This is a genomic window from Streptomyces sp. SAS_272 (genome assembly GCF_052543235.1).
This window is the reverse complement of record NZ_JBMNDR010000004.1, coordinates 1-115,343: the sequence shown is the minus strand read 5'-3', so window position 1 is coordinate 115,343 and position 115,343 is coordinate 1. Positions and strand designations below refer to the sequence as shown.

Here is a 115,343-nt window from a genome sequence, read left to right as displayed (position 1 = left end):
ACTGCGCGGACGGGCCGGACGGCGCGGTGTTCCCGCCGGTCGCGGGCGTCGTACCGGACGAGGTGGCCGTGGATCGTGAGCAGGGGGGCGCCTGGTGAGCGGCGGTGACGAGCAGTTGACCGGTGGCGGCGTGCCGGCGAACGGCGCGTGGGCGCCCGTGAACGGTGGCGGCGCGCCGATGAGCGCGGCCGGCGAGCCGGACCTCAAGGCCGTCGGCCTGGAGCTGATCGCCAGAGGTCTGACCGAGGCGCTGGGCGAGCTCAAGGAACTCGGCATGGTCGGCATGGCCGGTGCGGGGCGGGGCTTCGGCGATCTGTCCCTCTCGGGGCTGGACCTCGGGCACGACGGGCTGACCGAGACGTTCGGCTCGTTCTGCGAGCGCTGGGAGTGGGGCGTGCGCTCCCTGATCAACGAGGGCAACGGTTTCGCCGTCAAGACCGGTCTCGCGGCCGGCACCCTCCACGAGACCGAGGAATACGTCGGGGGCACGTTCAAGGTGGTCACCAACTCCCTCATCGGCAATCCGTACGCCTCCGAGGACGAGGTCACCCGGATGGGCTGGGGCGACATCGCCACCTCCGGGGTCTTCAGCGGCGACGTCGACTACAGCAAGGAGTCCTTCGACCAGGCGGGCGAGAACATCAAGCAGGGCTGGAAGGACGCCGGCCGCGATGTGATGACCTCTGGGACCGTCGGACCCCTCGGCCTCAACCCCGAGAACTTCCACGACACGTTCGGGGTCTCGGACGCCGAGTACGACAAAATGCTGGACGACACCTTCGGGCCCTCGCCCGAGGCCCGCGCCCAGGCGGCCCAGGCCGCCCAGCAGCAGCAGGGCGGGGAGGGCTGATGGGGATCGTCGACGACATCAAGGGCGGTCTGAACAGCGGCCTGGAGTACGGCGAGAAGCTCGTCGACGAGGGCAAGAAGAAGCTCGGCGAGGGCATCGACTACGCCACCGACAAGGCCGGCGACGGGCTCGACCGCATAGGCCTGCACGACGCCGCCGACGCCGTGGAGGACTTCGGCGACGAACTCGCCTCCGACCTCGGCGCCACCCCCGGGGAACAACAGCTCGGCCAGACCGAGCAGGCCGACGAGCTCGTGCACGGCAACCCCGGGAAGATCCGGGCGAGCGCCAAGCACCTCAAGGACTTCCAGGCCGCGTTCGACAAGGTCGGCGTCGGTATGAAGAAGGTCGACTCGGCCGGCTGGAAGGGGGTGGGCGGCGACGCCTTCCGCGAGAAGTTCGGCGTGCATCCCATGAAGTGGCTGTACGCGGCCGACGCCTGCGAGGCGGCCGGCGTGGCTCTGGACGCCTACGCGGAAACGGTCGAGTGGGCCCAGCGGCAGGCCCAGGAGGCCGTCGAGCAGTACAAGAAGGGCAAGAAGGCCTCCGTGGACGCCGTGGAGGCGTACAACAAGAAGGTCGACGCCTACAACGCCAAGATCAAGGCCGATCAGGATCCCGGACCGGAGCCCGAGCCCTTCCACGATCCGGGCATCGACGGGATGAGGGCGGCGCGGGCCAGACTCGCCCAGGCCCGCAAGCAGCGCAACCTCATCGCCGCCGAGGCGCAGACCCAGGTCAAGGCGGCGCTCGCCCACGCCCCCGCCGAACCACCGCCGCTGGACCGGCTCGGCAACGACCTGATCGACGGCTACCAGGCCTACAACACCGAGCTCACGCATGTCGTCGGCGGAGCCCTCAAGGGCACGGCGGGGCTGCTGAACTTCGTGCGCGGACTCAACCCCACGGACCCGTACAACCTCACGCATCCGGCCGCGTACATCCAGAACGTCAACATGACGCTGGCCGGCCTCGTCTCCACCGCCGCACACCCCGAACGCGTCGTCCAGGCGACGGTGGACGGCTTCACCAAGGACCCTTCCGAGTTCACCGGCAGACTCCTGCCCGAACTGCTCGGGACGAAGGGCGCGGGACTGGCCCGGACCGGAATCCGCCTGGGCTTGAAGGAGGGGCTGGAGGCCGGCGCCTCGAACCTGGCGTCCAGGGGGGTACGGGTCGGCGACGAACTGGCCCCGACCGGTCGCGCACTCCACGCGGACACGGTGGACCCTGCGGCGGCGCAGAGATTCCTGGACGAGAGCTATCCGGAGGTCAGGGACCTCAACGGCGGGTCGCCGGGCCACGGGTTCCAGCACTCTCAGCAGGTCACGGACGATGTCTGGGACGCCCTCACCGACGCACAGCGCCACGAGGTGGGCGCCGCCGAGCTGGCGGACGGCGCGGTGTCGTTCAAGGACCCGGACGCGGCGATCGCGTACGGCCGGGATCAGTGGAATCACTATGTGGAGAACCTTCCGGAGTCGGCCAAGGACGCCCTCCGGGACTACAGCAAGGAGCCTCCCATCGTGGGCGCGCCTGGCTCGGCCACGTACAAGGAGATGAACGGCTTTCTGCGGGGCAACGAGGACTTCGGCACCCCGGAGGTGCTGCGCAATATCGACGAGGTCGACCGGGCGCTCGCCGGCAGTCCGATTCCAGAGGATGTCATGGTTGTACGCGGCACCGGAATCAGCCACATCGATTTCAATGAGATCGAGGACCTCGTCGGCCAGAAAATAGCTGACCCGGGATACACATCAAGTTCGCTCGGAAATCATCCGGTTCCGAGTTTCCAGGGACAGGACGCGATTCTGCGCTTGCGCGTTCCCGAAGGCACGCACGGTGCATGGATCGAGAAGGTCAGCGATTTCGGGGTGACCGAACGGGAGTTGTTGCTCGGTCGGGGGATGAGTTACAAAGTCACCCGGGCGTTCAAGGACGAGAACGGCCAGTACCAGATCTACGGCGAAGTGCTGCCGGGTAGTTAGGAGCGGACGCTGATGGAACCGCAACCGAAGAAGAATCCCCGCTTCGAAGCCGATATGGCGTTCGTGGTGACGGGAGGGCCGCCGCGCTACGCCCGCCACACGGGCAAGCCCGTCCGGTACCTGTCCGTGGCCGACGCCGAGAATCGGGTGATCGGCTATGTGTGGGCCAACGACGAGGACGTGGCTGGGGGCATCCGGATCCGCAGCGACGCGAGCCCAGCAGCGCACAACGAGTTCGGGGCGTGGGGAAGGCGGCTGCGCGACGCCAAAAGGCGCGGCATCCCCCCCACCCAGGCCCTCGCCGAAATGATCCGGGACTCGCCCTTCAGTCCCCGCAGTCATGTCGTCCCCGGCTCGCTCTCCGAAGCGCCGAGCATCATCGTCGTCGACGATCTCGCCGGGAAAGAATGGCGGCTGAACCGGGTCAAGGACGGCGCGACGGGCACGATGTTCGGCCTGGCCATCGGGGACGCACTGGGCTACCCGACCGAGTTCCTCACCCTGGAGCGGATGGCCGCCCGGTACGGCGCCTGGCGGGACCTGGAGCTGCCCCTCACCGAAGGCGTGGCGCTGGTGACCGACGACACCCAGATGGCGCTGGCCGTCGGGGACGCGCTGCTGGACGTCACGCAGGACTCCGTCGCGGACTTCTCCGCCGAGACGCTCGAACCGGCTCTGCGGGCCCACTTCGTCCGGTGGCTGCGCTCCCCCGACAACAACCGCGCGCCGGGGCAGACGTGCCTGACCGCCTGTGCCGCGCTCGAACGCGGCGGGCCGTGGCAGGCGGCGAGTGTGCTGGGGTCCAAGGGGTGCGGCGCCAACATGCGAGTCGCTCCGGTCGGCCTGGTCCCGGGCCTGAGCGCCGAACAGCGGGCCGGAGCAGCCCAGTTGCAGGCCGCGCTGACGCACGGCCATCCCACCGCGCTCGCCGCGAGCGACCTGACGGCCCATGCCGTCTGGCTCCTCACCCACAACTGCGCTCCGGTGGAACTCCTCCACTGGCTGCGCCACTACGCCCTGAAGTCGCGAACGACCTACCACGCCGCGTGGCTCGGGGACCTGGCTCAGCGAGCGGGGGCCGCTGACCCCGCGGCGTACATCGCCCACGGCTGGGACGAGTGCCTGCGCGCCCTGGACACCGTCGAGGCGGCGCTGCGTGCTCCGGATCCTGAGCGGGACCCTTGCGCGGCGGTCGGTGCGGGCTGGATCGCCGAGGAAGCGCTCGCAGCGGGCCTGTACTGCTTCCTTCTCTTTCCCGAGGAGCCGGTGACCGCGCTGCGCCGGGCGGCATGGTCGTCGGGCGACTCGGACTCGATCGCGGCGCTGGCGGGGGCGTTCGCCGGGGCTTCGGTGGGCGCGCCCGCCTGGCCGGGCGCCTGGTATCGCGGCGTCGAGCACCGTGAGCGGATCCTCATGATGGTCGGCCCCTGGAACACGGGCACGACCTCGCGCGGCTCGCGTGATTCCGGTGGCTCTCGGGGTGGCCGCGGCCGTGGCTGAGGTGTCGCACCCGGTGCAGCGGGCGACGGCCTGGCTCCGGCACACCTACGGCGGTCTCGTCGAGCCGGCCACGCCACACCCGGTGCACGAGACGGAGACCGCCTGGCTGCTGGCCTGCCGGACGGTGCCCCAACCGGGATATCCGCGGACGCCGATGCTGGCGGCCTCGGTCGTGGTCCCCAAGGACGGTACGGTCCCCTTCCACCCGGCCCCCGCCGACCCGCTCGCCGATCTGACCCCACCCGCCTCCCCTTCGGAAGCGGTCGCTCGTGTCCAGGGCCAGCCTCGCCGCATCAACGCCCGGGGCTGCACCGTCGCCCTTCACACGGTCATCTCGGGCGCCCCCTCCACGCCCCTCCCCTGGCGCCCCTCCGACGAAGCCCCCGGCTGGGTGGCCCGCCTGATGCGCCGCTACTTCGCCGACTTCGCCCACACCCCGGCCGGCACCTGGGACGACGTGATCAGGGCGATGTCGGAACCCGGCCCGGACACCAGGGGCGTGATCTGGCTGCGCCGGGAGATCGGCGGCCAAGAGGCGACGGGCAACCTCCTCTACGCCCACAACAACATGGGCAGGGTGGTGTTCCTCGACAGCCTGAACTCGTCCCTGGCCCGTCTGGAAACGTCCCACGTCCGCGAACTGACCCTGCTTCGAGCCGTGCCTGCGCCTCCGGCGACATTGTGAAGCTCGCGAGGAGCAGTCCGCCGGACGGCTTCTGAGGATTTCCAGGTGGGCCGTCTCCGTCGACGCGGGGATATCGGCGGTTCGACTGTCGGCTCCACAGCGTCCCCCATGCCGAAGCCGTGGGGCTCGAGCGAAGAGGCGGCCTGCATGGTGGGCCCTGCGCCCTCCCCCCTTGACCCTGCTTGCTGCCGGGTACCACTACTCAGGCGGAACGCGTGCGCGAATGAGTAGGCGACCGGATGCCGCCGGGGCCCCGACGCCGGTGGGATGGAAGCCATGACGACACAGACCGCGGGTGCCCCGCTTCACGAGATCCACAAGACGTGGTGGAGAGCCCCCTTCGTGGCCTCCGTGTTCGGACTGCCGGTTCTCGCCACGGAGTACGCCGTCATCCTGGACCACGACGGCATGGGGCAGTACGGCGGCATGATCTACACGGCTGTGACCCTGTACGTCCTCGCCTGGGTCCTGCCACACCGTCTCTCGCTCCGGACGCCCCGCATCCTGGCGGCCGGCGCGGCGCTGCTGATCACGCTCTTTCCGGTGGGCCTCCTGGTACTGCTGGCCGCGGTGGTCTCCGCCTGACGCCTACGTCACGAACTCCGTCCAGGCGGCCGGGGCGACCCGGAACGCGGGGTCGTCGAAGAGCCAGGAGTCACGCACCGGGACGGCGGCGGGGGTGGCGGCGACCTCCCCCGGCGCCCCGCCTGATCGAACCGCCCCCGGCGCCGCCCACGCGAGAGGGCCCGTACGACCGGAGTCGTACGGGCCCTCTCAGGTTGCTCAGCTCAGGCTGGAGCTACCAGGTCGACCAACAGACTTACTTGTTGATCTTGGTGACCTGGCCGGCGCCGACCGTCCGGCCACCCTCACGGATGGCGAACTTCAGGCCCTCTTCCATGGCGACGGGCTGGATGAGCTCCACCTTCATCTCGGTGTTGTCACCCGGCATGACCATCTCGGTGCCCTCGGGGAGGGTCACGACGCCGGTCACGTCCGTCGTACGGAAGTAGAACTGCGGACGGTAGTTGTTGAAGAAGGGGGTGTGACGGCCACCCTCGTCCTTCGACAGGATGTAGGCCTGGGCCTCGAACTCGGTGTGCGGCGTGACCGAACCCGGCTTGATGATGACCTGGCCGCGCTCGACGTCCTCGCGCTTGATGCCACGAAGCAGCAGACCGACGTTCTCACCGGCCTGGCCCTCGTCGAGCAGCTTGCGGAACATCTCGATGCCGGTGACCGTGGTGGTGGTCTTGTCCTGCTTGATGCCGATGATGTCGACGGTCTCGTTGACCTTCAGGACACCACGCTCGATACGGCCGGTGACGACCGTACCGCGACCGGTGATCGTGAAGACGTCCTCGACGGGCATGAGGAACGGCTTGTCGACGTCACGCTCGGGGGTCGGGATCGACTCGTCGACCGCGGCCATGAGCTCCAGGACGGTCTTCGCCCACTCCGGGTCGCCCTCGAGGGCCTTGAGCGCCGAGACCTTGACGACCGGCAGGTCGTCGCCCGGGAACTCGTACTCGGAGAGGAGCTCACGGACCTCGAGCTCGACGAGCTCCAGGATCTCCTCGTCGTCCACCATGTCGGCCTTGTTCAGGGCGACGACGATGTACGGAACGCCGACCTGGCGGGCCAGGAGCACGTGCTCCTTGGTCTGCGGCATCGGGCCGTCGGTGGCGGCGACAACGAGGATGGCGCCGTCCATCTGCGCCGCACCCGTGATCATGTTCTTGATGTAGTCCGCGTGACCGGGGCAGTCGACGTGGGCGTAGTGACGCGTCTCGGTCTGGTACTCGACGTGCGCGATGGAGATGGTGATACCGCGCTGGCGCTCCTCAGGAGCCTTGTCGATCTGGTCGAAGGCCGAGGCCTCGTTCAGGTCCGGGTACGCGTCGTGCAGCACCTTGGTAATGGCGGCCGTGAGGGTCGTCTTACCGTGGTCGATGTGACCGATGGTGCCGATGTTGACGTGCGGCTTAGTCCGCTCGAACTTCGCCTTCGCCACTGGGGTCCTCCTGGGAGTGGTTCTGGAACGCCTTGCTTCATCGGCGCCAGGTGATCTTTGCTGTCAAATCCCGGGGCCGGGGCAAACACCCACGATCCTTGACGAATGCGGGTGGTTGCCCCAGAGGCTCCGGAGTCAAGCCTAAAGCGTGTGAACGCGGTGCGTTACTCGCCCTTGGCCTTCGCGATGATCTCCTCGGCGACGTTCCGCGGAACCTCGGCGTAGGAGTCGAACTGCATCGAGTAGCTTGCGCGACCCGACGTCTTGCTGCGGAGGTCGCCGACGTAGCCGAACATCTCCGACAGGGGCACCAGGCCCTTGACGACGCGGGCACCGGCCCGCTCCTCCATGGCCTGGATCTGACCACGGCGGGAGTTGATGTCGCCGATGACCTCGCCCATGTAGTCCTCGGGCGTGGTGACCTCGACGGCCATCATCGGCTCGAGCAGCACGGGGCTGGCCTTGCGCGCGGCCTCCTTGAAGGCCTGCGAACCGGCGATCTTGAAGGCGAGCTCGGAGGAGTCCACCTCGTGGTAGCCGCCGTCGAGCAGGGTGACGCGCACGCCGGTCATCTCGTAACCGGCGAGGATGCCGAACTGCATGGCCTCCTGCGCACCGGCGTCGACCGAAGGGATGTACTCCTTCGGGATACGACCACCGGTCACCTTGTTCACGAACTCGTACGAGGCGTCGCCGCCCTCGATCGGCTCGATCGCGATCTGCACCTTGGCGAACTGGCCGGTACCGCCGGTCTGCTTCTTGTGCGTGTAGTCGACCCGGTCGACCGCCTTGCGGATGGTCTCGCGGTAGGCGACCTGCGGCTTGCCGACGTTGGCCTCGACCTTGAACTCACGGCGCATCCGGTCGACCAGCACCTCGAGGTGCAGTTCGCCCATGCCGCCGATGATGGTCTGGCCGGTCTCCTCGTCCGAGTGGACCTGGAACGACGGGTCCTCCTCGGCCAGGCGCTGGATCGCGATGCCCAGCTTCTCCTGGTCGCCCTTCGACTTGGGCTCGATGGCGACCTGGATGACCGGAGCCGGGAAGTCCATGGACTCCAGGATCACCGGGTTCTTGTCGTCGCACAGCGTCTCGCCGGTCGTGGTCTGCTTCAGACCCATGACGGCGACGATGTCGCCGGCGCCGACCGCCTCGATCTCCTCACGCTTGTTCGCGTGCATGCGGTAGATCTTGCCGATGCGCTCCTTCTTGCCCTTGACGGAGTTCAGCACGGCAGTGCCGGACACCAGGCGGCCCGAGTAGACCCGGACGAAGGTGAGCTTGCCCAGGTGCGGGTCGCTCATGATCTTGAACGCGAGGGCGGACAGCGGCTCGTCCTCGGACGGCTTGCGCTTGACGACCTGCTCCGGGTCCTTGACGTCGTGGCCCTCGATGGCCTCGACGTCCAGGGGGGAGGGCAGGTAGCGCACGACCGCGTCGAGCAGGGGCTGGACGCCCTTGTTCTTGAACGCGGTGCCACAGAACACCGGGGTGACGGTGACGCCGTCGGACTTGCCGGACGCGATGGTGATACGACGGATCGCGGCGTACAGCTGCTCCACGGAAGGCTCCTGGCCCTCCAGGTACAGCTCCATGATCTCGTCGTCGTTCTCGGCGACGGTCTCGACGAGCTTGCCGCGGTACTCCTCGGCAGCCTCGGTGTGGGTGGCCGGGATGTCGACGACGTCGTACATCTCGCCCTTCTCCGCCTCGGCGGACCACACGAAGGCCTTCATCGTGACCAGGTCGACGACGCCCTTGAAGTCGGCCTCGGCACCGATCGGGAGCTGCATCACGATCGGCGTCGCACCGAGGCGGCTGCTGATCATGTCGACACAGCGGTGGAACTCGGCACCGGTCCGGTCGAGCTTGTTGACGAAGCAGATGCGCGGCACGCCGTAGCGGTCCGCCTGACGCCAAACGGTCTCGGACTGGGGCTCGACACCCGCGACGCCGTCGAACACCGTCACGGCGCCGTCGAGCACGCGCAGGGAACGCTCCACCTCGACGGTGAAGTCGACGTGACCCGGGGTGTCGATGATGTTGATGGTGTGGTCGACGTCGGCAAGCGGCCAGTGACAGGTGGTGGCAGCAGAGGTGATCGTGATGCCACGCTCCTGCTCCTGCTCCATCCAGTCCATGGTCGCGGCGCCGTCGTGGACCTCACCGATCTTGTAGGAGACGCCGGTGTAGAACAGGATCCGCTCGGTGGTGGTCGTCTTGCCCGCGTCGATGTGGGCCATGATCCCGATGTTGCGGACCTTGGCCAGGTCAAGTGAAGTGGTAGCCATAAGGCTTTCGTCTTCTCTCGGTCTCGATGTGGGTAGCGACTACCAGCGGTAGTGCGCGAAGGCCTTGTTGGACTCGGCCATCTTGTGGGTGTCCTCGCGCTTCTTCACAGCGGCGCCGAGGCCGTTGGACGCGTCGAGAAGCTCGTTGAGCAGGCGCTCGGTCATGGTCTTCTCGCGACGGGCGCGGGAGTAGCCGACGAGCCAGCGCAGAGCAAGGGTGCTCGCGCGGCCGGGCTTGACCTCGATCGGGACCTGGTAGGTCGCGCCACCGACACGGCGGGACTTGACCTCGATGGTCGGCTTGATGTTCTCGAGAGCGCGCTTCAGCGTGATGACCGGGTCGTTGCCGGTCTTCTCGCGCAGGCCCTCCATGGCGCCGTAGACGATGCGCTCGGCGGTGGAGCGCTTGCCGTTCAGCAGCACCTTGTTGATGAGCGACGTGACAAGAGGAGAACCGTAGACCGGGTCGATGATGACCGGGCGCTTCGGGGCAGGGCCCTTACGAGGCATTGTTTACTTCTCCTTCTTGGCGCCGTAGCGGCTGCGGGCCTGCTTGCGGTTCTTGACACCCTGGGTGTCGAGGGAGCCGCGGATGATCTTGTAGCGAACACCCGGCAGGTCCTTCACACGGCCGCCGCGCACGAGCACGATGGAGTGCTCCTGCAGGTTGTGTCCCTCACCCGGAATGTAAGCAGTGACCTCGATACCGCTGGTCAGACGCACACGCGCGACCTTACGCAGGGCCGAGTTCGGCTTCTTCGGGGTGGTCGTGAACACACGCGTGCAGACGCCGCGACGCTGGGGCGAACCCTCGAGTGCGGGCGTCTTGTTCTTCTCGACCTTGTCCTGCCGGCCCTTACGGACCAGCTGCTGGATCGTAGGCACTACTTCTCCGGTTTCTGTGTGCCGAATGGTGAAGCTAACCTGGAACTTCGCCGACCCACGCGGTCGGGTGTGTCGGACCCGCGGACTTCCGCCGCGAGGCAGAAAGGGGCGCAGATCGCGGTGGCCATTGCTACGGCCCCGGTGCGGTTGCAGACACGCACATGGGCCAGGGCACACCCCAGGCACAAGGTCTGAGCGTACCTAGCGCACCGACTCCGGTCAAAACAAAGGCCCAGTCACCGACACGCCGGAGGTTTAAGAGCCCTGTCTCAGCCCCTGTGCCACGCGGGTCGCGGCGTCCTCGGAACCCGCCGGCGGCCCCGCGGGGGACGGCACCGACGCTCCGGCGTCGGTTCCGATGCCGGTCCCGGTTCCGATGCCGGTCCCGGTCCCGGTCCCGGTCCCGGTCCCCACCGCCGTGTCCCGGCCACCCGCCGCAGTGTCGTGGCCGATGAAGTACGTCGGACGGTTCTGCACAGCCGTGTAGATGCGGCCCACGTACTCGCCGAGCAGCCCGACGCAGACCAGCTGCACGGCGCCGATGAACAGCACGCCGATGAAGAGGGACGTCCAGCCGGGCACGGTGTGCTGGAAGGCGTGGGCGCTCAGCGTGTAGACCATCAGGCCGAGACAGACCAGGAAGGCGAAGCCGCCCAGCCAGGTGGCGATGCGCAGCGGTGCGGCGGAAAAGCCGGTGACGCTGTCGACGGCGAGCCGGATCATCCGGCCGAGGGGGTACTTGCTCTGCCCGGCGGGCCGCGGGGCCCGCTCGTAGGTGACCTGGCCGCTGGGAAAGCCCAGCCAGGGCACGAGGAGACGGTAGACGCGCTGCTGGTCGGGCAGGGCCTTCAGGGCGTCCACGGCGGCCCGGCTGAGCAGCCGGAAGTCACCGGCATGGGCCGGCACCGACGGGCCCGCCAGGCGGCGGACGAGGCGGTAGTACAGGCCCGCCGTCCACCGCTTGAAGCCGGTGTCGCTGGCCCGGTCGGCGCGGATGCCGTAGACGATGTCCAGGCTCTCGGCGCGGGCCAGCGCGAGCATGTCGGGGATCTTCTCGGGCGGGTCCTGGAGGTCGGCGTCGATGCTGACGACGTACGCGCCGACCGCCCGGTCCAGTCCGGCGGTCAGGGCGGCCTGATGGCCGGAATTGCGGCGCAGGCCGATGACGCGCAGCTGCGGCCAGCCGAGCCGGAACGCGGCCAGCAGCTCCGCCGTGCGGTCCGTGCTGCCGTCGTCCACCGCCACGACCTCGTGCTCGACGCCGAGCCCGGAGAGGACCGGGCGCAGCCGGCTGACGAGCGCGGGCAGCACCTCCTCCTCGTTGTACATGGGTATGACGACCGACAAGACGGTCGGCGCCGCCGTGGTCTTCGACGCTTCGGCCACCCGTCCTCCCCCAACCTGTGGTGCGCATGTGCGACTCTGTTGCGATCTTATGACCACACTCTTTTGAGCAGACTTCACGATCATCCGGACAGCAGCGCCGCCGCCCTGGACGTCCGGCGGTCGGCCGAGGGGGGACCCCAGCCATGAGCACGGCTTCCAGCGACACGGCGACGGACCCCGCCGTGCCCGGCGGGCCGGAGAAGCGGCCAGGAACCCTGCGCCGCCTCACCCTGCCGGACGGTGTACGACCGTACCGCGCCCCGCTGCTCCTCTACGGTGTGACGAAGCTCGTGGGTCTGTCGGTGTTCGCCTGGCTCCTGGAGTGGGCCGACGAGTACCAGAAGAAGAACCCGCGCTTCGGCGGCGGCGCCCACTGGTGGGACGTGCTCGCCACCTGGGACGGCTGGTGGTACCTCCAGGTCGCCGAGAAGGGCTACGACCCCGGCCCGCTGGAGCGGCTCGCCCCGGGCGGGCTGTTCACCGTCAAGCAGAACTCGGTCGCCTTCTTCCCGCTCTACCCGGGCCTGATCCGCGGCGTCTCCGAGGTCACCGGCCTCGGACTGTACGGCTCCGGGATCCTGGTGTCGGTGGTGGCGTCCTTCGTGGCGGCCGCCGGCGTCTACGCGGTGGTCTCCACGCTCGCCGGTGCGCGGGCCGGCACGATCGCGGCCGGCCTGTGGGCCGTGGTGCCCGGCGCGGGCGTCGAGTGGGCGGTCTACTCGGAGTCCGTCTTCGTCGCCATCGCGACCTGGTGCTGCTACTGCGTGATGAAGCGCCGCTGGGTGGCGGCCGGACTGCTCGCCTTCCTGGCCGGGCTCAACCGGCCCACCTCCGCCGCCCTCATCGGCGCCGTCGGCCTCGCCGCGATCGTGACCCTCGCCCGGCGCGACAGCAGGCGCGAGCACGGGGTGGCGGGGCCCCTCTACGCCATGTTCGCCGCCCCGCTCGGCCTGCTCACGTACGTCGCCTGGGTCGGCCTCAGCTCGGGCGACCTCACCGCGTACTTCACGCTCCAGCGCGAGGGCTGGGCGCACTACTTCGACTTCGGCAAGTACACCTGGGACGTGCTCGCCAACACCGCGGTCGGACGCCACGACTACCTGTTCGCGTTCTCCGTCCCGGATCTCCTCGCCGTCCAGGTGGTCCTGGCTCTGCCGTTCCTCATCGCGCTGATGCTGCGCAAGAAGCCGCCGCTGGTGCTGGTCGCGTACACACTGGCGAGCGTGATCACCGTGCTGGGCACCCAGCAGATGTTCGGCAACACGGGCCGCTACCTCCTCCCGGCCTTCCCCCTGCTGCTCGCGCCGGCCGCGGCCATGAGCCGGCTGAAGTGGCCGAGCCTCGCGGTGTTCTTCACGACGGCGGCCCTCGCCTCCGGGTGGTACGCGCATTACGTGATCTTCGAACTGGGAATCCCGTAGCCGGTCCGGGGCCCGCCGGCGGCGCCGCCCGACGCGTCCCGCACCCCCGACCACGCGCCCGGGAGCCTCGTCGCTCCCTCGCCCCTGCCCGCCCGCCTCGCCTCCCCACCCCGCCTCGCCTCTCCCCACCCCTCCGCGGCGCTCGCCGGCCCTCGGAAGCCCCGGCGGCTCTCTCCCGCGCCCAGGAGGCGGCCGAGGGGTCCCCGGGCTCTCTGCCGCCCGTCAGAGCGCCCAGCAGAACGCCTGACAGAACGCCCGCAGCAGTCCCCCGGTCACGCCGAAGGGCGGTCACCCCCGCAACGGGGGTGACCGCCCTTCAGTACCTCAGACGTACGCCTTACTGGTTGTACGGACCGTAGTCGTAGTCCTCCAGCGGAACGGCCTGGCCGGAGCCGGTGCCGAACGGCGAGTAGTCGATGTCGTCGTAGCCGACGGCCGAGTACATCGCGGCCTTGGCCTCTTCGGTCGGCTCGACCCGGATGTTGCGGTAGCGGGACAGACCCGTACCGGCCGGGATGAGCTTACCGATGATGACGTTCTCCTTGAGGCCGATGAGGCTGTCGGACTTGGCGTTGATCGCCGCGTCCGTCAGCACTCGGGTCGTCTCCTGGAAGGAGGCGGCCGACAGCCAGGATTCCGTCGCCAGCGAGGCCTTGGTGATACCCATCAGCTGCGGACGACCGGAGGCCGGGTGACCGCCCTCTTGCACCACACGACGGTTCTCGACCTCGAACTTCGAGCGCTCGACGAGCTCGCCGGGCAGCAGCTCGGCGTCGCCGGACTCGATGATCGTCACACGGCGCAGCATCTGCCGGATGATGATCTCGATGTGCTTGTCGTGGATCGACACGCCCTGCGAGTTGTACACCTTCTGGACCTCGCCGACCAGGTGGACCTGGACGGCACGCTGACCCAGGATGCGCAGCACGTCGTGCGGGTTGGTGGCACCCACGGTGAGCTTCTGGCCCACCTCGACGTGCTCGCCCTCGCTGACCAGCAGACGGGCACGCTTCGAGATCGGGAACGCCGTCTCGTCGCTGCCGTCGTCCGGCGTGATGACGATCTTCTTGGTCTTCTCGGTCTCCTCGATCCGCACGCGGCCGGAGGCCTCGGAGATCGGGGCGACGCCCTTCGGGGTACGGGCCTCGAAGAGCTCGACGACACGCGGCAGACCCTGGGTGATGTCGTCACCGGCCACACCACCGGTGTGGAAGGTACGCATCGTCAGCTGGGTGCCGGGCTCACCGATGGACTGGGCGGCGATGATGCCGACCGCCTCACCGATGTCGACCAGCTTGCCGGTGGCCAGCGAGCGGCCGTAGCACATGGCACACGTGCCGACCTGCGACTCACAGGTCAGGATCGAGCGGGTCTTGACCTCCTCGACGCCGTGGCGCACCAGCTGGTCGATGAGCACGTCGCCCAGGTCCACGTTGGCCGGCGCGATCACCTTGCCGTCGATGACGACGTCCTCGGCGAGCATGCGGGCGTAGACGCTGGTCTCGACGTCGTCCGTCTTGCGCAGGACGCCGTCCTCGCCGCGGACGGCGATCTTCAGCTTCAGACCGCGCTCGGTGCCGCAGTCCTCCTCGCGGATGATGACGTCCTGCGAGACGTCCACCAGACGACGGGTCAGGTAACCCGAGTCGGCGGTACGCAGGGCGGTGTCCGCCAGACCCTTACGGGCGCCGTGCGTGGAGATGAAGTACTCCAGCACGGACAGGCCCTCACGGAAGGACGCCTTGATCGGACGCGGGATGGTCTCGTTCTTCGCGTTCGACACCAGACCACGCATACCGGCGATCTGCCGCATCTGCATCATGTTTCCTCGGGCGCCCGAGTCAACCATCATGAAGATGGGGTTGGTCTTGGGGAAGTTCGCGTTCATCGCCTCGGCGACCTCGTTGGTCGCCTTGGTCCAGATCGCGATGAGCTCCTGCGTGCGCTCTTCCTTGGTGATCAGACCACGCTCGTACTGCTTCTGGACCTTCTCGTCCTGCGCCTCGTACCCGCGGACGATCTCCTTCTTCGCCTCGGGAACGACGACGTCGGAGATGGCCACGGTGACACCGGAACGGGTCGCCCAGAAGAAGCCGGCCGCCTTCAGGTTGTCGAGCGTCGCCGCCACGATGACCTTGGGGTAGCGCTCGGCCAGGTCGTTGACGATCTCGGAGAGCTGCTTCTTGCCCACCGAGTAGTCGACGAACGGGTAGTCCTCGGGCAGCAGCTCGTTGAAGAGCGCGCGGCCCAGGGTCGTCCGCAGCCGGAAGGTGTCACCCTGCTGCCACTCGGGGTCGCCCTCCTCCTGCGCCGGCGGCGTCCACCCACGCGGCGGGATGGTGCCCACCGGGAAGCGGATGTCGATCGGCGACTGCAGCGCGAGCTCACCGGCGTCGAACGCCATGATCGCCTCGGCCGTGGAGCCGAAGGACCGGCCCTCGCCCTTGGTGTCGCGCAGCTCACCGTCGGTGGTGAGGAAGAACAGACCGAGGACCATGTCCTGGGTCGGCATCGTCACCGGACGGCCGTCGGCGGGCTTGAGGATGTTGTTCGAGGACAGCATCAGGATGCGGGCCTCGGCCTGCGCCTCCGCGGAGAGCGGCAGGTGGACGGCCATCTGGTCACCGTCGAAGTCCGCGTTGAACGCGGTGCAGACGAGCGGGTGGATCTGGATGGCCTTGCCCTCGACCAGCTGCGGCTCGAAGGCCTGGATGCCGAGGCGGTGCAGGGTGGGCGCACGGTTCAGCAGCACCGGGTGCTCGGCGATGACCTCTTCGAGGACGTCGTACACGACGGTGCGGCCGCGCTCCACCATGCGCTTGGCGCTCTTGATGTTCTGCGCGTGGTTGAGGTCCACGAGCCGCTTCATCACGAACGGCTTGAACAGCTCCAGCGCCATCGCCTTCGGCAGACCGCACTGGTGCAGCTTCAGCTGCGGACCGACGACGATCACGGAACGCGCGGAGTAGTCCACACGCTTGCCGAGCAGGTTCTGACGGAAGCGGCCCTGCTTGCCCTTGAGCATGTCGGACAGCGACTTCAGCGGACGGTTGCCGGGGCCCGTGACCGGGCGACCACGACGGCCGTTGTCGAAGAGCGCGTCGACGGCCTCCTGGAGCATGCGCTTCTCGTTGTTCACGATGATCTCGGGCGCGCCGAGGTCGAGAAGCCGCTTCAGACGGTTGTTGCGGTTGATCACACGGCGGTACAGGTCGTTCAGGTCGGAGGTCGCGAAGCGGCCACCGTCCAGCTGCACCATCGGGCGGAGGTCCGGCGGGATGACCGGCACGCAGTCGAGCACCATGCCCTTGGGGCTGTTGCTGGTCTGCAGGAACGCGGAGACGACCTTCAGGCGCTTGAGCGCACGGGTCTTCTTCTGGCCCTTGCCGGTGCGGATGATCTCGCGGAGACGCTCGGCCTCCTCGTCGAGGTCGAAGGACTCCAGGCGCTTCTGCAGCGCGGCGGCGCCCATCGAGCCGTCGAAGTACGTGCCGAAGCGGTCACGCAGCTCGCGGTAGAGCAGCTCGTCGCCCTCGAGGTCCTGGACCTTGAGGTTCTTGAAGCGCGTCCACACCTCGTCGAGACGGTCGATCTCGCGCTGCGCACGGTCGCGCAGCTGCTTCATCTCGCGCTCGGCGCCTTCGCGCACCTTGCGGCGCACGTCGGCCTTGGCGCCCTCGGCCTCGAGCTCGGCCAGGTCGGTCTCGAGCTTCTTGGCGCGGGCCTCGAGGTCGGAGTCGCGACGGTTCTCGATCTGCTGACGCTCGACGGAGACGTGCGCCTCCAGCGAGGGCAGGTCACGGGTCCGGCGCTCGTCGTCGACGTACGTGATCATGTACGCCGCGAAGTAGATGACCTTCTCGAGGTCCTTGGGAGCCAGGTCGAGCAGGTAGCCCAGACGGCTCGGGACACCCTTGAAGTACCAGATGTGGGTGACGGGAGCGGCCAGTTCGATGTGGCCCATCCGCTCACGACGCACCTTGGCGCGAGTGACCTCGACGCCGCAGCGCTCGCAGATGATGCCCTTGAAGCGGACGCGCTTGTACTTGCCGCAGTAGCACTCCCAGTCCCGGGTCGGACCGAAGATCTTCTCGCAGAAGAGTCCGTCCTTTTCCGGCTTGAGCGTGCGGTAGTTGATCGTCTCGGGCTTCTTGACCTCGCCGTGGCTCCACTGACGGATGTCGTCAGCGGTAGCCAGACCGATCCGGAGCTCGTCGAAGAAGTTGACGTCGAGCACTATGCGTCAATCCCTCTCAGGGTTGTAAGTCTTGGGGTCTGAAACGGGGGTCCCGGGGCCGGCCGGAGGTTCAGGGATCTTCATCGCCGAACCTCCGGACCGGACTCCCGTCAGACCTCTTCGACGCTGCTCGGCTCGCGCCGGGACAGGTCGATGCCGAGCTCCTCCGCCGCGCGGAAGACGTCCTCGTCGGTGTCACGCATCTCGATGGACATACCGTCGCTGGACAGCACCTCCACGTTCAGGCAGAGAGACTGCATCTCCTTGATGAGCACCTTGAAGGACTCGGGGATGCCGGGCTCGGGGATGTTCTCGCCCTTGACGATGGCCTCGTAGACCTTCACGCGGCCGGTGACGTCGTCGGACTTGATGGTCAGGAGCTCCTGGAGGGCGTACGCGGCGCCATAAGCCTCCAGCGCCCACACCTCCATCTCACCGAAGCGCTGACCGCCGAACTGCGCCTTACCGCCCAGCGGCTGCTGGGTGATCATCGAGTACGGGCCGGTCGAACGGGCGTGCAGCTTGTCGTCGACCAGGTGGTGGAGCTTGAGGATGTACATGTACCCGATGGAGATCGGGTCCGGGAACGGCTCGCCGGAGCGGCCGTCGAACAGCCTCGCCTTACCGGTCGGCTGCACCATGCGCTCGCCGTCGCGGTTCGGGATGGTGTGGTTCAGCAGACCCGCCAGCTCGTCCTCACGGGCGCCGTCGAACACCGGGGTGGCGACGTTGGTGCCCGGGGCGACCTGGTCGGCGCCGATGACCTGCAGGCGCTGCGCCCAGTCCTCGCCGAGACCGGAGACGTCCCAGCCGCGGCTGGCGAGCCAGCCGAGGTGGATCTCCAGCACCTGTCCCGGGTTCATTCGGGACGGCACGCCCAGCGGGTTGAGGATGATGTCGACCGGGGTCCCGTCCTCGAGGAACGGCATGTCCTCGATGGGCAGGATCTTGGAGATGACGCCCTTGTTGCCGTGACGGCCGGCGAGCTTGTCACCGTCCGTGATCTTGCGCTTCTGCGCCACGTAGACACGAACCAGCTGGTTCACGCCCGGCGGCAGCTCGTCGCCCTCTTCACGGTCGAAGACGCGGACGCCGATGACCTTGCCGATCTCGCCGTGCGGCACCTTCAGCGAGGTGTCACGGACCTCACGGGCCTTCTCGCCGAAGATCGCGCGCAGCAGGCGCTCCTCCGGGGTCAGCTCGGTCTCGCCCTTGGGCGTGACCTTGCCGACCAGGATGTCGCCGGCGACGACCTCGGCGCCGATGCGGATGATGCCGCGCTCGTCGAGGTCGGCGAGGACCTCCTCGGAGACGTTCGGGATGTCCCGGGTGATCTCCTCGGGGCCGAGCTTGGTGTCACGGGCGTCGACCTCGTGCTCCTCGATGTGGATCGAGGAGAGGACGTCGTCCTGCACGAGGCGCTGCGACAGGATGATCGCGTCCTCGTAGTTGTGACCCTCCCACGGCATGAACGCCACGAGCAGGTTCTTGCCGAGCGCCATCTCGCCGTTCTCGGTGGCCGGGCCGTCGGCGAGGACCTGACCGGTGATGATCCGGTCGCCCTCGTTGACGATGACCTTCTGGTTGACCGAGGTGCCCTGGTTGGAGCGCGAGAACTTGGCCAGGCGGTACGTGATGTACGTGCCGTCGTCGTTGGTCGTGGTGATGTAGTCCGCGGAGACCTCCTGGACCACACCGTCCTTCTCGGCCTTGACCACGTCGCCGGCGTCGACGGCGGAGCGGTACTCCATGCCGGTGCCGACGAGCGGGGCCTCGCTCTTGATGAGCGGCACGGCCTGACGCATCATGTTCGCGCCCATGAGGGCACGGTTGGCGTCGTCGTGCTCGAGGAACGGGATCATGGCGGTCGCGACCGACACCATCTGGCGCGGCGAGACGTCCATGTAGTCCACGTCGTCACCGGGGACGTAGTCGACCTCGCCGCCACGGCGGCGGACCAGGACGCGGTTCTCGGTGAAGCGCAGGTCGTCGTCGAGCGTGGCGTTGGCCTGCGCGATGACGAAGCGGTCCTCTTCGTCGGCCGTCAGGTAGTCGACCTCGTCGGTGACGACACCGTCGGTGACCCGGCGGTAGGGCGTCTCCACGAAACCGAACGCGTTGACGCGGCCGTAGGAGGCGAGCGAGCCGATCAGACCGATGTTCGGGCCTTCGGGCGTCTCGATCGGGCACATGCGGCCGTAGTGCGACGGGTGCACGTCACGGACCTCGAAGCCGGCCCGCTCACGGGAGAGACCACCCGGTCCAAGCGCCGACAGACGGCGCTTGTGGGTGAGACCCGACAGCGGGTTGTTCTGGTCCATGAACTGCGACAGCTGGCTGGTGCCGAAGAACTCCTTGATGGAGGCGACGACCGGCCGGATGTTGATCAGGGTCTGCGGCGTGATCGCCTCGACGTCCTGAGTCGTCATCCGCTCGCGGACGACTCGCTCCATACGCGCCAGACCCGTGCGGACCTGGTTCTGGATGAGCTCGCCGACGCTGCGCAGACGACGGTTGCCGAAGTGGTCGATGTCGTCGGTCTCGACGACGATCGTCGTGCCGTTGTCCGCACCCGTCTCGGTCTCACCGGCGTGCAGCTTGACCAGGTACTTGATCGTCGAGATGACGTCCTCGACGGTCAGCACGCCCGCGTCGAGCGGAGCGTCCGCGCCCAGCTTCTTGTTGACCTTGTAGCGGCCGACCTTGGCCAGGTCGTAGCGCTTGGGGTTGAAGTAGAGGTTCTCGAGCAGCGTCTGCGCGGCCTCACGCGTGGGGGGCTCGCCCGGACGCAGCTTGCGGTAGATGTCGAGCAGCGCGTCGTCCTGGCCCTGGGTGTGGTCCTTCTCCAGGGTGGCGCGCATGGACTCGTACTCGCCGAACTCCTCGAGGATCTGCTCGGTGGTCCAGCCGAGAGCCTTCAGAAGGACGGTGACGGACTGCTTGCGCTTGCGGTCGATGCGGACACCGACCATGTCGCGCTTGTCGATCTCCATCTCCAGCCAGGCGCCCCGGGAAGGGATGATCTTGGCCGAGAAGATGTCCTTGTCGGACGTCTTGTCGATGGAGGAGTCGAAGTAGACACCCGGCGAACGGACCAGCTGCGACACCACGACACGCTCGGTGCCGTTGATGACGAAGGTGCCCTTGTTGGTCATCAGCGGGAAGTCGCCCATGAAGACCGTCTGGGACTTGATCTCGCCGGTCTCGTTGTTGGTGAACTCGGCCGTCACGAAGAGCGGGGCCGCGTACGTGAAGTCACGGTCCTTGCACTCGTCGATGCTGTTCTTCGGCGGCTCGAAACGGTGGTCGCGGAACGTCAGCGACATCGACCCGGAGAAGTCCTCGATCGGGGAGATCTCCTCGAAGATCTCCTCCAGACCGGACTTGGTGGGGACGTCCTGACCGGACTCCAGAGCCGCCTCGACCCGACTCTGCCAGGCGGTGTTCCCGAGCAGCCAGTCAAAGCTCTCGGTCTGCAACGCGAGCAGGTTGGGAACCTCGAGTGGCTCCTTGATCTTTGCAAAAGAGATGCGCAGCGGGGCAGTGCTGGCGGCGTTGTTCGTATTCGAGGTCGAGGCGTTGCGCGAGGCGGCCAAGAGGGGGTCCTTCCGAGGGCTCGGACTCACTACGCGCGTACCGGCCCCTCAGTCCCGGGCACGGAGACAGATATTCCCCGATTGGCGAAAAGGCCAGGTGGGAGATGATCTGGTCGTCCGGACTCAAGTGAGGGCATGCCCCTGGTGACGGGCAGGGGACAGCTAACAGGCAGCGCAAAGGGTCAGTGTAGCCACTTGGCACACTGATGTCCAGTGCGGGTTCTTCGAGACCCTCGTAGTTCTCAACGCCCTCGGTCCGGTAGCCCTCAACGCACGGTGATACTGCCCTCTTCGCCGTCGATCCATGCCTCGGATACGGATCCTTGTGACGACGCGTCCTGAGAATTGCGCGCTGCGTGCGGTTCGTCAAGGCCCCCTGGCGCGAACGGGGGCGCTCAGAGACACGACGAAGATCACCATACCCCCCGCTCAGAGAGGTACGAGGCAACCGTGGCCGCGCTCCCAGGAACGCCGAAGAGCGACCACCCAGATGGATGATCGCTCCTCGGTGCTTGGGCGTTACAGCCCCGGGAGGGGCAGTTTCAGCCTTCGCGTGCGGTCGTCGCCGACCGCGTGGTGTTACTTGACCTCGACGGAGGCGCCGGCGGCCTTGAGGGACTCGGCAGCCTTCTCCGCGGCCTCCTTGGCGACCTTCTCGAGAACGGGCTTCGGGGCGCCGTCCACGAGGTCCTTGGCCTCCTTGAGACCCAGGGAGGTCAGCTCACGCACGACCTTGATGACCTGGATCTTCTTCTCGCCGGCGCCGGTGAGGACGACGTCGAACTCGTCCTGCTCCTCGACGGCGTCGGCAACGGCGACGGGGCCGGTCGGGGCGGCGGCGACCGCGGCGGCGGCGGTGACGTCGAACTTCTCCTCGAAGGCCTTCACGAACTCGGAGAGCTCGATGAGGGTCATCTCCTCGAACTGCGCGAGCAGGTCTTCCTGGCTGAGCTTCGCCATGGTGGGCGATCCTTCCACTAATTCGGCTGGTGCCGGTATGTACATGTGTGGCGGGCGTACTGTCGGCCCGCTACGACCTCTGCCTCAGGCGGGACGCCTCAGGCGGCGGTCATTTCGCGAGCCGAGTTACTCGGCACCGCCCTGCTCGGCCTGCTTGGCACGAAGAGCGTCCACGGTGCGGACGAGCTTCGAGGGAAGCGCCTGGAAGAGCTGAGCAGCCTGAGACTGCTTGCCCTTGAAGGCACCCGCCAGCTTGCTGAGCAGAACCTCGCGGGACTCGAGGTCCGCAAGCTTCTTGATCTCGTCGGCGGACAGCGCCTTGCCGTCAAGGACACCGCCCTTGATGACGAGGTTCGGGTTGTCCTTGGCGAAGTCACGAAGACCCTTCGCCGACTCCACCGGGTCACCGGTGATGAAGGCGACCGCCGTCGGACCGTTGAAAAGGTCGTCGAGCGTGTTGATCCCGGCCTCGTTGGCCGCAATCTTGGTCAGCGTGTTCTTCACCACGGCGTACTGGGCGTTCTCACCGAGCGAACGACGCAGCGTCTTGAGCTGCGCCACGGTGAGACCCCGGTACTCGGTCAGCACGGCGGCGTTCGAACTGCGGAACGCGTCCGTCAGCTCGGCTACCGCGGCAGCCTTGTCGGGCCTTGCCATAGAGCGTCGGCCTCCTTCCGGGTGATGAGGACCGCTCAGAAGGGGCTGTGACAGACGAAACGCCCCGGCGCAGGCGCACGGGGCGTAGCTCGACCGGACGAATTCCGTGGAAGGATTTCAGTTCGGGAGCACATCCACTGACACCTGCGCGGGTCGTCCGCATTGCAGCGGATCCTTCGGCCACCGCACACTCTGCTGAGTGGACGGCAACGACCAGCGGTCTTTGGCTTCTGCAGGAGCGTACGTGAACCGGTCGCCGTCAAGCAAATCCGCCCGTACGGGGACCGGCCGGGTGCCCGGCAGGGCGTCCGCCGACGATCAGTCCGCGGCCTTCCGCAGCTGGTCGGCCAGGTCCACGGTGTCCGAGGCCGGCGGCGCCTTCACGGTCACCGGCTTGCCGAAGTCGGAGAAGGTGATGGTCAGGTCGAGCGGGCCGCGCCGTCCGAAGCCCTGCATGCGCAGCTGCCGGGTGCGGTCCTCGGCGTCGACCCACAGGTCCATGGTGAGCTCGTCCACGCCCAGCTTCTCGTACTGGGCGAGGCTCTTCTCGGTCCGCTGCCTGACCTTCGTCGGCCGGCCCTCGAAGGAGGCGCGGATCTCGTCGACCGTGGCCGTGCCCGTGTAGTGGTCGGTGCGGACGCCGCCGACCGTCTCGGCGCCGGCCTTCTTCAGATCGTCGGCGGCGGCCAGGAAACCGGTCTCGTGCGCCGGGTTGTCACGGACCTTGTCGGACATCCCGCCGTTGGCGCCGGGCTTGCCGAACTTGACCCAGTGCTTGCCGTCCTCGTCGGCTTCGTCGGTGCCTATGTAGAGCACGCCGCCGACGAACCGGAACTCGCCCGTGCCCTTGTCGGGGCCGCTGAGCACCGTGGACTTCAGAGTCATGACCTGCGGTTTCGTGCCGATCGCGGCCTCGCCCCGGATCCGTCCCTCCTCCGGCGTCCGGCCGTTCGTGCGGTAGCGCAGGGACACCGGCTGTTCCGCCTTCTCCGCGGCCCGCGTGACCGCCGCCGCGGCGGACGAGTCACCATCGCTCCCCGAACCCCCCACCGCCGCACAGCCGCTGACCAGCAGCACGGACAGCCCGAGGACACCCACGGCAGACCTCATCCAATTTCCCCCAGAACCCCATACAGAGAACACACGGTCGACGCACAGCAAGACCGTGAAGGTATCCCAGGAACCCGGAGGCGGTCCCGTGAATTACGAGCCGCCGGCCGCCTCCTGCTGCTTCACCAACTCGCGGAAGTCCGCCGTGTCGCCGGCCGGGGGCGCCTCGGCCGCGACCTCGGTTCCGTAGTCGCTGTAGAACGCGGTCTGGCTGTACGCGCCCGCCTTGGTCTCGCCCTTCTCGACCTTCTTGGCCAGCAGGTCCCGGTCGTCCACCCAGATGTCGACGGTCTCGGTGGTGACGCCGGCCTGCTCCAGCGTCCTCTTCAACTCGTCGAGCTGGCTCCGCCCGAGGTGGGAGTTCTTCTCGGCCAGGTCGGCCACCTCGACGGTGCCGGAGTAGTGCGTGGTGTTCCGGCCCCGCACCTTCTCCGCGCCGACCTCGCGGACGTCCCCCGAGGCCAGCAGCAGCTTGACCGACTGGTTGGGGGTGGTGTTGGTGAGCTGGTCCTTCAGATACGCGCCGGAGCCCCCGCCGAGCCTCGCCAGGTCGTCGTACGCGTACTTGATCCAGTGTCTGCCGCCGGCCTGCTTCGCGAAGGAGTCGCCCATCCTGGCGTAGTAGGCGTCGGGCAGGTACCGGGCCTCCATCGAGGTGGCGCCCATCTGCCGCATCGTGTCGGCCATGGCGCCCCCGGTGTACGTGATGGTGAGCGTGCCGGTGAGGCCGTCTCTCCAGCCAAGGGCGCCCTCGGCGGTCATCGACATCACCGAGCCCATGGTCGTGGTCGACTCGACCTTCGCGGAGTCCGCACCGTCGGTGGACTTCTCGGCGCTCCGCAGCGCCGCGACGGGGCTGAGCCGCGGGCTGCCGTCCTCGCCCTTCCCGGAACCCCCCGAGCCCCCGGAGCCCCCGGAGCCCCCCGCACCGCCGCAGGCCGTCGCCCCCGCAAGCAAGGTCACTGCCACGATCGAGAGGCCCGCACGGCGCGCACTCGTGCACTTCATTCGTCCCACCCCCATGGAATGCCTGTCACTGGACGTTAACGCACAGCACTGACAGTCGTACGAAGAAAGAGAGGTACGACAAAAAGGGACGAGCCCCGCACCTCGAAAGGTTGCGGGGCTCGTCGCCGACTCGGGCGAACCGTCAGGTTCAGACCGCGGCCGGGTCCTCCTCGACGAGAAGGTTCCGGGTGCGGTTCGGGTCGACCTGGATGCCGGGGCCGATCGTGGTGCTGATCGCGGCCTTCTTGATGTAGCGACCCTTGGCGGCGGACGGCTTCAGACGGAGGATCTCCTCCAGGGCCGCGCCGTAGTTCTCCACCAGCTTGTCGTCGTCGAAGGACGCCTTGCCGATGATGAAGTGCAGGTTCGAGTGCTTGTCGACGCGGAACTCGATCTTGCCGCCCTTGATCTCGGTCACGGCCTTGGCCACGTCCGGGGTCACGGTGCCGGTCTTCGGGTTCGGCATCAGACCACGCGGGCCGAGGACGCGGCCGAGGCGGCCGACCTTGCCCATGAGGTCCGGGGTGGCGACGACGGCGTCGAAGTCCAGACGCCCCTTCGCCACCTCGTCGATCAGTTCGTCGGAGCCGACGATGTCGGCGCCCGCGGCCTCCGCGGCCGCAGCACGGTCACCGGTCGCGAAGACCAGGACCCGGGCGGTCTTGCCGGTGCCGTGCGGCAGGTTCACGGTGCCACGGACCATCTGGTCGGCCTTGCGCGGGTCGACACCCAGGCGGAAGGCGACCTCGACGGTGCCGTCGAACTTGCTGGTGGAGGTCTCCTTGGCGAGACGGACGGCCTCGAGCGGGGCGTAGAGCTTCTCCCGGTCGATCTTGGCGTCCGCAGCGCGGAGGGACTTGCTGCGCTTGCTCACTACTTCTCCAGTGTGTCTGAGGAGTCGTGGTACGGGCCGAGCAGGCCCTGCCACGGTGCTACGAAGGTGCTACGAGGCTGGGGTTCAGCCCTCGACCGTGATGCCCATGGAACGGGCGGTGCCGGCGATGATCTTCGACGCGGCGTCCAGGTCGTTGGCGTTGAGGTCGGGAAGCTTGGTCGTGGCGATCTCGCGGACCTGCGCCTCGGTGATCTTGGCGACCTTGGTCTTGTGCGGCTCGCCCGAGCCCTTCTCGACACCCGCGGCCTTGAGGATCATCTTCGCGGCCGGCGGCGTCTTGGTGACGAAGGTGAAGGAACGGTCCTCGTAGACCGTGATCTCCACCGGGATCACCCAGCCACGCTGCGACTCGGTCGCGGCGTTGTAGGCCTTGCAGAACTCCATGATGTTGACGCCGTGCTGGCCGAGCGCGGGGCCGACCGGCGGCGCGGGGTTGGCCGCACCGGCGTTGATCTGGAGCTTGATGAGCCCCGTGACCTTCTTCTTCTTGGGAGGCATTGCTCTCTCCGGGTCCTAGTGAGAGTTTTTTCAGCCTTCGGTCCGGATGATCCGGATGGAGGCATACCGCACAACGATAACGGGTATCTGTGCGCGGCCAAAAACCGAGCAGGTCAGGCGAGCTGTGACAGCCCGCCTGACCTGGTCGGAGGCGTGTGTTCCAGAAGGAGCTAGTTCTTCTGGATCTGGTCGAAGCTGAGCTCGACCGGGGTCTCGCGGCCGAAGATCTCGACGAGGCCCTTGACCTTCTTCGAGTCGGCGTTGATCTCGTTGATCGTGGCCTGCAGCGTGGCGAACGGGCCGTCGGTGACGGTGACCGAGTCGCCCACCTCGAAGTCCAGCACCTGGACCTCGACCTTGCGGGCCGGAGCCGGCTTGCCCTCGGCCTCGGCGGCCTCACGGGCGGCCTTCTCCTCGGCCTCCGGGGCGAGCATCTTGACGATCTCGTCCAGGGTCAGCGGGTAGGGGTCGTAGGCGTTGCCCACGAAGCCGGTGACGCCGGGCGTGTTGCGGACGACGCCCCAGGACTCGTTCGTCAGGTCCATGCGCACCAGCACGTAGCCGGGGAGCTTGTTCTGACGGATGGTCTTGCGCTCGCCGTTCTTGATCTGCGCGACCTCTTCCTGCGGCACCTCGGCCTGGAAGATGAAGTCCTCGACGTTCAGCGAGACGGCGCGCTGCTCCAGGTTGGTCTTCACGCGGTTCTCGTAGCCGGCGTACGTGTGGATGACGTACCACTCGCCGGGGAGGGTGCGCAGTTCCTCGCGCAGGGCGACGACGGGGTCGACCGGCTCGGCCGGCTCTTCCTCTTCGGCTTCCTCGGACTCGTCGGCGACGGCCTCGTCGGCGTCATCGTCCTCGGCGCCCGCGGCGTCCTCGTCCTCGACGTGCAGCGCGGCTTCCTCCGCGGGCTCGCCCGCCTCGGCCTCGGCAGCCTCGAACTCGTCCACCTCGTCCGAGCCCTCGACGATGTCGAGCTCGTCGTCCACGGACTCGTTCGGCTCGATGGCGTCGTTCAGGTTCTGGTCAGACACGGTGGCTGCTTCTTCCTGGATACATAGGGGTGGAACATGCGAAAGGGGCGCCGGATACCTCGGCGCCCTTCGCTCTAGGCTCAGCCAAAGACGTACTTGGCGGCGTGGCTGAGTCCATAGTCAATCACGGTCACCAGGCCGATCATGATGACGACGAACACGATCACCACGGTGGTGTACGTCGTCAGCTGACCGCGAGTGGGCCATACGACCTTGCGGAGCTCCGCAACGATCTGGCGGTAGAAGAGCGCGAGGCGCTTGAGCGGGCCCTTCTTGGCGCGCTTGCCGCCCTTACGGGCCTTCTTGTTCGCCTCAGGCGCCTCGTCCTGGGCATCAGGCGTGTCGATGGAGCCCACGGCGTCCGCCATTCGTCCTCACCTGTTCCCGGGTCGTGGCCGTGCCGCGCCCGGTCTGAGCCGCACGGCGAGTGCATTGCTGTACGTACATGCGCTGCGCACACATCCTGGTGACGGAGTGTGTAGCAGGGCCGGAGGGACTTGAACCCCCAACCGCTGGTTTTGGAGACCAGTGCTCTACCAATTGAGCTACGACCCTTTGTGTGTCCCCAACGTACCGCATCCGCTCGGGTGCTCGGTGTGCACCGGTTGTGGCGCGGCTGTTGAAGGCCAACGACGTGTGAGTGTACGTGGTCTTGAGCGCCTCGTCGAACGGAAAGCGGCCTTGATCGGATTCCTTCGATTGTTCCCTCCGATGACCGGTCGGCTGACCAGTCCGTGAAACCCGTGTGCCGGGCCGGTTTCCGGTCTGAAACCATGGGCCCCATGAGCGCTGCAATCCCTCCCACCGAGCGCCGGGTCTCCGCCCGCGTCGGCGCGATCTCCGAGTCCGCCACCCTCGCCGTGGACGCCAAGGCCAAGGCCCTGAAGGCCGCCGGGCGTCCGGTGATCGGCTTCGGCGCGGGCGAGCCCGACTTCCCGACCCCGGACTACATCGTCGAGGCCGCGATCGAGGCCTGCAAGAACCCCAAGTTCCACCGGTACACGCCGGCCGGGGGTCTGCCCGAGCTGAAGGCCGCGATCGCCGCGAAGACGCTGCGTGACTCCGGCTACGAGGTCGACGCCTCGCAGATCCTGGTCACCAACGGCGGCAAGCAGGCCATCTACGAGGCTTTCGCCGCGATCCTCGACCCGGGCGACGAGGTCATCGTCCCGGCCCCGTACTGGACCACGTACCCCGAGTCGATCCGGCTGGCCGGCGGCGTCCCGGTGGACGTGGTGGCCGACGAGACGACCGGATACCGGGTCTCCGTCGAGCAGTTGGAGGCGGCCCGCACGGAGCGCACCAAGGTCGTGCTCTTCGTCTCCCCGTCCAACCCGACCGGCGCGGTCTACAGCGCCGAGGACGCCGAGGCGATCGGCCGCTGGGCCGTCGAGCACGGTCTGTGGGTCATGACGGACGAGATCTATGAGCACCTCGTCTACGGCGACGCGACGTTCACCTCGCTGCCGGCGATCCTGCCCGAGCTGCGTGACAAGTGCGTCGTCGTCAACGGCGTCGCCAAGACGTACGCCATGACCGGCTGGCGGGTGGGCTGGATCATCGGCCCCAAGGACGTCGTCAAGGCCGCGACGAACCTGCAGTCGCACGCCACCTCGAACGTCTCCAACGTGGCGCAGATCGCCGCCCTGGCCGCCGTCTCCGGTGACCTGTCGGCCGTCGAGACGATGCGCGAGGCCTTCGACCGCCGCCGCAGGACGATCGTCCGGATGCTCAACGAGATCGACGGCGTCGTCTGCCCGGAGCCCGAGGGCGCGTTCTACGCGTACCCGTCGGTGAAGGCGCTGCTCGGCAAGGAGATCCGGGGCAGGCGCCCGCAGGACTCCGTCGAGCTGGCCGCGCTGATCCTCGAGGAGTCCGAGGTCGCGGTGGTGCCGGGCGAGGCCTTCGGCACCCCGGGGTATCTGCGGCTGTCGTACGCGCTGGGCGACGAGGACCTCGTCGAGGGCGTGAGCCGTATCCAGAAGCTGCTGGCGGAGGCCAGGGACTGACCTGCTCTACCCCCCACGGGACCGCACGCCGACGCCGGTGTGCGGTCCCGCTGTTTTGTGCGAGCAAGACCACGTTCGGGGAAAGAGCTACCGAGACGCCCGGGACGTACGGCAGGATCGCTGAATGGAGCGTGTACGTGATGTCTCTGATCTGCCGAAAGCCCATCTGCACCTGCACTTCACCGGGTCGATGCGAGCCACCACCGTGCTGGAACTGGCCGACAAGTACGGCGTGCACCTGCCGGACGCGCTGTCCGAGGCGTTGATCAGCGGGGAGCCGCCCGAGCTGCGGGCCACGGACGAACGGGGCTGGTTCCGCTTCCAGCGCCTGTACGACGCGGCCCGGTCATGTGTGCGGGAGCCGGAGGACATCCAGCGGCTGGTGCGGGAGGCCGCCGAGGAGGACCTCAAGGACGGCTCGCACTGGCTGGAGATCCAGGTCGACCCGACGTCGTACGCCCCCCGGCTGGGCGGGCTGATCCCGGCGCTGGAGGTCATCCTGGACGCGGTGGAGACGACGTCGCGCGAGACCGGGCTCGGGATGCGGGTCCTCGTCGCGGCGAACCGGATGAAGCACCCGCTGGACGCCCGCACCCTGGCCCGGCTGGCCGTGCGGTACGCGGACCGCGGCGTGGTCGGCTTCGGGCTCTCCAACGACGAACGCAGGGGCATGGCACGGGACTTCGACCGGGCCTTCGCGATCGCCCGCGAGGGCGGGCTGCTGTCCGCCCCGCACGGCGGCGAGCTGACCGGCCCGTCGTCCGTCCGCGACTGCCTGGACGACCTGTACGCGAACCGGCTCGGTCACGGTGTACGGGCGGCCGAGGACCCCCGGCTGCTGAAGAAGCTCGCCGAACGCGGTGTGACCTGCGAGGTGTGCCCGGCGTCGAACGTGGCCCTGGGCGTGTACGAGAAGCCCGAGGACGTTCCACTGCGCACCCTGTTCGACGCGGGCGTCCCCATGGCGCTGGGCGCCGACGACCCGCTGCTGTTCGGCTCGCGCCTGGCCGCCCAGTACGAGATCGCCCGCCGCCACCACGCCTTCACGGACGAGGAGTTGGCGGAACTGGCCCGGCAGTCGGTGCGGGGCTCGGCGGCGCCCGAGGACGTACGCCGGAAGCTGCTCTCGGGCGTGGACGACTGGCTGGCGTCCTGAGCCCGGGGCGCCGAGCCCGGGACACCGAGCCCGATGCGCTGCCCCCGGGGCGTCGAGCCCGGGAGCCCCGGGCTCCCGGCTCTCGGGAGCCGGTCGGGGCCTACAACCCGACGCCCACCATCACCGGCTCGTTGACCAGGGTGATCCCGAACGCCTCGCGCACACCGGCGACGACCTCACGGGCCAGCGCCAGCAGGTCCTCGGTGGTGGCCGCGCCCCGGTTGGTGAGGGCGAGGGTGTGCTTGGTGGAGATGCGGGCGGGGCCACTGCCGTACCCCTTGGTGAAGCCCGCCTTGTCGATCAGCCAGGCCGCCGAGGTCTTGGTGTGCCCCTCGCCTGCCGGGTAGGCGGGCGGCTCCGCGCCGTCGCCCAGCCGCTCCCGCACGCGTGCGTGGAACGCGGCGAAACCGGCGTCGGTGAGGATCGGGTTGGTGAAGAACGAACCGGCCGACCAGGTGTCGTGGTCCTCGGCGTCCAGCACCATGCCCTTGCCGGCGCGCAGCTTCAGCACGGTGTCACGGGCGTCGGCGAGCGGCACCCGGTCGCCCGGCCCCACGCCCAGCGCGCGTGCCGTCTCGGCGTACTTCAGCGGCGCCGACAGCCCGTCCGCGTCCTCCAGCTCGAAGCGGACGCGCAGGACGACGTACCGCTCCGGGTCGGCCTTGAAGCGGCTGTGCCGATAGGAGAAGGCGCACTCCTCGGCGGTGAGCGTGACCGTCTCACCCTCCCGGCGGTCGTAGGCGATCACCTCGGTGATCGTGCTGGAGACCTCCTGGCCGTACGCCCCGACGTTCTGGATCGGGGTGGCGCCCGCCGAGCCGGGGATGCCGGCCAGGCACTCGATGCCGGCCAGGCCGGCCGCCACGGTGCGGGCGACGGCGTCGCTCCACACCTCGCCCGCGGCCAGCTCCAGCCGCGTCCCGGTGAGTTCGCAGCCGCGGGTGGCGATGCGCAGGGCCGTCCCCTCGAAGCCCTTGTCGCCGATGACGAGGTTGGAGCCGCCGCCGACGATCAGCAGTGGCGTGCCGGCGGTGTCGGCCTCGCGCACGGCGGCGACCACCTCGGCGTCGGTGGTCGCGGTCACCAGCCTGGTGGCGGGGCCGCCCAGCCGGAAGGTGGTCAGCGGGGCGAGCGGGGCATCGTGGAGTTCCTGCACCCGCCCAGCCTACGAGACACCGCCGACAGCCCCGGCCGCCCGTCACATCACGTAAGGGGCGCCTCCCCATGGGAGACGCCCCTTACCGCTCGCTGTCGCTGCGGGCTGCGGGCTGCGGGCTGCGGGCTGCTCAGGCGAGTCGTACGACCGCCCGTGACATTCCCAGGACCTTCTGACCGCCGCTGGTCACGGTCAGGTCCACCCGGACGGTGTTGTCGTCGAGCTTGGCGGCCACCTTGCCGGTGACCTCGATCACCGCGCCCCGGTCGTCGTTCGGGACGACGACGGGCCTGGTGAAACGGACGCCGTAGTCCACGAGGGCGCCCGGGTCGCCGGTCCAGTCGGTCACGACGCGGACCGCCTCGGCCATGGTGAACATGCCGTGCGCGATGACGTCCGGCAGGCCCACCTCCTTGGCGAACTTCTCGTTCCAGTGGATGGGGTTGAAGTCCCCGGAGGCACCCGCGTACTGCACCAGGGCGGCCCGGTTCACGGGGAAGGACCGGGCCGGCAGCTCTGTGCCGACCTCGACGTCGTCGTAAGCGATCTTCGTCGTCATCGGACTCTCACGCCTCCCCGTCGGTCTGCGCCGGCTCCGCCGCACGCGCGACCAGCTTGGTCCAGGCGGTCACGACGTGCTCGCCGGTCTCGTCGTGGACCTCGCCGCGGATGTCCAGGATGTCGTTGCCCGCCATGGACTTGACGGCCTCGATGGTCGAGGTGACCGTCAGCCGGTCGCCGGCGCGCACCGGACGCCGGTAGGCGAACTTCTGGTCGCCGTGCACCACACGGCTGTAGTCGAGGCCCAGCTGGGGGTCCTGGACGACCTGTCCCGCCGCCTTGAAAGTGATCGAGAACACGAAGGTGGGCGGAGCGATCACATCGGCGTACCCGAGCGCCTTGGCGGCCTCCGGGTCGGTGTACACCGGGTTGTCGTCCCCCACGGCCTCGGCGAACTCGCGGATCTTCTCGCGGCCGACCTCGTAGGGATCGGTGGGCGGGTAGCTCCGCCCGACGAAGGACTGGTCGAGCGCCATGGGCCTCGGCACCTCCTGGTTCTCTGCGTCGCTGTGCGTCGCTCTACTGACCGGTACGGGTCGCTCAACGACACGAGGCCGCCCCCGATCACTCGGGGACGGCCTCGCATACGAGCCTGATTTATCGCGTTTCGCGGTGCGCGGTGTGCGCGTTGCAACGCGGGCAGTGCTTCTTCATCTCCAGTCGGTCCGGGTTGTTACGCCGGTTCTTCTTGGTGATGTAGTTCCGCTCCTTGCACTCCACGCAGGCCAGCGTGATCTTCGGGCGGACGTCGGTGGCAGCCACAGGAGTGCTCCTTGACGAACGGATGGGACGATTAACGCATAGAAGAGTAGCCGATCGAAGGACCGACCCCACAATCGGCTACTGTCAGTAGCGGTGACCGGACTTGAACCGGTGACACAGCGATTATGAGCCGCTTGCTCTACCGACTGAGCTACACCGCTTTGATGGGATCGGGCCCCGCCTCGCGACGGGAACCTCACCCACCAGAGCCCCAATACGGAATCGAACCGTAGACCTTCTCCTTACCATGGAGACGCTCTACCGACTGAGCTATTGGGGCGAGCGATGAAGACATTACACGGTCCGCAGCCGTTCACCCAAATCCGTTTCGCGGGGCCACCCGGGCCCCCTTCCAGGCCCCCTTCGAAGGCCGTCCGCACGTCCGATTCCTCGAGGTCCCGGGGGTCTCCGGAGCCCCTTCGGCACCGCGGACCACACCGGTACGACTATTGCGCTCCTCCCCGCCCTCGCCGAACCGCCGCCCTAGGCTCGACTCACTCTGCGTGATCATGCGTCCCACCACGACGCCTGCGTCCTCAGCGTCCTCTGCGCCCCGCGCAGTCCCGAGCCCCTGGAGCCCGATGCCCGACAACCGGCCGCAGCCGCCCCACCCGTGGTCGTCCTCCGGAGCCTCCTCGGGCACACCGGACCCGGCCGCCCTGCTGTTGTGCGGGGCGCGCCTGACGGACGGCCGCACCGTGGACGTACGGCTGGGCCGCGGGCGCATCGAGGCGGTCGGCACGGCCGGCAGTCTGGCGGCCGTCCCGGCCCCCGGCGGCGCCCGCGTGGACCTCGACGGCTACCTCCTGCTCCCGGCCCCGGCCGAGCCGCACGCGCACGCCGACACCGCCCTCACGGCGGACGCCGACGGCCCCGTCTCGTACGCCCCCGAGGACGTCCAGCGCCGCGCCACCGAGGCGGTGCTGCTGCAGCTCGGCCATGGCGCGACCGCGGTGCGCGCCCATGTGCACGTGGGAGACGTCCAGGGCCTCGGCGCGCTGGCGGCCGTCCTGCAGGCCCGACGCTCACTGCGCGGGCTGGCGGAGCTGACGGCGGTGGCGATGCCGCGCGTGCTGACCGGCGCGGCCGGCGCGGACGGGCTCGCCATGCTGCGTGACGCGCTGAAGATGGGTGCCGCGGTGGTCGGCGGCTGCCCCGACCTGGACCCCGACCCCGCCGGCTATGTGGAGACCGTGCTCGAAATCGCCTCCGAACACGGCTGCCCCGTCGACCTGCACACCGACGCCGCCGACCCGGCCCGGCTCGCCCGCCTCGCCGCGATGGCCGGCGGGCTGCGGCCCGGCGTCGCCCTCAGCCCCTGCGGCGGCCTCGACCGCCTCCCCGCCGAGGCGGCCGGCCGCACCGCCGACCAACTGGCCGCCGCCGGCGTGACGGTGGTCTGCCTGCCCCAGGGCGGCTGCGGCGCGGTCGAGGACCGGGACGCCGCGCCCGTACGGCTGTTGCGCGCGGCCGGGGTGCGGGTGGCGGCCGGCAGCGGCGCGTTGCGGGACGTCTGCAACCCGGTGGGCCGCGGCGACCCCCTCGAGGCGGCCTATCTGCTCGCCTCGCGCCACGGCCTGCGTCCCGAGGACGCCTACGACGCCGTCAGCAGGTCCGCGCGGGCCGCAATGGGCCTGCCCGAGGTCCGTGTGGAGGCCGGCTTCCCGGCCGACCTCCTCGCCGTCCGCGGCGACCGGCTGGCAGGGGTGCTGTCGCTGGCGTACAGCCGGGTCGTGATCCACCGGGGGCGTGTGGTGGCTCGCACGAGCGCCGTCCGCGAATACTGCAACTCAGCGGCCGCCGAGGAGCTGGGCCTGCCGCGACAGGGGCGGGGCGGACCGTCGTAGCGCCACCCCAGGGCTGGTCGGCGCGCCCCGGCACGGCGAGGCGGCGGGGATCGGCCCGGTTGCCGGCGTCCCGGCGGTGGCAGGTGACGCGGTGCGGTGGCGGGTGAGGTCGTACGGTGGCGGGTGGGGTCATGTGGTGGCGGGTGAGGTCGTACGGCGGCGGACGGGGTCGCCCGGGCGTACGGTCGGAACCATGCGCATTGTCATCGCTGGTGGTCATGGTCAGATCGCGCTGCGGCTCGAGCGGTTGCTCGCCGCGCGCGGGAACGAGGTCGCGGGGATCATCCGCAAGGCCGAACAGAGCGACGACCTGAGGACGGCCGGCGCCGAACCGGTCGTCCTGGACCTGGAGTCGGCGTCCGTCGAAGAGGTCGCGGAGCGGCTGCGGGGCGCGGACGCGGCGGTCTTCGCGGCGGGCGCCGGCCCGGGCAGCGGGGTGCAGCGCAAGGACAGCGTGGACAAGGGCGCGGCCGTGCTGTTCGCCGACGCGGCGGTCCGGGCGGGCGTACGGCGCTTCCTGGTCGTCTCGTCCATGGGCGCGGACCCGGAGCACCAGGGGGACGAGGTCTTCGACGTCTACCTGCGCGCCAAGGGCGAGGCGGACGCGTACGTGCGGGGCCTGGACTCCCTCGACTGGACGATCCTGCGCCCGGGCGCGCTCAAGGACGACCCCGGGACCGGCCTGGTCCGGCTGGAGGCCCGCACGGGCCGCGGCTCGGTCCCGCGAGAGGACGTGGCCGCCGTACTGGCGGAACTCCTCGACTCGCCGGCCACCTCGGGCCTCACCCTGGAGCTGATCAGCGGCTCGACACCGGTGTCCGTCGCCGTGAAGGCGGTGGCGGGGAACTGAGGGCGATGACCGGCGCGGGTCGAGAGCGGCCGTGAAGGCCGGTCGGTCTCGGGGCGCCGGAAGGCCGTTGCGGCGGCGAGCCCGGCGGACGGACGGACGTGAGGCGTTGTGTCGCCCCCTTTGAGGGCGCGCGGCGTTGTATCGCCAGCGGGCACGCACGCCGGCGCGTACTCGGGGCGCGGGCCCGCCGGAAGAGGCGTGGGCGCCCTAGAAGAGCGGCAGCTGTCCCGGGAAGTCGGGGACCGCATACCCGTCCAACGACGGTTGGACGGCGCCCAGTTGCGCCGTCCTCCTGGAGCCCGGGCAGGAGACGAGGTCCCCGCTCTCCCGGGTCCCGGGCGGGTCGTGCCGCGCGAACCGTCCGGCGACGACGGCGATCTCGCGACGGCACTCCGGGCAGCTTCTACGGCGGCTGGACAGGCTGGACATGAGGTCAGTGTGCCCCAGTGGGCCACGCGGGTACCCCGAGCCCGGACGCGCCCCGCTCGCCGCGCGGAACCGCCGTCACGTACCTAGCATCCGTACACGTGGCACATACCTTCGAGGAACTCGTGGAGAAGCAGCGTGCGGCCGACGAGGCACACGCGCGGGTCGAGCAGTTGCGGGACGCGTACGGCGCGCCGACGACGGCTCCTTGGTCGGAGACCCAGACGGACACCTACGAGACGGCCTGGCGTGCCTGGCGCGACCTCGCCCGCGACGCCCAGACATCGGTGACCGAGTACGCCAAGGACGAGAAGAAGCCCCGTACCGACGTCGAGGCGGAGGTGAAGAGGGCGGCGAAGACTCCCCAGGCGGACGAGACCCCGGAGAACGGCTGAATCCCTCGCGGCGCCGGGGCCCCGAACACGAAGAAACCCCTCCGCTCTGCGTTTCCGCAGTTCGGAGGGGTCACCTCTCTCAGCGTGGCGGCGCCAGGATTCGAACCTGGGAAGGCTGAGCCGGCAGATTTACAGTCTGCTCCCTTTGGCCGCTCGGGCACACCGCCGGGTTTGCCGCCTGTTCGAACCGCTTTTCGGCGGTGCTCCCTGGCAACGACGTAAACGATACCCGATGCGCAGGGGTGCTTCGCCACCTGATTCCGCGGCGCCCGGAGGGGGCGGGGTGGCTAGGCTTGTGCGGATGCGGCCCGGGATCACGCCGGGCTCGGCGGTCACCCCCACGTGCGCCGATACGCACCCTGACACGCACCCCGATACAAGGAGCCACAGGACATGGCCGACTCCAGTTTCGACATCGTCTCGAAGGTCGAGCGGCAGGAGGTCGACAACGCCCTCAACCAGGCCGCCAAGGAGATCTCGCAGCGCTACGACTTCAAGGGCGTGGGCGCCTCGATCTCGTGGTCCGGTGAGAAGATCCTCATGGAGGCGAACTCCGAGGACCGGGTGAACGCCGTCCTCGACGTCTTCCAGTCCAAGCTGATCAAGCGCGGCATCTCGCTGAAGGCGCTGGACGCGGGCGAGCCGCAGCTTTCCGGCAAGGAGTACAAGCTCTTCGCGGACATCAAGGAGGGCATCTCCCAGGAGAACGCGAAGAAGGTCGCGAAGCTCATCCGTGACGAGGGTCCCAAGGGCGTGAAGGCCCAGGTGCAGGGCGAGGAACTGCGGGTCAGCTCGAAGAGCCGCGACGACCTGCAGACCGTCATCACCCTGCTCAAGGGCCAGGACTTCGACTTCGCACTGCAGTTCGTGAACTACCGGTAGTCGACGTACAGGCGAGGGCGGGCGTCTCTCGGCGTCCGCCCTCGCGCTCGGCCGGGCCGCGGCGGACTCAGTCGCGTGAGTTGCCGAACAGCAGGCGGTAGACGATCAGGAGCACGAGCGATCCGCCGATCGCGGCGGCCCAGGTGGCGCCGTCGTAGAAGTCCTTGGCGATGGGGTGATCCAGCCAGCGGGCCGATATCCAGCCGCCGATGAACGCGCCCGCGACGCCGATCAGGGTCGTGCCGACGAAGCCGCCCGGGTCGCGCCCGGGCAGCAGGACCTTGGCGATGACTCCGGCCAACAACCCCAGGATGATCCAGCTGACGATGCTCATGCCCTGAACCTGCCCTTCCGTGCTGTGCCCACCCGTGCTGCCCGGGCACTGTGACGTCGCTCGCCCCGGACGGGCCGCGCACTCTCCGGCGCGCCCCCGCGTCCTTCGTCGCACGCGGGTTCGTGCCGAACTGATCGGAACGACGCATGACGGCGGCCGGCGGTTCCTGCATCGGTGGGTACGGGCAACGCGCTCACCGGCGACGACGAACGACGTACCCGCGCGGCCACAGGCGTAAGCGCGATCAGCGCCGCCAGTGCCGTAAGCGCGGTCAGCGCGGTCAGCGCGGTCAGCGCGAGGCGAACGGCCGGTCGGTGGGCACGATTTCGCGGCCCAGCGGGAACAGCGAGACCGGGATCAGCTTGAAGTTCGCGATGCCGAACGGGATGCCGATGACGGTCAGGCACAGGAGGAAGCCGGTGACGATGTGGCCGATGGCCAGCCACCAGCCGGCGAGCACCAGCCACAGCACGTTGCCGAGGCAGGACGGCGCGCCCGCGTCACGCCGCTCGACCGTCGTGTAGCCGAAGGGCCAGAGCGCGAAGACGCCGATGCGGAACGCGGCGACGCCGAAGGGGATGCCGATCACGGTGATGCAGAGCAGCACGCCTGCGAGCAGATAACCGAGGAACAGCCAGAAGCCGCTCAGGATCAGCCAGATGACGTTCAGGATGGTCTTCACTGGGGGCGACCTGCCATTTTCTCGAGCCGGGCGATTCGCTCCGCCATCGGCGGGTGCGTCGAGAACATCTTGGAGAGTCCCTGGCCCGGGCGGAAGGGGTTCGCGATCATCATGTGGCTCGCGGTCTCGATACGGGGCTCCGGCGGAAGCGGAAGCTGCTTGGTGCCCGTCTCCAGCTTGCGCAGGGCGCTCGCGAGCGCCAGCGGGTCGCCGGTGAGCTGGGCGCCCGAGGAGTCCGCCTCGTACTCCCGGGAGCGGCTGATGGCGAGCTGGATGAGGCCGGCGGCGAGCGGGCCGAGGATCATGATCAGGAGCATGCCCAGGATGCCGGGGCCGTCGTCGTCGTCGGAGCGGCCGACCGGGATCAGCCAGGCGAAGTTGACCAGGAACATGATCACTGAGGCGAGCGCGCCCGCGACCGAGGAGATCAGGATGTCGCGGTTGTAGACGTGGCTGAGCTCATGGCCGATGACGCCGCGCAGTTCGCGCTCGTCGAGGAGGCGCAGGATGCCTTCCGTGCAGCACACGGCCGCGTTGCGCGGATTGCGGCCGGTCGCGAAGGCGTTGGGCGCCTCTGTCGGGGAGATGTACAGGCGGGGCATGGGCTGCCGGGCCTGCGTGGAGAGCTCACGGACCATCCGGTACAGGGCGGGGGCCTCGAACTCGCTCACGGGGCGGGCGCGCATCGCGCGTAGAGCCAGCTTGTCGCTGTTCCAGTACGCGTACGCGTTGGTGCCGAGCGCGATCAGAACCGCGACGACGAGCCCCGTACGGCCGAAGAAGCTGCCGATGACGATGATGAGTGCCGACAGCCCCCCGAGGAGTACTGCGGTCCTGAGCCCGTTGTGCCGGCGGTGCACGGTACGCCCTCCAAGTCGTGCAGCAGGGGAACCCTTTGCTCGGGGATCTTCCTGTTCTCCGGTGGCACTGGTGCCGTGATGTCACCTCCAGTGCACCCTCCCGTACTGGTCAACGCCAGGCGGGAGGCACGAGTTCCCTTGTGCGCGGGGACAGGGGTGTGAGCCGTCCGGGTGAGGACGGGTCCCGCACGCGCGTGTGGGATCAGAAGAGACCGGTGTCGGCGAAGCGCAGGATCAGCTGCGGCGCTCCGGAGAGCGCGACGCCGACGGCCGCGGTGAGGGCGATCGCGGCCGTGAGGGGGGCGGGGACACGATGCTTCTCGGTTTCGCCCTCACGCGCGCGGAAGAGCAGCGCCGTCCACTGGAGGTAGTAGTACAGGGCGATGACCACGTTGACGGCCATGACCACGGCGAGCCAGCCGAGCCCGGCGTCCACGGCCGCCGAGAAGACGGTGACCTTCGCGAAGAGACCGATGACGCCGGGCGGCAGTCCGGCGAGGCAGAGCAGGAAGAAGGCCATCAGGAGGGCGGCGAGGGGGTTTCTGGCGTAGAGGCCGCGGTAGTCGGTGAGCCGGTTCGCCGTGCTGGTCCGTCCCACGAGGGCGGCCACCGCGAAGGCGCCGAGGTTCACCGCGGCGTACATGAGGGCGTACGCGACCGTGGAGCCGACGGCGCGTTCGGCGTCGTCGGAGTACGCGGCGGCGGCGATCGGCACCAGGAGGTAGCCGGCCTGGCCCACGGAGGACCAGGCGAGGAGGCGTACGGCGCTGTACGCGCGCGTGGCCTGCTGGCGGAGCGCCCCGACGTTGCCGACGGTCATGGTGAGGGCGGCGAGGGCGGCCAGGGCGGGGCCCCAGACGTCGGCGTACGACGGGAAAGCGACGACGGTGACGAGGATGAGGCCGGAGAAGCCGACGGCCTTGCCGACGACCGACAGGTAGGCGGCGATGGGCAGGGGGGCGCCGACGTAGGTGTCGGGGACCCAGAAGTGGAAGGGGACGGCGGCCGTCTTGAAGGCGAAGCCGACGAGGGTGAGCACCACGCCGGTCTGGGCCAGGGTGTGCAGCTGGCCGTCGACGCGCTGGATGCGGTCGGCGACCTGGGTGAGGTAGAGCGTGCCCGTTGTCGCGTACACGAAGCTGATGCCCAGGAGGCTGACCGCGGTCGCCGTCACGGACGACAGGAAGAACTTGAGGGCGGCCTCGGAGGACCTGCGGTCGCCGTGCCGGAGGCCGACGAGGGCGAAGGCCGGCAGGGAGGCCACTTCCAGAGCGACGACCAGGGTGGCGAGGTCGCGGGAGGCGGGCAGCAGGGCGGCGCCGGCGGCGGAGGACAGCAGCAGGAACCAGAACTCGCCCTCGGGAAGGCGCCCGCGCGCGTCCTTGAGAGCGGTGACCGACAGCAGCGCGACCAGCAGGGCTCCCCCGAGCACCAGGAACTGGACGACCAGGGTGAAGTGGTCTGCCGTGTAGCTGCACGCGCGTGTGTCGCCGGTCAGGCAGAAGGTGGCGCGGTCGCCGTCCAGGAGGGGCAGGAGAAGTGCTGTGGAGGCGGCGAGGCCGGCGACCGAGAGCCAGCCCAGCAGCGGCTTGCGTGCCTCGCCGACGAAGAGATCGACGACGAGGACGACGAGGGCGACGACCGCCGCGAGGGTGGGCGGTGCGATGGCCGGCCAGTCGACGGACTGGACCACGGACTCGGCCAGGGCCTGGGCCGAGGGGTGGGCCACGGGGCTCATCGGGTGCCTCCTGCGAGGAGCTGCTGCACGGCCGGGTCCGTGAGGCCGAGGAGGGCCTTCGGCCACAGGCCGGCGACGACGGTGAGGGCGACGAGCGGGGTCCAGGCCACGAACTCGTAGGTCTGCACGTCGGCGAGGCGCGGGGCGTCCTGCCGGACCGTGCCCATGCAGACCCGCCGGACCACGACGAGCAGGTAGGCGGCCGTCAGCAGGGTGCCGAACGCGCCGATCGCCGTGAACACCAGGAACGCGGGACGGCTGAGGCCTTCGGCCGGGTCGAACGCGCCGAACAGGGCGAGCATCTCGCCCCAGAACCCGGCGAGACCCGGAAGGCCGAGCGAGGCGACCGCGGCGAAGGCGAGGAGGCCGCCGAGGCGGGGGGTCCTGCCGTACAGGGCGGCGCCGGTCTGCTCGGCGAGGGTGTCCAGGTCGGTCGTGCCGGTGCGGTCCTTCAGGGCTCCGACCAGGAAGAAGAGGAGGCCGGTGATGAGACCGTGGGCGATGTTGGCGAACAGGGCGCCGTTCACGCCGGTCGGCGTCATGGTCGCGATGCCGAGGAGGACGAAGCCCATGTGGCCGACGGAGGAGTAGGCGATCAGGCGCTTGAGATCGCCCTTCGCTCCCTGCTTGGCGAGCGCGAGGCAGGCCAGGGATCCGTAGATGATCCCGACGACGGCGAAGGCGGCGAGGTAGGGCGCGAAGACGCGGAAGCCGTCCGGCGCGGCCGGCAGCAGAATGCGGACGAACCCGTACGTGCCCATCTTCAGCATCACGCCCGCCAGCAGGACCGAGCCGACGGTCGGGGCGGCGGTGTGGGCGTCGGGCAGCCAGCTGTGCAGGGGCCACATCGGGGTCTTGACCGCGAGCCCGAGACCGATCGCGAGAACGGCGATGACCTGCACGGATGTGGTCAGCGACCGGCCGTTGTCAGTGGCGAGTGCCACCATGTCGAATGTGCCCGCCTTGATTCCGATCAGGAGCAGGCCGAGCAGCATGACCACGGATCCGAGCAGCGTGAAGAGGATGAACTTCCAGGCCGCCTGGGTCCGGCCTGCGCCGCCCCAGCGGGCGATGAGGAAGTACATCGGGATGAGCACGGTCTCGAAGGCGAGGAAGAACAGCAGCAGGTCGAGGACGGCGAAGGTCGCGAGGGTGCCGGACTCGAGCACGAGCACCAGGGCGACGAACGCCTTGGGTGAGGGGCCCGCGGGCAGCTTGAAGTAGGAGTAGAGCGCGCAGAGGAAGGTCAGCAGCGCGGTCAGGACCAGCAAGGGGAGGGAGATGCCGTCGATGCCGAGGTGGATGCGCACGTCGAGTGCGGGGATCCAGCTGATGTCCGTGGTGGCCTGCATCTTCGACGGCTGGTCGTGGTCGAAGCCGACCGCCAGGGCGATCGCGGCGACGAGGATCACGCCGGTCACGGTCACGCCGTGCCGGAGGACGGCCTGCTCGGGTGACTTCCCCTTCAGCCCGGGCGGGGCGGGCAGCAGGGCGGCGGCCGCGCCGAGGAGCGGGCCGACCACGATGAACGCCAGAAGAACCTGCATCACGGATTCGTTGATAGGGATCACGCCTGCTCACGCTCCCGAGGCGACGAGAAGGGCGGCGACCGCCAGGACGACGGTGCCGGCGAGCAGCGCGCTCACATAGGTCTGGACGTTGCCGGTCTGGGCGCGCCGTACGGCGAGCCCCAGCCAGCGGGGCAGTGCGCCCGCGCCGCGGACGTACGTCTCGACGACCTCGCGGTCGAGGAACCGGACGAGCCGGGCGCCGGCCTGCACGGGGCGCACGAACAGCACGTCGTACAGGGCGTCCAGGTGGAAGCCGACAGCCGCGTGGCGGTGCAGCGGGCCGAGCAGGAGCCGCCCGGGATCCGCCGGGTCGGGGGCTGAGGCCACGTCGCCGTAGGCGGGTGCGTGCGTCGCGATGGCTTCGGCCTCGACCTGCGCCGCGTCGGCCTCGGGGTGGGCGGCCACCGCGCCCAGGGGGATGCCGGCGGCCAGTCCGGCGAGGTGCCGCCAGGCGGCGAACACGACGAGTCCGCCTGCCAGAGCGACGCCCGTGCCCACGACGGAGGTGGTGAGGGTCGGGGTCAGGTCGTCGCCGTCGAACCAGTCGGGGAGCGTGCGATAGGCGAGCGCGCCCAGGGCGAGGGAGGGCACCGCAAGCACCCACAGCACCACGGTCATGGTCAGCGGCTGGCGGCCGTGATCGGGTGCTTCGGCTCCCTGGCCGCGGAAGGCCAGCAGCCACAGACGGGTCGCGTAGGCGGCGGTGAGGAAGGCGGCGAGCAACCCGGCGACGAGAACGATCCAGCCGGCGACGCCGGGGACGTGCGCGCTGTGGCCGGTGGTCGCGTGCTCGGCCGCGCCGAGGACCGACTCCTTGGAGAAGAAGCCGCTGAACGGAGGGATCGCGGCGAGCGCGAGGAGCGCCACGGTCATCGTCCAGTAGGCGTCGGGGACACGGTCGCGCAGGTGGCTCATGCGGGACATGGCAGCGAGCGAATTGGTGCCGGCGGCGTGGATGACCACACCGGCCGCGAGGAAGAGCAGCGCCTTGAAGGCGCCGTGCGAGAGGAGGTGGAACACGGCGGCGCTGCGGTCGCCGACGGCGAGGGCGCCCGTCATGTAACCGAGCTGGCCGATCGTCGAGTAGGCGAGGACGCGCTTGATGTCGTCCTGGGCGAGCGCGGACAGGCCTGATCCGACCATCGTGACGCCGGCCATCACGGCGAGCACGACCATCGCGGCCGCGGAGGCCTCGAAGACCGGGAGGAGACGGGCGACGAAGTAGACGCCGGCGGCGACCATCGTCGCGGCGTGGATCAGCGCGGAGACGGGCGTGGGGCCGGCCATCGCGTCCGGAAGCCAGGTGTGCAGAGGGAACTGCGCGGACTTCCCGGCCACGCCCGCGAGGAGCAGCAGGGCGACGACGGTCGGGTGGTCGAGGCCGCCGTGCGCGACGGCGCCGAGGACCTTCGTGATGCGGAAGGAGCCCGCGTCGGCGCCGAGGGCGAACAGGCCGATGAGGAAGGGGACGTCGCCGAGCTTGGTGACCAGGAAGGCCTTGATGGAGGCGGCGCGGGCCTCCGGGGTCTCCCAGTAGTGGCCGACCAGGAAGTAGGAGCAGATGCCCATGACCTCCCAGCCGACCAGCAGCACGATCAGGTCGCCGGAGTAGACGACCAGCAGCATCGCGGAGGTGAAGAGCGAGACCAGCGCGGCGTACGAGGCGTAGCGCGGGTCGTCGCGCAGGTAACCGGTCGAGTAGATCTGCACGCAGCCGGCCACGAGAGTGACCAGGACGGCGACGAGGGCGGCGAATCCGTCGATGTGCAGGGCGAGTTCGATCGGGACGGATCCGGTGGGAGTCAGCTCGGTGGCCGCGTCGACGGCTGCGTCTCCGCCCTGGCGCACCGCGACGACCGCGGCCAGGGCGAGCGCGGCGAGGGTCGGCAGGACGGCGAGCGGACGGACGAACCCGGGCGCGATCCGGCCGAGGAGGAGGCCGGCGGCTGCGCCCAGGAACGGGAGGAGGGGGACGAGGACGGCGAGGGTGGTCGTGGTCACGCGGTGGCCTCAGCCTTCTCGGCGGCCGCTCCGGTCGCGGGGACGTCGCCGTCGGAGCCGTCGGCGGCGGGCGTCTCGTGGCCCTCGGCGGTGTCGCGGAGCCGGTCGATGTCGGCGGTGCCGCGGTTGCGGTGCACGGCGAGGACGATCGCCAGGCCGATGCCGATCTCAGCGGCGGCGATGGCGATGGTGAACAGGGTCAGGGCCTGACCGGAGTGCAGGGTCTCCTCGGCGGTCCTGCTGAGCCAGACGTCGAACGCGACCAGGTTGAGGTTGACGGCGTTGAGCATCAGCTCGACCGACATCAGGACCAGGATCGCGTTGCGGCGGGCGAGGACTCCGTACAGGCCGGTGCAGAAGAGGAGAGCGGAGAGGACGGCGGGATAGGCGAGGTGCATCAGCGGGCGCCTTCCTGCTCGGCCGGGTTCTGCCGGGCGTCCGGGACGGTGGGGGAACTCGCGGATCTTCCGGAACTGTCCGTGACGGGTCGGGAACCATCGGTGACGGCCCGGGCGTTCACAGGGGGCGAGCTCGATTCGGCCTTCGCCTTGCGGGACAGGACGATCGCGCCGACCAGCGCCGCGAGAAGGAGGACGGAGAGAGCCTCGAAAGGAAGGACCCAGTACTGGAAGAGGCTCGCGCCGGTGACCTCGGTCGAGCCGGCGGCCGGGCCGTCCAGCTCGATCCAGGTGCTGCGGAAGGCGTCGACGACCACCCAGACCAGGGCGGCGGCCGCGGCGACGGCGACCGTGAGCGCGGCCCATCGATTGCCGGAGTCGGCATCCGGCGAGCGGCCGATGGGGGCCTTGGTCAGCATCAGACCGAAGAGGAGGAGCACGACGACGGAACCGACGTAGATGAGGACCTGCACCCAGGCGATGAACTCGGCGGTGAGCAGGAGGTATTCGACGGCCAGACCGCCGAGGGCGACCACGAGCCACAGCGCCGCGTGCACCAGCTGCCTCGTGGTGACGGTGACGAGGGCGGCGCCGAAGGTGACCAGTCCGACGAGAAGGAAGGCGATCTCGACGCCGGTCGGGGAGAGGAAGCCCTGCGGGGCATCGGCGAGTGTCACGCGTCTCCTCCCTCGGGTTCGGTGGACCGGGGTCCGGTGGCTTCCGGTCCGGTGGCTTCCGGTCCGGTGGCTTCCGGTCCGGTGGCGTCCGGTCCGGTGGCGTCCGGTCCGGTGGCTTCCGGTCCTGTGGGCTCGGCTCGGGCGGCCGCGGCCAGCTTCTCGGCCGTCTTGCGGGCGGCCGCGATCTCCTTCGGCTCCTCGGCGGCCGGATCGAGGGCCGGCGGGGCCGGCACGGTCCACATCCACTCGCGGAGCTTGTCGCGCTCGTGGGTGAGCTCGTGGATGTCCGTCTCCGCGTACTCGAACTCCGGGGACCAGAACAGCGCGTCGAAAGGACAGACCTCGATGCAGATACCGCAGTACATACAGAGCGAGAAGTCGATGGCGAAGCGATCGAGCACATTGCGGCTGCGCTCGCGTCCGCCTGGAGCGGCGGGTGGCACCGTCTCCTTGTGGGAGTCGATGTAGATGCACCAGTCGGGGCACTCACGGGCGCACAGCATGCAGACCGTGCAGTTCTCCTCGAACAGTCCGATGACCCCGCGGGTGCGGGGCGGGAGTTCGGGCTGGGCGTCCGGGTACTGCTGGGTGACGGTCTTCCGCGTCATCGTGCGGAGGGTGACGGCCAGGCCCTTGGCGAGGCCGCTGCCGGGGATCGACGGACGGGGCCGCCCGGAGGGCGCTGCCGGGGCCTCCGGGGCCGCCGGCGTGTGGTGGTCGTGTGACGGGCGGGACATGGCTACTGGATCACCACCTTGACGATGCCGGTGAGGGCGATCTGAGCGAGGGAGAGGGGGACGAGGAGAGTCCACGAGAACTTCTGCAGCTGGTCCTCGCGCAGCCGGGGGTAGGTGACGCGCAGCCAGATGACGACGAAGGCGAGGACGGCCGTCTTGAGCAGGGTCCAGACCCAGCCGAGGCCGTCGGCGCCCCAGGGGCCGTGCCAGCCGCCCAGGAAGAGGACGGTGGTCAGTCCGCACAGGACGACGATCCCGGCGTACTCGGCGAGGAGGAAGAGAGCGAAGCGCAGGCCTGTGTACTCGGTGTACGCACCGAAGATGATCTCCGAGTCGGCGACCGGCATGTCGAAGGGAGGGCGCTGGAGTTCGGCCAGACCGGCGATGAAGAAGACGATCGCTCCGGTGATCTGCCAGGGCAGCCACCACCACTCGAACGCGTCGACGATGCCGGGCAGCGAGACCGTCCCGGCCGCCATCGCCACCGAGGCGGCGGTGAGCAGCATCGGCAGTTCGTAGGCGAGCAGCTGGGCGGCGGTGCGCAGGCCGCCGAGAAGGGAGAACTTGTTGGCGCTGGCCCAGCCGGCCATGAGGGAGCCGAGCACGCCGACGCCCATCACGGCGAGGACGAAGAAGATCCCCGCGTCCAGGACCTGGCCCACGGCGCCCTCGCCCGGGCCGATGGGGATGGCGAGGAGGACCAGCAGATACGGCAGGAGGGCCACGGCCGGCGCGAGCTGGAAGATACGGCGGTCCGCGCCCGCGGGGACGATGTCCTCCTTCTGCGCGAACTTCACGCCGTCCGCGACGAGCTGGGCCCAGCCGTGGAAGCCTCCCGCGTACATCGGGCCCAGGCGGCCCTGCATATGGGCCATCACCTTGTGCTCGGTCTGACCGACGATCAGGGGGAAGGTGAGGAAGACGACGAAGACGACCAGGAGTCGCAGGGCGACGTCGAGAGCGTCGTTCACTGCGGGCCTCCTGCAGGGTCGTCATCGGTGGCGGAACGCTCGGAGCCCGAACGCTCCGAACTCGGGCGCTCGGAGGTCGGGCGCTCGGAGCCGTGGCGATCGGGGGACGAACGCTTCGCGCCGGACCCCCGGTCGCTCGGCTTCGGGCTCTCGTCAGGGTCCGGTGCCGGACTCGCGTCGGGGTCCGGGCCTGGTGGCACGTCGGGGGCCGGTTCCGGGCTCGTGTCGCGGTCCGGTTGTCGGCTCGTGCCGGGCTCGGAGCCCGGGGCCGAGGGGGATTCCGGCTCCGCCTTCGGCCGGCCCTCCGCCCGCGGTTTCGGCTCGGCTGCCTGCTCGCCTACCGCTTTCGGACTCAGCCCGGCCGTCTGCTCTCCGCCCGCCTGCGGCTTCGGCTCGCCCGCCTGCTCTTCGGATGCCTGCGGGTTCGATTCTTCGGGTGCCTGCGGCTTCGGCTCGGCCGTCTGCTCTTCGGGTACCTGCGGGTTCGATTCTTCGGGTGCCTGCGGCTTCGGCTCGGCCGTCTGCTCTCCGCCCGCCTGCGGCTTCGGCTCGGCCGTCTGCTCTCCGCCCGCCTGCGGCTTCGGCTCGGCCGTCTGCTCTTCGAGTGCCTGCGGGTTCGGCTCTTCGGGTGCCTGTGGCTTCGGCTCGGCTGTCTGAGCTCCGGCCGCCTGCGGGTTCGGCTCGGCTGTCTGAGCTCCGGCCGCCTGCGGGTTCGGCTCTTCGGGTGCCTGTGGGGCGTCGAAGGCGGGGCGGGCGTGGTGCCAGGGGGCGTCGGACGAGCGGGGGGCCGTCGAGGGGCGGGCCGGGGGGGCGGAGGACGCCGCCGGGGGTTGGGGGCCTTGGGAGGCGGAGCCCTGGGAGGCGCTGCGGGCGCGGCGCGGTCCCGCCGGGGTTCCCGGGGTCACGGGGGCCGGAGCGGCGGCGGTGGGCGGTGCTGTCGCAGGCTGCGTGGGTGCCGTGCCGGGGTCGCCGGCGGTGTCTGACGCTGTCGCCGGCGGTGCGGAAGCGGGCGGCGGTGTCGTCGTCGGGGCCGTCTGGCTCGATGAGCCCTGTGACGCCGTGCGGGCGCGGCGGACGGGGCGGTCGCCCGTCGCACGGGCGGCCGGGGTTCGGGTGGGCCGTGCGGGGGCCGGGGGGAGCTGGCCCTTCAGGGGCCCCCACTCGTTGGGATCGGGGACGCCCGGGGGAAGCATCTGCCGGCGCTTGGGGCCGCCGTGTTCGGACTCGCCGGGCTCCTTCGCGCCGGGCCAGGCCTTGGCGACGCGGGCTGCGAGGACGAAGTCCTTGCGCAGGGGGTGGCCCTCGAAGGTCTCGGGAAGGAGGAGGTGATCGAGTGCGGGGTGGCCCTCGAAGGCGACGCCGAACATTTCGTGCGTCTCGCGTTCGTGCCAGGCGGCCCCCGCGTAGACGTCGACGGCGGAGGCGAGGGTCGGGGCGTCGTGCGGGATCGTCGTGCGCACCAGCAGCCGGCGCACCGGGGACAGGGCCACGACGTGCGCGGAGACGCGGAAGCCGGTGCCGGGCTCGTCCACGGCGCTCAGCCAGTCGAAGTAGGTGCAGGACAGCCGGTCGCGGGCCACGCGCAGGGCGGAGGTCCAGGAGGCCGGCGGGACGTCCACGGTCAGGACGTCGTAGGACTCCTCGGCTGTGGCGTCGGGGCCGAAGAGGTCCTCGGCGGGGGCGGGGAGCCACCCGGTCGTCGTCATCGGTCCTCCTCGGCCGGCTCCGCCGGTGACGCCGGGGGGCGTACCAGGCCGCTCTGCAGGGCCGCGGTCGAGGGACGCGACGGGGCCGGGCGGGCGGGGGACGTGGCGTAGCGCTCGTCGAGGGACTCGCGCGCGATCTTCTCCTGGAGCTTGAGGATGCCCTGGAGCAGGGCTTCCGGGCGCGGCGGGCAGCCCGGCACGTAGACGTCCACCGGGATGATCTGGTCGACGCCCTTGGTCACCGAGTACGAGTCCCAGTAGGGGCCGCCGCAGTTGCTGCACGCGCCGAAGGAGATGACGTACTTCGGCTCGGGCATCTGCTCGTAGAGGCGCTTCACGGCAGGGGCCATCTTGTCCGTGACCGTGCCGGAGACGATCATCAGGTCGGCCTGCCGCGGACCCGGCGCGAAGGGGATGACGCCGAGGCGGATGAAGTCGTGGCGGGCCATCGAGGCGGCGATGAACTCGATCGCGCAGCAGGCGAGGCCGAAGTTGAAGACCCAGAGCGAGTAGCGGCGGCCCCAGTTGAGGATCACCTTCATCGGCTCGGGGGCGAGTCGGGCCAGCGTGCCGAGCCGCTTCGGCTCGGGCAGCAGAACGGGCTCCGAGGCCGCCTGTTCCGGCGCGGCCGGCCGGGGCGCGTTCGGTTCCGGCGTCACGCCCATGTCAGGACGCCCTTCTTGTATGCGTACAGCAGGCCCACGGTGAGGAAGCCGAGGAAGACGAACATCTCGACGAGCGTGGTCGTGCCGTAACCGGGGGCGGCGAAGACCGTCGCCCAGGGAAAGAGGAAGATCGAGTCGACCGCGAAGATCACATAGAGGAAGGCGTAGACGTAGTAGCGGACCTGGGTGTGGGCCCAGCCCTCGCCGACGGGGTCGACTCCGCACTCGTACGTCAGAAGCTTCTCCGGGGTGGGGACCACCGGGCGCAGCAGGCGTCCCGCGCCGAAGGCCACGGCGACGAAGAGCACGCCGACGACGGCGAGCAGCCCGACGACGGAGTAGGACTGGAAGTAGTCGGCCGCATAGTCCGCCGCGACATCGACGGTCGGTTCCCGCACGTCCGTCCCCTCGCTCCCTGACCTCAGCCTCTTCGACGGCAGGCCGGTTCGACGATCTGTACGCACGGGAGTCTAGGCCCTGATAAAGAGACGGTAAGCAGCCCGTCACAGGTCGGGACGCGAGGCGGGGGTTTTCCCCCGGTAGCGGAAGGCAGCAGACCTCATGGCGCGGGGTCGGGCGGGGCGGCAGGCTGACCCCTATGACCGCTTCCGCCAGCCATTCCGCCGTCCCTCCGGGTTCCTCCGGACCACCGGGCGGGGGGTACGACGACGACCGTCCGCCTCCGGCCCGTCTCGCGTTCGATCCGCAGACGTGGCGGGAGATCGCGCATCTGCTGACCAATCTGCCGATGGCGTTGATCGGGTTCGCCTACGTGATGACGGTGATCGTCACCGGGGCCGCGATGACCGTCACGGTGGTGGGGTTCCCGCTGCTCGCGCTCGGGCTGGGCGGGGCGCGGCTGATGGGCCGGTTCGAACGGGCTCGGGCGCGCAAGCTGCTGGGGGTGCGGATCGACGAGCCGAGCCCGCTGCCGCTGCGCAGAGCGGGCGGCCTTCTGCAGCAGATGTGGCTGGCGCTGAAGGACCCGGTGGCGTGGCGCACGGTGCTGTACGACCTGATCCGGCTGCCCTGGGGCGTTGTCACGTTCAGCGTGATGGTGCCCTCGCTGTTCGTGCTGTGGCCGGTGCTGCCGTTCCTGGCGCGCGGGCTCACCAACGCGGACCGGGCGATGGTGCGAGGTCTGCTCTCCCCCTCCGACGAGCTGGAGCGGCGCATCGCGGAGCTGGAGTCCGACCGCGGGGTCGTGGTCGACACCGCGGCCGCCGATCTGCGGCGCATCGAACGCGATCTGCACGACGGGGCGCAGGCCCGGCTGGTGAACCTGGCGATGGGGCTGGGTCTGGCCAAGGAGAAGTTGCTGGAGGGGCAGGCCGACGACGTCGTGGCGGCGATGGTGGAGGAGGCGCACGGCGAGGTGAAGCTCGCGCTGCAGGAGCTGCGGGACCTGGCGCGCGGCATCCACCCCGCCGTCCTGACCGACCGGGGCCTGGACGCGGCGCTGTCCTCGGTGGCCTCGCGCTGCACGGTGCCGGTGAAGGTGACCGCCGACCTGACGAGCAGGCCGGCGCAGGCCATCGAGGGCATCGCCTACTTCACCGTCTCGGAGCTGCTGCAGAACGTCAGCAAGCACAGCGGGGCCCGGTCGGCCTCGGTCGAGGTGTGGCGGTCCGGCGACCGACTGCTCATCCAGGTGTGGGACGACGGCCGGGGCGGCGCGCGGCTCGACGGCGGATCGGGGATGCGGGGGCTGGCGGAGCGGCTGGACGCGGTCGACGGGCTCTTCGTCGTGGAGTCGCCGGAGGGGGGTCCCACGACGGTGACCGCGGAGCTTCCCTGGCGGAACCGGAGCGGGAAGCCGTGACCGCGCGGGGTAGGGAAAACCCCCCTTGCGAGACGCCGACGGACTCCATGGTCCGGGTGGCGGCCGCCGAGGAGGCTGGGAGGTACGGATCGACAGCCGCGCGATGAGCAGGGCCGAGCAGAACGGACGACGCCGATGGCCACGCAGTACAACCAGTACGGGCAGTACGACCAGTACGGGCAGTACGACCAGTACGACGGGTATGCAGGGCAGGACGGGAACGGCCGTGACGGGCGCGGATACGGGCACGGAGGGCAGGTCGGGAGCGAGGCCGGCCACGGGGCCGGAAAGCGCCGGCAGCTGCTTCCCGTGGGACTGCGGGAGCCGCTCAGCGCGCGCCACTGGCGGGAGCTCGTGTACGTCCTGCTGAGCCTGCCGATCAGCATCGTGCTGTTCACCTTCACGGTGACGATGCTGTCGCTCGGGGCGGGCCTGCTGGTGACGTTCCTCGGCATCCCCGTGCTGGCGGCGGGCCTGACGGCATGCCGCGGCTTCGGGGCGCTGGAGCGGGCCCGGGCGCGTGGGCTGCTCGGTCTGGAGGTGGCCGCCCCGGAGCCGCTGCGGCCGCGCGGAAGCGGCGCGATGGCCTGGATGGCGGCCGTCCTCAAGAGCGGCACATCCTGGCGGAACGCCCTGTACGCGGTGCTGCATCTGCCGTGGGCGGTGCTCTCGTTCGGTGTCACCGTGGCGGTGTGGTCGGCAGGCTGGGGCATGCTGACGTACCCGCTGTGGTTCTGGGTCTTCCCGATGTACGCCGGTCAGGGCGGCATCCAGCTGTACGGCGACGAACACCACAGCGTCTACCTCGACAACCCGTTCGAGATCGCCGTGACGGCGCTGGTGGGTCTGCTCATCACGCTGGCCACGCCGTGGATCGTGCGGGCGCTGACGACGGTGGACAGGCTGCTGGTGCACGGGCTGCTGGGGCCGTCGTCGCTGGGTGCGCGGGTGGTGGAGCTGGAGTCCGACCGCGGGGTCGTGGTGGACACCGCGGCGGCCGATCTGCGTCGCATCGAACGCGATCTGCACGACGGGGCGCAGGCCCGGCTGGTGGCGCTGGCGATGGATCTCGGGATGGCGAAGGAGAAGCTGCGGGACGACCCGCAGACGGCGGCGCGGATGGTCGGCGAGGCGCACGGCGAGGTGAAGACGGCTCTGCAGGAGCTGCGGGACCTGGCTCGCGGCATCCACCCGGCCGTCCTGACCGACCGGGGCCTGGACGCGGCGTTGTCCTCGGTGGCCTCGCGCTGCACGGTCCCGGTGAAGGTGGACGTGGACCTGGCCGAACGGCCGGCTGCGGCGATCGAGGGCATCGCCTACTTCACCGTCTCGGAGCTGCTGCAGAACATCAGCAAGCACAGTGGGGCGCGATCGGCCTCGGTCGACGTGTGGCGGGCGGAGAACCGGCTGATGCTGCAGGTGGCGGACGACGGCGTGGGCGGAGCGGACGCCTCCGGCGGAGGGTCGGGGCTGGCCGGGCTCGCCGGACGGCTGGACTCGGTGGACGGGATCCTCGTCGTGGACTCACCGGTGGGCGGCCCTACCCGGATCACCGCGGAACTGCCCTGGCGAGGCGGTCGGATCTGAGACCTTCGGCCCGCGGCCCTCGTCTCCCCGGACTTACGGCCCACGGGCCTCGTCTCCCCCGGACCTTCGGCCCGCGGCCCTCGTCTCCCCGGGACCTCCGTCGCCCAGCTCCCGGCCGCCCGGCTCCCGGCTTCCCCTTCCACCGTCACCCGGCTCGCCGGCTCCCCGGCTCCCCGGCCCACTCCTCCCGTCACCCGTCATCCGGCCTCCCCCTCCCCTCCTCCCTTCCTCTCCGGCGTCCGGCTCCAGGTCCTCCTCCTCTCGTCGCCTCGTCGCCTCGGCGGGCGGCCGAAAGGCGGTGGGCCGGGGCCGTTTTCACGTCGTCCTCCAGCCGGGCCCGACTCTCGCCGGGTAGAGACGAGCCTGTTGCTGAAATGCTTGACTGGTTCGACCGACGGGTGGACGGCTGGGGGGCCGAGGATCGTGGAGGACAGGGTGCGGGTGGTCATCGCCGAGGATTCGGTGCTGTTGCGGGAGGGACTGACCCGGTTGCTCACCGACCGGGGACATGACGTGGTCGCGGGGGTCGGGGACGCCGAAGCCCTGGTCAAGACGATCACCGAGCTGGACGACGAGGGCGCGCTGCCCGACGTCGTCGTCGCGGACGTGCGGATGCCGCCGACCCACACGGACGAGGGCGTGCGGGCCGCCGTCCAGCTGCGCAAGGCGCACCCCGGACTCGGCGTGCTGGTGCTGTCGCAGTACGTGGAGGAGAGGTACGCCACCGAACTGCTGGCCGGTTCGACACGCGGGGTCGGATATCTCCTGAAGGACCGCGTGGCCGAGGTGCGGGAGTTCGTGGACGCCGTGGTGCGGGTCGCCGAGGGCGGCACCGCGCTGGACCCGGAGGTCGTGGCGCAGCTGCTCGGGCGGAGCCGGAAGCAGGACGTGCTGGCCGGACTCACCCCGCGGGAGCGGGAGGTCCTCGGGCTGATGGCCGAGGGCCGGACGAACTCGGCGGTCGCCCGGCAGCTGGTCGTCAGCGACGGAGCCGTCGAGAAACACGTCAGCAATATCTTCCTGAAGCTCGGGCTGTCTCCGAGTGACGGAGATCACCGCCGCGTACTGGCAGTTCTCACTTACCTGAATTCATAAACAGATGGCACTGTGCCGTGCGTCGGGTGAGGAAATCAGAGGGGGGAACTCGGAGGAAGCGGTGGAGAAACACCACAGAACCGCGGCGGGATTCCGGAGCGTCTAACGGAGTTGCGCCGGGGGGCGGGAAATCATGGTTAGCGGGGGTGCCGGGCCGTCTCGGGACAGTGACCGTCATACGAATGGCCGAAGGAAGGCGACCCTTACAGACGTAGGGTTGATCCCTGGAGAGCCTTCGGGAAGGGCGCTCCGGGACAGCCGCCTCGAGGGAGGTCCAGTTCAGTGACCAGTCAGGTCAGCCCAGCAGAACAGGCCGACGGAACCGACGGAGCGGATGCGGCCGTCGTGGGAGAGCAGCGCAAGCCCGGTGGGACGAAGGACGTCCGCCGCCTCGACCGGGTGATCATCAGGTTCGCGGGGGACTCCGGCGACGGCATGCAGTTGACCGGTGATCGTTTCACTTCGGAGACGGCGTCTTTCGGCAACGACCTGTCGACACTGCCGAACTTCCCGGCCGAGATCCGTGCGCCCGCGGGAACGCTTCCCGGGGTGTCGTCGTTCCAGCTGCATTTCGCCGATCACGACATCCTCACTCCGGGCGACGCGCCGAATGTGCTGGTGGCCATGAACCCGGCGGCGCTGAAGGCGAACATCGCCGACGTGCCGCGCGGCGCCCAGATCATCGTGAACACAGATGAGTTCACCAAACGCGCCATGCAGAAAGTCGGGTACGCGGCCTCGCCGCTGGAGGACGGCTCCCTCGACGGTTATCAGCTCCACCCGGTCCCGTTGACCACCCTGACCGTCGAGGCTCTCAAGGAATTCGACCTCACCCGTAAAGAGGCCGAGCGCAGCAAGAACATGTTCGCGCTCGGTCTCTTGTCGTGGATGTACCACCGGCCCACCGAGGGCACCGAGAAGTTCCTGAAGTCGAAGTTCGCGAAGAAGCCCGACATCGCGGCCGCCAACATCGCCGCGTTCCGGGCCGGCTGGAACTTCGGGGAGACGACCGAGGACTTCGCGGTGTCCTACGAGGTCGCGCCGGCCGCGCAGGCCTTCCCGGCCGGCGTCTACCGCAACATCTCCGGCAACCTGGCCCTGTCCTACGGTCTGGTCGCGGCCTCCCGGCAGGCGGATCTGCCGCTGTTCCTGGGCTCGTATCCGATCACGCCTGCCTCGGACATCCTGCACGAGCTGTCGAAGCACAAGAACTTCGGCGTGCGCACCTTCCAGGCCGAGGACGAGATCGCCGGGATCGGCGCGGCGCTGGGCGCGGCCTTCGGCGGCAGTCTGGCCGTCACCACGACGTCCGGTCCGGGCGTGGCGCTCAAGTCGGAGACGATCGGCCTCGCCGTGTCGCTGGAGCTGCCGCTGCTCGTGATCGACATCCAGCGCGGCGGGCCGTCGACGGGGCTGCCGACCAAGACCGAGCAGGCGGACCTGCTGCAGGCGATGTACGGGCGCAACGGCGAGGCCCCGGTGCCGATCGTGGCTCCGCGCACCCCCGCCGACTGCTTCGACGCCGCCCTGGACGCCGCCCGTATCGCCCTCGCCTACCGCACCCCGGTGTTCCTGCTCTCCGACGGCTACCTGGCCAACGGCTCGGAGCCGTGGCGCATCCCGTCGCCCGACGAACTGCCCGATCTGCGGGTGCAGTTCGCGCAGGGCCCCAACCACACCCTGGCCGACGGAACCGAGGTGTTCTGGCCCTACAAGCGTGACCCGCACACTCTGGCGCGCCCCTGGGCGATCCCCGGCACGCCGGGTCTCGAGCACCGCATCGGCGGGATCGAGAAACAGGACGGCACGGGCAACATCTCCTACGACCCGGCCAACCACGACTTCATGGTCCGCACCCGCCAGGCCAAGATCGACGGCATCGACGTCCCGGACCTCGAGGTCGACGACCCGCACGCCGCCCGGACCCTGGTGCTGGGCTGGGGCTCCACCTACGGCCCGATCACCGCCGCGGTCCGGCGGCTGCGCGCAGCCGGGACGCCGATCGCACAGGCCCACCTGCGCCACCTCAATCCCTTCCCGCGCAACCTCGCAGCGGTGCTGAAGGGGTACGACAAGGTCGTCGTCCCCGAGATGAACCTCGGCCAGCTCGCCACCCTCATCCGCGCCCGCTACCTCGTCGACGCCCACTCCTACAACCAGGTCAACGGCATGCCGTTCAAAGCCGAGCAGCTCGCCGCGGCGCTCAAGGAGGCCATCGATGACTGAGACGTCGACACACCGCCCCGGCGGCACGACCGAGGCGCTCACCCTCGTTCCCAAGGCCGAGGCCCGGCAGTCCATGAAGGACTTCAAGTCGGACCAGGAGGTGCGCTGGTGCCCGGGCTGCGGCGACTACGCGATCCTCGCCGCGGTGCAGGGCTTCATGCCCGAGCTGGGTCTGGCCAAGGAGAACATCGTCTTCGTCTCCGGGATCGGCTGCTCCTCGCGCTTCCCGTACTACATGAACACCTACGGGATGCACTCCATCCACGGCCGCGCCCCCGCCATCGCGACCGGCCTGGCCTCCTCGCGCCGTGACCTGTCCGTCTGGGTCGTCACCGGCGACGGCGACGCCCTGTCCATCGGCGGCAACCACCTCATCCACGCCCTGCGCCGCAACGTCAACCTCAAGATCCTGCTCTTCAACAACCGGATCTACGGCCTCACCAAAGGCCAGTACTCCCCGACCTCGGAAGTCGGCAAGATCACCAAGTCGACGCCGATGGGCTCCCTGGACTCGCCCTTCAACCCGGTGTCCCTCGCGATCGGCGCGGAGGCGTCCTTCGTCGCCCGCACCGTCGACTCCGACCGCAAGCACCTCACCGACGTGCTGCGCCAGGCGGCCGCACACCCCGGGACCGCGCTGGTCGAGATCTACCAGAACTGCAACATCTTCAACGACGGGGCCTTCGACGCGCTGAAGGACCGTGAGACCGCCGAGGACGCGGTGATCCGGCTGGAGCACGGGCAGCCCATCCGGTTCGGGGCGGGTCTGGCCAAGGGAGTCGTCCGCGACCCTGCGACCGGCGATCTGAAGGTGGTGGCGGTGACGCCGGAGAACGAGACCGACGTCCTGGTCCACGACGCGCACGCCGCGTCCCCGACCACGGCCTTCGCCCTCTCCCGTCTCGCGGACCCCGACACCCTCCACCACACGCCCATCGGCGTGCTGCGCTCGGTGGAACGGTCCGTCTACGACACACAGATGGCGGACCAGCTCGACACCGCCGTCGAACAACACGGCAAGGGCGACCTCGCCGCACTGCTGGCCGGCGGCGACACCTGGACCGTCGCCGGCTGAGGCGTACGACGCACGCGGACGCGGACGCGGTGAACGGCCGGCGGGGAGGGCGGACGCGGCGCGACCTGCGCGCGCAGCGCGCTTGGACGCTGCGGACGGTGTGAACGATCAGTGGGCCCGGGACCGGTGGTCCCGGGCCTCGTCGTATGTCTGGCGGGCCTTCTCCACGTCGGACATGCGCCGGTGCGTCCAGTCGGCCAGTGCGCGCACCTGCTCCGCGGCCTCCCGGCCGAGGTCGGTGAGGGAGTAGTCGACGCGGGGCGGGATCACCGGCTTGGCGTCGCGGTGGACCAGGCCGTCGCGCTCCAGGGTCTGCAGGGTCTGGGTCAGCATCTTCTCGCTGACCCGCCCGATCGCCCGGCGCAGTTCGCTGAACCGGTACGAGCGGTCGAGGAGGTGGATCAGCACGAGGACGCCCCAGCGGCTGGTGAGGTGCTCCAGGACCAGGCGGTGCGGGCACATCGTGTCATCGACGCTCGGGATACTTACTGCCATGCCAGTACCTTACTTCAAAGTGGGTACTTTCGCTTGGTTAGCGCCTCCTCTATGGTTAGTGCATCCCCGCAGCCCCCACCAGGAGTGTCTGAGCCATGAGCATCGTCGTCACCGGAGCCACCGGAAACCTCGGCCGTCACGTCGTCGAGCAGCTGCTGGAGAAGGTTCCGGCAGAGCAGATAACAGCAGTCGTGCGCGACGAGGCCAGGGCCGCCGACCTCGCGGCCCGCGGTGTCAGGCTCGCCGTCGCCGACTACAACGCGCCCGAGACCTTCGACGGCCTCTTCGCCGCCGGCGACAAGGTGCTCCTCGTCTCCGGAAACGAGTTCGACAAGGGCCGCGTCGGCCAGCACAAGGTCGTCATCGAGGCCGCTAAGGCCGCGGGCGTCGCCCTCCTCGCCTACACCAGCGCCCCGGGCTCGCTGACCGCCGCCCTCGCCGACGACCACAAGGGCACGGAAGCGGCGCTCCTCGAGTCCGGCGTCCCGTACTCGCTGCTGCGCAACGGCTGGTACAACGAGAACTACACCGAGCAGCTGGCCCCCGTGCTCCAGACCGGCAACGTCACCCAAGCCGCCGGCGAGGGCCGTGTCGCCTCCGCCGCCCGGGCCGACTACGCCGCCGCCGCCGTGGCCGTCCTCACCGGCGAGGGGCACGAGAACACGACCTACGAGCTGAGCGGCGACACCGCCTGGAGCTTCGCCGAGTACGCCGCCGAGCTGAGCCGGCAGACCGGGCGGGAGATCGCCTACAACGCCGTCTCGGTCGACGACTTCGTCGGCATCCTGACGACCCACGCCGGACTCCCGGGCCCGTTCGCCGCGATCCTGGGCGGCGTGGAGGCGTCCATCGCGAAGGGCGAGCTGGCCGGCACCAGCGGCGACCTGTCCCGGCTGACCGGACGTCCCACCACGCCGATCGCCGACTCGATCGCGCTCGCGCTCAAGGGCTGACGCGCCCCGCACGGGTGCGCGAGGCCACCCCGCCCCGCCTGTCATGACCGTATAGCGATACGGGCATGACAGGCGGGGGCGCTCGGCGTTACCGTCGTCCACGCATGCCTGACGTGGGAGGGCCTGTCACGAGAGAGAGAGGGGCCCGTGGTGGCCGGGACGTCGAAGAGTGAGGGCCGGATAGGTCTGCTGAACGGCTTCGCGGCGTACGGGATGTGGGGCCTCGTGCCGCTCTTCTGGCCGCTCCTCAAACCGGCCGGGGCGACCGAGATCCTCGCCCACCGCATGGTGTGGTCCCTCGCCTTCGTCGGCGTCGCGCTGCTCGTGGTGCGGCGCTGGGCGTGGGCCGGAGAGCTGCTGCGGCAGCCCCGCCGACTGGCGCTCGTGGTGGTCGCCGCGGCCGTCATCACCGTGAACTGGGGCGTCTACATCTGGGCCGTCAACAGCGGCCATGTGGTCGAGGCGTCCCTCGGGTACTTCATCAACCCGCTGGTCACCATCGCCATGGGGGTGCTGATCCTCAAGGAACGGCTGCGGCCCGTGCAGTGGGTGGCGGTCGGCGTCGGCTTCGCGGCGGTGCTGGTGCTGACCGTCGGCTACGGCCACCCGCCGTGGATCTCCCTCTGCCTCGCCTTCTCGTTCGCCACCTACGGACTGGTGAAGAAGAAGGTCAACCTCGGCGGGGTCGAGTCGCTGACCGCCGAGACCGCCGTCCAGTTCCTGCCCGCGCTGGCCTACCTGATCTGGCTCTCCGCGCACGGCCACGCCACCTTCGCGACGGAGGGCCCCGGGCACGCGGCGCTCCTCGCCTCCACCGGTGTCGTCACCGCCCTCCCCCTCGTCTGCTTCGGCGCGGCGGCGATCCGCGTGCCGCTGTCCACGCTGGGTCTGCTGCAGTACCTGGCTCCCGTCTTCCAGTTCCTGCTCGGCGTCGTCTACTTCGGCGAGGCGATGCCGCCCGAGCGGTGGGCCGGCTTCGGCCTGGTCTGGCTCGCGCTGGTGCTGCTCACCGCGGACGCGTGGCGCTTCGCACGACGCCCGAAGAGGCACGTCGAGGCGACCGAGGCGTCGATGGCGACACCCGCGCCCGCGGACGCCTGACGGCCGGCCTCCTTCCCGGCGATCCTCGGGCGCGGCGGCGTACTCGCTGGTTGAGTGGACGGCATGACGCAGACACCCGCATCATCGGCCTCTCCCGCAACACCGGTCTCCTCCGCATCGCCGGCCTTCCCCGCATCGGCCGCCGAGGCCGCCTCGACGGAGGCGGCCGCGCCCCCGCCCGTGCACTGGAAGCTCGTGATCGACGCCGCCGACCCGCACGCGCAGGCCGACTTCTGGGCCGCCGCGCTGCACTACACGGCCGAGGACAACGGCGCTCTCATCGAGCGACTGCTGGAGCTGGGCGCACTGCCGGGCGCGGCGACGGTGGAGTTCCACGGTCGGCCGGCCTTCCGGGACCTGGTCGCCGTGCGCCACCCCGACGACCCGTACGACCCCGACAGCGGGACCGGACTCGGGCGGCGGCTGCTGTTCCAGCGGGTGCCGGAGGCCAAGACGGCGAAGAACCGGCTGCATCTGGATCTGCACCCCGGCGCGGAACGACGGGCCGAGGAGGTGGCGCGGCTGACGGCACTGGGGGCGGGCGTGCTGCGGGAGGTCAAGGAGCCGTCCGGCCGGTGGGTGGTGATGGCCGACCCCGAGGGGAACGAGTTCTGCGTGCACTAGACCGCACGGCGGGGCTCTGCGTCCGGGGCGGCGGATGCCCGGGGGCCTGCGTGTCCGGGACGGCGGGCGTCCGGGGCCTGTGTGTACGGGGCGGCGGATGCCCGGGGGCCTGCGTGTCCGGGGTGACGGATGCCCGGGGGAGGCCTGTGTGTGCGGGGCGACGAATGTGCGGGGGCCTGCGCGTCCGGGACGGCGGGTGTCCGGGGCCTGTGTGTACGGGGCGGCGGATGCCCGGGGGCCTGCGCGTCCGGGACGGCGGGTGTCCGGGGCCTGCGTGTACGGGGCCTGTGTGGCCGGTCGGCGCTCTTGACGCGTAGTCAGTGAGAGTTCACCATCCTGGAACCCCACTCACTGTGGAATCCCTGTGATCCGGTGATTCCCGAGGAATTCGGAGCCCCCACATGAAGCTCCCCGTCTCCGGCCGCGCGGCGGCCGCCGGCGCCGCCTCGATTGTCATGCTCCTGACTGTCGGATCGACGGCCGGCGCGGCCCCGGCGCCCTCGTCCGCCCCGCTCGCCGCCGCTCCCGACATCCCCGTGGCCAACGTCAAGGCGCATCTGGCCCAGCTGCAGTCCATAGCCACCGCCAACGGCGGCAACCGCGCCCACGGCAGAGCCGGCTACAAGGCGTCGCTCGACTACGCGAAGGCCAAGCTGGACGCCGCCGGGTACACCACCGTCGTCCAGCAGTTCACGTCGTCCGGTCGCACCGGCTACAACCTGATCGCCGACTGGCCCGGCGGCAACACCGGCCAGGTCGTCATGGCCGGCTCCCACCTCGACAGCGTCACGGCCGGCGCGGGCATCAACGACAACGGCTCCGGTTCGGCGGCCGTGCTGGAGCTCGCCCTGACCGTCGCCCGGACCGGCTACCAGCCGACCAAGCATCTGCGGTTCGCCTGGTGGGGCGCGGAGGAACTGGGCATGGTCGGCTCCCGGTACTACGTCAACAACCTGTCCTCGGCGAACCGCGCCCGTATCAGCGGCTACCTCAACTTCGACATGATCGGCTCACCGAACCCCGGCTACTTCGTCTACGACGACGATCCGACCATCGAGAAGACCTTCAAGGACTACTTCGCCGGCATCGGCGTGCCCACGGAGATCGAGACCGAGGGCGACGGCCGCTCCGACCACGCCCCCTTCAAGAACGCGGGCGTGCCGGTGGGCGGTCTGTTCAGCGGCGCCGACTACACCAAGACGGCGGCGCAGGCGGCCAAGTGGGGCGGCACATCCGGTCGGGCCTTCGACCGCTGCTACCACTCGTCCTGCGACACCTCCGCCAACATCGACGACACGGCCCTGAACCGCAACGCGGACGCAGCCGCGTACGCGGTCTGGACGCTGTCCTCCTGACGGGGGTACCTGCGGCGTTCGCAGGGACGGCGCGCGCCTGACGGAGGCTCCGGCCCCGTCGTCCGGACCGGGCCCGGCCCGTGCCGCGCCCGGCTGCGTCGTGGTGCTACCCGCCCGACCTGCGGGCGCGTGCGGCCAGCCGGAGCATGCGCGCGCGGGCCGACTCCAGCTCTTCGAGGTCGTCCGCGGCGGGACCCTCCTCGGCGGTGAGCTCCGTCCACAGACCGAGGAGTTCCGTCCCCAGGTTCAGGCCCTGGAAGGGGTCGCGCACGGCACGCCAGGCCGCGGCCGCGCTCTGGACGTTGCCGTACGCGCCCTCCGCGTCCCGGGCGCGGCGGTGGATGCGGGCCAGCTCGAGGGACAGATGGAAGGCCCGCAGCGGGTCACCCGCCAAGTAGGCGATGTAGGCGGTGAGTTCGCGCAGCCGGAGCACTTCGGGGTGCTCCGGCCCCAGCGTCCCGGACGCCTCCAGCACGGTCCGCTCCGCGAGGCCGGTCGCGACGTCCGTCCGGCCCGCCCGTACGGCCTCGTTGATCCGCGCGATCGGCTCGGCGAGGAGCGAGGGCGCTCCGTCGGCGCCCTGAAGGGTACGGGGATCGTCACCGAGCACCGCCTCCGCGACCGCGTCGAAGCCTCGGGCAGGGGTGGGTTTGGGGTCAGGGTCCAGCCCTGAGACGGAGATGAGCTCATCGGGGACGAACGGCGTGGGGGCGGGGGTCGAGGTGAGGGTGGAGGGAGCGGTGGAGACCGGGAGCGGGAGCGGAATCGGAACCGAGGGCGGGTTGGGGGCCGGGGGCGACATCGGGGTCCGGGTCGGGGGTGCGGTCGGGGCCGGGGCGGCGGATTCCGGGGTCTGCTGCTCGTCCATGGCCGGGGGCGGGCCGAACACACCGGTCGGGGCGGCGACCGTGCCGGGGGCAGGAAGGTCACCCCGGGCTTCCCCGGAGTCCGGCCCGGAACCCGTCGCGCCTTCCGACTCTGAGGCCGAATCCGGGAGGGCCCGGAGCACAAACGTGGGGGCCGGGTCCGAGCCCGGCGTCCGCGCCTCTTCCGCCTCCGCCTCCGCGTCCGGGTCCGCGTCCGGGTCCGCTTCGGGCACCGTGTGCAGGGGGAACGTGGGGGTGGTGTCCCGCACCGGCTCGGACACCGGGCGCAGGAGGTGCGTGGCGCCGTCCCACCGGGGCTGGGACAGCCGTCCGCCCCCGGTCCTGTCCCCGTCCCCGTCCTGGTCGACGGCGGGCGCGACCGGCGCGACCGGCGAAGAATTCACCGGAGCGGAGACGACCGGGGCCGACGGGATCGGGGCCGACGGGCTGGAGGCCCCGCCCCGTGACGTGGCCGGGGATTCCTCGGGCACGACCGGCGGAACGACGACCGTCAGAGCCGGAGCCGGAGCCGGAGCCGGAGCCGAAGTCGGAGCCGCGGCCGGCGGAGTCGGGGCCTGGGCCGGAGCCGGGGTCTGGGCCGCGGGAGTCGGGGACACGACCGCCGGAGCCGCGGCCGGGGCGGCCGGTGCGCGCAGGGGCTCCGCCGCGAAGTGGCTGGAGCCGTCCGGGTCCACGCGCAGGGGGACGACGTAACCGATGCGTTCGTCGTGGACGGTGGCGAGGACCGGGTGGCCGGTGGCGAGGGCGATGCGGTGCAGGTGGCCGAGGACGGCGCGCTGGATCTCCTCGCCGTCGGCCGCCGTGACCGGCACACCGCCTATCGTCGCCGCCCCGCCCCCGCGCACGTGGACGTCGAGCGGCGCCGCGGCGGCCGGGCGGTCGGCGTGCTTCTGTTCCCGCTTCTTCTCGCGGCTGAGTCGAGACATCGGTTCCTCACTCGGATGCGCCGTCACGCTCCGGTCGTCCACGTACGCATACATGTACACGTACTGTTGAGTCTCTCCGAGCGCCCCCGGTCCTCACGTCACCACGACGTCACAGCCTCGTTCCAGGAACCCACGCCCCCTCTCCGGGTCGCGCCGGGAACCGACGGAACCCGGGCGGCCCGAAGGAGCGGCGACGACCGGGAGGAACACGGGGATGTGGACGACGGACGGGCAGCGCGGGCCGGAGATCTGGATCCGCGGACCGGTGCCCGCGCCGGATCCGGCGCCGCCGCCCCACCCCTCCGTCGGCACGCCCCGGCGCTTCTCCTGGGTCGCCACGCACGGCGGGGCCGGCAGCACCACGCTCGCGGCGGTCTACGGCGGCCACGACTGCGGGCGCGGGTGGCCCGGCGCCGGCGATCCGCCGTCCGTCCTGCTGGTCGCCCGCACCCATGCGACGGGGCTGGAGTCCGCCCTCCGCGCGCTGGAGGCTTTCCGGCGCGGGGACGCCCCGCACGGACTCGACCTGGACGCGGTGGTCCTCGTCGCGGACGCCCCCGGGCGGCTGCCACGGCCACTCGCCCAGCGAATTCGGACGATCGAGTCGGTCATCGACGTGTACCGCGTGCCGTGGGTGGCGGACTGGCGGCTCGGCGACCTGGCCGGCAGCCCCCCGCGGGAGACCCAGCCGCTGTCCCGTCTCATCGGGGCGGGGTCCGGACGGGCCCGCTGAGCCGGCGCGGGCCGGCCGGGCGCGCACCGCGATGAGGGCGGCTGCATCCTGGGAGTGGCCCGCGGCCGTGGAGCTCGCCGAGGCCGTGCGGTCGGGGCGGCTTCCGGCGGTGGACGTCGTCGGCGAGGCGCTCGACCGGATCGCCCGGGCCGACGGCTCCTTGTGCGCCTTCGCCGAGGTGTGGGCGGAACGGGCCCGTGCGGCGGCGCGTGCGGTCGACGCTCGGATCGCCGCGGGTGAGCGCCTGCCGCTGGCCGGGGTGCCGATCGGCGTGAAGGGGCGGTACGGGCTGCGCACGGCGGGCCCGCTGATCGCAGCCGGCTGTGTGCCGGTGGGCGCGACCGCCGTGCCCGGCCCGGGGACGCCCTGGCAGACGTGGGGACTCGGCGCCCACGGCCGTACGGTCAATCCCTGGCGGGCCGACCGCACGCCCGGCGGCTCCTCGGCGGGCGCTGCGGCAGCGGTGGCCGCCGGCCTCGTCCCGCTCGCCACCGGCAGCGACGGCGCCGGCTCGGTGCGCATCCCGGCCGCGTGGTGCGGGGTGATCGGCCTGAAGACCACGAACGCCCGTCGACCGCCCCGGCAGCGGGAACAGGCCCAGGCGCGGAATCAACGATCGGCGCTGGACCAGGGGCCGGAGCTGGACCAGGGGTCGGCGCGGAGACAACGGTGGGCGCGGGATCAGAGGTCGGAGCTGGACCAGGGGTCGGCGCGGGAGCTTGAGCGGGGGGAGGAGCCTGAGGGGGAGCGGGCTTCGGAACGGGAGGAGCGGGAGGAGCGGGAGCGGGCGGGAGCGCGGTCCGGGGACCGTACGGGGCTGGCGGCGCCTGGTGTGATCGTCCGATACGCGGCGGACGCCGCGGCGTACTGGCGGATCGTTGCCCGGGAATCTGCTTCCGAAATGACCGAAAGAGCGAACCCCGAGTCGCCCTTCGCCGTTTTCTCCCCCGATCTGGGCTTCGCCGACCCCGACCCCGAGCCGGTCGCCCTCGCCCGGGCCGCCGCGACGCGTCTCGCCGCGGCAGGAGTCGTCCGGCTGCCGCCCTCCGGGACCCCGCCGCACCTGGAGGACCCCGCTCCGGCCTGGCTGGCGCTGCGCACTCCCGGCGCGGACCGCGGCCCCGCCGAACGCGTCCGCGCGGCGAACGACCGGCTGCTGGCCGCGTTCTTCTCCCGGGCGGACCTGCTGCTGACGCCCACCACCCCGAACCCCGCGCACGGTCACGAGGGCCCGGGAGACCGGTATTCGACTGCGCTCACCTGGGCGTTCAACCTGAGTGGTCACCCGGCGATCAGTCTTCCCGCGGGGATCGGCACGGACGGCTGCCCGCTGGGGCTCCAGGTGATCGCGGCCCACGGCGGCGAAGCGACGCTGCTGGCCGTCGCCCGGGCCGCCGAGAGCTGTAGCTGACGCCCGCCCACATACTTGCGCACACATTTAATGCAAGTGCATACTGTTGTCGGATGCCGACTCCGCACCGCACCGCACACCGATCGCTGGGGGATCAGACATGACGCGCCGCAACGTCCTTTTCGTGCTGGGCAGCAGCCGCCCGGACGGCAACACCGAGTCGCTGGCCCGCGCGGCGGCCGAGCAGCTGCCGTCCGATGTGGAGCAGACGTGGATCAGCCTCGCCGAGCATCCCCTGCCCGACTTCGCCGACCAGCGTCACGACGTCGACCACGTCCGCCCGACCGAGGGCAGCGCCGCCCTGCTGCTCGACGCCACGCTCGGCGCGACGGACATCGTGATCGCGTCCCCGTTGTACTGGTACTCGGTCTCCGCGCAGACCAAGCGCTATCTCGACCACTGGTCGGGGTGGCTGCGCACCCCCGGCCTCGACTTCGAGGCGACGCTGGCCGGGCGCACCCTGTGGGGCGTCACCGTGCTGGCGGACGAACAGCCCTCGGTCGCCGACCCGCTCGTCGGCACGCTCCGCAACTCGGCCGCCTACCTGGGCATGCACTTCGGCGGGGTGCTGCTCGGCAATGGGAGCAAGCCAGGCGACGTCCTGAACGACACGGAGGCGCTGGCACGGGCGAAGACCTTCTTCGCGCAGGACGCCCCGCTCGCCCGCTTCCCGTACGAGACCCGCTGAAGGACCGCCACGGGAGCGCAGAAGGCCCGCTGAGCCCCGCGCCCGCTACGCGGTGACGTCCTTCGTCGTGAAGCGCGCCCAGGCCGCCGAGCCGAAGAACACCGCGTACAGCGCCTGGAGGCCGAGGTTCTTCTGCAGGTCGTCCCAGTAGACCGGCTCGCGCATCAGGTCGGCGAAGGACAGCCAGTAGTGCGAGAAGAAATACGGCTGCAAGGCGTCGAGCTGGGGGATCTGGTCGAGGATCTGGACCGTGATCAGGAGGCCGACGGTCGTCGCCATCGCCGCGATGCCGCTGCCCGTGAGCGTCGAGACGAACAGACCGAGCGCCGCCACGCCGATCAGCGAGAGAGCCACGACCAAGGCGATCAGCAGCGCCCGCAGCAGTCCGTCCCCGAAGCCGATCCGGGTGCCGGAGATCGTCGTCAGGTCGCCGAGCGGGAAGAGCAGCGCCCCGACCGTCAGCGCCGAGAGGGCGACCACGAGGGTGGCGACGAGGCAGAAGGTCATGACGGTCGCGTACTTGGCCAGCAGGAGACGGGAGCGGCCGGCCGGGGCGACCAGAAGGTAGCGCAGGGTGCCCGCGTTCGCCTCGCCGGCGATCGCGTCGCCCGCGATGACGCCGATCGCCATCGGCAGGAAGAACGGCAGAGTCACCGCCAGCGCGGTGAAGACCAGGAACAGGCCGTTGTTGGTGACCTGCGCGATGAACGCGGGTCCGTCGCCTCCTCCGCCCCCACGGCCGCCCGACCCGCTGTCCCCGGTCTCGAGCTTCACGGCGATCCCGACCAGGACCGGCACGGCCGCGAGCACGCCCAGCAGCGCGAGTGTGCGCCAGCGTCGGAAGGTCGTCAGCAGCTCGCTGCGGAACAGTCCGAGAGTCCAGGTCCACGAACGGGGCCGGGACCGAGGCATGGACGAAGACGAGGAGGAGGACCGGGACTGAGTCGAGGACGAGGACCGGGTCTGCGTCGGGGACGGGGGCTGAGTCGAGGGCGGGGACTGAGTCGGGGACGGAGACCGGGGCGCTCCCGGCTCCGGGGCCGTGGGGTTCGTTCCGGGGCTTCGGGGGCGGTGGTCGTCGTCCACCGGTTCCGTTTCAGCCCGCGACATCGAAGCCCTCCCCCGTGAGTGCCACGAACGCGTCCTCCAGGGAGGCCCGTTCGACGGTGAAGCCGCGGACACGGACGCCCGCCGTCACCAGCGCCGTGTTCAGGTCGGCCGGATCCCGGTCCGGCGACGGCGCCTCCGCGCTCACCCGGTCCTCGGCCACGACGACGTCGGCCGCGCCCTGCTCCTTCAGCACCCGGGCCGCGTCCGCCAGGTCCGGGGTCGTCACGACCAGCCGACCGCGGGTCCCCGCCGCGAGGTCCGCCACCGGGCCCTGCACGATCAGCCGGCCCCGGGCCATCACCGCCGCGTGCGTGCACACCTGCTCGATCTCGTCGAGCAGGTGCGAGGAGAGGAAGACGGTCGTGCCCTCCGCGGCCAACTCCCGGATCAGCGAACGGATCTCCCGCATGCCCTGCGGATCGAGCCCGTTCGTCGGCTCGTCGAGGACGAGCAGCCGGCGGGGCTGCAGCAGGGCCGCCGCGAGCCCGAGACGCTGCTTCATGCCGAGGGAGTACGCCTTCGCCTTCTTGCCCGCGGCGGCCGTCAGCCCCACCCGGTCCAGCGTCGCCCCGACCCGCGCACGCCGGGTGCGCGGGTCGGCCGTCGGATCGGCGGCGTCGTACCGCAGCAGGTTGTCCCGGCCGGAGAGGAAGCCGTAGAGGGCGGGCCCCTCGATCAGGGCCCCGACGTGCGGCAGCACGGCCCGGACGGCCCGCGGCATGGGTTGCCCCAGGACGCTGGCGGTGCCGGCCGTGGGTTCGATGAGCCCCATCAGCATGCGGATGGTGGTCGTCTTGCCCGAGCCGTTGGGTCCGAGGAAGCCGAACACGCTGCCCGCCGGGACGGTGAGGTCGAGACCGTCCACGGCGAGCTGTCCACCGCGGTAGCGCTTGGTGAGGGCGCGGGTGCGGATGACGGCGTCGTCGGCGTGGGCGGCCGCGCCGACGTGGGTGACTGCGTCGACGTCGTCCTCGGACTCCCTCACCGGCTTCCTCTCCGCGGCGCCCTCACTCGGAGGGCGCCGACCGCGTTGTGCATGCATCCCCGGGCGTGCACCGCTGTGCCTGCCCGGCTGCCCGACTGCCCGGCTCCCCGGCTCCCCGGCTCCCCGGCTGGGCCTGCGCCGCTGGGCCTGCGCCGCTCACTTCCCCGCGTCGGCTGCCTTCACCAGGGCGTCCTTGGTGACCGCACCGACGTAGACCTTGCCGTCGTCCGTCATCAGGGCGTTGATCAGACGGGTGGAGAAGACGGTCCCGGAGCCGAATTTGCCGCTCACCTTGTCGCCGAGGGAGCCGAGGAACCCGCCGAGGTCGCCGCCGGCCTCGGCGCCCGAGGGCACACCCTCACCGCCGGTGTCGAAGACGGCGACCGAGCTCCAGCCCTCGCCGATGACGTCGAGGCCCTCGGGGCCACCCTGACCGCCCTGACCGCCGAAGGCGTCGGCGAAGTCGTCGGAGTCGCCGCGCCCGGGTTCCGGACTGCCTGCCTTGTCGCCCTTGCCGTCGTCGTCGCCCTCGGTGACCTTCGCGCCCTTGGGGGCGGTGAAGTCGAAGGTGGAGGCGGCGGGCTTGGCGAAGGTGACCTGGGTGAAGCCGGCGTCCACGACGGCGGCCCCGCCGCTCGCCGGGGTCAGCGTGAACTTCAGCGGCAGACCCGTCTTCGCGTCCACCGCCACGCTGATCGCACCCACCGTGGACCCGGACTGCTTCGGCTTCACGAGCAGCTTGTAGGCGTCGCGGCCGGCGACCTGGACCGTGCCGTCTACGGTCACGGACGTCGTGTCGTCGACCGCCTTCAAGGCGTCCTCGGTGAGGTCCTTGGGTGTCGCGGGTACGGGGGACTCCCCCTTCTTCCCCGCGCTCTCCTCGACCGTGGAGTGGTAGACCTCGTTGGACCCGCTGTCGTAACCCCACACGTTCTTGCCGTTGTGGATGACGCTGTATTCGGCGGCGTTCTCCAGCAGCGAGAGCTTCTGCCGGTCCGGGCCGTCCGCGGCGACGCGCAACGTGTGCGTGCCGGAGGCGAGTTCGGTGAGCTTGGCGGACGGATCGGCGGCCGAGCCGTCGCCGCCCTTGGCCGCCCCCGAGAGGAGGCCGCTCTCCAACCCGCCGAGGTCGGGCAGCCCGAGATCCGTGGTGATCTTCACCGTTCCGGACAGCTGCTGCACGTCCGAAGCGGCGATCTTGTCGAGGAGCTGCTGTGCCGTGATCTTCGGCAGGTCGGGGTCGCCGGAGTCGGCGAGCGCCGGGACCAGTCCGATCGTCGCGGCCGCGACACCGATCACGGTGACCGGAACGACGTACCGCACGGCCTTGCGCCGTCCGACGCGCAGGTCGTCGCCGTCCCCGCCGGTGGCGTCCCCGCCGGTCATGGTGTCGTCGGATGCCTTCGGTGCCATGTGTCCCTTACCTCCGTCGTCGGCGGCGGCTGGTCATCACGCTGAACGTCCCACCCCGAGCCGCCATTCTCACCCGAATCGGTGAGGAGTGGTGTTTTCCGTGGTTCCCATCTGACCAAATCGACTCCTCGGAAGCGTCAACCCGAGGGCTCAACTCCGCGTACACCTGCGGTATGACACGAGACCGCCGGGACGGCTGACGACCCGTAGGGGTAGCGACGGCTCGACGCGGATGCGGACGGCACGACTGACGGCGAGACCCGCCGGCCGGACGGCTCGCAGCAGCGGCAGCCCACGGCCACGGCCACGGGCTCGCCGGTCAGACAGCCTCAGGGGTGGGGAGCTGCGGGCTGAGGGCCGATGGCTGGGGGCTGGAGGGCTCGGGGGCTTGGGGGCTCGGAGGGCTCGGGGGCTTTGGAGCTCGGGGGCTTGGGGGCTCGGGGGGCGGACGCCGAACGGCCCCGAGGCTCGGCAGCCCAAGGGTTCGGCTGTCCAGCACCCGGACGGCTCGGCGGTTCGGCAGCCGAACGGCTCCGCGGTCGGCCGTCGACGGGCGTCCGGGGCGGAACTCTCCGGGAGGGTTCAGCCCGCCCGGTGGACCACCGCGTCGCACAGCTCCATCAGCGCCGCCTTCGCGTCGCACTCGCGCAGCGGCGCCAGCGCGGCCCGCGCGTCGTTCGCGTATCGCACGGTGTCCCGTCGGGCCTGCTCCAGCGCCGGGTGGGCCCGGAGCGCCTCGATGGCCTCGGCGAGCCGGGCGTCGTCGCTCAGGTCGGAGTCCAGCAGCTCGCACAGCGCGATGTCCTCGGGCAGGGACAGACGCGCGGCCCGTTCCCGCAGCCGCAGCACGGGCAGAGTGGGCACGCCCTCACGGAGGTCGGTGCCGGGCGTCTTGCCGGACTCGTGCGAGTCGGACGCGATGTCCAGCACGTCGTCCGCCAGCTGGAAGGCGACGCCGAGCCGCTCGCCGTACTGCGTCAGCACGTCGACGACCGTCTCGTCGGCGCCCGACATCATGGCGCCGAACCGGCAGGCCACCGCGACCAGCGAACCGGTCTTGCCGCCGAGCACGTCGAGGTAGTGCTCGACCGGGTCCCGTCCGTCCGTGGGCCCCGCCGTCTCCAGGATCTGGCCGGTGACCAGCCGCTCGAACGCCTCCGCCTGCACCCGCACCGCCTCCGGCCCGAGATCGGCCAGGATGTGCGAGGCGCGAGCGAAGAGGAAGTCACCGGTGAGGACCGCCACCGAGTTGCCCCAGCGGGCGTTCGCGCTGGGGACCCCGCGCCGCACGGCGGCCTCGTCCATCACGTCGTCGTGGTACAGCGTGGCCAGGTGCGTCAGCTCCACCACCACGGCCGACGGCACGATGCCCGGCGCATACCTGTCCCCGAACTGCGCCGCGAGCATCACGAGCAGCGGGCGGAACCGCTTCCCGCCCGCCCGCACCAGGTGCTGGGCGGCCTCCGTGATGAACGGAACCTCACTCTTGGTGGCCTCGAGCAAGCCTTCCTCGACAGCCGCCAATCCGGCCTGGACATCGGCTTCCAGAGCCTGGTCCCGCACGCTCAGCCCGAACGGCCCGACGACGGTCACGAGGGGTCTCCTGTCTGCTGGTGTCTACTGGCGATTACGCGGTTTGTCGATAGGTCGCTGCCATCACTCGAGTCAGCGTATCCGGTCACGTTTCGATCACCGATAGCCCCCACGTCCCCCGGGGGCGAATGCACTCGCCCGCGAGGTGCACGCATCGGGCCAGACCGTATCCGATCACGTCCGTGATGTTTCTGATCAGCCCATACGAAGAGATATTCATCGGGTTGCCGCGAAGTGCCGAATCATGTCCACACCGAGGCCGACATCCGGCCGAGGTCCGCCTCGGCCCGGCGGCGCCCCTGCCTCGCCCCGCCCGTCGACCGACCCCATCCCCAGCTCGGCCGGCCCGCCCCCTCGCCGCGACGGCATGCGCATGCCACCCATGCCATGGATTCCACATTCGCCGCGGGTGCCACGCATGCCACACATGCCACGCGTGACACCGCATGCGACATGCCGCATGCCGCATGCCGCGTGAAAAGCGACCCCGACACGACTGGTCGCGCGACAGCCAGCCCTCCCACCCTCTCCCTTGCGCCATAACAAGCGAGTTGAGGCTAATGCCCGATTCGCCGCTCTTGTGATTCGGCGTGACATGGCTCACTGACCCCTCCGCAGCGACCAGCGTCGGCCACTCTTCGATCCCCCGCACCCACCAAGCGAGTTGACGCTTTGCATCCACAAAGGATCAAGTACCCCATACGGCACAGACCAAGGTCAATAGGGGTCATCTGTGAATTCGGCACTTGTTCCGGACATGTGCTCTCGCATACGTTCCCGGCCTGTCGGGCGGACGCCTAATCCTGCCGCCGCCCGTAACACCCACCGAGATACGCATGGCAGGAGCGGGGGAACCAGGTAGGTCGCCGCAGCGCATTGCCCTGACGTTCTGGACATCCAGAACTTTTGGGGCAATCCGTTACGGCTTGGGGTGAAGTCGCGACCGTCAGGACGCGACCGGGCAGCTCCCGCCCGAACCCGACAGCTCACCTCGCAGGCGACGGAGAGGAAAACTCGTCATGTCCGCTGCCGCTCAGCGCCCCACCCGCACGTCCCGCCTCGCCCGCAAACTCGCGATCGCCGGCACCGGAGTCGCCGTACTGGCGCTCCCCCTCATCGGCGCGACCACCGCCTCCGCGGCCACCACCCCGACCGTCGCCACCGCGAGCAGCCTCGGCTACTCCGACAACCTCGACGGTTGGATCCGCGCCTCCCTCCAGGTCATGTCGCAGCACGGCATCCCCGGGACGTACAACGGCATCTACCGCAACGTCATCCGCGAGTCCTCGGGCAACCCCTACGCCATCAACCTCTGGGACTCCAACGCCGCCGCGGGCATCCCGTCCAAGGGCCTGCTGCAGGTCATCGACCCGACCTTCCGCGCCTACCACGTGGAGGGCACCTCCTGGGACTCCTACGACCCGGTCGCGAACATCACCGCCGCCTGCAACTACGCGGCCGCGCGCTACGGCTCGATCGACAACGTCTTCGGCGCCTACTGACGGTCCGGGCCACGCCCGAACCGACAGCACCGCGGCGGTCGGCCGGTCGGCTGGTTGGCCGGCCTCCCGGCGACCGGCCTGCCAGCTGATTGGCCGGTCGGCAGTCGGTCGGCAGGCCGGCGGTCGTCCCGGCCTGCAGTCGGCAGGCGGTCAGCGGTCAGCAGGCGGTCGGCGGGCAGGACTCACGGAAACAGTCTTTCGAGGACGACGGCGACGCCGTCGTCCTCGTTCGACGTCGTCACCTCGTCGGCCACCGCCTTGAGTTCGGGGTGGGCGTTGGCCATCGCGACTCCGCGCGCCGCCCAGTCGAACATCGGGATGTCGTTGGGCATGTCCCCGAAGGCGACGGTGTCCTCGGGCCGCAGTCCGAGATGCTCCGCGGCCAGTGCCAGACCCGTCGCCTTGGTGATCCCGCAGGGTTGCAGCTCGACCGTGCCGGGACCCGACATGGTGACCGTGGCGAGCGAGCCCACCACCGATCGGGCCGTCGCCGCCAACTCGTCGTCGGACAGGGCAGGATGGCGCAGCAACACCTTGCTGATCGGCTCGCACCACAGGTCGTCGCGACGGCCCACCCGCAGCGCCGGCAGCGTCGGGTGGGGCATCCGGTACCCCGGCTCGATGAGCGTGAGCCCGTCTACGCCGTCCTGATCGACCGCCGCGTACAGCTGCCCGACCTCCGCTTCGATCTTGCCGAGCGCGGTCTCCGCCAGCTCCCGGTCCAGGGTCACCGACCACAGCAGCCGGTCCGCGCCGGCGTCGTAGAGCTGCGCGCCCTGTCCGCACACTGCGAGTCCCCTGCTGTGCAGGCGCTCGAGCAGCGGCCGCACGCGGGGCGCGGGCCGTCCCGTCACCACCAGGTGGCGTGCGCCGGCGGCGGCCACCCGCGCGAGCGCGTCGAGCGACCGGTCGGAGAAGGTGTCGTCGCCGCGAAGCAGCGTTCCGTCCAGGTCTGTGGCGATCAGGGAATACGCGGTGCGCGCGGCATATGCGGTAGGTGCGGCCATGATCAGAGAATACGGATGCCGTACCCCTCGGGTTCGACGTGAAGCGAACGACGGCCAGGTCCTGCCCTGTTCTGCCAACTCTCCTTGCGGGACTGGCCTTGACCCGTCCCGGGACTGGCCCAATGAAGCAGTTTTCTGACGTATCGCCGGGGAGCGGACGGCCAAAGGCTCCCGCGCCGGTTCAAGAACGCGTCCCGGATCGTGAACCACCCGCGGGCGGGCGGGCGGACGCCGGGCGCTGCGGGCCGAAACGCCCCGTCGGCCCGTCCCCCATGTCGCTTTCGCCAGGTCAGCCGTAACGTGTGGCCCGGCTCGCCGCACCCGCGCGACATCCGCCCGGTGTCCGGTGACCACGACATGGCGAGCACCAGAGAGTGCAGGAAAGAGAGGCAGTACCCGATGCCCCCCTTCGACCTTCCCGAGGGCGATCCCTTCGGCCCGCACAACCTCCCGTACGGCGTGTTCTCCCTCTCGGGCTCCACCGGGCGGACCGTCGGCGTCCGGCTCGGCGATCACGTGCTGGACGCGGGCGCGGCAGCCCGCGAGCTCGGCTCGCCCCACGCGGAGCTGCTGTCGGCGCCGAACCTGAACCCGTTGCTCGCGGCAGGCCGCGCCGTCTGGTCGCAGGTGCGGGGCGCGCTCACGGAGTGGGTCACCGACCCCGCCCGCCGCCCCACGGTCGAACCCCTTCTGCATCCCCTGTCCGCGGTGTCGCTGCACCTCCCCTTCGAGGTCGCCGACTACGTCGACTTCTACTCCTCCGAGCACCACGCGCGGAACGCCGGCGCGATCTTCCGCCCGGACGCCGGCGACACCCTCCTCGCCAACTGGAAGCACCTGCCGATCGGTTACCACGGCCGCGCCGGCACGGTCGTGGTCTCCGGAACGGACGTGGTGCGCCCCTCTGGCCAGCGCAAGGCGCCCTCCGACCCCGCCCCCGTCTTCGGCCCGTCCGTTCGGCTCGACATCGAGGCGGAGGTCGGCTTCGTGGTCGGCGTGCCGTCGAAGCAGGGCAGCCCGGTCGCGCTGGCCGACTACCGCGAGCACGTCTTCGGGCTGTGCCTGCTCAACGACTGGTCCGCCCGCGACATCCAGGCCTGGGAGTACGTGCCCCTCGGCCCGTTCCTCGGCAAGTCGTTCGCGACGTCGGTGTCGGCGTGGATCACCCCGCTGGGGGCTCTGGATGAGGCTCGGACGGCGCCCCCGGAGCGCACCCACCCCCTCCTTCCCTACCTGGACGATTCCGACGCCGAACCCGCCGGCTACGACCTGCGCATCTCCGTCGCGATCAACGGTCACGTCGTCTCCGAGCCTCCCTTCTCCGCCATGTACTGGACGGCCGCCCAGCAACTGGCCCACCTCACGGTCAACGGGGCCTCCCTGCGCACCGGCGACCTGTACGGCTCGGGCACCGTGAGCGGACCGAACCCGGATCAGCTCGGCTCCCTCCTGGAGCTGACCTGGAACGGCCGCGACCCGCTGGAACTCCCCGACGGCAAAAGGGCGTTCCTGGAGGACGGCGATGTGGTGACCTTGTCGGCGTGGGCTCCCGGTCCCGACGGAGCAAGGGTGGGCCTGGGCGAGGTGAGCGGCCGGGTGGTCGCCGGGTGAGGTCACGCTCCCAATCCCGGCCCCGGGCTCGATGCCGGGCGACGCGATGCGCGACGGTGGGATGAGGGGCGGCGCGACGGGCGGTGCGCCGGCGGGCCTCGGGGTCCGCGTCCGGCCCGGGTGGCCCGGGCCGAATCCGGGCGTCGACTTGGGCTGACTCCCGGGGGAACCGCCGTCATACTGGCGGCGGGCGCGGTCTTCGTGCCGGGCCCGCCGCACGTGGCAGGCCGCACGAGTGTGCGCCGCCGGCACGCACGTCGCGCCCGGGTGGCGCGCGCCCCCTTCCCGACCAGGATCCGGAGCCCCCGGCATGACCGTCTGCCTGCTCCTGCTGAGCATCGTCGGCCTGACGGCCGCGGTGCCGGCCCCGCGTGCGCTGACCCGCTCCGCCTGGCCCGAGCGGGAGCCGGTGGTGGGGCTGTGGGTGTGGCAGTGCCTGGTCGCCACCGTCCTGCTGTGCTGCCTGACGGCCCTGGTGCTGGGCGCCGCGGCCGTCTTCCACACCGTCCGCTCAAGGGTCTTCGCGCCTGCCCCGGCGGCGGTCACGGAGGCGTACGACCTCTCCGCCGCCCCGCTGTGGGCGACGGCCCTGACCCTGCTGCTGGCCTGCGGGGCCGCCTGGACCACCGCCATGCTCGCCCGTGAACTCGTCGAGGCACGCCGACGCCGTGACCGGGCGCGGGCCCACCTGCGCGAACGCGCCCCCGACCTGCCCGCGGGCCTGCCGCCCGCCCGGGGCCCGCTGCTCGTGCTGGAGGACGAATACCCGGACGCCTGGTGGATGCCCGGCAACCCACCCCAGTTGATCGTGACCACCGGCGCCCTACACCGCCTCACCTCCCACCAGCTGGACGCCGTCCTCACCCATGAGCGCGGCCATGCCCGCGCCCACCACGACTGGCTGCTCCACCTGTCCACCGCCCTTGCCACCGGCTTCCCCCGCATTCCGCTCTTCTCCCATTTCTGCGACCAGACGCACCGCCTGGTCGAACTCGCCGCCGACGACACGGCATCACGCCGCTGCGGGCACCTGACCACGGCGCTGGCCCTGATCGAGCTCAACCAGCACCGCGGCGTCCTGTCCTGCGCCTCCAGTCACCGCCTCCTGGGCGAACGCGTCGACCGCCTCCTCGAGCCGCCCCCACGTCTGCTGCGCAGACACCGGGCGCTGACGACGACCGTGGCCACTCTGATCCCGCTGCTGCCGCTGCTGATCACCTTCGCCCCGGGGCTGACCGCGCTGTCCTGAGCGCGTCGCGGATCTCACCCCGAACTGGCGGATCTACCTCGGCGGACAGCCCTTTTCGCAGGTCAAGCCCATGTCTGACGCTGTCGCAGATGGCGCAACATTCCGGCAACACTGGTTTTCCTAGTGGGTCGGTATGGTTCAAAACATGCCAGCCACCGACCGCGTCCGAGACCACGCCGGCCAGGGCGCGACCACCGTCGCCGCCCACCGTGCGCGGCGTCGGCTGCGCGCGGATCAGGCACGTCAGCTCGCCGACCTGCTCCGTCGCCAACTCCTCACCGGCGATTTCCCGGCCGGCACGCTCCCCCACGAGGCGACCCTCGCCGCCGACTACCGCGCCTCCCGCAACACCGTCCGCGAGGCCCTCGACCTCCTGCGGGCCGAGGGTCTGGTGGAACGCCTGCCCGGCGTCGGCACGATCGTCGTGGCCCAGAAGTACCCCCATGGGCTGGACCGTCTGATGGGGCTCGCGGAGACCCTGCACGAACACGGCCACGTCACGAACGAGGTCCGCACGATGGGCCCCGTCGCCGCACCCGCACCGGTGGCCGACCGCCTCCGTGTCCCGCCCGGCGCCGATGTCCTCTACATCGAACGCCTGCGCCGCCTGGGCGGCGTCCCCCTCTCTCTCGACCTCACCTACGTTCCGCTCGACATCGGCGTCGATCTGCTGGGTGCCGATCTGGAGAACACCGACGTCTTCCGTCTCCTCGAGGCCCTCACCGGGCAGCACCTCGGCCACGCCGAGATCACCCTGGAGGCGGTGAACGCGGACGCCCACTCCGCGGCCGTACTGGAGGCGCCGCGCGGGGCGGCCGTCCTGATGCTCGAACGCCTCACCCATCTCGCCGACGGACGCCCGGTGGACCTGGAGTTCATCCGCTTCCGCGGCGACCGCATCTCGATGAGCGGCCGACTGCACCGCTCGCTGTGACCTTCCATCCCCCGCCACCCTCCTCCAGCCGTTCCACCCTGCTTCCCGCTCTCACCCCTTCATCGTTCGGCAAGGCCCCATCGGTTCGCTGCCGCACGGGATTTCTCAACATTTCTCGGGACCTTTTCGGAGACAGCCATGACCCTGGCGCCCCAGCGGGCCGACGTGCCCGTGACCATCGACGAGTCGAAGTGCATCGACGGCTGCACCCTCTGTGTGGACATGTGCCCGCTGGACTCCCTCGCCATCGACGAGAGCAACGGCAAGGCCTACATGCACGTCGACGAGTGCTGGTACTGCGGCCCCTGCGCGGCCCGCTGCCCCACCGGAGCCGTCACGGTCAACATGCCCTACCTGCTCCGGTGAAAGGCCCGCATCTCCCATGAAAACCAAAGCAGCAGCCGCGACCGCCGCCCTCCTGCTGTTCTCGCTCGCCGGGTGCGGCAGCGCCGAGGCCGGCAGCGGCTCCACGGTCACCGTCACCGTCGGCTACCAGTCCAAGACCATCAACACGGTCACCGCGGGCACCCTCCTGCGTTCCCTCGGCTACTTCGAGAAGGAACTGAACGCGCTCGGCGACGGCAAGACCTACAAGGTGGACTGGCAGGACTACGCCACCGGTGCTCCCATCACCGCGCAGATGACCGCCGGGAAGATCGACATCGGCTCGATGGGCGACTTCCCGCTCCTCATCAACGCGGCCCGCGGCAAGCAGCTGAACCAGCCCACACGCCTGGTTTCGATCACCGGATACAACCTCCGCGGCGGCCTCAACACCATCGTCACCGCGCCCGACTCGAAGCTCGCCTCGCTCGAGGACCTCAAGGGCAAGAAGGTCTCCACCAGCGTGGGCTCCGCCGCCGACGGCACCCTCGTGCGCGCACTGCAGCGAGCCGGCATCGACCCGGACAAGGGCATCGAGAAGCTCAACCAGCAGCCCGCCGTGGGCGCTTCGGCGCTCTCCGCGGGCAGCACCGACGCCCTCTCGCAGTTCGTCGCCTGGCCCGGCCTGCTCGCGTACCAGGGCAAGGCCAAGGCCCTCTACGACGGCGCCCAGCTGAACCTGGCCACGTTCCACGGCGTCACCGTCCGCGAGAAGTTCGCCAAGGAACGCCCGGCGGTGCTTGAGGCGTTCCTCAAGGCACAGTCCGAGGCCACCGCCTATCTGAACGGCAACCCCGTGGCCGCCGCCGAGAGCGTCGCCAAGGCCACCAAGCTGCCCGCCGAGGTCGTCTACCTCTACAACGGGGCCCACGGCATCTCCGCCTTCGACCCGGCCGTCAAGCCCCAGCTGGTCTCCGCCCTCAAGAAGGACGTGTCGATCCTCAAGGAGGCGAAGCTGACGGGCGACGTCGACGTGGACTCCTTCGTCGACGACCAGTACGTCAGGAAGGCTCTCGGCGCGTCGTACGCCCGACAGCTCGCCGCCGCTCCCCCGCCCGCCGCGAGCGAGGTCTGGCCCAAGGGCGACGCCACGAAGACCCTCGCCTTCAAGACGCCCGCCGAGCTGCTGAACTACGTCGCCGGGCACAAGGACGAAGTCCGCGCCGCCTACGTCCCCGACGCCACCACCGGCACCCTGTGGTTCGCCGACAAGGCCGTCTGGGTGGCCGACGGCACGACCCTCCTGCCCTTCGTCACCCCGGCCACCGCGCAGGTCTACATCGCCGCGCACGGCGGCGCCCGCGTCGTCACCTACGCCGACGCCCTGGCGCGGGCGTCATGAGCCGGTATGCGCTGCGGGTCGCCTCGGTGGCCGCCGCCCTCGGCGTGTGGCAACTGCTGACCAGCCTGAACGTCGACCTGTGGCTGCGGTTCTCGCAGTTCCCGACCGTCGCCGACGTGGCCCGCGCCTTCGCGGACCGCATGGCCGGCGACGACTACTGGACCGATCTCACCGACAGCCTCACCCGCATCCTCAGCGGCTTCCTGCTGGCCGCCGTCGTGGGAGTCGCCACGGGCGTGCTCGTGGCACGCTCGCGGCCGGCCGAGGACCTGCTCGGACCGATCCTCGAGGTCGTGCGGCCCATCCCCGCGATCGCCCTGGTGCCCGTCTCGATCCTCCTCTTCCCCTCCAACGAACAGGGCATCGTCTTCATCACCTTCACCGCCGCCTTCTTCCCCGTCATGGTCTCCACCCGGCACGCGGTCCGCGCGCTGAGCCCCGGCTGGGAGGAAGCGGTGCGCACCATGGGCGGCGGCCGGTGGCGGATCCTCGGCTCGGTCGTCCTGCCGGGTGCGCTGCCCGGCATCTTCGGCGGGCTCTCCGTCGGCATCGGCGTGTCCTGGATCTGTGTGATCTCCGCCGAGATGATCTCCGGTCAGTACGGCGTCGGCTACCGCACCTGGCAGGACTACACGGTCGTCGACTACCCGGGCGTCTTCGTCGGCATGGTCACGATCGGCGTGCTCGGCTGGGCCACCTCCACGGCCGTGGAACTCCTCGGCCGTCGACTGACCCGCTGGCTGCCGCGCACGTCGTACGTTCCCGCAGGTCGGCCACGTCCACGGCACCTCACGGCACCCGAGGCGGCCTCGTCCCCCTCGGTCCCGTCCCCCTCCGCCTCTTCGGGCGGCGCCGACGACGCCGACCGCACCGGACCCGAACCCGAGGGGACGCGCCATGAGCACCTCGTCTGACACCCGCCGGACCGCCCCCGCGGCCGGGACGGCCGCTGCCGGGACGGCCGCTGCCGGGACGCACAGCCCCGACCCCACGGCCTCCGGCGCGGAACCCGCCGGCCCGGAAACGGACGGGAAGAGGGCGGACGGGAGGAAGGCGGACGGGAAGGGAGCGGACGGTACGGCAACGGGCTCACCCGCCCGGGGCACCCGGCTCACGCTCCGCGCGGCCGCTCTGGGCCGCCCCGACGCCGCCGCCCTGGCCGACGTGGACCTGGATGTCCGACCGGGCGAGATCCTCACCGTCGTCGGCCCTTCGGGCTGCGGCAAGTCGACGCTGCTGCGCACGTTCGCCGGGCTGCTGCCCGCGCTGGGCGGCGCCGTGGAGCAGGACGGCCTGCCGATCGGCGGACCTGCGGCGGATCGCGCGCTGGTCTTCCAGGAGGACGCGCTGTTGCCCTGGCGGACCCTGCTGGCCAACGTCGAACTGCCCCTCGCCATCCAGGGCCTGCGGCGCGCGGAACGCAGGAGGAAGGCAGCCGACTGGCTCGAGCGGGTCGGACTCGCCGACCGCGCACGGCAGTTGCCGCACCGCGTCTCCGGAGGACAGCGCCAGCGCGCGCAACTGGCCCGCGCCCTCGCCACGGGCCCGCGCGCCGTCCTCATGGACGAGCCGTTCGGCGCCCTCGACGCCCAGACCCGCGCCGGCATGCAGGACCTGCTGGTGGAGGTGTTGCAGGGGACCGGGGCGACCGTCGTCTTCGTCACGCACGACGTGGACGAGGCCCTGTTCCTCGGCGACCGCGTGGCCCTGCTCGGCGCGGGCCGGCTCGTCGCCGTACGGGACGTGCCCCGCCCCCGCGACCGCGCCGCCCACGACGACCCCGCGCGCGCGGCCCTGCGACGCGACGTCCTGACCTCCCTGAGCACCTGAAAGGCACCCCGGTGGACACCCCCCTGCAGATCCCCGCGCTCACCGACGCCGAAGAGCTGACCTGCGACGTCCTCGTCATCGGCGGCGGCACCGCCGGCACCATGGCCGCCCTGACCGCCGCCGAGCGCGGCGCGGACGTGCTGCTCCTGGAGAAGGCCCACGTGCGCCACTCGGGCGCACTCGCGATGGGCATGGACGGAGTGAACAACGCCGTCATCCCCGGCCGCGCCGAGCCCGACGACTACGTCGCCGAGATCACCCGTGCCAACGACGGCATCGTCGACCAGTCCACCGTCCGCCAGACCGCCACCCGCGGCTTCGCCATGGTGCAGCGCCTGGAGTCGTACGGCGTGAAGTTCGAGAAGGACGAGCACGGCGAGTATGCGGTCCGCCAGGTCCACCGTTCCGGGTCCTACGTACTGCCCATGCCGGAGGGCAAGGACGTCAAGAAGGTCCTGTACCGGCAGCTGCGGCGGCGCGAGATGCGCGAGCGGATCCGCATCGAGAACCGGGTGATGCCGGTGCGCGTGCTGACGGCCCCGGACGACGGGCGGGCCATCGGCGCGGTCGGCTTCAACACCCGCACAGGACAGTTCGTCACCGTCCGCGCAGGCGGCGTCGTCCTCGCCACCGGCGCCTGCGGCCGCCTCGGCCTGCCCGCCTCCGGCTACCTGTACGGCACGTACGAGAACCCCACCAACGCGGGCGACGGCTACGCCATGGCCTACCACGCGGGCGCCGAGCTGACCGGCATCGAGTGCTTCCAGATCAACCCGCTCATCAAGGACTACAACGGCCCCGCCTGCGCCTACGTCGCGAACCCCTTCGGCGGCTACCAGGTCAACCGGCACGGCGAGCGGTTCGTCGACTCCGACTACTGGTCGGGCCAGATGATGGCCGAGTTCGCTGCGGAGGTCGCCAGCGACCGCGGTCCCGTCTACCTGAAGCTGAGCCATCTGCCCGAGGAGTCGATCGCCTCCCTCGAGTCGATCCTGCACTCCACCGAGCGCCCTTCCCGCGGCACCTTCCACGCCGGCCGCGGCCACGACTACCGCACCCACGACATCGAGATGCACATCTCTGAGATCGGCCTGTGCGGCGGCCATTCGGCGTCGGGCGTCCGGGTGGACGAGCACGCCCGCACCACCGTTGCCCGGCTGTACGCGGCGGGCGACCTCGCCTGCGTCCCGCACAACTACATGATCGGCGCGTTCGTCTTCGGCGACCTGGCCGGCTCGGACGCCGCCCAGTACCAGGCGTACGACGGCGAGCTGCCCGCCGATCAGCTGCGCCAAGCGCACGAGTTGATCTACCGCCCGTTGCGCAACCCGGAGGGCCCTCCGCAACCCCAGGTCGAGTACAAGCTGCGCCGTTTCGTGAACGACTACGTCGCCCCGCCGAAGTCGGGCGCGCGGCTGTCGCTGGCCCTGGAGTCCTTCGAGCGGATGCGCGACGACATCGCGGAGATGGGCGCCCGTACCGCGCACGAGCTGATGCGCTGCGCCGAGGTCACCTTCATCCGCGACTGCGCGGAGATGGCCGCGCGCGCCTCGTTGGCCCGCACGGAGTCCCGCTGGGGCCTCTATCACGACCGTCTCGACCATCCTCATCGTGACGACTCCTCCTGGTTCCACCACCTGGATCTGCACAAGTCCCCTTCCGGTGCGATGGAGTTCACGGCCCGGCCCGTGGCTCCGTATCTGGTGCCGATCGACGAGTTCACCCCCGTAGGCGGCCCGTCGCGGCACATCGGCGAGGTCCACGCCGAGAACGTGGCGACGGCCGGTTCACGGGAGGTGGCGCCCGTCGCCGCGGGCGTCGGGGCCCTCGCGCCTGAGACCGACCTCCCGGCGCCTGCCGTGCCCGAGCCCGCCCTCGACCAGGACTCCTCTCCCCGGTCCTCGTCCCGTCTGCTCGAACTCGTCGCCCTCGCCGAGGAGGAGCCCGAACTCGACGCCCTGCTGCCCTACTTGTCCGACCCGGCGGCCGCCGTCCGGCGCGAGGCCGTCGCCGTCCTCACCGAGACCCTGCCGTCGGGCACCGGGCCCGCGCTGGCCGAAGCGCTGCGCGACCCGGCGGCGGCGGTACGCTCCGCCGCCGCGGCCTCGCTCCGGGAGCTCGTCGAGACCCTGCCGGCGGAGCCCGCCCTTCGGGACGGCCTCGCCGCCGCGCTGGACGAGCCCGACCCCGTCGTCCGAGCGGCGGCCCTGGACGTGCTGCGTGCCCTTCGTCTCGGGGACGCGGCCCTGTTCGCCGGCTCTCTCACCGACGCGGACATCGCCGTCCGCATCGAGGCCGTCCGCGCTCTGGTCTCCGTCGACGCCGCCGACGAACTGGCCCGCGCGGCGACCGCCGACCCGTCCCGCGAGGTGCGCGTCACGATCGCCAAGTCCCTTGCCACGGTGGCCGCCGGACGCCTGAGCGGCGACACGCCGACGGAAGGCGGGGGCGGCCACGGCACCGGCGCGGTGTCCGGCACCGGCGCCGCACCGGTCGCGGACAGCGGCTCCGGCTCCGGCTCCGGCTCCGGCTCAGCCGACGAAGCAGGCACCGGCACCGGCAGGGGCACAGGTCCTGGCGTCGCCCTTGAGCCGGACGCCGTCCACACGGCGCTCGTCCGTCTGGTCGACGACCCGGACGCACTGGTCCGTGCCGCCGCCTACGGGGCGCTGGGCACGACCGGCTGCCCGGCGCCGCTCGCCGCCCGAGCCGTGGAGGCCCTGACGGACCCGGCCTGGCAGGTCCGGGCCGGCGCCGCCACCGCGTTGTCCGTGACCCACCCCGACACGGCCGTGCCCGTCCTCGCCAAGGCCCTGGCCGATCCGAACGCGGACGTCCGCAAGGCCGCCGTCCTGGCCTTGACCCGCCTCCGTGCCTCGGAGGCCGCCCGCGCCGCCCTCGCCACCGCGACGACCGACTCGGACGCCGACGTCAGGGCCTACGCGGGCCGAGCCCTGTGAGGAACGTGCCCGGAGCGGCGACCACCACGGGCCGGGCACGCCGAGGACCAGCGCGGCACCAGCGCCGCCTCCGGCTCCCCTGACGTCGCCTCCGACGCGCACCCGGGCTCCGGCTCGTGCTCAGGACCGGGACCGGGACCGGGAAACGACCTGGGAACTCGGGACAGGAGCTCTGGATGGGACAGGGGCCCCTATATCCAGTCCTCGGGCTCGGGCTCTTCGTCCACATCTGGCCACAGGTCCAAGGCGCCCGGGCCCGTGTCGGCGTTCGCAGCGGAGGCGGTGCGGGCACCCGCCCCCGCTGCCGCACCCGCACCGGCAGAGGCAGCGGCAGCGGCAGCCGCAGCCGAGCCCTCGGTCGCACCCGCAGCGGCGCCACCCGCAGGCGGCCCGCCCAATGAGGCCAGGACCGCGACCACACCTTCTCCGTACGTCACCAGCTTCTTCTCACCGACCCCGCTGATTCCGCCGAGTTGGCCCACCGACGTCGGCCACGCCGTGGCGATCTCCCGAAGCGTGGCGTCGTGGAAGATGACATACGCCGGAACGCCCTGCTCACGGGCCTGCTCGGCGCGCCAGGCACGCAGCGCCTCGAAAGCGGGCAGCAGTTCCTCGGGCAGCTCGGCCGCTGCCGCCTTGGCCCCCTTGCGGCCGGACGAGGACCCACCCGACGCCTTGGACGACGCAGCCGGCCTCTTCGGCTCCTTGCGCAGCGGTACGTCCCGCTCGCGGCGCAGGACCGCCCCGCTGGCCTCCGTCAGCACGAGGGTGCCGTACTCGCCCTCGACCGCCAGCAGGCCCTGCGCCAGCAACTGACGGACGACCCCTCGCCATTCGCCCTCGGTGAGGTCCTCGCCGATGCCGAACACGGACAGCTGGTCGTGGTCGAACTGGATCACCTTGGCCGTGCGCTTGCCCATCAGGATGTCGACGATCTGCACCGCGCCGAACTTCTGCCCGCGCTCGCGCTGCAGTCGCACGATGGTCGACAGCACCTTCTGGGCCGCGACCGTGCCGTCCCACGTCTCCGGCGGTGTGAGGCAGGTGTCGCAGTTGCCGCAGCCCGTCGCGGCCGGTTCCTGGCCGAAGTAGGCGAGGAGCTGTCCACGGCGGCACTGGGCGGTCTCGCACAACGCCAGCATCGAGTCGAGGTGAGCGCCGGCCCGCCGCCGGAAGGCCTCGTCGCCCTCACCGGACTGGATGAGCTTGCGCTGCTGTATGACGTCGTTGAGGCCGTACGCCATCCATGCCGTGGACGGCAGCCCGTCGCGGCCGCCGCGCCCGGTCTCCTGGTAGTAGCCCTCGATCGACTTCGGCAGGTCGAGGTGGGCGACGAACCGCACGTCCGGCTTGTCGATGCCCATGCCGAAGGCGATGGTCGCGCAGACCACCAGGCCGTCCTCGCGCAGGAACCGGGACTGGTGGGCCGCGCGCGTCCCCGCGTCCAGACCCGCGTGGTAGGGGACCGCCTCGACGCCGTTGCGGGAGAGGAACTCGGCCGTCTTCTCCACGGAGTTGCGCGAGAGGCAGTACACGATGCCCGCGTCCCCGGCGTGTTCCTCGCGCAGGAAGTTCAGCAGCTGCTTCTTGGGGTCGGCCTTCGGCACGATCCGGTACTGGATGTTGGGCCGGTCGAAGCTCGCCACGAAGTGCCGGGCCGACGGCATGTTGAGCCGCTGGGTGATCTCGTCGTGGGTGGCGCGTGTCGCCGTCGCCGTGAGGGCTACCCGCGGGACGTCCGGCCAGCGCTCGCCGAGCACGGCGAGGGTGAGGTAGTCGGGCCGGAAGTCGTGGCCCCACTGGGACACACAGTGCGCCTCGTCGATCGCGAACACCGCGATCTTGCCGCGCGACAGCAGCTCCTGGGTCGACTCCAGCCGCAGTCGCTCCGGTGCGAGGTACAACAGATCCAGCTCGCCGGCCAGGAACTCGGCCTCGACCACACGCCGCTCGTCGAAGTCCTGGGTGGAGTTCATGAACCCGGCGTTCACACCGAGCGCCCGCAGCGCGTCCACCTGGTCCTGCATCAGCGCGATCAGCGGGGAGACGACGATTCCCGTGCCGGGTCTGACCAGGGCGGGGATCTGGTAGCAGAGCGACTTGCCGCCGCCGGTCGGCATGAGGACCACCGCGTCCCCGCCGGCCACGACGTGTTCGATGACCTCTTCCTGCGCGCCGCGGAAGGCCTCGTACCCGAAGACCCGGTGCAGCGTGGCCAACGCCTCGCTGTCGGTCCCCTCCGGTGTCCCGGTGATCCCTGTCATCTCGCTGATCCCGCCCGTCGCGCCCATCGTCTGGTCCCCCGTACGTCGCCCTTCGACCACTGCCTCCACGATAGGGGTCCGCACCGACACCGCCGGAGTTATCCACAGACCCAATCCGGTGACTCTGCGTGATGAACCCGGTGAGGGGCGGCCCTGCTCGCTCACCCGTGCGACGACGGTGGGCCCGGCTCCCCTGGAGGAGCCGGGCCCGTCATGTCGGCAGGCGCGGGCCGGCGTCGCGTCGCCGGCTCAGCGCACGAACACTCCCGCCTGGTTCGCCAGGTCCAGGAAGTACTGCGGTGCCACACCGAGCACGAGTGTGACCGCCACGCCCACTCCGATCGCCGTCATCGTCAGCGGTGAGGGGACGGCGACGGTCGGGCCCTCGGGCCGCGGCTCGCTGAAGAACATCAGCACGATCACCCGGATGTAGAAGAAGGCGGCGATCGCGGACGAGATCACACCGACCACGACGAGCGGTGCCGCGCCCCCCTCCGCCGCCGCCTTGAACACGGCGAACTTACCGGCGAACCCGGACGTCAGCGGGATGCCGGCGAAGGCCAGCAGGAACACCGCGAACACGGCCGCCACCAGCGGCGACCGCCGGCCGAGCCCGGCCCACTTGGACAGGTGCGTCGCCTCACCGCCGGCGTCGCGCACGAGGGTGACCACGGCGAACGCGCCGATCGTCACGAACGAGTACGCGGCCAGGTAGAAGAGGACGGACGAGACGCCGTCCGGGGTGGTCGCGATGACGCCGGCGAGGATGAAGCCTGCGTGCGCGATCGACGAGTACGCCAGCAGCCGCTTGATGTCGGTCTGCGTGATCGCGACGATCGCGCCGCCCAGCATGGTGACGATCGCGACGCCCCACATCACCGGCCGCCAGTCCCAGCGCAGCCCGGGCAGGACGACGTACAGCAGGCGGAGCAGCGCGCCGAACGCGGCCACCTTGGTCGCCGCGGCCATGAAGCCGGTGACGGGGGTCGGCGCACCCTGGTAGACGTCGGGCGTCCACATGTGGAAGGGCACCGCGCCGACCTTGAACAGCAGACCCATGACGATCATCGCGGCGCCGATGAGCAGCAGCGCGTCGTTGCCCATGGTGTCGGCGAGCGCCGGGTTCACGTTCTGCACCGTTCCGTCGACGACCTGGGCGATCGTCGCGTACGACACCGATCCCGCGTAGCCGTACAGCAGGGCGATGCCGAAAAGGGTGAAGGCGGACGCGAAAGCCCCGAGGAGGAAGTACTTGACCGCGGCCTCCTGCGACATGAGCCGCTTGCGGCGGGCCACCGCGCACAGGAGGTACAGCGGCAGCGAGAACACTTCCAGGGCGATGAAGAGCGTCAGCAGGTCGTTGGCCGAGGGGAAGACCAGCATGCCGGCGACCGCGAACAACAGCAGCGGGAAGACCTCGGTGGTGGTGAAGCCGGCCTTGACGGCCGCCTTCTCGCTGTCGCTTCCGGGGACGGAGGCCGCCTGGGCTGCGAAGGAGTCGACCCGGTTGCCGTGCGCCTCGGGGTCGAGCCTGCGTTCGGCGAAGGTGAACGCGCCGACCAGGGCGGCCAGCAGGATCGTGCCCTGCAGGAAGAGGGCGGGTCCGTCGACGGCGATCGCGCCCATGGCCGCGATGCGCGCCTTCGTGGTGCCGTAGCCGCCCTCCGCCAGCGCGATCACCGCGGCGAACGCGGCGACCAGCGCCACGACGGTCACGAACAGCTGTGCGTAGTAGCGGTGCTTGCGCGGCACGAACGCCTCGACCAGCACCCCGACGATCGCCGCGCCTACGACGATCAAGGTGGGCGACAATTGCCCGTACTCGATCTTCGGCGTGTCGATCTTCGCGATCGGTTCGGTCGCGGCTGCCGCCGTTGTCCACAGGCTGTGGACGGCTGATGCGCTCACTTGGCCGCCTCCACCTCGGGCTGGGGGTCCTTCTTGTGTACGTCGGACAAGGTCTGCTTGACCGCCGGGTTCACGATGTCGGTGACGGGCTTGGGATAGACCCCGAGGAAGATCAACAGCACGATCAGCGGGGCGACGACGACGAGCTCACGCGCGCGCAGGTCCGGCATCGCGGCGACTTCGGGCTTGACCGGCCCCGTCATCGTCCGCTGGTAGAGGACCAGCGTGTAGAGGGCGGCGAGGACGATGCCGAAGGTGGCGACGATGCCGACGACCGGGTAGCGCGCGAACGTGCCCACCAGCACGAGGAACTCGCTCACGAAGGGCGCGAGCCCCGGCAGCGACAGCGTCGCCAGACCGCCGATCAGGAACGTGCCGGCCAGCACGGGAGCGACCTTCTGCACACCGCCGTAGTCGGCGATGAGCCGCGAACCGCGCCGCGAGATCAGGAAGCCGGCGACCAGCATCAGGGCGGCCGTCGAGATGCCGTGGTTGACCATGTAGAGCGTCGCGCCGGACTGGCCCTGGCTGGTCATCGCGAAGATGCCCAGGATGATGAACCCGAAGTGCGAGATCGACGCGTAGGCCACCAGCCGTTTGATGTCCCGCTGGCCGACGGCGAGCAGCGCCCCGTAGATGATGCTGATCAGCGCCAGGACGAGGATCGCGGGCGTCGCCCACTTGCTCGCCTCCGGGAAGAGCTGGAGGCAGAACCGGAGCATCGCGAAGGTGCCCACCTTGTCGACCACCGCCGTGATCAGCACTGCGACGGGGGTGGTGGCCTCGCCCATGGCGTTGGGCAGCCAGGTGTGCAGCGGCCACAGCGGGGCCTTCACCGCGAAGGCGAAGAAGAAGCCGAGGAACAGCCAGCGTTCGGTGTTCGTCGCCATGTCGAGCGTGCCGTTGGCGCGGGCCTCGGCGATCTCCGTGAGCGAGAAGTTCCCGGCGACCACGTAGAGACCGATCACGGCCGCCAGCATGATCAGACCGCCCACCAGGTTGTACAGGAGGAACTTGACCGCCGCGTAGGACCGTTGGGTGGCTGCCGTCTCCTCGCCGTGTGCGTGGGCACGGTCCCCGAAGCCGCCGATGAGGAAGTACATCGGGATGAGCATGGCTTCGAAGAAGATGTAGAAGAGGAAGACGTCGGTGGCCTCGAAGGAGAGGATCACCATCGCCTCGACGGCCAGGATCAGGGCGAAGAAGCCCTGCGTGGGCCGCCAGCGCTTGTTGCCGGTCTCCAGCGGGTCGGCGTCGTGCCAGCCCGCGAGGATGATGAACGGGATCAGCAGCGCGGTCAGCGCTACGAGCGCGACTCCGATGCCGTCCACGCCGAGTTCGTACCGGACGCCGAAGTCGGCGATCCAGGAGTGGGATTCGGTGAGCTGGTAGCGGGCACCGTCCGGGTCGAAGCGGACCAGGACGACGATCGCCAGGACGAGTGTGGCGACGGAGAACAGCAACGCCAGCGATTTGGCGGCGTTGCGCCGGGCGGCCGGCACGGCGGCCGTGGCCACCGCCCCGATCGCCGGGAGCGCCGCCGTCGCTGTCAGCAGAGGAAAGGACATCGGTATCAGACCGCCCTCATCAGCAGGGTCGCGGCGATGAGGACCGCCGCACCGCCGAACATCGAGACCGCGTACGACCGCGCGAAGCCGTTCTGCAGTCGGCGCAGTCGCCCGGAGAGGCCGCCGACCGAGGCCGCCGTGCCGTTGACGACTCCGTCGACCAGGGTGTGATCGACGTAGACCAGGGAGCGCGTGAGGTGCTCGCCGCCGCGGACCAGCACGACGTGGTTGAAGTCGTCCTGGAACAGGTCCCGCCGGGCGGCCCGGGTGAGCAGCGACCCGCGCGGGGCGACGACGGGGACAGGCCGGCGCCCGTACTGGGCGTAGGCGATCGCCACGCCGATCACCAGCACCACCATCGTGGCGAGAGTGACCGTGAGGGCGCTGACCGGCGAGTCGCCGTGGGAGTGGCCCGTGACGGGTTCCAGCCAGTGCAGGAAACGGTCACCGATGCTGAAGAACCCTCCGGCGAACACCGATCCGAAGGCCAGCACGATCATGGGGATCGTCATGGACCTCGGGGACTCGTGCGGGTGCGGCTCGTGGCCGTCCGCGTCGGGCTGCCAGCGCTTCTCACCGAAGAACGTCATCAGCATCACGCGTGTCATGTAGTACGCGGTGATGGCCGCGCCGAGCAGGGCGCAGCCGCCGAGGATCCAGCCCTCGGCGCCGCCCTTGGCGAACGCCGCCTCGATGATCTTGTCTTTGGAGAAGAACCCGGACAGCCCCGGGAAGCCGATGATCGCGAGATAACCGAGACCGAAGGTGACGAAGGTGACCGGCATGTACTTGCGCAGGCCGCCGTACTTGCGCATGTCGACCTCGTCGTTCATGCCGTGCATGACCGAGCCCGCGCCGAGGAACAGCCCGGCCTTGAAGAAGCCGTGCGTCACCAGGTGCATGATCGCGAAGACGTAGCCGATGGGACCGAGGCCCGCGGCCAGCACCATGTAGCCGATCTGGGACATCGTCGAGCCGGCCAGCGCCTTCTTGATGTCGTCCTTCGCGCAACCGACGATCGCACCGAACAGGAGCGTGACGGCCCCGACGACGGTGACGACGAGCTGCGCGTCGGGCGCGCCGTTGAAGACGGCGGCCGATCGGACGATCAGGTAGACGCCCGCGGTCACCATGGTCGCGGCGTGGATGAGGGCCGAGACGGGGGTCGGGCCCTCCATCGCGTCCCCGAGCCAGGACTGCAGCGGCACCTGGGCGGACTTGCCGCAGGCGGCGAGCAGGAGCATCAGGGCGATCGCGGTGAGCTTGCCCTCCGTCGCGTCACCGGCCATGCCGGGCTCGCCCTCCGTCCCGAGCAGCGGGCCGAACGCGAAGGTCCCGAAGGTGGTGAACATCAGCATGATGGCGATGGACAGACCCATGTCGCCGACGCGGTTGACCAGGAACGCCTTCTTCGCGGCGGTCGCGGCGCTGGGCTTGTGCTGCCAGAAGCCGATGAGCAGGTAGGACGCGAGACCGACGCCCTCCCAGCCGACGTACAGCAGCAGGTAGTTGTCGGCGAGGACGAGCAGCAGCATCGCCGCGAGGAACAGGTTGAGGTAGCCGAAGAAGCGGCGCCGCCGCTCGTCGTGCTCCATGTATCCGATCGAGTACAGGTGGATCAGTGAGCCGACGCCCGTGATCAGCAGCACGAACGTCATCGACAACTGGTCGAGACGGAAGGCGACGTCCGCCTGGAAGCCCTCGACCGGGATCCAGCTGAACAGGTGCTGAGTCAGTGTGCGGTCTTCGGCGTTCCTGCTCAGCAGGTCGCTGAAGAGGACGACGCCGAGCACGAAGGAGACGGCCGCGAGCAGCGTGCCGATCCAGTGGCCGACGGCGTCGAGCCGGCGACCGCCGACCAGAAGGACGGCCGCTCCGAGCAGGGGCGCCGCGATCAGCAGCGCAATCAGGTTGTCCACGATTCTTCCGACCCCTTACAGCTTCATCAGGCTGGCGTCGTCGACCGAGGCCGAGTGGCGGGAACGGAACAGCGACACGATGATCGCGAGTCCGACCACGACCTCCGCGGCGGCGACGACCATCGTGAAGAAGGCGATGATCTGCCCGTCGAGATTGCCGTGCATCCGGGAGAAGGCGACGAACGCGAGGTTGCAGGCGTTGAGCATGAGCTCGATGCACATGAAGACGACGATCGCGTTGCGCCTGATCAGCACGCCCGTGGCGCCGATCGTGAACAACAGGGCCGCGAGATAGAGGTAGTTGACGGGGTTCACTTCGACGCCTCCTCGGTCCGCCGGGAGTTCGGCCCCAGCCGGGGCGGCTCGACCGCGGCCCGCTCCAGGCGCTCCTCGGCGCGCTGCTCGAGGGCCTTGAGGTCGCTCAGCGCCTCGGCGGACACGTCCCTGATCTGGCCGCGCTCGCGCAGCGTGCTGCTGACCGTGAGCTCCGAGGGCGTGCCGTCGGGCAGCAGGCCCTGGACGTCCACCGCGTTGTGCCGCGCGTACACGCCGGGGGCGGGCAGCGGCGGAACGTGCTTGCCCTCACGGACACGCTGCTCGGCCAGCTCCCGCTGGGTCTTGGGCCGCTCGGTGCGCTCACGGTGGGTGAGCACCATGGCGCCCACGGCTGCCGTGATGAGCAGCGCGCCGGTGATCTCGAAGGCGAAGACGTACTTCGTGAAGATGAGGGCGGCGAGGCCCTCCACGTTGCCGTTCGCGTTCGCCTCGGTGAGACCGTTGAACTGAGTCAGGGAGGCGTTGCCGATGCCGGCGATCAGCAGCACGCCGAATCCGAGGCCGCACAGCAGGGCCAGCCAGCGCTGCCCCTTGATGGTCTCCTTCAGCGAGTCCGCCGCGGTGACGCCGACGAGCATCACCACGAAAAGGAAGAGCATCATGATCGCGCCGGTGTAGACCACGATCTGCACGATGCCGAGGAAGTAGGCGCCGTTGGCGAGGTAGAACACCGCCAGGACGATCATGGTGCCGGCGAGACAGAGCGCACTGTGCACGGCCTTCTTCATGAAGACGGTGCACAGGGCGCCGATCACCGCGACCGTGCCGAGCACCCAGAACTGGAAGGCCTCGCCGGTCGAGGTGGCGTAGGCGGCGAGCTGCGCGCTCATCGGCCGACCACCTCCTGCGACGCCGGCTCGCCCTCGCCGGACGTGGAGGCCGCTTCCTGCGGACCCTCGCCCTTGGAGACGGCCGTCTGGCGTTCCGTGCCGGGCGCGGCTTCCGTGACCAGACCCCGGTAGTAGTCCTGCTCGTCCGTGCCCGGGTAGATGGCGTGCGGCGAGTCGACCATGCCCTCGTCGAGACCGGCGAGCAGCTGCTCCTTGGTGAAGATCAGGTTGGCGCGGCTGGAGTCGGCCAGCTCGAACTCGTTGGTCATGGTCAACGCGCGCGTGGGACACGCCTCGATGCACAGACCGCACAGGATGCAGCGGGCGTAGTTGATCTGGTAGACGCGGCCGTAGCGCTCGCCCGGGGAGTAGCGCTCCTCGTCGGTGTTGTCCGCGCCCTCCACATAGATGGCGTCGGCGGGGCAGGCCCAGGCGCACAGTTCACAGCCGACGCACTTCTCCAGGCCGTCCGGATGACGGTTGAGCTGGTGCCGTCCGTGGAACCGGGGAGCGGTGGTCTTCTCCTGCTCCGGGTACTGCTCGGTCAGCCGCTTCTTGAACATGGCCTTGAAGGTCACGCCGAAGCCGGCCACGGGGTTCTGGAAACCGGGCTTGGTCTCCTTGGGCTCCTCAGCCATCGGACGCCTCCTTTCCATCCAGCGATCCGTCACTCACAGTGTCCACTCCACCACTGACAATGAGCTCCCGCTCCCGGCTCGGGCGGCGCCTCGGCACCGGCGGCAACTCCTGTCCCGGCAGCGGCGGCACGGGGAAGCCGCCCGCCATCGGGTCGAAGTCCGCCGGTTCGGCGGGGGCCTGGGCCTCCTTCCGCGCGTTGCGGAACATGTCCGCGACGAAGGAGAGCAACAGCAGGACCAGGACACCGCCGCACACGTAGAGGGCGATGTCGGTGAAGTCGTAGTTCTCGTTGCGCAGCGTCCGCACGGTCGCGACGAGCATCAGCCACGTCACCGACACCGGGATCAGGACCTTCCAGCCCAGCTTCATCAGCTGGTCGTACCGGACCCGGGGAAGCGTGCCGCGCAGCCAGATGAAGAAGAACAGCAGCAGCTGCACCTTGACGACGAACCAGAGCATCGGCCACCAGCCGTGGTTCGCGCCCTCCCAGAAACCGCTGATCGGCCACGGGGCGCGCCAGCCGCCGAGGAAGAGCGTGGTCGACACCGCGGAGACCGTCACCATGTTCACGTACTCGGCGAGCATGAACATCGCGAACTTGATCGACGAGTACTCGGTGTTGAAGCCGCCGACCAGGTCGCCCTCGGACTCCGGCATGTCGAAGGGGGCGCGGTTGGTCTCGCCGACCATCGTGATGATGTAGATGACGAAGGAGACCGGCAACAGGAGGATGTACCAGCGGTCGTGCTGCTGCTCGACGATCGTCGAGGTCGACATCGACCCCGAGTAGAGGAACACCGAGGCGAACGCCGCACCCATGGCGATCTCGTAGGAGATCATCTGCGCGCAGGACCGCAGCCCGCCCAGCAGCGGGTAGGTGGAGCCGGAGCTCCAGCCGGCCAGCACGATGCCGTAGATGCCGACGGAGGCGACCGCCAGGACGTAGAGCATCGCGATCGGCAGGTCGGTCAGCTGCATCGTGGTGCGCTGGCCGAAGATCGAGACCTCGTTGTCGGCCGGCCCGAAGGGAATCACCGCGATCGCCATGAAGGCCGGGATGGCCGCGACGATCGGCGCGAGGACGTACACCACCTTGTCCGCGCGTTTGACGACGAGGTCCTCCTTCAGCATCAGCTTGATGCCGTCGGCGAGGGACTGGAGCATGCCCCAGGGACCGTGCCGGTTGGGGCCGATGCGCAACTGCATCCAGGCGACGACCTTGCGCTCCCAGACGATGGAGAACAGCACGGTCACCATCAGGAAGGCGAAGCAGAAGACCGCCTTGACGACGACCAGCCACCACGGGTCGCGGCCGAACATCGAGAGGTCTTCAGCGGCGAAGTACGGGCTCATGCCTCCACCTCCTTGGGGGCGTCGGCGGTGAGCGTCGCCGGGCCGATGCGTACGAGGGAGCCGGGCGTGGCCCCGGAGTCGGAGGCGACGCCGCGGCCGGTGGAGTTCAGCGGGAGCCAGACGACCCGGTCGGGCATCTCGGTGATCTGGAGCGGCAGTGCGACCGTTCCGGCGGGCCCGGTGACGGCGAGCAGGTCGCCGTCCTTGACGCCGGCCTCGGCGGCCGTGGCGGCCGACACACGCGCGCGTGCCGCGTGCCGGGTCCCGGCGAGCGCCTCGTCGCCCTGCTGGAGGACGCCCTGGTCGAGCAGCAGTCGGTGCCCGGCGAGAACGGCCTCCCCGACGGCGGGGCGCGGCAACTGCGCGGCCGGCTCCGTGGGCTCGGAGGCGGCCGAGCCCTCCCAGGCCCCGAGCCGGTCGAGCTCCGCACGGGCGGTGCGCAGATCCGGCAGGCCGAGATGGACGTCCATGGCGTCGGCGAGCATCTGCAGCACGCGCGCGTCGGCGGGCGCCGCACGGCGGGTCATCTGGTCGGGCTTCAGTGCCGCCTCGAAGAAGCGGACCCGGCCCTCCCAGTTGAGGAAGGCGCCCGGCTTCTCGGCGACCGCGGCCACCGGGAGGACGACGTCGGCGCGCTCGGTGACCTCACCGGGCCGCAGCTCCAGCGACACCACGAAGCCGGCCTCGGCCAGCGCCTCACGCGCGCGTGCCGGATCGGGCAGGTCCGCGACCTCGACGCCCGCGACGAGCAGCGCCTGCAGTTCGCCGGAGGCGGCGGCCTCGACGATCTGCCCGGTGTCCCGGCCGTAGCGGTGCGGGAGTTCGGCAAGGCCCCAGGCCGCGGCGACCTCCTCACGCGCGCGGGGGTCGGTGGCCGGACGGCCGCCCGGCAGGAGCGACGGCAGGGCGCCCGCCTCGATCGCGCCCCGCTCCCCCGCCCGGCGCGGAATCCACACCAAGCGGGCGCCGGTCGCCGAGGCGGCCCGCGCCGCGGCGGTCAGTCCGCCCGCCACTGCCGCCAGCCGTTCACCGACGACGATCACCGCGCCTTCGGACCGCAACGCTTCCGCGGCCGTGGCCCCGGCGTCCGCGTCCGCCAGGCCGACGCCGCTCGCCAGCGCGTCCAGCCACTCCGTCTCCGTGCCCGGAGCGGCCGGCAGCAGTGTGCCGCCCGCCTTCTCCAGACCGCGTGTGACGTGCGTGGCCAGCGAGAACACCCGCTGACCGTGTTTGCGCCAGGCCTTGCGCAGCCGCAGAAAGACGCCGGGCGCCTCCTCCTCCGACTCGAACCCGACCAGCAGGACCGCGGGCGCCTTCTCCAGGGAGGAGTACGTGACGCCCGTGCCGTCGAGATCGCGACCGCGGCCGGCGACGCGGGCGGCCAGGAAGTCGGCCTCCTCGCTGCTGTGCACCCGCGCGCGGAAGTCGATGTCGTTCGTGCCGAGCGCCACGCGCGCGAACTTGCTGTAGGCGTAGGCGTCCTCGACGGTGAGACGGCCGCCCGTCAGTACGCCGGTCCTGCCGCGCGACGCCAGCAGACCCTGTGCCGCGATCTGCAGGGCCTCCGGCCAGGAGGCCGGTACGAGGTCCCCCTCGGCGTTGCGTACCAGAGGCGTGTCGAGCCGGTCCCGCTGCTGCGCGTACCGGAACGCGAAGCGCCCCTTGTCGCAGAGCCACTCCTCGTTGACCTCGGGGTCCTCGGCGGCCAGCCGCCGCATGACCTTGCCGCGCCGGTGATCGGTGCGGGTGGCGCAGCCGCCGGAGCAGTGCTCGCAGACCGACGGCGAGGACACCAGGTCGAAGGGCCGCGAGCGGAATCGGTACGCCGCCGAGGTCAGCGCGCCGACCGGGCAGATCTGGATGGTGTTGCCGGAGAAGTACGACTCGAAGGGGTCTCCCTCGCCGGTGCCCACCTGTTGCAGCGCCCCGCGCTCGATCAGCTCGATCATCGGGTCGCCCGCCACCTGGTTCGAGAACCGGGTGCAGCGGGCGCACAGCACACACCGCTCCCGGTCGAGGAGCACCTGGGTGGAGATCGGCACGGGCTTCTCGTAGGTCCGCTTGCGGCCCTCGAAGCGGGACTCGGCCTGGCCGTGCGACATGGCCTGGTTCTGCAGGGGGCACTCGCCGCCCTTGTCGCAGACCGGGCAGTCCAGCGGGTGGTTGATGAGGAGAAGCTCCATCACACCGTGCTGCGCCTTCTCGGCGACCGGCGAGGTGAGGTGCGTCTTCACGACCATGCCGTCCGTGCACGTGATCGTGCAGGACGCCATCGGCTTGCGCTGGCCCTCGACGTCGACGATGCACTGGCGGCAGGCGCCAGCAGGGTCGAGGAGGGGATGGTCGCAGAAGCGGGGGATCTCGATGCCGAGCTGCTCGGCGGCCCGGATGACCAGGGTGCCCTTGGGCACGCTGATCTCGGCGCCGTCGATCGTCAACGTCACGAGATCTTCCGGCGGGACCGCCGCCTCGCCGCCTCCGGAGGGAGCGCTGGTGGTCACCGTCATGCGTTCACCTCCGTGTGCTTGTCCGCCCACGCCGTCGACTTGGCCGGGTCGAAGGGGCAGCCGCGGCCCGTGATGTGCTGCTCGTACTCCTCGCGGAAGTACTTGAGCGAGGAGAAGATCGGCGATGCGGCGCCGTCGCCGAGGGCGCAGAAGGACTTGCCGTTGATGTTGTCGGCGATGTCGTTCAGCTTGTCGAGGTCGGACAGGGAGCCCTTGCCGGCCTCGATGTCGCGCAGCAGCTGCACGAGCCAGTACGTGCCTTCGCGGCACGGCGTGCACTTGCCGCAGGACTCGTGTGCGTAGAACTCGGTCCACCGGGTCACGGCACGCACCACGCAGGTCGTCTCGTCGAAGCACTGCAGGGCCTTGGTGCCGAGCATGGAACCCGCGGCGCCCACTCCCTCGTAGTCAAGGGGGACGTCGAGGTGCTCGTCGGTGAACATCGGTGTCGAGGAGCCGCCCGGCGTCCAGAACTTGAGCCGGTGCCCGGGTCGCATGCCGCCGCTCATCTCGAGGAGTTGGCGGAGCGTGATGCCGAGCGGGGCCTCGTACTGGCCGGGGCTGGAGACGTGGCCGCTGAGGGAGTAGAGCGTGAAGCCCGGGGACTTCTCGCTTCCCATCGACCTGAACCATTCCTTGCCTTTTTGCAGGATGGCGGGAACTGACGCGATCGACTCGACGTTATTCACCACAGTCGGGCACGCATAGAGGCCCGCGACCGCAGGAAAGGGGGGACGAAGCCGCGGTTGACCACGGCGGCCTTCGAGCGAGTCGAGCAGTGCGGTCTCCTCACCGCAGATGTACGCGCCGGCGCCGGCGTGCACGGTGAGCTGGAGGTCGAGCCCGCTGCCCATGACGTTCTCGCCGAGGTAGCCCGCCGCGTAGGCCTCGCGCACGGCCTCGTGCAACCGTCGCAGGACCGGGACGACTTCACCACGCAGATAGATGAAGGCATGAGACGACCTGATGGCGTAACACGCGATCACAATGCCCTCGATGAGGCTGTGCGGGTTCGCGAAGAGGAGCGGGATGTCCTTACAGGTCCCGGGCTCCGATTCGTCGGCGTTGACAACTAGATAGTGCGGCTTTCCATCCCCCTGGGGAATGAACTGCCATTTCATTCCCGTCGGGAATCCCGCGCCGCCTCGTCCGCGCAGACCGGAGTCCTTGACGAACGCGATCACTTCGTCCGGCGACATGGCGAGCGCCTTGCGCAGGCCCTCGTATCCCTCGTGCCTTCGGTAGACGTCCAGGCTCCATGACCTGTCCTCGTCCCAGAAGGCCGACAGCACGGGTGCGAGCAGCTTCTCGGGGCTGCTGCCTTTCAGCTCGGGTGCCAAGGTCATCACTCCCCCTCCTCGGCGGTAGGCCCTGCCGGGTGAGCCGGGTCGGAGGCCGACGTGTCCTGTGGCGCGTCATGCGAACTGAGGTGCTCGGTGGGCGACGGCTCGTGGACGGCCCGGTCCCGCGGCTCGTCGTGCGGCCCGCCGTCGCGCGGGTGGACCACGCGCGCGGGTGCGGTCTCTCCCTTTGCCAGGCGAAGACCCACCAGTGACGCCGGTCCCGCACTGCCGCTCGCCTCGACGGCCCCCTCCCGCTCGTCGGGGAAGCCCGCCAGGATGCGGGCGGTCTCCTTGAAGGAGCAGAGCGGCGCCCCGCGCGTCGGGGACACCGTGCCACCGCTTCGCAGGTCGTCCACCAGGCGCTTCGCGCTCTGGACGGTCTGGTTGTCGAAGAATTCCCAGTTGACCATCACGACCGGCGCGAAATCGCAGGCCGCGTTGCACTCGATGTGCTCCAGAGTGATCTTTCCGTCGTCGGTGGTCCCGCCGTTGCCGACACCCAGGTACTCCTGGAGCTCGTCGAAGATCGCGTCGCCGCCCATCACCGCGCACAGCGTGTTGGTGCAGACGCCCACCTGGTAGTCGCCGCTGGGCCGGCGCCGGTACATGGTGTAGAAGGTGGCCACCGCGGTGACCTCGGCGGTGGTGAGGTCCAGCACGTCGGCGCAGAAGCGCATCCCGGTGCGCGTGACGTGCCCCTCCTCCGACTGCACGAGGTGCAGCAACGGCAGGAGCGCGGACCGGGAGTCGGGGTAGCGGGCGATGATCTCGCGCGCGTCCGCCTCCAGCCGGGCTCGGACGTCGTCCGGGTAGGCGGGCGCGGGCAGTTCGGGCATGCCCAGGCTGACGCCACGCTCGGAAGAAGAGGTGGTCACCGGTCGACGCCTCCCATCACGGGGTCGATGGACGCGACGGCGACGATCACGTCGGCGACCTGGCCGCCCTCGCACATCGCCGCCATGGCTTGCAGGTTGGTGAAGGACGGGTCCCGGAAGTGGACCCGGTAGGGGCGGGTGCCTCCGTCGGAGACGGCGTGCACGCCGAGCTCGCCCTTGGGCGACTCGACCGCCGCGTACGCCTGGCCCGGCGGAACGCGGAAACCCTCGGTGACCAGCTTGAAGTGGTGGATCAGGGCTTCCATGGACGTGCCCATGATCTTCTTGATGTGGTCGAGGGAGTTGCCGAGACCGTCGGGGCCCAGGGCCAGCTGCGCCGGCCAGGCGATCTTCCGGTCGGCGACCATGACCGGACCGGGCTGCAGCCGGTCCAGGCACTGCTCGACGATCCTCAGCGACTGGCGCATCTCTTCCAGACGGATCAGGAAGCGGCCGTAGGAGTCGCAGGAGTCGGCGGTCGGGACGTCGAAGTCGTACGTCTCGTAGTCGCAGTACGGCTGGGTCTTGCGCAGGTCGTGCGGCAGGCCGGTGGAGCGCAGGATCGGTCCGGTGGCGCCGAGGGCCATGCAGCCGGCCAGGTCGAGGTAGCCGACGTCCTGCATGCGGGCCTTGAAGATGGGGTTCCCGGTGGCGAGCTTGTCGTACTCGGGGAGGTTCTTCTTCATCTTCTTCACGAACTCGCGGATCTGGTCCACCGCGCCGGGCGGCAGGTCCTGGGCGAGTCCGCCGGGGCGGATGTACGCGTGGTTCATCCGCAGGCCCGTGATGAGCTCGTAGATGTCGAGAATCATTTCACGATCACGGAATCCGTAGATCATGATCGTGGTGGCGCCGAGTTCCATGCCGCCCGTGGCGATGCACACCAGGTGCGACGACATCCGGTTCAGCTCCATCAGGAGCACCCGGATGATCTTGGCTCGCTCGGTGATCTGGTCCTCGATGCCGAGGAGCTTCTCGACGGCGAGACAGTAGGCGGTCTCGTTGAAGAAGGACGTCAGGTAGTCCATGCGCGTCACGAACGTGGTGCCCTGCGTCCACGTGCGGTACTCGAGGTTCTTCTCGATGCCGGTGTGGAGATAGCCGATGCCGCAGCGGGCCTCGGTGACGGTCTCGCCCTCGATCTCCAGGATGAGGCGGAGCACCCCGTGGGTGGAGGGGTGCTGGGGGCCCATGTTGACGACGATGCGCTCGTCGTCGGCACGGGCCGCGGACTGGACGACCTCGTCCCAGTCGCCACCGGTGACCGTGTAGACGGTGCCCTCTGTGGTCTCGCGCGCCGAGGCGGACGCGGCTGATGACTGCGTGCTGCTCACGAGTACGACCTCCGCTGGTCCGGAGCCGGGATCTGGGCGCCCTTGTACTCGACGGGGATGCCGCCGAGGGGATAGTCCTTGCGCTGCGGATGGCCCGGCCAGTCGTCCGGCATCATGATCCGCGTGAGGGCCGGGTGGCCGTCGAAGACGATCCCGAAGAAGTCGTAGGTCTCGCGCTCGTGCCAGTCATTGGTGGGATACACGGGGACCAGGGACGGGATGCGCGGATCGGCGTCCGGGGCGCTGACCTCCAGGCGGATCAGCCGGTTGTGGGTGATCGAGCGCAGGTGGTAGACGGCGTGCAGCTCGCGCCCCTTGTCGTGCGGGTAGTGCACACCGCTGACGCCGGTGCAGAGCTCGAAGCGCAGGGCGGGGTCGTCGCGCAGGGTGCGGGCGACGCGGAGCAGGTGCTCGCGCTCGATGTGGAAGGTGAGCTCGTCGCGGTCGACGACCGTCTTCTCGATCGCGTTGCCGGGAAGGAGGCCCTGCTCCTCCAGCGCGCCCTCCAGCTCGTCGGCGACCTCGTCGAACCAGCCGCCGTAGGGCCGGCTCGCCGCCCCCGGGAGCCGGATCGACCGGACCAGGCCGCCGTAACCGGAGGTGTCGCCGCCGTTGTCGGCGCCGAACATGCCGCGCTGGACGCGGACCTCCTCCCCGCCCTGGCCGCGCTGGCCGGGGAGGTTGGAGGCGGAGAGGTCCTTCTCGGGGTTCGCGCCCGAGGCGCCGTTCACCCCGTTCGAGGCGCCGTTCGCGCCCTGGGCGCCGTTCGCGTCGCTCACCGCAGCAGCCCCTTCATCTCGATCATGGGCAGGGCCTTCAGCGCCGCCTCCTCCGCCTCGCGGGCCGCCTCCTCGGCGTTCACGCCCAGCTTGGAGTTCTGGATCTTGTGATGGAGCTTGAGAATCGCGTCCATCAGCATCTCGGGCCGCGGCGGGCAGCCCGGAAGGTAGATGTCTACGGGCACGATGTGATCGACGCCCTGGACGATCGCGTAGTTGTTGAACATGCCGCCGGAGGACGCGCAGACGCCCATGGAGATGACCCACTTGGGAGCGGGCATCTGGTCGTAGACCTGGCGGAGCACCGGGGCCATCTTCTGGCTCACCCGGCCTGCGACGATCATCAGGTCGGCCTGGCGCGGCGAACCGCGGAACACCTCCATGCCGAAGCGCGCCAGGTCGTAGCGGCCGGCGCCGGTCGTCATCATCTCGATGGCGCAGCAGGCCAGACCGAACGTGGCGGGGAAGACGGACGCCTTGCGCACCCAGCCCGCGGCCTGCTCGACGGTGGTCAGCAGGAATCCGCTCGGCAGCTTTTCTTCGAGTCCCATGACTTAAAGGCCCCTCAGTCCCATTCCAGGCCGCCGCGCCGCCACACGTACGCGTACGCCACGAAGACGGTGAGCACGAAGAGCAGCATCTCCACGAGCCCGAAGACACCCAGGGCGTCGAAGGTGACGGCCCAGGGGTAGAGGAAGACGATCTCGATGTCGAAGACGATGAAGAGCATCGCCGTCAGGTAGTACTTGATGGGGAAGCGCCCGCCGCCGGCCGGCGTGGGGGTCGGCTCGATACCGCACTCATAGGCCTCGAGCTTGGCGCGGTTGTACCGCTTCGGCCCGATCAGCGTGGCCATGACCACGGAGAAGATCGCAAAGCCTGCCCCGAGGGCTCCCAGTACGAGGATGGGCGCATACGCGTTCACCGCTCCTCGCTCCTCTCAGTCGGCACTGACTGCTGGCGATGGCATCGGACTCGCACTGGCCCGCAGGCCCGCGAACACCGCCCGTCCAGACGAAGATCGCGAACATGTGAAGCAGGTCACAAGCCCAACTGCCTCGCATCCTATGCCCGCCGCTCTGTGATCTGCGACACGGGGTATTACACAAGCTTTGTGATCTCCACCACCTGACGAACGATCATGAAGTCGTATCAGCAGTGATCTTCGTACGCGAAGCGTCAGAGTGATCACAAGAAGTGACATTTACGCTCGTCACCGCAGGCCGGCGAGGCGTCTCCATATCAAGAGGCTTCCCTTGCATGCAAATTGGAGATGGACGCGGGGTGCTGATAGCGGACCGCGTTCACACATCAGAGGGAGGCCGGGGCCGGATGTGGACGCGTGCACGCGTTCACGAGCGGAAGCGGTCATGCCGCAGGCGCGAGACGCAGGCGCTCCGGTAACCGTTCCGTGACCTCCGCCACACCCGTGAGGGTCGCCTAAGAGCGGGGCTTGGCCAACTGTCTCGACCGGTGGTAGGCGCGGGGCAATTCGGGCGTAACCGCGAAACATCATGATCACAGGCTTGATCACGTGCGTCCGCAATGTCCGTTACGGCGTCAATAAAGAACCCGGGACAGGGAATTTGGGGCGTCCGTTGAACAACTGTGGCGCACCACACGTTTCTTGAAGGTATGGAGGAGCCCCTGATACCGGTTGTACCCATGTCCCTCACCGCTCACATACGCAGCCACCGGAAACCCCGCCGCAGCGCGTCGACGATCGCGATGCGGGCCGGAGTCGCCAGTGGTGTTCTCGGCACGCTGGCCGTCGCCACAGCAGCCGGCTCGGCCAACGCCGCCGAGCCGGTGACGCAGACGCTCGAACTGCCCGTACTCACCGGCGACCTGGCCGCCCAGGTCGCGCAGTCCGCCCAGGCGACGCAGCAGGCCGCGGCGAACTACCAGCTTCACGCCGAGCGTGACGCGGCCGCCGCGTCCGCCGCCAAGGAGGCCAAGAAGGACCTCGCCGACGCCAAGGCGCAGGCGAAGAAGAAGGCCGAGGCCGCCCGCAGGGCCGCCGCCGAGCGGGCCACGCGCTCCGCCGAGCGGACCACGCTGACCTCGACGTCGAGCAGCGCCTACAGCAGCACGAGCACCTCCACGGCGACGGGTTCGGCCGCGGCCGTCATCGCCTTCGTGAAGGCGCAGATCGGCGACGCCTACGTCTCCGGCGGCACCGGCCCCAACTCGTGGGACTGCTCCGGCCTGATGCAGACCGCCTTCAAGCAGGTCGGCATCGATCTGCCGCGCGTCTCGCAGGACCAGTCGACGGCCGGCACCCAGGTGTCGCTGGACAACCTGCAGCCGGGCGACATCCTCTACTGGGGCAGCGCGGGCAGCGCGTACCACGTGGCGGTCTACGTCGGCGACGGCATGTTCGTCGGTGCGCAGAACCCGTCCACCGGCGTGGCCGAGAAGCCGCTGTCGTACGACCCGCCGAGCGGCGCGGTGAGGGTGCTCTGACCGCTCCCAGGCGCCTCTGAGGGCGCCTCACGCACGCAAGGGCCGCAGCCGCTCGGGGGCAGCGGCCCTTCGGGCTCTCCAGACACGCTCGGCCCGGGGCGGGGCACGCTCGGCCCGGGGCGGCCGGCCCGGTTCGGTGCGGTCGACGGCTCGTCACCCCGGGCGGCATCGCCGGGACCCCCGGGCGGCGTCGCCGGTACCCGCGTCGCGGGCGCCGGGCCGTCGACGGGCGACTGTCCGTTCATGACCCGTGAAACGACGAAGATACCCGACATGTCGGGCACTTCATCATTCGCGTGCGGAGAGAAGAGGGTTGCGCGCGGCCGGCCGCCGAACGGCGGGCCCTCACCGTCCGGTCGGGCCCGCCGGGGTCACCGCTCGGTCAGGCCTTCGGGGCCACCTTGCTCAGACCGTTGATGATGCGGTCCATCGCGTCGCCGCCCGTGGGGTCCGTCAGGTTGGCGAGCATCTTCAGGGTGAACTTCATCAGCATCGGGTGCGTCAGGCCGCGCTGGGTCGCGATCTTCATGACCTTCGGGTTGCCGATGAGCTTCACGAAGGCGCGGCCCAGCGAGTAGTAGCCGCCGTAGGTGTCCGCGAGGATCTGCGGGTAGCGCTGCAGGGCGAGTTCGCGCTGACCGGGGGTGGCGCGGGCGTGGGCCTGCACGATGACGTCGGCGGCGAGCTGCCCGGACTCCATGGCGTAGGCGATGCCCTCGCCGTTGAACGGGTTCACCAGGCCCCCGGCGTCGCCGACCAGCAGCAGGCCCTTGGTGTAGTGGGGCTTGCGGTTGAAGGCCATGGGGAGGGCGGCGCCGCGGATCGGGCCGGTCATGTTTTCGGGGGTGTAGCCCCAGTCCTCCGGCATGGACGCGCACCAGGCCTTGAGGACCTCGCGCCAGTCCAGCTCCTTGAAGGAGTCGGAGGTGTTCAGCACGCCGAGGCCGACGTTCGACGTCCCGTCGCCCATGCCGAAGATCCAGCCGTAGCCGGGCAGCAGCCGGTCCTCACCGGGGCCGCGGCGGTCCCACAGCTCCAGCCAGGACTCCAGGTAGTCGTCCTCGTGACGCGGGGAGGTGAAGTAGGTGCGGACGGCGACGCCCATCGGGCGGTTCTCACGGCGGTGCAGGCCCATCGCCAGCGAGAGACGCGTGGAGTTGCCGTCGGCGGCGACCACGAGCGGGGCGTGGAAGGTGACTTCGCGCTTCTCCTCTCCCAGCTTGGCGTGCACGCCGGTGATGCGGCCGGTGCGGTCGTCCACGATCGGGGCGCCGACGTTGCAGCGCTCGTGGAGGCGGGCGCCCGCCTTCTGGGCCTGGCGGGCGAGCTGCTCGTCGAAGTCGTCGCGCTTGCGGACGAGGCCGTAGTCGGGGAAGGAGGCCAGATCCGGCCAGTCCAGCTGGAGACGGACGCCGCCGCCGATGATGCGCAGGCCCTTGTTGCGCAGCCAGCCGGCCTCCTCTGAGATGTCGATGCCCATGGCCACCAGCTGCTTGGTGGCGCGCGGGGTGAGGCCGTCCCCGCAGACCTTCTCGCGCGGGAACTCGGTCTTCTCGAGGAGGAGTACGTCGAGGCCGGCCTTGGCGAGGTAGTAGGCGGTCGTGGAGCCGGCCGGTCCCGCGCCGACGACGATGACGTCGGCGGTGTTCGCGGTGAAGGGCTCGGAGTGGGGCTCGGTCACGGCGGTCACGGCGGGATCTCCCCAAGTTCGGAATCTGCGTGCCGACCGGCACTGGACACGGGCAGTCTATTCAGCAGAATTGATCACCCGGCTGAAGGGCTGCCCCGTGAACCGAGCTCTCCCCGTAGTACGGCTGCGCGTCCCCACGGACGAGGACGCGGTCGCCTGGCACCGGGTCTTCGACGATCCGGACGTCATGGAGTTCCACGGCGGGCGATCCGCGGAGCTCTCGGTCTACGAGGAGCTCACCGCCCGCCAGCGCCGGCACGACGCCGAGCACGGCTTCTGCCTGTGGACGTTGCTGGACGCGGACGACCGGGTCATCGGGTTCACCGGCGCCCAGCCGTGGCCGCGGGACTGGGGTCCCCGGGGAGAGATCGAGATCGGATGGCGGCTCGGACGGGAACACTGGGGCCGGGGATATGCGACGGCGGCCGCCCGGTCGACGCTGGAGCGGGTGCGGGCGGCCGGGGTGCCGGAGGTGGTGGCCATGGTCGACGCGGGCAATCGACGGTCCATCGCCGTCGCCGAGCGGCTGGGGATGCGGCTCGCGGAGGCGTACACCAGGCCACAGTCGACGCGGGAGGCGCGCTGCTACCGCCTCGCCTGGTGACGCCTGCGGTCACTTCGTGTAGTCGTCGGCTACGGAAAGACACCTGACGCTTCCGGACGGCGCCCCCGGGCGGTTACCCTGCCAGTACCGCTGGGGGTGACATCTGTGCTCATACCACCCAAAACACCCGAAGTGCGTGTGCCCCGGTTCATCGGACTGATGGCCGTGGACGCGCGCGAGGCGGCCGCGGCGCAGGGTGTGCTGCTGGCCGCGCCGGACCGGCCCGACTTCCGCGGCACGGTCGTCGACTACGTCGTACGGCAGTACCCGCCACCCGGTGTCGAAGTGCCACTGGGCGCGGTCGTCACCGTGTGGTTCGAGTTCCGCGAAGGAGAGGGCGGCGGAGGCGCGGGCGTGCGCGAACCGCGCGTACCGCGGCCGGGCGGGGGCGGTCTGGAGCGCGAGCTGGACCGGCCCAAGGCGCCCTTCGAGGCGATCACCGGGTGACGGCTGTACCCGCCCGAGGCTGTACGCGGTGACCGCGATATCGGGTGGCCGCGATATCCGGCGACGGCGATCACCTGAGGCGGCGATATCCGGTGACGCCGACCGTCGCCCGGAGCCGGGGACGGTCAGCCGGCCGGCCGCTGCGGGGTCCGCGATCGGCCGAAGTGAAAGGGGCCGGCCTTGGGCGAACGGGGCCGGCCTCAGGAGAACGGGTTCGGCCGGTCAAGGCCCCGCCGTGCCCTCGACTGCGCCTCAGGCCTCCTTGAAGCCCCGGTGCAGGGTCACGACGCCGCCCGTCAGGTTGCGCCAGGCGACCTTCGACCAGCCCGCCTTGCGCAGGTGCTCGGCGAGGGCGGCCTGGTCGGGCCAGGCGCGGATGGACTCGGCGAGGTAGACGTAGGCGTCCGGGTTCGAGGAGACCGCGCGGGCGACGGGGGGCAGGGCGCGCATCAGGTACTCGGTGTAGACGGTGCGGAAGGGCGCCCAGGTGGGGTGCGAGAACTCGCAGATCACGACGCGTCCGCCGGGCCGGGTCACGCGGTGCATCTCGCGCAGGGCCGCGTCGAAGTCCTGCACGTTGCGCAGGCCGAAGGAGATGGTGACGGCGTCGAACGAGTCGTCCCTGAAAGGGAGCTTCGTGGCGTCCCCTGCGGTGAACGGCAGCCAGGCGTGGTTCCTCTTGCCGACCTGGAGCATGCCGAGGGAGAAGTCGCAGGGGACGACGTACGCGCCGGTCTGCGCGAACGGGAGGGAGGAGGTGGCCGTGCCGGCGGCGAGGTCCAGGACCTTCTGCGCCGGGCGGGCGTCGACGGCCTTCGCGACCTCCTTGCGCCAGCGCCGGTCCTGGCCGAGCGACAGGACGTCGTTGGTCAGGTCGTACCGTTCCGCCACGCGGTCGAACATCGAGGCGACTTCGTGGGGCTGCTTGTTCAGGGAAGCACGGGTCACCAGGTCATTGTGTCAGCCCCTCCCCCGCCCGCTCACGGCAGGAGCCTCGGCTTCTTGCGCGCCGCCACGTCCTCCACCCATCCGCACAGCAGCACGAAGACGCCGATCAGCAGCCAGCCCACGCCGAACATGAACCACTGGCTCTCCAGCGGCAGGTACGTCTCGAACGCGGGGACGTCCCAGAAACGGTCGATCAGCGGGACGGCGAGGATCAGGGCGATCTCGTGCCACAGGTAGATCGTCACGGCGCGCGCGTTGAAGACGGTGACGATCCGGTTCGTCCGTCGGAGGCGGGTGAGCCGGGCGAAGTCGATGCCGAAGTACGCCTTCGCCCACATCAGCAGCATGACGAAGCCTGCCGACCAGAAGGCCTGCGCGAGGGGGTTCTCGTCGAGGTCGTAGGTGCCGAGGTCCGCCTGGTGCGCGAAGGCGTACCACCCGCCGAACGCGAGCGCCGCCAGGGACGCCGCGACCACCGCGGCGGGCCTCATGCGCCGTAGGACGCCGTCACGGTGCGCGAAGCCGAGCATCCAGCAGAAGAGGTACGTCGACAGGTCCCACAGGCCGGTGCCGACGCGGTTGTCGGGGCCCGCCCAGACGAAGCTCAGGACCAGCACCGGCGCGAGGGACAGCGTCAGCACGGGCAGCGGGGCGAGCCGGAACAGCCTCAGCAGGAGCGGGGAGAGCAGGACGAACCACACATACGTGCGCAGGTACCAGAGGATCTCCCAGGCCTGCTCGCCCCAGGCGCTCCCCGGCGGGTCGCCCAGCGGCACCACCCAGTAGACGATCTCCCAGCCCGGAATCCAGCCGTGGACCAGCATCCCGAGGACGACGAAGACGCCCCAGAACCAGAAGGGCGGCAGGAGCCGGCGCAGACGGCTGCGCACCACCTTCGGGGCCGGACGCTCCAGGGATTTCGCCATCAGGGTGCCGGCCAGGCCGAACATGACGCCCATGGAGGGGAAGACCAGGCCCGCCCAGGCCCAGCCGAAGGTGTGGTAGGCGACGACCCTGATCAGAGCCAGGGCACGGAGGGCGTCGAAGTACCGGTCCCGCTGGGGGGCCGCGGACTCGGGCCGGGTCTCCTCGCCCGTCGCCGGCTCGACGACGACGCCCTGCCCGGCCTGAGCCGGCCCACCCCTGCAGTATCTGTCATCCCTTTTTTCCCCGTTGTCCCCGTAGGCCCCGTTGTCCCCGTAGGCCCCGTCGTCCCCGTTGGCCCCGTCGTGTCCGTAGGCCCCGTAGTCCCCGTAGTCCCCGTTGGCCCCGTCGTGTCCGTAGGCCCCGTAGTCCCCGTAGTCGGGGCCGACCGCGTAGCCCGCGGTCTCCGTGCACTCCGGTCGATACGGCTGTTGCGGCGGATACGACTCCTGTGGATACGGCTGCTGCGGCAGGTGCTGCGCCTGGTGGGTGGACGGTTGCTGCGGCGCGTACGGGCGCTGCTCGCCGTGACCGTACCCGTACCCATGTCCGTAACCCTGCCCATGACTCTGTCCGTCCCCCTGCCCATGGCCCTGCCCGTACCCCTGCTGCCGGTCCCAGCTCATCGGCTCACCCCGGCCGGGGTGCCGACCTCGCCCGTGCGCTTGAGCTTCTGCCAGCGCAGTCGGCCGCCGGTGAGCGCGGTGATGCAGGAGTGGATGAGGACGAGGTACATCATCTGGCGGTAGGCCAGCTGTTGCAGCGGCATCATCAGCAGGTAGCGGTACTTCTCGCGGTCCAGCCGGAACGCGTAGGCCGCGCAGCCGAGCTGGACGCCGAGGACCGCGAACCAGGCCAGCAGGGCCGCCTCGAAGTCGATGAAGATCATCGAGTAGGCGGTGAAGACGTCGATCAGCGGGGCGAAGACCGGCGTGACGATCTGGAACAGGACCACCAGCGGCATCCCGACCCTGCCGAAGCGGCCCGAAGCGCCCCTGTCCGTCAGGGACTTGCGGTGCTTCCACAGCGCCTGCATGGTGCCGTAGGACCAGCGGTAGCGCTGGGACCAGAGCTGCTTCAGGGAACCGGGCGCCTCCGTCCAGGCCTTGGCGTGCTCCTGGTAGACGACCTGCCAGCCGGCGCGGTGCATGGCGATGGTGATGTCGGTGTCCTCGGCGAGGGTGTCCTCGCTCATGCCGCCTACGTCGAGCACGGCCTCGCGGCGGAACGCGCCGATCGCCCCGGGGATGGTCGGCATGCAGCGCAGCAGGTCGTACATGCGGCGGTCGAGGTTGAAGCCCATCACGTACTCGATGTGCTGCCACGCGCCGATGACGGTGTCGCGGTTGCCGACCTTGGCGTTGCCGGCGACCGCGCCGACGTTCGGGTCGGCGAAGGGCTGCACGAGCTGGTGCACGGCGTCCGGCTCGAAGACGGTGTCGCCGTCCATCATCACGACGATGTCGTGACGGGCGCTGCGGACGCCGTTGTTGAGGGCGGCCGGCTTGCCCGCGTTCTCCTGCCGGATGACGCGGACGTTCGTCATGCCGAGGGCCGCCGCCGCCTCGAGGGAGATCTCGGAGGTGTTGTCCGTCGAACCGTCGTCCACGACGATGATCTCGATCGGATGGGTGCTCTTCGCCAGCGACTTCAGGGTGTTGGCGATGCACTCCTTCTCGTTGTACGCGGGAACGATCACGCTGACCGGGCGGGTGACGGTCGGGCCCCAGCTGAAGCGGCGCCTGTTGCGCTTTCTGTGATGCCGGCGGGCCAGGATCAGCATCATCCCGAACCGGCCCATGACGGCCACGCCGACGATCATCAGCCCCACCGAAAGCGTCGGCACGGTCCACTCGGCGAGGGTGACCGCCGCGATCAGGGCTTTGCCCTCGTACAGGGTCACGCCGGTGGCCTCGCGGTGGGCCGCCTGAAGTCGGTCGGCCGCCCCGCCGGCGGTGTCGCCGGGCTCACCCGTCCCGCCGACACCGGCGACACCGGCGACGCCGCCGGTGACGGCCGCGCTCCCACCGTCGGGGGTCTCCGTGCCGGACGTTCCGCGGGACGCCGCGGTCCGCTGCTGCTGCATCGCGCCGCTGATCGTGGTGAAGGCGTAGCCCGCTGCCTTCATCTTCTTGATGTACGCCGGCAGCGCCTTGATCGTCTGCGAGCGCTCGCCGCCGGCGTCGTGGAAGAGCACGGACGCGCCCTTGCCGTCCTCCGGCGTCGCCCACTCGATGATCTTCGAGACGCCCGGCCTCTTCCAGTCGTCGCTGTCGGTGTCGACGAAGACGCTGGTGTAGCCGTTCTCGCCGAGCTCCTTGTAGACCGGCCAGCTGTAGTTGTCGATGGCGTCGGTCTCGGAGGAGTACGGGGCCCGGAACAGCGTCGTGGTGATGCCGGCCGCGCCGGCGAGGGCGAGCTGGGTCTGCGTCATCTCGCGTCGCACGCGGGCGTCGGACTGGTAGGAGAGGTCGACGTGGGTGAAGGTGTGGACGCCCACCTCGTTGCCCTGCTTGACCATGTCCCTCACGATGGCCGGGTAGCGCGAGACCATCGAGCCGACCAGGAAGAACGTGCCGGGCACGTCGTACTCCCGGAGGATGTCCAGCACCTGGGGCGTCCAGGTCGGGTTCGGACCGTCGTCGAAGGTCAGCGCGATCGTCTTGTCCGGCACCGAGACCGTGGTGGCCTGCCCGCCCCGGAAGGTCAGGATCGGGCCGCCGTCGAGGACGCCCTCGGGCACCTTGCTGTCGCCGGCCCCGGTGCGCACGCGCTGGTCGCCGCCGACCTCGGCGCGCAGATAGCCGTCGAGGAGCATCACGCTGGTCAGCGCGAGCAGAAGCAGCAGGGCGAGGATGACGCGCGGTTTCTGCAGCGCCGCGGCCTTGCCCGCCGCCCGCTCGATGCGGGTGGGTGCGCGGCGGCGGCCGCGGGAGGAGGTGGTCGTCATGGGAGTGGCTGCGCTCCGGTCAGTTGGCGGCCGCGGAGGCGGTGGCGGTGGCGGTCGGGGCCGAGCCGGGCGGCTCACCGGCGGCGCCGCCGACGGGCGGGGCGCCGGTGGGCTCCGCGGGCGGGGCGCCGATGCCACCCTGCGGCTGGACGCCCCCGGGGCCGGAGTTCCGGGACCCTCCCGGGCCGCCGTTGCCGAACGGCAGCAGGGAGGACGGGGTCAGCGAAGTGCCCCAGCCCATGAAGGCGGCTCCGAGCACGACTGCGTACGTGAGACAGCCGACGCCCAGGACGAGACCCGCCCGGCGCAGCAGCTTCGACCTGCGTCCGGAGCTGTCGACGAACACGGGCCCCTCGGCGGAGGCGTCGTCACGTTTGCGGCTGCGACGGCTGCCGCGGGCGGCGGCACGACTTTCGATGGCGGGCTCGGATTGCATTCACCGGATATTAGGGAGCCTTTATGTGGGGCAAACTCTGCGTTGAGTGTGAGAGACCCATGAGAAACACCCGAGTCTGTCACTTGCCTGAGAGATCTCCGAAAGCAGTGCGCGAACCCGATCCTTCATGGGACGGTCGATTGCCCCTTTTGGGTGGACGGATATCACGTTTTGCGCGCTTGCATCCCTGAACCGACTGTGTGGCCACTGTTCCCGCGCGATCCGCCGAGATGTGAGACATTCCCAATTCGGGAACGCACATTGTTTCCCGTCCGAGGCAGAAATCACGAGAGCTGGTGCTTGCGCAATGAGGAGTCTCCTGATGCCGACGGCCGGGGTCGCCTGCCTGATCGCCCTGGCGTTGGCGGGATGCTCCGCGCATTCCGACGGCACGGCGGACGACGCGGCCCCCGCGGCCACCGGCCGGGCCGGCGGTAGGTCCGTGAGCGGCTCACCGTCGACGAACGGCTCGCCGTCCGCCAGCGGCTCACCGTCGAGCAATGCCGGGGAGTCCGGTGCCGGCACCGCCTACGCGCCCTACGTGAGCGCGGACGAAGCCTCCGGCAACGATTCCGCCGGCTCGCCGACGACGTACAACCTGGCGTTCGTCATCGCCGACGGCCGTGACTGCACGCCGAAGTGGAACGGCGTCGGCGCCCTCGGGGACAAGACGGTGAAGTCCCGTATCTCCGCGCTGACGAGGACGGGCGCCACGGTGCGCGTCTCCTTCGGCGGAGCCTCCGGCACGGAACTGGCGGCCGCCTGTGGCAGCGCGTCGGCCCTGGCGAAGGCGTACGGGGACGCGCTCGACGCGGCCGGCTCCACGCAGGCCGACTTCGACGTCGAGGGTGACGAACTGACCGACTCCGACTCGGTCGCCCTGCGCTCCGCGGCGATCGCGGCACTGCAGAAGGAGCGTCCGGACCTGGAGGTCACCTTCACGCTCCCGGTGATGCCCTCCGGGCTGGACTCCGACGGCCTGGCGCTGCTGGCGTCGGCGAACAGGTACGACGTGCAGGTCTCCACCGTCAACCTCATGACGATGAACTACGGCGAGTCGTACGCCGGTGACATGGGCGGATACGCGATCACTTCGGCGACGGCCGCGCAGGCGCAGCTGAAGAAGGTGTTCGGGACGGACGACTCCGGCGCGTGGAGGGGGATGGCGCTGACGTCCATGATCGGCACGAACGACGTCGACAACGAGACGTTCACGCTCGCCGACGCGGTCCAGGTGCGGGCGTTCGCCGAGGAGAAGGGCATCGCCTGGGTGTCGATGTGGTCGACGTTCCGGGATCAGCAGTGCGCGGCCGGCTCGGCCACGGACGACGCGTTGACCAACTGCAGTGGGGTCGAGCAGGAGGAAGGAGCGTTCGCGGAGGCGTTCTCGCGGTAGAGCGCTCGCGGCCCTCCCCCGCGCTGCTGACGGGACGCCCTCACCGGCGGGCGCTCCTGACGGGACGCCCTCACCGGCGCCGGTAGACGAGGCGGCCGTCCGCCACCGTGGCCACGCAGGTGCCCGCGCCGCGCTCCGCGAGTTCGGCCTCGTCCCGTACGTCGAACACCGCGAAGCGGGCCGCGGAATGCCGCTCCCGCGGCCGCGCGAACTCCACCGGGATCCCGGCGGCGTACGGGTCGAGCGCGGGTGTCCCGCCGGGACGTCCGATCCGGCCCATGCCCGCCAGCGCGGACCGGTGCAGGGCCTCCCGCACCGCGCGGTTGCGCAGGTCCTCGCAGGCCGCTCTGACCGTGCCGTGCGCCAGCATGCGCTGCACGCAGCGCCGGACGCTCGCACTCCAGCGGACGTCGTCCATGGCGAGGGCCGCCAGCGCCTCCCCGGTCAGCGGCTCGACGCCCAGTTCGCCGGCCTCGCGGGGGTCCGGGTGGTACGCCTCCTCCAGCAGCTCGTTGCCGTGCAGGTTGATCAGCCCCGGCGTCAGGATGCCGGGCCACGTCCGCACGCGCGCGCCCGGATGGGCGGCGACGAGTTCCGCCAGCGGCCCGGCGTCGGCGATCCATGCGCCCTTGACGGCCAGCGCCCGGTCCCTGGAATCCGTGTGAATGGTCAGCATGCGGCGGCTAGTTGGACGTCAGCAGCTTCAGCTCGGGGTGAGCCGTGCCGCCCTCGATGGCCGTGGACGAGATGTGGGACATGACCCGCTCGTCGACCGGGTCGTTCGCCGGGTCGTCGTGCACGACGAGGTGCTCGTACGTCGTGGCGCGCTGGGCCGGGACGCGGTCCGCCTTCCTGATCAGGTCGATGATCTCCAGGCGGTTGGAGCGGTGCTTGGCGCCGGCCGAGGAGACGACGTTCTCCTCCAGCATGATCGAGCCGAGGTCGTCGGCGCCGTAGTGCAGCGAGAGCTGGCCGACCTCCTTGCCCGTCGTCAGCCAGGAGCCCTGGATGTGCCGCACGTTGTCGAGGAACAGCCGGGCTACCGCGATGATCCGCAGGTACTCGAAGAGGGTCGTCTGGGTGCGGCCCTTGAGGTGGTTGTTCTCGGGCTGGTACGTGTACGGGATGAAGGCGCGGAAGCCGCCCGTGCGGTCCTGCACGTCACGGATCATCCGCAGGTGCTCGATGCGCTCGGCGTTGGTCTCGCCGGTGCCCATCAGCATGGTGGACGTCGACTCGACGCCCAGTCCGTGCGCGGTCTCCATGATCTCCAGCCAGCGCTCGCCGGACTCCTTGAGCGGGGCGATCGCCTTGCGCGGCCGGGCGGGCAGCAGCTCGGCGCCGGCGCCCGCGAAGGAGTCGAGTCCGGCCGCGTGGATCCGGGTGATCGCCTCCTGCACGCTCACCTTCGAGATCCGCGCCATGTGCTCCACCTCGGACGCGCCCAGCGAGTGGATCACCAGCTGCGGGAACGCCTTCTTGATGGCGGAGAAGTGCTGCTCGTAGTACTCGACGCCGTAGTCCGGGTGG

The 115,343-nt window shown here is 70.2% G+C and carries 101 protein-coding genes, 4 tRNA genes and 1 riboswitch (1 of these 106 running past the window's edge); of the genes, 38 read left to right on the top strand and 67 right to left on the bottom strand.

Translation table 11 applies throughout. The annotated features are described in order from the left end of the window. The 6 genes from ACN6LD_RS04860 to ACN6LD_RS04835 form a co-directional block, all read left to right on the top strand. Positions 1–98, top strand: partial view of a hypothetical protein gene (locus tag ACN6LD_RS04860; protein WP_445042593.1) — the 3' end only. Its footprint begins 529 nt before the window's first position; the window shows 98 of its 627 coding nt (coding positions 530–627); the start codon falls outside the window, past its left edge; the stop codon is at positions 96–98. Next, the gene (locus tag ACN6LD_RS04855; protein ID WP_445042592.1) at positions 95–850 is read left to right on the top strand and encodes a hypothetical protein; all 756 of its coding nucleotides are present in this window, start codon (positions 95–97) and stop codon (positions 848–850) included. The genes ACN6LD_RS04860 and ACN6LD_RS04855 overlap by 4 nt, the downstream gene beginning before the upstream one ends. After that, positions 850–2,838, top strand: a complete 1,989-nt coding sequence (locus ACN6LD_RS04850) for a putative T7SS-secreted protein (protein WP_319192029.1) — start codon at positions 850–852, stop codon at positions 2,836–2,838. Before ACN6LD_RS04855 ends, ACN6LD_RS04850 begins: the two co-directional genes overlap by 1 nt. Before the next feature lie 447 nt (positions 2,839–3,285). Next, positions 3,286–4,338, top strand: a complete 1,053-nt coding sequence (locus tag ACN6LD_RS04845; RefSeq protein ID WP_319192034.1) for an ADP-ribosylglycohydrolase family protein — start codon at positions 3,286–3,288, stop codon at positions 4,336–4,338. Further along, the gene (locus ACN6LD_RS04840; RefSeq protein WP_445042591.1) at positions 4,331–5,023 is read left to right on the top strand and encodes a toxin glutamine deamidase domain-containing protein; all 693 of its coding nucleotides are present in this window, start codon (positions 4,331–4,333) and stop codon (positions 5,021–5,023) included. Before ACN6LD_RS04845 ends, ACN6LD_RS04840 begins: the two co-directional genes overlap by 8 nt. 276 nt (positions 5,024–5,299) lie before the next feature. Continuing rightward, positions 5,300–5,608, top strand: coding sequence for a hypothetical protein (locus ACN6LD_RS04835; protein ID WP_445042590.1), 309 nt, complete (start codon positions 5,300–5,302; stop codon positions 5,606–5,608). Positions 5,609–5,611: 3 nt separating this feature from the next. Here ACN6LD_RS04835 and ACN6LD_RS04830 read toward each other — a convergent pair whose 3' ends face one another. The 6 genes from ACN6LD_RS04830 to ACN6LD_RS04805 all read right to left on the bottom strand — a co-directional run bounded on the left by ACN6LD_RS04830 (position 5,612) and on the right by ACN6LD_RS04805 (position 11,599). After that, positions 5,612–5,686 (bottom strand): hypothetical protein, encoded by a 75-nt coding sequence (locus tag ACN6LD_RS04830; RefSeq protein ID WP_415925007.1) that lies wholly within the window; start codon positions 5,684–5,686, stop codon positions 5,612–5,614. A gap of 157 nt (positions 5,687–5,843) precedes the next feature. After that, entirely contained in the window at positions 5,844–7,037 is a 1,194-nt protein-coding gene (tuf, locus tag ACN6LD_RS04825; protein WP_057584687.1) for an elongation factor Tu, read from the bottom strand. Positions 7,038–7,201: 164 nt separating this feature from the next. Continuing rightward, positions 7,202–9,328 carry an elongation factor G gene (gene fusA, locus ACN6LD_RS04820; RefSeq protein ID WP_319196981.1) on the bottom strand — a complete coding sequence of 709 codons (2,127 nt, stop codon included), beginning with the start codon at positions 9,326–9,328 and terminating at the stop codon, positions 7,202–7,204. Between the two features lie 39 nt (positions 9,329–9,367). After that, complete coding sequence (rpsG, locus tag ACN6LD_RS04815) at positions 9,368–9,838, bottom strand: 30S ribosomal protein S7 (protein ID WP_020132641.1); 471 nt, start codon at positions 9,836–9,838, stop codon at positions 9,368–9,370. A 3-nt stretch (positions 9,839–9,841) separates the two neighbouring features. Next, positions 9,842–10,213 (bottom strand): 30S ribosomal protein S12, encoded by a 372-nt coding sequence (rpsL, locus tag ACN6LD_RS04810; RefSeq protein WP_003948652.1) that lies wholly within the window; start codon positions 10,211–10,213, stop codon positions 9,842–9,844. 255 nt (positions 10,214–10,468) lie between these two features. Further along, on the bottom strand, positions 10,469–11,599 hold the full coding sequence (locus tag ACN6LD_RS04805; RefSeq protein ID WP_445042589.1) for a glycosyltransferase family 2 protein: 1,131 nt from the start codon (positions 11,597–11,599) through the stop codon (positions 10,469–10,471). 143 nt (positions 11,600–11,742) lie between these two features. Between ACN6LD_RS04805 and ACN6LD_RS04800 the strand changes: the two genes are divergently transcribed. After that, complete coding sequence (locus tag ACN6LD_RS04800) at positions 11,743–13,020, top strand: glycosyltransferase family 39 protein (RefSeq protein ID WP_319196984.1); 1,278 nt, start codon at positions 11,743–11,745, stop codon at positions 13,018–13,020. Between the two features lie 337 nt (positions 13,021–13,357). On the opposite strand, the gene ACN6LD_RS04795 is transcribed toward ACN6LD_RS04800, so the two are convergent. The 11 genes from ACN6LD_RS04795 to ACN6LD_RS04745 all read right to left on the bottom strand — a co-directional run bounded on the left by ACN6LD_RS04795 (position 13,358) and on the right by ACN6LD_RS04745 (position 27,570). Next, positions 13,358–17,257 carry a DNA-directed RNA polymerase subunit beta' gene (locus ACN6LD_RS04795; RefSeq protein WP_319190255.1) on the bottom strand — a complete coding sequence of 1,300 codons (3,900 nt, stop codon included), beginning with the start codon at positions 17,255–17,257 and terminating at the stop codon, positions 13,358–13,360. Between the two features lie 110 nt (positions 17,258–17,367). Further along, the gene (rpoB, locus tag ACN6LD_RS04790; RefSeq protein ID WP_057584691.1) at positions 17,368–20,853 is read right to left on the bottom strand and encodes a DNA-directed RNA polymerase subunit beta; all 3,486 of its coding nucleotides are present in this window, start codon (positions 20,851–20,853) and stop codon (positions 17,368–17,370) included. Between the two features lie 579 nt (positions 20,854–21,432). Continuing rightward, the gene (gene rplL / locus ACN6LD_RS04785; RefSeq protein WP_319190257.1) at positions 21,433–21,813 is read right to left on the bottom strand and encodes a 50S ribosomal protein L7/L12; all 381 of its coding nucleotides are present in this window, start codon (positions 21,811–21,813) and stop codon (positions 21,433–21,435) included. Positions 21,814–21,939: 126 nt separating this feature from the next. Beyond that, the gene (gene rplJ, locus ACN6LD_RS04780) at positions 21,940–22,470 is read right to left on the bottom strand and encodes a 50S ribosomal protein L10 (RefSeq protein ID WP_057584693.1); all 531 of its coding nucleotides are present in this window, start codon (positions 22,468–22,470) and stop codon (positions 21,940–21,942) included. A gap of 318 nt (positions 22,471–22,788) precedes the next feature. Further along, positions 22,789–23,580, bottom strand: coding sequence for an LppX_LprAFG lipoprotein (locus ACN6LD_RS04775; RefSeq protein ID WP_319190258.1), 792 nt, complete (start codon positions 23,578–23,580; stop codon positions 22,789–22,791). A 93-nt stretch (positions 23,581–23,673) separates the two neighbouring features. Beyond that, positions 23,674–24,588, bottom strand: a complete 915-nt coding sequence (locus tag ACN6LD_RS04770) for a hypothetical protein (RefSeq protein WP_445042588.1) — start codon at positions 24,586–24,588, stop codon at positions 23,674–23,676. Between the two features lie 148 nt (positions 24,589–24,736). Beyond that, positions 24,737–25,462 (bottom strand): 50S ribosomal protein L1, encoded by a 726-nt coding sequence (gene rplA / locus ACN6LD_RS04765; RefSeq protein WP_107442425.1) that lies wholly within the window; start codon positions 25,460–25,462, stop codon positions 24,737–24,739. An 84-nt stretch (positions 25,463–25,546) separates the two neighbouring features. Continuing rightward, complete coding sequence (gene rplK / locus ACN6LD_RS04760; protein WP_005481290.1) at positions 25,547–25,981, bottom strand: 50S ribosomal protein L11; 435 nt, start codon at positions 25,979–25,981, stop codon at positions 25,547–25,549. A gap of 170 nt (positions 25,982–26,151) precedes the next feature. Next, the gene (gene nusG / locus ACN6LD_RS04755) at positions 26,152–27,015 is read right to left on the bottom strand and encodes a transcription termination/antitermination protein NusG (RefSeq protein ID WP_319190264.1); all 864 of its coding nucleotides are present in this window, start codon (positions 27,013–27,015) and stop codon (positions 26,152–26,154) included. A gap of 80 nt (positions 27,016–27,095) precedes the next feature. Further along, on the bottom strand, positions 27,096–27,383 hold the full coding sequence (gene secE / locus ACN6LD_RS04750; RefSeq protein ID WP_319190266.1) for a preprotein translocase subunit SecE: 288 nt from the start codon (positions 27,381–27,383) through the stop codon (positions 27,096–27,098). A 114-nt stretch (positions 27,384–27,497) separates the two neighbouring features. Continuing rightward, positions 27,498–27,570 (bottom strand) — tRNA-Trp (locus ACN6LD_RS04745). A 227-nt stretch (positions 27,571–27,797) separates the two neighbouring features. Here ACN6LD_RS04745 and ACN6LD_RS04740 point away from each other — a divergent pair. Then, positions 27,798–29,024 (top strand): pyridoxal phosphate-dependent aminotransferase, encoded by a 1,227-nt coding sequence (locus ACN6LD_RS04740; protein ID WP_057584699.1) that lies wholly within the window; start codon positions 27,798–27,800, stop codon positions 29,022–29,024. Positions 29,025–29,148: 124 nt separating this feature from the next. Beyond that, positions 29,149–30,180 carry an adenosine deaminase gene (locus ACN6LD_RS04735; RefSeq protein WP_319190268.1) on the top strand — a complete coding sequence of 344 codons (1,032 nt, stop codon included), beginning with the start codon at positions 29,149–29,151 and terminating at the stop codon, positions 30,178–30,180. A 100-nt stretch (positions 30,181–30,280) separates the two neighbouring features. Here ACN6LD_RS04735 and ACN6LD_RS04730 read toward each other — a convergent pair whose 3' ends face one another. From ACN6LD_RS04730 to ACN6LD_RS04705, 6 genes are all read right to left on the bottom strand, one after another. Beyond that, complete coding sequence (locus ACN6LD_RS04730; protein ID WP_445042587.1) at positions 30,281–31,336, bottom strand: UDP-N-acetylmuramate dehydrogenase; 1,056 nt, start codon at positions 31,334–31,336, stop codon at positions 30,281–30,283. A gap of 130 nt (positions 31,337–31,466) precedes the next feature. Further along, the gene (locus ACN6LD_RS04725; RefSeq protein ID WP_057584702.1) at positions 31,467–31,895 is read right to left on the bottom strand and encodes a MaoC family dehydratase; all 429 of its coding nucleotides are present in this window, start codon (positions 31,893–31,895) and stop codon (positions 31,467–31,469) included. 7 nt (positions 31,896–31,902) lie between these two features. Then, entirely contained in the window at positions 31,903–32,373 is a 471-nt protein-coding gene (locus ACN6LD_RS04720; protein WP_445042586.1) for an FAS1-like dehydratase domain-containing protein, read from the bottom strand. Positions 32,374–32,494: 121 nt separating this feature from the next. Beyond that, positions 32,495–32,659, bottom strand: a complete 165-nt coding sequence (gene rpmG, locus ACN6LD_RS04715) for a 50S ribosomal protein L33 (protein WP_003948671.1) — start codon at positions 32,657–32,659, stop codon at positions 32,495–32,497. An 88-nt stretch (positions 32,660–32,747) separates the two neighbouring features. Continuing rightward, positions 32,748–32,820, bottom strand: a tRNA-Met gene (locus ACN6LD_RS04710). Between the two features lie 46 nt (positions 32,821–32,866). Next, a tRNA-Thr gene (locus tag ACN6LD_RS04705) sits at positions 32,867–32,939 on the bottom strand. 301 nt (positions 32,940–33,240) lie between these two features. Here ACN6LD_RS04705 and ACN6LD_RS04700 point away from each other — a divergent pair. Next, positions 33,241–34,506, top strand: a complete 1,266-nt coding sequence (locus ACN6LD_RS04700) for an amidohydrolase family protein (protein ID WP_319190276.1) — start codon at positions 33,241–33,243, stop codon at positions 34,504–34,506. 193 nt (positions 34,507–34,699) lie between these two features. Further along, complete coding sequence (locus ACN6LD_RS04695; RefSeq protein WP_319190277.1) at positions 34,700–35,356, top strand: SDR family oxidoreductase; 657 nt, start codon at positions 34,700–34,702, stop codon at positions 35,354–35,356. Between the two features lie 207 nt (positions 35,357–35,563). Here the strand turns inward: ACN6LD_RS04695 and ACN6LD_RS04690 are convergent, their stop codons facing one another. Then, positions 35,564–35,776: a hypothetical protein gene (locus tag ACN6LD_RS04690; protein ID WP_057584791.1), complete on the bottom strand. Its 213-nt coding sequence runs from the start codon at positions 35,774–35,776 to the stop codon at positions 35,564–35,566. A 107-nt stretch (positions 35,777–35,883) separates the two neighbouring features. Here ACN6LD_RS04690 and ACN6LD_RS04685 point away from each other — a divergent pair, with 107 nt between their 5' ends. After that, positions 35,884–36,177 (top strand): hypothetical protein, encoded by a 294-nt coding sequence (locus tag ACN6LD_RS04685; RefSeq protein WP_445042585.1) that lies wholly within the window; start codon positions 35,884–35,886, stop codon positions 36,175–36,177. Between the two features lie 85 nt (positions 36,178–36,262). Here the strand turns inward: ACN6LD_RS04685 and ACN6LD_RS04680 are convergent. Continuing rightward, positions 36,263–36,344: transfer RNA gene (locus ACN6LD_RS04680), tRNA-Tyr, on the bottom strand. Between the two features lie 226 nt (positions 36,345–36,570). On the opposite strand from ACN6LD_RS04680, the gene ACN6LD_RS04675 reads away from it, so the two are divergent. Continuing rightward, on the top strand, positions 36,571–37,059 hold the full coding sequence (locus ACN6LD_RS04675; RefSeq protein WP_057584707.1) for a YajQ family cyclic di-GMP-binding protein: 489 nt from the start codon (positions 36,571–36,573) through the stop codon (positions 37,057–37,059). A gap of 67 nt (positions 37,060–37,126) precedes the next feature. Here ACN6LD_RS04675 and ACN6LD_RS04670 read toward each other — a convergent pair whose 3' ends face one another. From ACN6LD_RS04670 to ACN6LD_RS04610, 13 genes are all read right to left on the bottom strand, one after another. Further along, positions 37,127–37,393, bottom strand: coding sequence for a GlsB/YeaQ/YmgE family stress response membrane protein (locus ACN6LD_RS04670; RefSeq protein ID WP_319190281.1), 267 nt, complete (start codon positions 37,391–37,393; stop codon positions 37,127–37,129). Positions 37,394–37,682: 289 nt separating this feature from the next. Then, a complete protein-coding gene (locus ACN6LD_RS04665; RefSeq protein ID WP_319190283.1) occupies positions 37,683–38,075 on the bottom strand; it encodes a YccF domain-containing protein in 393 nt (130 codons plus the stop codon). Further along, entirely contained in the window at positions 38,072–38,935 is an 864-nt protein-coding gene (htpX, locus tag ACN6LD_RS04660; RefSeq protein ID WP_319190285.1) for a zinc metalloprotease HtpX, read from the bottom strand. The genes ACN6LD_RS04665 and htpX overlap by 4 nt, the downstream gene beginning before the upstream one ends. 202 nt (positions 38,936–39,137) lie before the next feature. Then, positions 39,138–40,673, bottom strand: coding sequence for an NADH-quinone oxidoreductase subunit N (locus ACN6LD_RS04655; protein ID WP_319190286.1), 1,536 nt, complete (start codon positions 40,671–40,673; stop codon positions 39,138–39,140). Then, positions 40,670–42,244 carry a complex I subunit 4 family protein gene (locus tag ACN6LD_RS04650; RefSeq protein WP_445042584.1) on the bottom strand — a complete coding sequence of 525 codons (1,575 nt, stop codon included), beginning with the start codon at positions 42,242–42,244 and terminating at the stop codon, positions 40,670–40,672. Before ACN6LD_RS04650 ends, ACN6LD_RS04655 begins: the two co-directional genes overlap by 4 nt. 6 nt (positions 42,245–42,250) lie before the next feature. Beyond that, positions 42,251–44,245, bottom strand: coding sequence for an NADH-quinone oxidoreductase subunit 5 family protein (locus ACN6LD_RS04645; RefSeq protein ID WP_445042583.1), 1,995 nt, complete (start codon positions 44,243–44,245; stop codon positions 42,251–42,253). Beyond that, positions 44,242–44,643, bottom strand: coding sequence for an NADH-quinone oxidoreductase subunit NuoK (gene nuoK / locus ACN6LD_RS04640; protein ID WP_319190292.1), 402 nt, complete (start codon positions 44,641–44,643; stop codon positions 44,242–44,244). Before nuoK (ACN6LD_RS04640) ends, ACN6LD_RS04645 begins: the two co-directional genes overlap by 4 nt. Continuing rightward, positions 44,643–45,320: an NADH-quinone oxidoreductase subunit J family protein gene (locus ACN6LD_RS04635; RefSeq protein ID WP_319190294.1), complete on the bottom strand. Its 678-nt coding sequence runs from the start codon at positions 45,318–45,320 to the stop codon at positions 44,643–44,645. The genes nuoK (ACN6LD_RS04640) and ACN6LD_RS04635 overlap by 1 nt, the downstream gene beginning before the upstream one ends. Then, positions 45,317–46,057 carry a 4Fe-4S binding protein gene (locus ACN6LD_RS04630; protein WP_445042582.1) on the bottom strand — a complete coding sequence of 247 codons (741 nt, stop codon included), beginning with the start codon at positions 46,055–46,057 and terminating at the stop codon, positions 45,317–45,319. The genes ACN6LD_RS04635 and ACN6LD_RS04630 overlap by 4 nt, the downstream gene beginning before the upstream one ends. Before the next feature lie 2 nt (positions 46,058–46,059). Then, complete coding sequence (locus tag ACN6LD_RS04625) at positions 46,060–47,028, bottom strand: complex I subunit 1/NuoH family protein (protein WP_266726377.1); 969 nt, start codon at positions 47,026–47,028, stop codon at positions 46,060–46,062. Continuing rightward, positions 47,025–48,734 carry an NADH-quinone oxidoreductase subunit C gene (locus tag ACN6LD_RS04620; RefSeq protein ID WP_445042581.1) on the bottom strand — a complete coding sequence of 570 codons (1,710 nt, stop codon included), beginning with the start codon at positions 48,732–48,734 and terminating at the stop codon, positions 47,025–47,027. The genes ACN6LD_RS04625 and ACN6LD_RS04620 overlap by 4 nt, the downstream gene beginning before the upstream one ends. Continuing rightward, on the bottom strand, positions 48,731–49,399 hold the full coding sequence (locus tag ACN6LD_RS04615) for an NADH-quinone oxidoreductase subunit B (RefSeq protein WP_445042580.1): 669 nt from the start codon (positions 49,397–49,399) through the stop codon (positions 48,731–48,733). Before ACN6LD_RS04615 ends, ACN6LD_RS04620 begins: the two co-directional genes overlap by 4 nt. Continuing rightward, positions 49,390–49,797 carry an NADH-quinone oxidoreductase subunit A gene (locus ACN6LD_RS04610; protein WP_057584717.1) on the bottom strand — a complete coding sequence of 136 codons (408 nt, stop codon included), beginning with the start codon at positions 49,795–49,797 and terminating at the stop codon, positions 49,390–49,392. Before ACN6LD_RS04610 ends, ACN6LD_RS04615 begins: the two co-directional genes overlap by 10 nt. Before the next feature lie 200 nt (positions 49,798–49,997). Here ACN6LD_RS04610 and ACN6LD_RS04605 point away from each other — a divergent pair, with 200 nt between their 5' ends. From ACN6LD_RS04605 to ACN6LD_RS04585, 5 genes are all read left to right on the top strand, one after another. Continuing rightward, positions 49,998–51,221, top strand: coding sequence for a sensor histidine kinase (locus tag ACN6LD_RS04605; RefSeq protein ID WP_319197993.1), 1,224 nt, complete (start codon positions 49,998–50,000; stop codon positions 51,219–51,221). A gap of 135 nt (positions 51,222–51,356) precedes the next feature. Then, positions 51,357–52,808 (top strand): sensor histidine kinase, encoded by a 1,452-nt coding sequence (locus tag ACN6LD_RS04600; protein ID WP_445042579.1) that lies wholly within the window; start codon positions 51,357–51,359, stop codon positions 52,806–52,808. A gap of 423 nt (positions 52,809–53,231) precedes the next feature. Next, a complete protein-coding gene (locus ACN6LD_RS04595) occupies positions 53,232–53,903 on the top strand; it encodes a response regulator transcription factor (protein ID WP_319196709.1) in 672 nt (223 codons plus the stop codon). 282 nt (positions 53,904–54,185) lie between these two features. Next, a complete protein-coding gene (locus tag ACN6LD_RS04590; protein WP_445042578.1) occupies positions 54,186–56,129 on the top strand; it encodes a 2-oxoacid:acceptor oxidoreductase subunit alpha in 1,944 nt (647 codons plus the stop codon). Continuing rightward, complete coding sequence (locus ACN6LD_RS04585; RefSeq protein WP_445042577.1) at positions 56,122–57,204, top strand: 2-oxoacid:ferredoxin oxidoreductase subunit beta; 1,083 nt, start codon at positions 56,122–56,124, stop codon at positions 57,202–57,204. The genes ACN6LD_RS04590 and ACN6LD_RS04585 overlap by 8 nt, the downstream gene beginning before the upstream one ends. Positions 57,205–57,312: 108 nt before the next feature. Here ACN6LD_RS04585 and ACN6LD_RS04580 read toward each other — a convergent pair whose 3' ends face one another. Continuing rightward, positions 57,313–57,699: a winged helix-turn-helix transcriptional regulator gene (locus ACN6LD_RS04580; protein ID WP_445042576.1), complete on the bottom strand. Its 387-nt coding sequence runs from the start codon at positions 57,697–57,699 to the stop codon at positions 57,313–57,315. Between the two features lie 95 nt (positions 57,700–57,794). Between ACN6LD_RS04580 and ACN6LD_RS04575 the strand changes: the two genes are divergently transcribed. The 4 genes from ACN6LD_RS04575 (at position 57,795) to ACN6LD_RS04560 (ending at position 61,732) form a co-directional block, all read left to right on the top strand. Beyond that, positions 57,795–58,652 carry an SDR family oxidoreductase gene (locus ACN6LD_RS04575; RefSeq protein WP_319196716.1) on the top strand — a complete coding sequence of 286 codons (858 nt, stop codon included), beginning with the start codon at positions 57,795–57,797 and terminating at the stop codon, positions 58,650–58,652. Between the two features lie 150 nt (positions 58,653–58,802). Continuing rightward, a complete protein-coding gene (gene rarD / locus ACN6LD_RS04570; protein ID WP_319196720.1) occupies positions 58,803–59,753 on the top strand; it encodes an EamA family transporter RarD in 951 nt (316 codons plus the stop codon). Positions 59,754–59,933: 180 nt separating this feature from the next. Beyond that, positions 59,934–60,377 (top strand): VOC family protein, encoded by a 444-nt coding sequence (locus ACN6LD_RS04565; protein WP_319196722.1) that lies wholly within the window; start codon positions 59,934–59,936, stop codon positions 60,375–60,377. A 401-nt stretch (positions 60,378–60,778) separates the two neighbouring features. Then, positions 60,779–61,732: a M28 family metallopeptidase gene (locus tag ACN6LD_RS04560; protein ID WP_445042575.1), complete on the top strand. Its 954-nt coding sequence runs from the start codon at positions 60,779–60,781 to the stop codon at positions 61,730–61,732. Positions 61,733–61,838: 106 nt separating this feature from the next. On the opposite strand, the gene ACN6LD_RS04555 is transcribed toward ACN6LD_RS04560, so the two are convergent. Then, on the bottom strand, positions 61,839–63,545 hold the full coding sequence (locus ACN6LD_RS04555) for a tetratricopeptide repeat protein (protein WP_445042574.1): 1,707 nt from the start codon (positions 63,543–63,545) through the stop codon (positions 61,839–61,841). A 214-nt stretch (positions 63,546–63,759) separates the two neighbouring features. On the opposite strand from ACN6LD_RS04555, the gene ACN6LD_RS04550 reads away from it, so the two are divergent. The 3 genes from ACN6LD_RS04550 (at position 63,760) to ACN6LD_RS04540 (ending at position 66,377) form a co-directional block, all read left to right on the top strand. Next, positions 63,760–64,278: a DUF6668 family protein gene (locus tag ACN6LD_RS04550; protein ID WP_319197813.1), complete on the top strand. Its 519-nt coding sequence runs from the start codon at positions 63,760–63,762 to the stop codon at positions 64,276–64,278. A gap of 31 nt (positions 64,279–64,309) precedes the next feature. After that, positions 64,310–65,689 (top strand): amidase family protein, encoded by a 1,380-nt coding sequence (locus ACN6LD_RS04545; RefSeq protein WP_445042573.1) that lies wholly within the window; start codon positions 64,310–64,312, stop codon positions 65,687–65,689. 100 nt (positions 65,690–65,789) lie between these two features. Beyond that, entirely contained in the window at positions 65,790–66,377 is a 588-nt protein-coding gene (locus tag ACN6LD_RS04540) for a flavodoxin family protein (protein WP_445042572.1), read from the top strand. A gap of 45 nt (positions 66,378–66,422) precedes the next feature. On the opposite strand, the gene ACN6LD_RS04535 is transcribed toward ACN6LD_RS04540, so the two are convergent. The 4 genes from ACN6LD_RS04535 to ACN6LD_RS04520 all read right to left on the bottom strand — a co-directional run bounded on the left by ACN6LD_RS04535 (position 66,423) and on the right by ACN6LD_RS04520 (position 71,478). Next, positions 66,423–67,289 carry an ABC transporter permease gene (locus ACN6LD_RS04535; protein WP_319197818.1) on the bottom strand — a complete coding sequence of 289 codons (867 nt, stop codon included), beginning with the start codon at positions 67,287–67,289 and terminating at the stop codon, positions 66,423–66,425. 184 nt (positions 67,290–67,473) lie between these two features. Then, positions 67,474–68,529: an ATP-binding cassette domain-containing protein gene (locus tag ACN6LD_RS04530; protein WP_445042571.1), complete on the bottom strand. Its 1,056-nt coding sequence runs from the start codon at positions 68,527–68,529 to the stop codon at positions 67,474–67,476. Positions 68,530–68,628: 99 nt separating this feature from the next. Next, positions 68,629–69,885, bottom strand: coding sequence for a LolA family protein (locus ACN6LD_RS04525; RefSeq protein ID WP_445042570.1), 1,257 nt, complete (start codon positions 69,883–69,885; stop codon positions 68,629–68,631). Positions 69,886–70,467: 582 nt separating this feature from the next. Continuing rightward, a complete protein-coding gene (locus ACN6LD_RS04520) occupies positions 70,468–71,478 on the bottom strand; it encodes a polyprenyl synthetase family protein (protein ID WP_319198510.1) in 1,011 nt (336 codons plus the stop codon). Positions 71,479–72,291: 813 nt separating this feature from the next. Beyond that, positions 72,292–72,493: riboswitch (cyclic di-AMP (ydaO/yuaA leader) on the top strand. Positions 72,494–72,497: 4 nt separating this feature from the next. On the opposite strand from ACN6LD_RS04520, the gene ACN6LD_RS04515 reads away from it, so the two are divergent. After that, the gene (locus ACN6LD_RS04515) at positions 72,498–72,980 is read left to right on the top strand and encodes a transglycosylase SLT domain-containing protein (protein ID WP_319189269.1); all 483 of its coding nucleotides are present in this window, start codon (positions 72,498–72,500) and stop codon (positions 72,978–72,980) included. A 182-nt stretch (positions 72,981–73,162) separates the two neighbouring features. Here ACN6LD_RS04515 and ACN6LD_RS04510 read toward each other — a convergent pair whose 3' ends face one another. Then, complete coding sequence (locus ACN6LD_RS04510; protein ID WP_057584850.1) at positions 73,163–73,987, bottom strand: HAD family hydrolase; 825 nt, start codon at positions 73,985–73,987, stop codon at positions 73,163–73,165. 399 nt (positions 73,988–74,386) lie between these two features. On the opposite strand from ACN6LD_RS04510, the gene fahA reads away from it, so the two are divergent. From fahA to ACN6LD_RS04470, 8 genes are all read left to right on the top strand, one after another. Then, positions 74,387–75,598: a fumarylacetoacetase gene (gene fahA, locus ACN6LD_RS04505; protein WP_445042569.1), complete on the top strand. Its 1,212-nt coding sequence runs from the start codon at positions 74,387–74,389 to the stop codon at positions 75,596–75,598. A 310-nt stretch (positions 75,599–75,908) separates the two neighbouring features. After that, positions 75,909–76,847: a M56 family metallopeptidase gene (locus ACN6LD_RS04500; RefSeq protein ID WP_319189272.1), complete on the top strand. Its 939-nt coding sequence runs from the start codon at positions 75,909–75,911 to the stop codon at positions 76,845–76,847. A 145-nt stretch (positions 76,848–76,992) separates the two neighbouring features. Next, entirely contained in the window at positions 76,993–77,781 is a 789-nt protein-coding gene (locus ACN6LD_RS04495) for a GntR family transcriptional regulator (protein ID WP_319189274.1), read from the top strand. A 138-nt stretch (positions 77,782–77,919) separates the two neighbouring features. After that, on the top strand, positions 77,920–78,147 hold the full coding sequence (locus tag ACN6LD_RS04490; protein WP_020130156.1) for a 4Fe-4S dicluster domain-containing protein: 228 nt from the start codon (positions 77,920–77,922) through the stop codon (positions 78,145–78,147). A gap of 16 nt (positions 78,148–78,163) precedes the next feature. Continuing rightward, on the top strand, positions 78,164–79,507 hold the full coding sequence (locus tag ACN6LD_RS04485; RefSeq protein WP_445042568.1) for an ABC transporter substrate-binding protein: 1,344 nt from the start codon (positions 78,164–78,166) through the stop codon (positions 79,505–79,507). Next, the gene (locus ACN6LD_RS04480; RefSeq protein ID WP_445042567.1) at positions 79,504–80,421 is read left to right on the top strand and encodes an ABC transporter permease; all 918 of its coding nucleotides are present in this window, start codon (positions 79,504–79,506) and stop codon (positions 80,419–80,421) included. Before ACN6LD_RS04485 ends, ACN6LD_RS04480 begins: the two co-directional genes overlap by 4 nt. Then, the gene (locus ACN6LD_RS04475; RefSeq protein ID WP_445042566.1) at positions 80,405–81,337 is read left to right on the top strand and encodes an ABC transporter ATP-binding protein; all 933 of its coding nucleotides are present in this window, start codon (positions 80,405–80,407) and stop codon (positions 81,335–81,337) included. Before ACN6LD_RS04480 ends, ACN6LD_RS04475 begins: the two co-directional genes overlap by 17 nt. Before the next feature lie 11 nt (positions 81,338–81,348). Then, positions 81,349–84,297 (top strand): fumarate reductase/succinate dehydrogenase flavoprotein subunit, encoded by a 2,949-nt coding sequence (locus ACN6LD_RS04470; protein ID WP_445042565.1) that lies wholly within the window; start codon positions 81,349–81,351, stop codon positions 84,295–84,297. Positions 84,298–84,488: 191 nt separating this feature from the next. Here ACN6LD_RS04470 and recQ read toward each other — a convergent pair whose 3' ends face one another. The 15 genes from recQ to ACN6LD_RS04395 form a co-directional block, all read right to left on the bottom strand. Further along, positions 84,489–86,588: a DNA helicase RecQ gene (gene recQ / locus ACN6LD_RS04465; protein ID WP_445042627.1), complete on the bottom strand. Its 2,100-nt coding sequence runs from the start codon at positions 86,586–86,588 to the stop codon at positions 84,489–84,491. Positions 86,589–86,810: 222 nt separating this feature from the next. Beyond that, complete coding sequence (nuoN, locus tag ACN6LD_RS04460) at positions 86,811–88,469, bottom strand: NADH-quinone oxidoreductase subunit NuoN (protein ID WP_319189277.1); 1,659 nt, start codon at positions 88,467–88,469, stop codon at positions 86,811–86,813. After that, on the bottom strand, positions 88,466–90,037 hold the full coding sequence (locus tag ACN6LD_RS04455) for an NADH-quinone oxidoreductase subunit M (RefSeq protein WP_319189279.1): 1,572 nt from the start codon (positions 90,035–90,037) through the stop codon (positions 88,466–88,468). Before ACN6LD_RS04455 ends, nuoN begins: the two co-directional genes overlap by 4 nt. Before the next feature lie 5 nt (positions 90,038–90,042). Then, positions 90,043–91,956, bottom strand: a complete 1,914-nt coding sequence (nuoL, locus tag ACN6LD_RS04450; protein WP_319189281.1) for an NADH-quinone oxidoreductase subunit L — start codon at positions 91,954–91,956, stop codon at positions 90,043–90,045. Between the two features lie 15 nt (positions 91,957–91,971). Then, positions 91,972–92,271, bottom strand: coding sequence for an NADH-quinone oxidoreductase subunit NuoK (gene nuoK / locus ACN6LD_RS04445; protein ID WP_003974374.1), 300 nt, complete (start codon positions 92,269–92,271; stop codon positions 91,972–91,974). Next, positions 92,268–93,122 (bottom strand): NADH-quinone oxidoreductase subunit J, encoded by an 855-nt coding sequence (locus ACN6LD_RS04440; RefSeq protein WP_319189282.1) that lies wholly within the window; start codon positions 93,120–93,122, stop codon positions 92,268–92,270. The genes nuoK (ACN6LD_RS04445) and ACN6LD_RS04440 overlap by 4 nt, the downstream gene beginning before the upstream one ends. Beyond that, positions 93,119–93,760: an NADH-quinone oxidoreductase subunit NuoI gene (gene nuoI, locus ACN6LD_RS04435; RefSeq protein WP_319189283.1), complete on the bottom strand. Its 642-nt coding sequence runs from the start codon at positions 93,758–93,760 to the stop codon at positions 93,119–93,121. The genes ACN6LD_RS04440 and nuoI overlap by 4 nt, the downstream gene beginning before the upstream one ends. Further along, entirely contained in the window at positions 93,753–95,114 is a 1,362-nt protein-coding gene (gene nuoH / locus ACN6LD_RS04430) for an NADH-quinone oxidoreductase subunit NuoH (protein ID WP_319189285.1), read from the bottom strand. Before nuoH ends, nuoI begins: the two co-directional genes overlap by 8 nt. Continuing rightward, on the bottom strand, positions 95,111–97,621 hold the full coding sequence (locus tag ACN6LD_RS04425; protein WP_319189286.1) for an NADH-quinone oxidoreductase subunit G: 2,511 nt from the start codon (positions 97,619–97,621) through the stop codon (positions 95,111–95,113). The genes nuoH and ACN6LD_RS04425 overlap by 4 nt, the downstream gene beginning before the upstream one ends. After that, entirely contained in the window at positions 97,618–98,970 is a 1,353-nt protein-coding gene (gene nuoF / locus ACN6LD_RS04420; RefSeq protein ID WP_319189287.1) for an NADH-quinone oxidoreductase subunit NuoF, read from the bottom strand. The genes ACN6LD_RS04425 and nuoF overlap by 4 nt, the downstream gene beginning before the upstream one ends. Further along, the gene (nuoE, locus tag ACN6LD_RS04415; RefSeq protein ID WP_319189288.1) at positions 98,967–99,839 is read right to left on the bottom strand and encodes an NADH-quinone oxidoreductase subunit NuoE; all 873 of its coding nucleotides are present in this window, start codon (positions 99,837–99,839) and stop codon (positions 98,967–98,969) included. Before nuoE ends, nuoF begins: the two co-directional genes overlap by 4 nt. Next, positions 99,836–101,173 (bottom strand): NADH-quinone oxidoreductase subunit D, encoded by a 1,338-nt coding sequence (locus tag ACN6LD_RS04410; RefSeq protein WP_107442502.1) that lies wholly within the window; start codon positions 101,171–101,173, stop codon positions 99,836–99,838. The genes nuoE and ACN6LD_RS04410 overlap by 4 nt, the downstream gene beginning before the upstream one ends. Next, positions 101,170–101,952 carry an NADH-quinone oxidoreductase subunit C gene (locus tag ACN6LD_RS04405; RefSeq protein WP_319189292.1) on the bottom strand — a complete coding sequence of 261 codons (783 nt, stop codon included), beginning with the start codon at positions 101,950–101,952 and terminating at the stop codon, positions 101,170–101,172. The genes ACN6LD_RS04410 and ACN6LD_RS04405 overlap by 4 nt, the downstream gene beginning before the upstream one ends. After that, the gene (locus ACN6LD_RS04400; RefSeq protein WP_057584832.1) at positions 101,949–102,503 is read right to left on the bottom strand and encodes a NuoB/complex I 20 kDa subunit family protein; all 555 of its coding nucleotides are present in this window, start codon (positions 102,501–102,503) and stop codon (positions 101,949–101,951) included. Before ACN6LD_RS04400 ends, ACN6LD_RS04405 begins: the two co-directional genes overlap by 4 nt. Positions 102,504–102,517: 14 nt before the next feature. Next, a complete protein-coding gene (locus ACN6LD_RS04395) occupies positions 102,518–102,877 on the bottom strand; it encodes an NADH-quinone oxidoreductase subunit A (protein WP_007383963.1) in 360 nt (119 codons plus the stop codon). A 740-nt stretch (positions 102,878–103,617) separates the two neighbouring features. Here ACN6LD_RS04395 and ACN6LD_RS04390 point away from each other — a divergent pair. Continuing rightward, positions 103,618–104,418 (top strand): C40 family peptidase, encoded by an 801-nt coding sequence (locus ACN6LD_RS04390; RefSeq protein WP_319189295.1) that lies wholly within the window; start codon positions 103,618–103,620, stop codon positions 104,416–104,418. Positions 104,419–104,800: 382 nt separating this feature from the next. On the opposite strand, the gene ACN6LD_RS04385 is transcribed toward ACN6LD_RS04390, so the two are convergent. Beyond that, positions 104,801–106,099: a geranylgeranyl reductase family protein gene (locus tag ACN6LD_RS04385; protein ID WP_319189309.1), complete on the bottom strand. Its 1,299-nt coding sequence runs from the start codon at positions 106,097–106,099 to the stop codon at positions 104,801–104,803. Positions 106,100–106,205: 106 nt separating this feature from the next. Between ACN6LD_RS04385 and ACN6LD_RS04380 the strand changes: the two genes are divergently transcribed. Beyond that, the gene (locus ACN6LD_RS04380; RefSeq protein WP_319189296.1) at positions 106,206–106,712 is read left to right on the top strand and encodes a GNAT family N-acetyltransferase; all 507 of its coding nucleotides are present in this window, start codon (positions 106,206–106,208) and stop codon (positions 106,710–106,712) included. 105 nt (positions 106,713–106,817) lie between these two features. After that, on the top strand, positions 106,818–107,159 hold the full coding sequence (locus ACN6LD_RS04375) for a PASTA domain-containing protein (protein WP_445042564.1): 342 nt from the start codon (positions 106,818–106,820) through the stop codon (positions 107,157–107,159). Between the two features lie 252 nt (positions 107,160–107,411). On the opposite strand, the gene ACN6LD_RS04370 is transcribed toward ACN6LD_RS04375, so the two are convergent. Genes ACN6LD_RS04370 through ACN6LD_RS04355 form a run of 4 tightly spaced genes read right to left on the bottom strand, consistent with a single transcriptional unit; the run spans position 107,412 to position 112,417 of the window. Beyond that, positions 107,412–108,107 (bottom strand): demethylmenaquinone methyltransferase, encoded by a 696-nt coding sequence (locus tag ACN6LD_RS04370; protein ID WP_319189299.1) that lies wholly within the window; start codon positions 108,105–108,107, stop codon positions 107,412–107,414. A 32-nt stretch (positions 108,108–108,139) separates the two neighbouring features. Further along, the gene (locus ACN6LD_RS04365; RefSeq protein WP_445042563.1) at positions 108,140–109,657 is read right to left on the bottom strand and encodes an acyltransferase family protein; all 1,518 of its coding nucleotides are present in this window, start codon (positions 109,655–109,657) and stop codon (positions 108,140–108,142) included. After that, a complete protein-coding gene (locus ACN6LD_RS04360) occupies positions 109,654–111,981 on the bottom strand; it encodes a bifunctional polysaccharide deacetylase/glycosyltransferase family 2 protein (protein WP_445042562.1) in 2,328 nt (775 codons plus the stop codon). The genes ACN6LD_RS04365 and ACN6LD_RS04360 overlap by 4 nt, the downstream gene beginning before the upstream one ends. A 19-nt stretch (positions 111,982–112,000) precedes the next feature. Next, positions 112,001–112,417, bottom strand: a complete 417-nt coding sequence (locus ACN6LD_RS04355; RefSeq protein ID WP_445042561.1) for a hypothetical protein — start codon at positions 112,415–112,417, stop codon at positions 112,001–112,003. Positions 112,418–112,724: 307 nt separating this feature from the next. On the opposite strand from ACN6LD_RS04355, the gene ACN6LD_RS04350 reads away from it, so the two are divergent. Continuing rightward, entirely contained in the window at positions 112,725–113,813 is a 1,089-nt protein-coding gene (locus tag ACN6LD_RS04350) for a chitinase (protein WP_445042560.1), read from the top strand. A 70-nt stretch (positions 113,814–113,883) separates the two neighbouring features. Here ACN6LD_RS04350 and ACN6LD_RS04345 read toward each other — a convergent pair whose 3' ends face one another. Continuing rightward, positions 113,884–114,489: a hypothetical protein gene (locus tag ACN6LD_RS04345; RefSeq protein WP_445042559.1), complete on the bottom strand. Its 606-nt coding sequence runs from the start codon at positions 114,487–114,489 to the stop codon at positions 113,884–113,886. 7 nt (positions 114,490–114,496) lie between these two features. Beyond that, on the bottom strand, positions 114,497–115,343 hold an 847-nt coding region (locus ACN6LD_RS04340; RefSeq protein WP_445042558.1), incomplete at its 5' end, for a radical SAM protein.

Coding starts and splice junctions, on each gene's coding strand:
- ACN6LD_RS04850 (WP_319192029.1), top strand. CDS start 850: ATGGGGATCGTCGACGACATCAAGGGCGGTCTGAACAGCGGCCTGGAG.
- ACN6LD_RS04845 (WP_319192034.1), top strand. CDS start 3,286: ATGTTCGGCCTGGCCATCGGGGACGCACTGGGCTACCCGACCGAGTTC.
- ACN6LD_RS04835 (WP_445042590.1), top strand. CDS start 5,300: ATGACGACACAGACCGCGGGTGCCCCGCTTCACGAGATCCACAAGACG.
- fusA (WP_319196981.1), bottom strand. CDS start 9,328: ATGGCTACCACTTCACTTGACCTGGCCAAGGTCCGCAACATCGGGATC.
- rpsG (WP_020132641.1), bottom strand. CDS start 9,838: ATGCCTCGTAAGGGCCCTGCCCCGAAGCGCCCGGTCATCATCGACCCG.
- ACN6LD_RS04800 (WP_319196984.1), top strand. CDS start 11,743: ATGAGCACGGCTTCCAGCGACACGGCGACGGACCCCGCCGTGCCCGGC.
- rplL (WP_319190257.1), bottom strand. CDS start 21,813: ATGGCGAAGCTCAGCCAGGAAGACCTGCTCGCGCAGTTCGAGGAGATG.
- rplJ (WP_057584693.1), bottom strand. CDS start 22,470: ATGGCAAGGCCCGACAAGGCTGCCGCGGTAGCCGAGCTGACGGACGCG.
- ACN6LD_RS04775 (WP_319190258.1), bottom strand. CDS start 23,580: ATGAGGTCTGCCGTGGGTGTCCTCGGGCTGTCCGTGCTGCTGGTCAGC.
- ACN6LD_RS04770 (WP_445042588.1), bottom strand. CDS start 24,588: ATGAAGTGCACGAGTGCGCGCCGTGCGGGCCTCTCGATCGTGGCAGTG.
- rplK (WP_005481290.1), bottom strand. CDS start 25,981: ATGCCTCCCAAGAAGAAGAAGGTCACGGGGCTCATCAAGCTCCAGATC.
- secE (WP_319190266.1), bottom strand. CDS start 27,383: ATGGCGGACGCCGTGGGCTCCATCGACACGCCTGATGCCCAGGACGAG.
- ACN6LD_RS04740 (WP_057584699.1), top strand. CDS start 27,798: ATGAGCGCTGCAATCCCTCCCACCGAGCGCCGGGTCTCCGCCCGCGTC.
- ACN6LD_RS04735 (WP_319190268.1), top strand. CDS start 29,149: ATGGAGCGTGTACGTGATGTCTCTGATCTGCCGAAAGCCCATCTGCAC.
- ACN6LD_RS04725 (WP_057584702.1), bottom strand. CDS start 31,895: ATGACGACGAAGATCGCTTACGACGACGTCGAGGTCGGCACAGAGCTG.
- ACN6LD_RS04720 (WP_445042586.1), bottom strand. CDS start 32,373: ATGGCGCTCGACCAGTCCTTCGTCGGGCGGAGCTACCCGCCCACCGAT.
- ACN6LD_RS04700 (WP_319190276.1), top strand. CDS start 33,241: ATGCCCGACAACCGGCCGCAGCCGCCCCACCCGTGGTCGTCCTCCGGA.
- ACN6LD_RS04695 (WP_319190277.1), top strand. CDS start 34,700: ATGCGCATTGTCATCGCTGGTGGTCATGGTCAGATCGCGCTGCGGCTC.
- ACN6LD_RS04675 (WP_057584707.1), top strand. CDS start 36,571: ATGGCCGACTCCAGTTTCGACATCGTCTCGAAGGTCGAGCGGCAGGAG.
- ACN6LD_RS04670 (WP_319190281.1), bottom strand. CDS start 37,393: ATGAGCATCGTCAGCTGGATCATCCTGGGGTTGTTGGCCGGAGTCATC.
- ACN6LD_RS04655 (WP_319190286.1), bottom strand. CDS start 40,673: ATGAGCCCCGTGGCCCACCCCTCGGCCCAGGCCCTGGCCGAGTCCGTG.
- nuoK (WP_319190292.1), bottom strand. CDS start 44,643: ATGCACCTCGCCTATCCCGCCGTCCTCTCCGCTCTCCTCTTCTGCACC.
- ACN6LD_RS04630 (WP_445042582.1), bottom strand. CDS start 46,057: ATGTCCCGCCCGTCACACGACCACCACACGCCGGCGGCCCCGGAGGCC.
- ACN6LD_RS04620 (WP_445042581.1), bottom strand. CDS start 48,734: ATGACGACGACCGGGTGGCTCCCCGCCCCCGCCGAGGACCTCTTCGGC.
- ACN6LD_RS04615 (WP_445042580.1), bottom strand. CDS start 49,399: ATGGGCGTGACGCCGGAACCGAACGCGCCCCGGCCGGCCGCGCCGGAA.
- ACN6LD_RS04605 (WP_319197993.1), top strand. CDS start 49,998: ATGACCGCTTCCGCCAGCCATTCCGCCGTCCCTCCGGGTTCCTCCGGA.
- ACN6LD_RS04600 (WP_445042579.1), top strand. CDS start 51,357: ATGGCCACGCAGTACAACCAGTACGGGCAGTACGACCAGTACGGGCAG.
- ACN6LD_RS04585 (WP_445042577.1), top strand. CDS start 56,122: ATGACTGAGACGTCGACACACCGCCCCGGCGGCACGACCGAGGCGCTC.
- ACN6LD_RS04580 (WP_445042576.1), bottom strand. CDS start 57,699: ATGGCAGTAAGTATCCCGAGCGTCGATGACACGATGTGCCCGCACCGC.
- ACN6LD_RS04575 (WP_319196716.1), top strand. CDS start 57,795: ATGAGCATCGTCGTCACCGGAGCCACCGGAAACCTCGGCCGTCACGTC.
- ACN6LD_RS04560 (WP_445042575.1), top strand. CDS start 60,779: ATGAAGCTCCCCGTCTCCGGCCGCGCGGCGGCCGCCGGCGCCGCCTCG.
- ACN6LD_RS04555 (WP_445042574.1), bottom strand. CDS start 63,545: ATGTCTCGACTCAGCCGCGAGAAGAAGCGGGAACAGAAGCACGCCGAC.
- ACN6LD_RS04550 (WP_319197813.1), top strand. CDS start 63,760: ATGTGGACGACGGACGGGCAGCGCGGGCCGGAGATCTGGATCCGCGGA.
- ACN6LD_RS04545 (WP_445042573.1), top strand. CDS start 64,310: ATGAGGGCGGCTGCATCCTGGGAGTGGCCCGCGGCCGTGGAGCTCGCC.
- ACN6LD_RS04540 (WP_445042572.1), top strand. CDS start 65,790: ATGACGCGCCGCAACGTCCTTTTCGTGCTGGGCAGCAGCCGCCCGGAC.
- ACN6LD_RS04535 (WP_319197818.1), bottom strand. CDS start 67,289: ATGCCTCGGTCCCGGCCCCGTTCGTGGACCTGGACTCTCGGACTGTTC.
- ACN6LD_RS04530 (WP_445042571.1), bottom strand. CDS start 68,529: ATGCATGCACAACGCGGTCGGCGCCCTCCGAGTGAGGGCGCCGCGGAG.
- ACN6LD_RS04525 (WP_445042570.1), bottom strand. CDS start 69,885: ATGGCACCGAAGGCATCCGACGACACCATGACCGGCGGGGACGCCACC.
- ACN6LD_RS04515 (WP_319189269.1), top strand. CDS start 72,498: ATGTCCGCTGCCGCTCAGCGCCCCACCCGCACGTCCCGCCTCGCCCGC.
- ACN6LD_RS04510 (WP_057584850.1), bottom strand. CDS start 73,987: ATGGCCGCACCTACCGCATATGCCGCGCGCACCGCGTATTCCCTGATC.
- fahA (WP_445042569.1), top strand. CDS start 74,387: ATGCCCCCCTTCGACCTTCCCGAGGGCGATCCCTTCGGCCCGCACAAC.
- ACN6LD_RS04500 (WP_319189272.1), top strand. CDS start 75,909: ATGACCGTCTGCCTGCTCCTGCTGAGCATCGTCGGCCTGACGGCCGCG.
- ACN6LD_RS04495 (WP_319189274.1), top strand. CDS start 76,993: ATGCCAGCCACCGACCGCGTCCGAGACCACGCCGGCCAGGGCGCGACC.
- ACN6LD_RS04490 (WP_020130156.1), top strand. CDS start 77,920: ATGACCCTGGCGCCCCAGCGGGCCGACGTGCCCGTGACCATCGACGAG.
- ACN6LD_RS04485 (WP_445042568.1), top strand. CDS start 78,164: ATGAAAACCAAAGCAGCAGCCGCGACCGCCGCCCTCCTGCTGTTCTCG.
- ACN6LD_RS04480 (WP_445042567.1), top strand. CDS start 79,504: ATGAGCCGGTATGCGCTGCGGGTCGCCTCGGTGGCCGCCGCCCTCGGC.
- ACN6LD_RS04475 (WP_445042566.1), top strand. CDS start 80,405: ATGAGCACCTCGTCTGACACCCGCCGGACCGCCCCCGCGGCCGGGACG.
- recQ (WP_445042627.1), bottom strand. CDS start 86,588: ATGGGCGCGACGGGCGGGATCAGCGAGATGACAGGGATCACCGGGACA.
- ACN6LD_RS04455 (WP_319189279.1), bottom strand. CDS start 90,037: ATGTCCTTTCCTCTGCTGACAGCGACGGCGGCGCTCCCGGCGATCGGG.
- ACN6LD_RS04440 (WP_319189282.1), bottom strand. CDS start 93,122: ATGAGCGCGCAGCTCGCCGCCTACGCCACCTCGACCGGCGAGGCCTTC.
- nuoI (WP_319189283.1), bottom strand. CDS start 93,760: ATGGCTGAGGAGCCCAAGGAGACCAAGCCCGGTTTCCAGAACCCCGTG.
- nuoH (WP_319189285.1), bottom strand. CDS start 95,114: ATGAGCCCGTACTTCGCCGCTGAAGACCTCTCGATGTTCGGCCGCGAC.
- ACN6LD_RS04425 (WP_319189286.1), bottom strand. CDS start 97,621: ATGACGGTGACCACCAGCGCTCCCTCCGGAGGCGGCGAGGCGGCGGTC.
- ACN6LD_RS04400 (WP_057584832.1), bottom strand. CDS start 102,503: ATGGGACTCGAAGAAAAGCTGCCGAGCGGATTCCTGCTGACCACCGTC.
- ACN6LD_RS04390 (WP_319189295.1), top strand. CDS start 103,618: ATGTCCCTCACCGCTCACATACGCAGCCACCGGAAACCCCGCCGCAGC.
- ACN6LD_RS04365 (WP_445042563.1), bottom strand. CDS start 109,657: ATGAGCTGGGACCGGCAGCAGGGGTACGGGCAGGGCCATGGGCAGGGG.
- ACN6LD_RS04360 (WP_445042562.1), bottom strand. CDS start 111,981: ATGACGACCACCTCCTCCCGCGGCCGCCGCCGCGCACCCACCCGCATC.
- ACN6LD_RS04355 (WP_445042561.1), bottom strand. CDS start 112,417: ATGCAATCCGAGCCCGCCATCGAAAGTCGTGCCGCCGCCCGCGGCAGC.
- ACN6LD_RS04350 (WP_445042560.1), top strand. CDS start 112,725: ATGAGGAGTCTCCTGATGCCGACGGCCGGGGTCGCCTGCCTGATCGCC.
- ACN6LD_RS04345 (WP_445042559.1), bottom strand. CDS start 114,489: ATGCTGACCATTCACACGGATTCCAGGGACCGGGCGCTGGCCGTCAAG.